This window comes from Streptosporangium sp. NPDC023825 (assembly GCF_040639575.1).
Taxonomy (GTDB): domain Bacteria; phylum Actinomycetota; class Actinomycetes; order Streptosporangiales; family Streptosporangiaceae; genus Streptosporangium.
In genome coordinates this window covers 57,672-168,470 of record NZ_JBFAAE010000014.1, presented here as the reverse complement: position 1 = coordinate 168,470, position 110,799 = coordinate 57,672, and the positions used below count along the sequence as shown (strand labels likewise).

Below are 110,799 nucleotides of genomic sequence, written 5' to 3'. Positions count from 1 at the left end.
CGTCTACCAGGGGTTTCTCTATGCCGTCAGGCAAACAGGGGTCTTGCGATCACGCTGTGTCCAGCAGTCCGCCGTCAGGGGATGAAAAAGGCTCAGTAATAGGGCGGAGTTCGATTTCCTGCCGCTCCTTGAAACAGCGGTAGTTCTCGACCGCCATGCGCAGCAGAGCCATGGGGCCAATCCTAGCCAATCAGGAGTTCGCCGGTGGGGCTTAATGGCCGATGACATGACGTCTCATCGGGGCAGGGCCGATGAGGTAGCTCCACTCCGCTCTGACGGCCATCAGAATCTTTCCTAAGGCAGGGCCCGTGGAGTACGGGCAGCGGTGAGGCCAGGTCGGAACTGACGACGAATCATGCTCTCACTGCGGGACGATCTCACTTCCACGGCCCACCCGAGGTTTCGCGCCACGGCTCGTGAAGTCCAGCGGGCGTGGCGGATCGGTGGTGCGCGGCCGGTCCTTCCGGTGCGGAGTGGGGAGACCGTCACCGATCTGCGATGGTCCGGCTGCTCACCGAACTCCGTATCTGGCCTGTGGCAGAATGTGATGAATGCGGTTTCATGCTGACCTGCACATTCACTCGAAATACGCCCGGGCCTGCAGCAGAGACAGTGATCTGGAACATCTGACATGGTGGGCGCGGCGCAAGGGCATCGCGCTGATGGGCACCGGTGATTTCACACATCCGGTGTGGTTCGAGCAGTTGCGCGAGAAGCTCGTACCGGCGGAGCCCGGGTTGTTCCGGTTACGTGATGAAAGCGCCCCGGACGTCCTCGGTCCGCCGCCCGCCGGGGCGACCTCCGACCAGGTGCGGTTCATGCTGTCCGCCGAGGTTTCCACGATCTACCGGCGCGGCGAGCGCACCCGCAAGATCCACCATTTGGTCTACATGCCGGGCTTCGACGAGGCCGCGGCGTTCAACGCGAGGCTCGAACGGATCGGCAACCTGAGCGCGGACGGGCGGCCCGTCCTCGGCATGGACTCCCGCGCCCTGCTGGAGATCACCCTGAGCAGCGGCGACGGCGCCTACCTGGTGCCCGCCCACGTCTGGACGCCGTGGTTCGGCGTCTTCGGTTCGAAGTCCGGGTTCGACACGATCGAGGAGTGCTACGGCGAGCTCTCCGAACACATCTTCGCGCTGGAGACCGGGCTGTCCAGCGACCCGGCCATGAACTGGCGGGTCTCCGCCCTCGACCGCTACCGGCTGGTCAGCCACTCCGACGCCCACTCGCCGCCCATGCTCGGCCGCGAGACCACGGTGTTCGAGACCGACCTCGACTACTTCGCCGTCCTGCGAGCGCTCCGGACCGGGACCGGGTACGCGGGAACGACCGAGTTCTTCCCCGAGGAGGGCAGGTACCACGTCGACGGGCACCGCAAGTGCGACATCCGGATGGAACCCGAGGAGACGCGCGGGCGCGACGGGATCTGCCCCGTGTGCGGGAAGCCGCTCACGGTGGGCGTGCTGAACCGGGTCCAGGAACTGGCCGACCGGCCCGACGGTTTCCGGCCGGAGGGCGTGGCGGGCTTCCGCAACCTCGTACCGCTGCCGGAGATCGTGGGCGAGATCCTCGACGTGGGGTCGAAGAGCAAGAAGGTCCTCAGGGAGGTCGACAGGCTCACCGCCGTCCTGGGACCCGAGCTGGGCATTCTGGAGGACGTGCCGGTCGGCGACATCGCGGCCCACTCGCCGCCGCTCGCGGAGGCCGTCGGGCGGCTGCGCCGCGGCGAGGTGATCCGGGAACCCGGGTACGACGGCACGTACGGCGTGATCCGGCTCTTCGAGCCGGGGGAGCTGGAGCGGGCGGACGAGGCCACCACCCCGACGCTCTTCTAGGCTTCCGTACCGCTTTCCAGGCTTCCGTACCGCCTCTCGGTGCCCCCGTTCACCGAAGCGCGCTCATCCTGGCGAGAGTGGCGGCGAAGAAGGACCGCGGGGCCTGCGCGGCCACCACGAACGCGTCCGCCGCGCTGTCCACGTCGGTGAGGCAGGGCATCGGGGCGACGCTCAACCCGGCCTCCCCCAGCCTCCGCAGCTGGATCTCGCCGGCGGTCGGCTCCGACATCGGGACGCCGAGCAGTAGGGCGGGGTCGGGGACGCGCAGCCCGAGCAGCCAGAACCCGCCGTCCGCCGCCGGGCCGAACACCGCGTCGTAGGCGCTGAGCAGGGACAGCGCGTAGACCAGCATGTCCGGAGTGACCTGCGGCGTGTCCATGCCGATGAGCACGACCGGCCCGGGCAGGAGCAGGTGGGCGTCGTCGAGGGCCGCGGCGAGCCGCTCGTCCGGCCCGCTCCCGCGCTGCGGCAGCACCGTGAACCCGTGCGGGAGCCAGGGTCCGGGGGCGCCCTCGAGCGCGAGCACGTGCCGGGCGACCGGGACGCGGGCGACCGCGCGCAGCGTGTCCTCGAGGGCGGCGGCGGCCAGCGCCGCGGCCTCGTGCGCGGTGAAGGGCGGGATCAACCCGGTCCCGGCCTTTCCGGCCACCGGCTCCCCGGCGATCACCACGACCTGCCCCCTGGGCAGCCCGCCCTGGGACGGCACGCGCCGCGACGGCTCGTCCCAGGCCCTCTGGTTCCGGGACGCCTCGACACGGAGTGTTTCGCCCCGGGAAGGTTCGGCCCGGGTGTACGGAAACGGGCCGGTGCCGTACCGCCCGTTCCCCGCGCCGCTCACGCGTCCGCTCGATCGGCCATGACCCGGTGCGTCGGAGCCGCCCGCTCGTCCGGGCCGGGCGACACCACGTCGATCTCCATCGTTCGACGCTAAGACCGGCGGACGGGCTCACCCCTGAGGGACGGTGGTGTGCTGCCAAGAAATGACCAGTTCAGGCCCATGGTCAGAGAATGATCGGAAATTCGGGCGGCCGGGCGCCGACGGCTTCCGCCTCACCGGCCGGAGCCGCCGGCACCCGGCCGGTGAGCCGGAGATCCGCGCCGGCGAGGACGCGTCCGTCGCTCGCGGCCCGCGTACGGCACATCCCGGCCGGCCCTGCCCCGCACGGCCCGCGTGAACTCCTACATGGTCTGCGTGAACGTCCGGGAACTGCTCTCACTGCTGAGGTAGCTCTGGTAGCCCGGCCCCCACGTCCAGGTCTCCGTACGGTCGCCCTTCCTGACGGTCACCGCCCCGAAGAGCGAGCACTCGCCCGGCACGGCGGGCCGGGGCGGGATGAGAGCGGCGGACGCGGCCGGCGCGGTGAGCGCCACCGTGAGGGCGGTGAGGGCGGCGGTGGTGATGCAACGGGCAACGGACATGGGTTCTCCCATGACGTGCGGATGTTTCCACGGAGATATCACCTTATTTCCGGAAAGACGAACCATATCGACCATCAAAACTCATACCGAGCCACATTCGGCACTATTATCCTTTTTATCCGCTTATGTCCTCGCCAGCACCCGGGGCGAGAGGCCCCCGGCTCACCCGGCGTCCTTCCTGATCCCCGCGAAGAGCCGCTCGGCGGCGGCCCGGTCCCACATGAGACGGTTCGGATCCTCGGGATGCGGACGGGTGGGAACCGTGGAGAACACGACCGAGCCGGGCGCGAACTTCGCCATGCCCCGCGCGATGGCGTACATCGCCCCCAGGTCGAACCCGGCATCGGTCCTGACCGATTTCTTCACCTCGGTGATGAGGGCGAGAAGCGTCGCGGGGTTGTCCATATGGCTGTTCGCCCTCATGAGCAGCCTGTTCATGAAATGCTGCTGGCGCTTGATCCGCTCCAGGTCGGTCCCGTCGCCGAAGTTGCGGAGCCGCACGTAACCCAGCGCCTGCTCGCCATTGAGCAGGAGACGCCTTCCCGCGGGCAGCCGCAGCTTCGCCTTGTGATCGTCCACCGGCCGCGGCAGCGTGACCTCCACCCCGCCGAGCGCGTCGACCACGCCCTTGAACCCGGAGAAATGGATCTCCACCGCGTGGTCGACATGGATCCCCGTGGCCGACTCGACCGTCTTCCACGCGCAGGACAGCCCGCCCGTGTGGAACGCCGAGTTGATCATGTCGTTTCTGGCCGGAAGCGCCGTCCCGTCCGGGGACTCGCAGGCGGGGATGCGGACGATCGAGTCCCTGGGGATGTTGACGACCCGGGTCTTCCGCCGGTCGGCGGAGATGTGCAGCAGGATCATCGTGTCACTGCGCATCCCCGCGGCTTCACGCCAGCGGGGATTGAGCGCCTCACCGTCGATCCCGACCACCAGGACGTTGAGCGCCTCTCCCTGCTTGTACGGGCGGTCTCCCGACGGACCCGGCACGGACGGGCCCGGTGCGAGCGGGCGCCCGCTCAGGAGCACGACGGGAATGACGACGACGGCGGCGGTGACCGCCGCGACCAGTGCGAGCATCGGCCAGCCCCGCATCGCGCGGGGCAGTCGCCACCGGGAGCGGGCCGGGGCGCGGGACAGGCTCCGGGGGGAGCCGGCCGAGGCGTCGAGCAGGCGCGCACGCTGGTGCGCGAGCGTGGCGGGCGGTTCGTGCTCCAGCTCGCGGCCGAGGTCGCGGAGCATCGTCAGATCGTCCATGGTCACTCCTCCTCGTGCATCGGATTGCTGTCGCCGAACTCCGCGCGCACCTTCCGCCTGGCCCTGTTCAGGCGGGACCGCACGGTGCCGATCGGGATGTCCAGCGCCCGGGCGACCTCCACGTACGACAGGTCGCTCCAGGCGACCAGCAGCAGGACGTCGCGGTCCCCGGACGAGAGCCCGGCCAGCGCGCGGGCGAGCGCCGGGCGGGTCACCTGTGCGGTGACCTCCGCGACCACCCGGTCGGCTGGGGGTTCCACGGTGCCCTCGGCGGGGCTGCGCCGCAGCGCCCGGTAACGGGCGGCCTCGGTGCGGTGGTGCCGGGAGACGAGCCTGGTGGCGATGCCGAACAGCCACGGCCGGGCGTCGGCGTAGGCCAGGTCGTAGTGGCTCCGGCGGGCGAAGGCGACCAGGAACGTCTCGCCGACGAGATCTTCGGCGATCTCCGGGCCCAGCCGCCGGGAGACGTACCGGTAGAGCATTCCGGAGTAGCGGTCGAACAGCGCCGCGAACGCCTCCGGGCGGGTCCGCGACTCGTCGATGAGGTCGCAGTCGCGAGTCTGGGCGGTGAGTGGCGCGGTCATCGCGGGCACCATGGCATGAAGGCCGGCCTTCCCGTCGGAAAAGTGATCAGCGATGTATCGCCACGACCCCCCGACCGGGTTCACGGTCCATGAGAAGGCCCACGAGACGGCCTGCCCGCGAATCGCGCGGCTTCCCCGGACCCGGCCTCGCCGGGCCGACCGGTCTCCGTCCACCGCCCTGTCTCGATCGGCCTGTCTCAACCGGTCCGCGTCAAACGGTCCGCGTCAGCCTGGCCCCGTCTCGGGGTCGCCGATCGAGCGCAGGACGGCGTCGGGGACGACGAGGTCGGCGCGGGAGCGGGTGGTGGCGATGAGGTCGGCGTTGCGCTGGTCGGTTCCCAGCGCCCAGGCAACCGCGGCGTCGGGGTCCTTGCCGAAGCGCTCGTGCCGGGAGACGAGGCGGCGCACGCGCTCGTCCGGGTCGAGGTCGCAGTACCAGACCTCGTGCAGCCAGGGCCGCACGTGTGCCCAGCCGCCCTGGTCGAGCAGCAGGTAGTTCCCCTCGGTGACGACGAGCCGGGCGGCCCGCGGGACCGGGATGCTGCCGGCGATCGGCTGTTCCAGGTCGCGTTCGAAGGCCGGCGCGTAGACCGGATCGTCCTCGTCCTCGCGCAGGCGGCGCAGGAGGGCCGCGTACCCGGCGGCGTCGAAGGTGTCCGGGGCACCCTTGCGGTCGCGGCGCCCGAGGCGGTCGAGCTCGACGTCGGCGAGATGGAAGCCGTCCATCGGCACGTACGCCACCCACTCCCGCTCCGGCAGGCCCTCGGGAGGCGCCGGCCGCAGCAGGCGGACCAGGTGTTCGGCGAGGGTGGTCTTGCCCGCCCCCGGGCCTCCGGTGACGCCGAGCAGCGCGCGGTGCCCCTCCCGTACGAGGGAGCGCGCCCGGACCACCAGGTCGTCGAGGGATGTCATCGGAGCAGACCACCCCGAACCGGGACAGTCGAGGTGGTCGTCACCTGAACGAACGTAGCCGAGCCGCCCGCCGACATCCAGCGCGGTCCGTGCGCATCGGCGGCGTGGTGCAACGTTTCCGGGTTCTTCGGCGTCTAGGCCATGACGATGGAGAAGGGACGGCATGTGGACGACGAGCCCGGTTTCGACGACTTCGTGGCCGAGCGGGGTGAGGCGCTGCTCCGTTACGCGTACGTTCTGACCGGCAACCCCCACGACGCCGCCGACCTCGCGCAGGAGGCGCTGACCCGGCTGCGCGACGCCTGGCCGAGGGTGCGGCGCAAGACCGACGCGCACGGTTACGCCCGGACGACGATGGCGCGGCTGCACGTCAGCATCTGGCGGCGGCGCAGGCGCGAGCATCTCACCGGGGAGCCGCCCGAGCGGACCTGGGAGGCGGTCTTCCCCTCCGACGAGGACCAGGGACTCTGGCAGGAGCTGGCCGCGCTGCCCCGCAGACAGCGCGCCGTGCTGGTGCTCCGCTACTACGAGCAGCTGGCCGACGCCGAGATCGCCGAGGTGCTCCGCATCTCCCAGGGGACCGTGCGCAGCCAGGCCTCCCGCGGCCTGGACAAGCTGCGGTCCTCCCTCTCCTCCTCACCGGCGGCCCACGGGAGCACGCGATGACCGACATCGAAGACAAGCTGAGCCGCGTCCTGGCCGGAGCGGCGGACCAGGTGCCCGAGCGGGCGCGGATCAGGCTGTCCGCGGCGGTCCGGGCACGCCGCCGCCCCCGGCGGGCGCCCGCCGCGCTGCTCGCGGCGGCGGCCGTGGTCGTGGTGGCCGGCGGGGCGGGTACGGCGGTGCGGGCCCTGGGCCCGCCGGCCGTGAAGCAGCCCGCGGTGAGCGCCACGGACGCGCAGGGGCCGACGCCCCAGCCGCCCCCGGCCCCGGAGGAGAAGCCGCCGCCCATCGAGCGGGTATGGCCGGGGGCCCTGCACAAGCTACCCGCCAAGCTGCCCGACGGCCGCGCCTACTACCCGCAGTCGCTTCTCGACGATCGGACGATGCTCGTCATGACGGGGAGGAGCGACGGGGCGAGGCAGTTCCTGTGGACCTACGACCTGGAGGGTGGCGGCCCCCGGCGGATCGCCGAGATCCCGACCAGGAACTCGACGCTCTACGCCGAAGGCGTCACCGCGGGCGGCGGGGACGTCGTCTGGTGGGCGTCGTACAAGGAATCGGGCAGGCAGCGGGTCGCCCGGATCTGGACGGTGCCCGTCGGCGGCGGCACCCCTCGGAAGGTGGCCGACGTCCCGCTGGAGGACATCATGAGGAAGGGCCACATCGGGAAGCTGGAGGTGGTGGGCCGGGACGTGGTCTTCTCCCTTGAGAGCGGCGGGGTGTACCGGGTGCCGCTGCGCGGCGGCGAGCCGCGGGCGGTGCCGGGGGCCGAAGGGCGGTACCTCCTGCGCTGGCCCTGGGTGGGCCTCCACCTCGATCGGGACAATCCGCGCATACAGGGCAATGTGACCAATTTGGTCGTCTTCGCCAAACTGTTCAACGTCGAGACGGGGGCGCGGCGTGACGCGGTGGTCAAGCCCGAAGAGAAATTCGTCAGGTGCGGCATCGACCGGTGTTACGGCCAGAGCCTGCCCACGGGGGCCGGCCCACGCAACTTCGTCCGCGACCGCGACGGTTCCCGGGAGCGGGTGCTGCCTCCCGAGATCCAGCTGGGCGACGATCCCGGCCTGGAGCGGTTCTACAAGAGAGCGCCCGTGACCGGCGGCGTCTTCCTCTACGACCTGGTCACCGGCACGTCCGCCGATCTGGGCGTGCGAGGGAAAAAGATGGGAATCACGCCCCTCCCCGACGGCGGTTTCGACCGGCTGATGGCATACCGGGTCGGGAAGAGGATGTACGTCGTGGACCTGGCCGCCATCAGGTGAGGGAGGGAAGGGCCGGGGCTCGTGCCCGGCCCCGCCTCCCGGGGAGCGTCCGGGGATCAGCTCTCGGAGAGCGTCCGGGGATCAGCCGGAGTCGGCGTTGAAGGACAGCTCGGAGGTCACCCGGTAGCGGTCGCCGCGGTAGATCGAGCGGGTGAACTCGACGATCCGGCCGTTGACGTCGCGGGTGGTGCGCTCGAAGAGCAGGGCCGGGGCGTGCTGGGGGACGTGGAGGAGCTCGGCCTCGGTCTCGTCGGTGACCGTGGGTTCTATCGTCTGCACGGCGCCCCGGACGTCGACGTTGAAACGTTCCCGTAGCAGCCGGTAGAACGAGCCCGACTCCATGTCGGCCGGGACCAGTCCGTCGACCAGGGCGTACGGCAGGTGGATGCGCTCGATCGCCATCGGCTCGTCGTCGACGACGCGCAGCCGCACGACCCGCAGGACGGCGTCGGCGGGAGAGAGCTGGAGCCGGCCGGCGAGCCGGGCGCCCGCGGGGGTGGAGCCGAACTCCAGGATCCGGCTGAGCCAGTTGCCCTCGGCGGGCGGCGCGTAGAACGAGTTGCCGGTGGTCGAGGCCAGCGCCTGGGTGACCCGGTGCGGTCCGGTGAACGTGCCGCGCCCGTGCTCGCGGACGAGCAGCCCCGACATGACCAGATCGTCTATCGCCGCGCGCACCGTGGGCCGGGAGACCCCGAGCTCCTTGCAGAGATCCCGCTCGGAGGGGATCGCCTCGCCCGGCTTCATGTCGGCGATGAAGTCGAGCAGGACGTCGCGCACCCGGTCGCGCTTGAGCCCGGACCTCAGGTTTAGAGTCACCGCCCCAGCTTACCAAGATCTTACCTATTTGTTACCTGTCGTCCCCGAAAAAACAGGCCTTGACGACAGAAGTGGTAAGAGCCACCCTATGCGGAGCAGGCCAATTACTTACCAATATCTGACCTCTGGGAGTACCGATGGGGTACCGCCTCCGCGCCACCGCGGCAGTGTTGACACTCGCCGCAGGCCTCACCGCATGCGGCTCCTCCGAGCCGTCCCCCTCCGCGGACTCGCCCGGCTCGGCCGGCACCGGGCAGGGCTCCACGAACCTGACCGTGTGGGTCATGCGCGACAGCTTCTCCGACGCCCTGCTCGACCGCTTCCGCACCGACTACCAGGCGGCCCATCCCGGCGTCACCCTCGACATCCAGATCCAGGAGTGGGACGGCATCGGCCAGCGGGTCACCAGCGCCCTGGCCAGCAACGACGCCCCGGACGTCATCGAGGTCGGAAACACCCAGGTCGCCGAGTACGCCGCCAGCGGCGGGGTGAAGGACCTCACCGACAAGATCACCGATCTGGGCGGCGCCGACTGGCTGCCCGGCCTGGCGGAACCGGGCAAGATCGACGGACGCCAGTACGGCATCCCGTGGTACGCCGCGAACCGGGTGGTCATCTACAACAAGGACCTGTTCACCAAGGCCTCGATCACCTCCCCGCCCAAGACCAGGGACGAGTGGCTGGAGGTCACGGCCAAGCTCAACAAGGGCGGTGACCAGGGCATCTACCTGCCCGGCCAGAACTGGTACACCCTCGCGGGATTCATCTGGGACGAGGGCGGCGACCTCGCCGTCAACGAGGGCGGCACCTGGAAGGGCGGCCTGGGCACCCCCCAGGCGCAGGCCGGGGTCGAGTTCTACCGGAAGCTCCAGGCGCTGGGCAAGGGCCCCAAGGACTCCGACGAGGCCAAGCCGCCGCAGGCCGACGTCTTCGCCAAGGGCGACGTCGCCCAGCTCATCTCCGCCCCCGGCGGCGCGGTGGCGATCGAGAAGGCCAACCCGGATCTCAAGGGCAAGCTCGGGTTCTTCCCCATCCCCGGCAAGTCCGCCGACAAGCCGGGCGCGGTGTTCACCGGCGGCTCCGACCTGGTCATCCCCGAGGCGTCGAAGAACCCCGAGGCAGCCTACGAGGTGGTCAAGGCGCTCGCGGGTGAGAAGTTCCAGACCGACATGGCCAAGGAGATGAGCTACGTGCCCAACCGCGTCTCCCTCGCCGGCGTGCTGAGCGACAACGAGGCGACGGCCGCGATGGCCGCGGGCGCCGCCAACGGGCACGCCACCCCCAACTCCCCCAACTGGGCGGCGGTCGAGGCCAAGAACCTGATCAAGGAGTATCTGACCAGGGTGCTCACCGGAGGCGACCCCGCCACCGAGGCCGCCACGGTGGACCAGGGCATCGCCGAGATCCTCAACACCAAGTCCTGACACCCGTCCACCGCGCACCGGCCCGCGGGAAACCGCGCCGGACCCCCACCCGTCCGTACCGCCCGCCCGCTCCGAGGAGTGTCATGCCCGCTGCCCCCCAGGCCCCGGCGGGGCGCCCGACACGGCGGCGCGCCCGCGACCGGGACGCCTCCGCACCCGAGCAACCCGAACAGCCCGGACAGCCCGGACAGCCCGGACAGCCCGGACGGAATGGACCGCCCGGACGGCCGGGACCGCCCTCGGCGCGCTCCGGGGCGCGGCCGTCCCGGATCGCCGGCCTCTGGCCGTACCTGCTGATCGCGCCCACCCTGGCGGGCACCGCCTACCTGCTGCTCTACCCGCTGATCCGCAGCGTCGTCATCTCCTTCCAGCACTTCAGGACCGGTGAACTCATCCGGGGCGGCGCGGAGTTCGTCGGCCTGGGCAACTACGCGGAGGTGCTCGGCGGGGCGGAGTTCTGGGCCGTGGTGCGCAGGACCCTGGTCTGGACGGCCGTCAACGTCGTCCTGATCATGGTCATCTCCACCGCGGTGGCCCTGATGATCGCCCGTCTGGGCCGGGGGATGCGCCTGGCCGTGCTGGGCGGCCTGGTGCTCACCTGGGCCACCCCCGTCCTCGCCGCCACCACGATCTTCCAGTGGCTGTTCCAGTCGCGGCTGGGGGTGGTCAACTGGCTGCTGGTCACGCTGGGGTTCGAGTCCTTCAGGGACTACACCTGGTTCGCCGACGGCACGTCCACCTTCGCCATCCTGGTCGCCCTGGTCGTCTGGCAGTCCGTGCCGTTCGCCGCCCTCACCCTCTACGCGGGGCTGACCACCATCCCCTCCGAGCTGTACGAGGCCGCGCGGATCGACGGGGCGAGCGGGCGGCAGGTCTTCACCGCCGTCACCTTCCCCATCCTGCGACCGCTCTTCGGGCTGATCGCCTCGCTGGAGGTGATCTGGGTGTTCAAGTGCTTCGCCCAGATCTGGGCGATCAGCAAGGGAGGCCCGGGAGAGGCCACCACCACGCTGCCCGTCTACGCGTTCCAGGTCGCGCAGTCGCTCCACAAGTACGACCTCGGCTCGGCGATCTCCACCCTCACCGTGCTGATCCTGATCGCCCTGCTGATCACCCACCTCCGGCGGATGCTCAAGCACGAAGGGGAGGAAACGTGACAGTCCTGACACCCGGCCGCCCGGCACCGGACCGCACACCGCCCGGCCGCCTGACGTCCGGCCGCCTGCTGCGCCGCGCGCCGCTGAACCTGGCGGCCCTGGCCGTGCTGGCCGTCTCGGTCTTCCCCGTCTACTGGATGGTGCTGACCGCGTTCAAGCCCACCAGGGACATCCAGTCGCAGACCCCGACCTTCTGGCCCGCCAACCCCACCCTGGATCACTTCGCGACCGCGGTGAGCGCGGACGGTTTCTGGACGTTCTGGCGCAACAGCCTCACCGTCACCGCGAGCGCGGTACTTCTCGCCCTGGTGGTCGCGTTGCTCGCCGCGTTCGCGGTGGCCCGGATGCGCTGGCGCGGGCGCAAGGCGTTCATCCTGATGGTCTTCATCGCCCAGATGGCCCCCTGGGAGGCCCTGCTGGTGTCGATGTTCATCATCGCCCGCGACACCAACATGCTCGACAAACTGTCGATGCTCACCCTGATCTACTTCATGACGACGCTGCCGTTCACCATCGTGACCCTGCGCGGGTTCCTCGCCGCCATCCCCCCCGAGCTGGAGGAGGCGGCGCTGATGGACGGGTGCGACCGGGCGACCGCCTTCCGCCGGGTGGTCCTGCCGTTGCTCGCCCCCGGTCTGATGTCCACCTGCCTGTTCGGCTTCATCACCGCGTGGAACGAGTTCGCCTTCGCCAACGCACTGATCATCAAGAACCAGGACGACCGGACCCTGCCGGTCTGGCTCTCCTCCTTCAGCAACGTCTTCGGCACCGACTGGGGGGCCACCATGGCCGCCTCGATCCTCTTCATGCTGCCGGTGCTGCTGATCTTCCTCGTCCTGCAGCGCAGGGTCACCTCGGGAATGATCGCCGGCTCCGTCAAGGGGTGAGCGGGCCTCCCCGGGCCCCGCTCCCCACCACGCTTCCTCCCCACCACGCTCCCTCACCGCCACGCTCCCTCACCGCCACGCTCCCTCACCGCCACGCCTTCCTGCCGTCATGTCCTCTCACAGCCGTGCCCCTCCCCACAGCCATGGCCCTTCACAGCCACGCCCCCTCGCAGCCATGCCCTCCCTCCCACCGTCCACAGGCGTGCCCTCCCGGGACGCCGCGAAGGGAAGACCAACGTGATCATTCCGAGGCCACGGGAAGTGGCCGTCGACGGAGGCTCCGTCGCGTTCCGGCGGGACCTCCTGCGGCTGATGCCCGACGACCCGTCCCTCGACGAGGAGGGCTACCGCCTCGACGTCTCCCCCTCCGGCGTCGAGCTCACCGCCGGCGGCCCGGCCGGCCGCTTCTACGGCACGCGGACCCTCTCCCAGCTGGGGCCGCTGATCCCGTACGGGACGATCGAGGACCGGCCGAAATTCGCCTGGCGCGGGGTGATGCTGGACGTCGCCCGGCACTTCATGCCCAAGGCGTTCGTCCTGCGCCTCGTCGACCTGCTCGCCGAGCACAAGCTCAACGTGCTGCACCTGCACCTCACCGACGACCAGGGATGGCGCCTGGAGATCGAGCGCTACCCCCTGCTCACCGAGGTCGGCGCGCGACGCGGCGGCTTCTACACCCGGGAGGACATACGGGAGATCGTCGCGTACGCGGCGGAGCGCTTCGTCACCGTGGTGCCCGAGATCGAGATGCCCGGCCACGCCCAGGCCGCCATCGCCGCCTACCCGCACCTGGGCAACGACCCGTCCCTCGAGGTGGAGGTCTGGGACGAGTGGGGGATCAGCGAGCACGTCCTCAACCTCGAGGAGTCCACCGTCCGCTTCTGCCAGGACGTGCTCGACGAGGTCTGCGAACTCTTCCCGAGCCCGTACGTGCACGTCGGAGGGGACGAGTGCCCCACCACCGAGTGGGAGCGCAGTCCCCGGGCGCTGCAGCGGCTGGCGGAGCTGGGACTGGCGGGCCCCCGGGAGGCGTGCGCCTGGTTCATCGGCCGGATGGCCGCGCACCTGGAGAAGCACTCGCGCAAGCTGGTCTGCTGGGACGAGCCCGAGCGCGAGCCCACTCCCGGCACGACCGTCATGGTCTGGCGCGACGAGCAGGCCGAGCGCGGCGGCAACGACATCATCCTGGCGCCGCACACGCGGACCTACTTCGACTACCGCCCCTCGGCCGCGCCCTTCGACGACCAGCCGGCCGATCCGGACCGGCCGACCGTCCAGGAGAGCGTCCTCACCCTGGCCGACACCTACGCGTTCGCACCCGACCCGGCCGCGCGGGGCGTGCAGTGCCAGCTGTGGACCGAGTACATGCCCACGCCCGAGCGGGTCGAGTTCATGGCCCTGCCCAGGATGTGCGCCTTCGCCGAGGTCGCCTGGGGCTCGCCCGGCGACTACCCCGACTTCCTGCGGCGGCTCGGCCCGCACCTCGCCCGGCTCAGCGCCCAGGGCGTCCGCGGCGGCCCGCTCATCCCCTAGATCCGCACATCCCGGCAAGCACCCAGGAAAGGAAAGAAAGTGCGCAGAAAGCTGTTACTCGGCGGACTCGTGTCCGCCATGCTGCTCGCGATGGTGGGCGTCGCGGCCAACCCGGCCAGCGCCCAGCAGTCCCTCAGGCTCCAGTACAAGACGAGCGCCACCGGAGCGACCGCCGACCAGGTCGAGCCGTGGTTCAACCTGGTCAACGGCGGCACCTCGGCCGTGTCGCTGAGCGGCGTGAAGATCCGCTACTACTTCAAGGCGGACGCCGGATCGCCGCAGTACCGTTTCGCGTGCTCGTGGGCGGTGGTCTCCTGCTCCACGGTCACCGGGACCTTCGGCACGCTCTCCCCCGGTACGGCCACCGCCGACCGCTACCTGGAGGTGGGCTTCACCTCGGGGAACCTCGCGGTCGGGGCGCAGACCGGTGACCTGCAGCTGCGTTTCCACCGCGCCGACTGGCAGCGGCTGACCCAGAGCGACGACTACTCCTTCGGCCCGGCCCGCACGACGTACGGCGACTGGGCCAAGGTGACCGTCTACCAGAACGGCGCCCTGGTCTGGGGCACCTCGCCCTCGGGCGGTGGCGGCGACCCGACCCCGACGCCCACCCCGACGATCACGAACCCTCCCGGGGGCAGCGGGGTGGTGTTCGACGACTTCGCGTACGACAACGCCGACGACCCGAACATCTCCGCGCACAACTGGACCGTGCGCACCAACACCGGCGGCCCCGGCGTGCCCGGCGCCGGCTGGCCCAAGCAGAACGTGACCTTCCCGACGGTCTCCGGGACGAACAAGGCGCTGCAGCTCAAGGCCGTCACCGACGGCACCGCCTCGGGCACCCAGCAGTCGGAGGTGCTGCACCAGCGCAAGTTCCTGGAGGGCACCTACGCGGCCCGGGTGAAGTTCTCCGACACCCCGGTCAGCGGTCCCGACGGGGACCACATCGTGCAGACCTTCTTCACCATCACCCCGCTCGCCGCCGACATGGACCCCGACTACAGCGAGCAGGACTTCGAGTATCTGCCCAACGGCGGCTGGGGCGAGCCCGCCAACATCATGTACGCCACGTCGTGGGAGACCTACCGCAACGAGCCCTGGCAGGCGGTGAACGTGCACACCGAGGTCAGGCAGAGCTACGCGGGCTGGCACGACCTGGTCCTCCAGGTCTCCGGCGGCCAGATCAGGTACTACATCGACGGCGCCCTCTTCGCCGAGCACGGCGGCGACTACTACCCGGAGACGGTGCAGTCGGTGAACTTCAACCTCTGGTTCATCAGCGGCGGCCTGGTCGGCAGCTCGACCTCGCGTAACTACATCCAGCAGATCGACTGGTTCTACCACTCCAAGAACGAGGTCGTGGCCCCCACCACCGTTCTGAGCCGCGTCAACGGCTACCGCTCCGCCTCGACCACCTGGGTCGACACCGTCCCCAACCCCTAACCGCCCTCTTGAGTACGAGTACGGCCCGCGGTCTCCCCGGACGCGGGCCGTACGGCTTCCTCGGTGCCCGGCGCCCGGAGAGTGCGGACCTGGGGGGAGAGCAGCGCCGCGAGCGTGGCGACCACGACGAGAGCGGAGCAGCCGAGAAGGGCGGTGCCGGGACCGACGGCGGCGGCGACGGGACCGGCGACGAGGATGCCGAGGGGCGCCAGCGCCAGGGACCCGAACCAGTCGTAGGAGCTGACGCGGGAGAGCACGTCGGGAGGCACCTCACGCTGCATGGTGGTGGTCCACAGCACGCCGAACACGTCGCCGGCCACCCCGGCGGCGAACATCGCGACCGCGATCGTCCACAGCGGTGCCCCGGCTCCGAGGAGCACCATCGGCAGCGCCGTGGGAAAGGTGGCCAGCACCGCGAGGAGCATGGGGCGCCGGGGCCGCAGGCGCGCGGCGAGGCCCGCGCCCGCGACGGTTCCCAGCGCCTGGGCGGTGACGATCAGTGCCCAGGAGCTCGCTCCGTCCAGGTCCCGCTCGGCGATCAGGGGACCGAGCACGCCGACGTTGGCCCCGACGGCGGCGACGACGAAGGCGTACTGGAGCACCACGACCCACAGCCACTGGCGTGAGACGAACTCCCGCCAGCCGTGCCGCAGGTCGGACCAGCCGGATCCCACGGACACCCGGAGGCGTCGGGGCAGGCGCATGGCGCGGATCAGCGCGGCGCTGGCGAGGAAGGAGACGGCGTTGAGCGCCAGGGCCCACCCGGCGCCGACCAGGGCGACGGCGACACCGGACAGCGCCAGCCCCAGCACCATGGCGCCGTTCCTCGCGACCCCGAGCAGGGCGTTGGCCTGCTGCAGCCGCTCCCGGGGCACGACCTCCGGCACCACGCCGTTCATCGCCGGTACGAACAGGGCGGTGGCCACCCCCGCCAAGGTCGCCAGCAGTGCCACCGCCGGGATCGGCGCGTCGCCGGTCAGGAGCATCACCGCCAGCCCGCCGTACGCGGCGGTGCCCAGAACGTCGGCGATCACCATCAGGCCCGGCCGGGAGAACCGGTCGGCCAGCACGCCGCCGACGAGGATGAGCAGCAGCTGCGGCACGGCCTGGCAGGCCAGCACCAGCGACAGCTGCGCGGGCGTGCTCCCGGGGATCGCGATCACGCCGAACGCCAGCGCCACCCGGGCGAAACCGTCCCCCAGCACGGAGATCGTCCGGGCCGAGGCGAGCAGGACGAAGCGTCGCTCCCTCAGCAGGACCCGGGTGGGAGAGGACGTCGCCATGTCACGTCAGCGTAGACGCGAGGGTGCCGCCGGCGACATACCGGAAAGACCTGCCGGTCCGAGGTATGGAGAGGTATGGACCGGCATGGCCGTACGCGGCGCGGGGATAAGGGCGAGGCCGGGACAGCGAGGGGAGACGGCTCGGAGGGCCTGCGAAGCGAGGTCAGGACACCCGCGAGGCGGCGCGAAAGGCAGCCAGGACGAGGTCAGGACATCCGCGAGGCGGCGCGAAGGGCCGACAGGGCGAACTCGGTGGCCTGGCGACCGGCGTCCAGCATCTCCTCCGGTGAGGCGCCGTTGCTCATGCTGACGAAGGCGGCGAGCTTGCCTCCGCCGATCACCGCGCCGACGGCCGCCGACGCCTCGACGAGGCTCAGCTCCTGTGGGCACGCCCGGTGCAGGGCCTCGGCGAGCTCCCGCTGACCCTCGAAGAGGAGCAGCAGGCTACGCGCCCGCAACGAGGGGACGGTCATGACGAGGTAGTTGACCGGGCCTATCTCTCTCTGCAGTTGCCCGTCGACGACGAGCTCGGAGAAGACGGAGGTGACGGCACGGGTCAGCAGGTCGATCGCCCGGTCTCCCTGACCGGGCTCCGCGACCACCCGCAGCACGCGATCGATGCCATCGCGCGTGTTGTAGAAGATCACGTCTTCCTTGCTCGCGAAATAGCTGAAGAAGGTGCGCGTCGAGACGTCGGCGGCCGCGGCGATCTCCGAGACGGTGGTCTGCTCGTAGCCCTTCTCCATGAAGAGCTCCAGCGCGGCGGCGATGAGCGCTTGCCGGGTGCGGAGCTTCTTGCGTTCGCGCAGTCCCAGAACCTCACTCATGCGGGCAGCTTAATGCATCTGAGCATACTTTGCACCTATTGTAATTTTGCACGCGATGTAGTTTTCTGGATGGGACGAAGCGCATCACCGTAGAGGAGCGCGAGATGGCACAGTCCCACCCGGCCCACCCGGAAGCGGTCACCTTCCCCTTCGGACGTCCCAGCCCCTTCGAACCGCCCGAGCGCCTGGCCTCACTGCGCGAGGAGCGGCCCGTCGCCCCGATGGCCTACCCGGACGGCACGACGGGCTGGCTGGTGACCGGCTACTCCGCCGTACGGGCGATCCTGGCCGACCCCCGGTTCAGCTCCCGGCGCGAGCTGCTGAACGTCCCGGTGCCCTTCCCGCTGATGCAGGAGATGCGCCACCCTGCCGACCCCGGCCTGTTCATCCGGATGGACCCGCCCGACCACACCCGCTACCGCAAGCCGCTCACCGCCCAGTTCACGGTGCGGCGGATGAAGCAGCTGGAACCCAGGATCCAGGAGATCACCGAGGAGCGGCTCGCCGCGATGGAGAAGGCCGGGCCTCCCCAGGACCTGGTGCGGGAGTTCGCGCTGCCCATCCCCTCGCTGGTGATCTGCGAGCTGCTCGGCGTCCCGTACGCCGACCGCGACGAGTTCCAGCGGTCCACCGCGGTGCTGCTGAACCTGGAGTCCTCCGTCGAGGACATCCGCGCGACGATCGTCCGCTTCGGCGCGTTCTTCCTGAAGCTCATCGAGGCCAAGCGGGCCGACCCGGCCGACGACCTGCTCAGCGGGTTGATCACGAGCGGCGACCTGACCGACCAGGAGCTGAGCAACATCGGGTTCCTGCTGCTCGCCGCCGGGCACGAGACGACGGCGAACATGCTCGGCCTCGGCACGTTCGCCCTGCTCCAGCACCCCGACCAGCTCGCCGCGCTGCGCGCCGACCCCTCGCTGATCGACAACACGGTCGAGGAGCTGCTGCGCTACCTCGGGATCATCCACGTCGGCCCGCTCCGCGCGGCCCTGGAGGACGTCGAGGTGGAGGGGCAGCTCATCAGGGCCGGAGACCCGGTGACCCTCTCGCTCCTGGCCGCCAACCGCGACCCCGCGCGCTTCTCCGACCCCGACCACCTGGACATCACCAACCCCGCGACCGGGCACCTGACGTTCGGGCACGGGTTGCACCAGTGCCTCGGCCAGCAGCTCGCCCGCGTGGAGATGCGCACCGCGTTCCCGATGCTGTTCGATCGCTTCCCCGACCTGCGCCTCGCCGTGCCGGCGGACAAGGTCCCGATGCGGGACACGATGTCCATCTACGGTGTACGGGAGCTGCCGGTCAGATGGTAGGAGGGGACATGAAGGTCACCACGGACGTGGCGCGGTGCATCGGAGCGGGCATGTGCGTGCTCACCGCGCCGGAGGTCTTCGACCAGAGCGAGGACGAGGGCACCGTCGTGCTCCTCGACGACACGCCCCCGCCCGAGCTGCACGCCGCCGCCCGCCGGGCCGCGCAGTTGTGCCCCTCGGGCGCCATCTCGGTGAGCGATCCGGACGCCTCCCCGGTTTAGGGGTGGAGGGCGAACGCACCTCGCCCTCCACCCGCGACCGAAGCGGCCCTCGGTACGAGGGCCCAGGATGGCTGAACCTCACCCTTCGGTTCGGCTAACCTCCCACCCGCCGAAGATCGCGGTCGTGTCCGAGGCCGGACGGTCGCGACGGGGACGAGACCTGGCTGAGCTGAAGGACGCTCATGCCGAACATCAGCACGCCCAAGGGGACGTGCAGGGTCTTCATGCCCGCGATGCCCAGTGCCACCTGCGCCAGCGTGAGCCCCAGGAACCCGGCCGCGTACAGGACGGGCCTGGGCGAGCCGCCGCCCGGCCGCCACACCAGGATCGCGGTGACCAGGTGCGCCACCGCCACGGTGAACACCCCGTACGCCGCGGCGCTGTGCGACGCCTGTCCGCCGGGTGAGGACAGCAACAGCCCGGCGGTGACCGGCGCGGCGAAGAGGGCCAGGGTCTGCAGGGTGATCGCGACACGCAACAACACGGGTGACTCCTTGACGGCTGCGGGACGGGGTGAGGACGGCGACGATCCGGTGCTGGAGGGCGTCCCGGCAGTCCGGCGACACGACCGCCGGGAACGTGAGGCGGCGCGCCGGCCTCACACGACAGGGCCTTCCTCGTCGTGCTCGAATCGACGGTTCCGGCCGGGCGCGTCGCGAACCCGACGCCGGTGCTGTGGCCCCGCCGTCCAGGGCCGGAGCTTGTCGGGGTTGCGCACCGCCCAGATGTGCTTGATCCGGTCGCCCGCGATGTCGAACGCCATCACCGTCACGATGACGCCGTCCTGCTGGGCCACCAGACCGGGCTGACCGTTGACCGTACGCTCCATGAACGTCAGGTCGGGCGCCCTGCCGGCGATGTCGACGGCGTAGCGCACGACCTGCTCACCGCCTTCGAGCGGGTGGAGCACGGCGCTGACCAGGCCGCCGCCGTCGGCGATCACCGTGACGTCGGGGTCGAGGAGACCGACGAGGGCGTCGATGTCCTTGGCCTCCCACGCCTGCTTGAAGGCCCTGACGATGTCGGCGCGCCGGGCCGCCGGGGTCGCGGGAGCGGGCGAGGCGCGAACGCGACGGCGGGCCGAGGAGGCCAGCTGGCGGCAGGCCGCCGGGGTACGGCCGACGATCTCGGCCACTTCGGCGAAGGGGTAGCGGAAGACGTCGTGCAGGATGAACGCGACGCGCTCGGCCGGGGTCATCGATTCGAGCACGACGAGGAAGGCCATGTTGATCGACTCGTCCAGGGTGACCCGGTCTGCCGGGTCTGCCGTGGCGCCGGCCGGCCGCCCGCCGGTCCACTCCGCGCGGTCGGGCAGCGGCTCGGGAATCCACTCGCCCACGTAGCTCTCACGCCGGGCCCGTGCCGAGCCGAGCAGATCGAGACAGACGCGACCGGCGACCCTCATCAGCCAGCCGCCGGGCGATTCGACGGCCTCCTGCTGCTGCGGGGACATGGCGTACCAGCGGGCGTAGGTCTCCTGAACGACGTCCTCGGCGTCGGCCAGGGAGCCGAGGAGCCGGTAGGAGAGATTGATCAGCTGACGTCGCTCGCTCATGATCGCGCTGAGGTTCGGATCGAGCCTGTCGTCTTCCGGCTCGGATGGGGTGGTCACGGTGTCGCCGGCTCCCTCGGTCACGTCTGCTCTCACCAGAACGACGAGACAGCCCCCCGGAATGTGAGGCCGGCGCGTCGCCTCAGGCTCCCGGCGGTCGTCTCGCCGGACTACTGGGACACCGTCCACCACGCGGGGAGGGCTCAACGACCCCGGCCGGTACGCGAAATCCATCAGGCCGCCAAGCTCGCCGACATGATGTCCGTCACCAAGCTCGACCAGTGGGACGCGCACGTTGCCGCTATCGCCGACGTGGCGGTCTGCCCGATTCTCACGCTCGACGCCGCCAAGTGGGTACGGCCGTCCAGCGCCCTGGACAACCCGCTGCACATCATCGAGATCGCCGACCCTGACCGGTAAGAACGGTTACACCCAGTCGTGTTCGCGGGCGTATCGGGCCGTTTCGTGACGGGCGCGGGTCTGGGCTTGGGCCGGGCGGCTACCCGCCCGCCCGCTTCAGGCGCGCGGGCCCGGAACGCGGCGGAAGGTGAAGGGCTCGCTCTCGCGACCCGGGATCACGAACCAGCACTCGCCGGTGCCGTCGCTGTCCAGCAGCCGGACGAACGTGTCGACGACGGACGAGACGTCCAGGATCGGGAAGCCGAGTTGCTCCAGCACCGCCTTGCCCTCGCCGAGGATCGCGGTGTCGGCGAACGACGGGCACAGGCCCTGCACCCTGATCCCCTGCGGCCGGAGGTCCTCGCCGAGCGAGCGGACGAGGCCGACGACGGCGTGCTTGTTGGCGGCGTAGACGGGGTCGGACGGGATGCCGACGATGCCCGCCATGCTCGCGGTCGCCACGATCGTGCCACCGCCCGCCGCGCGCAGGGCCGGGATCGCGGCGTGCACCCCGAAGACGACGCCGTCGAGGTTGACGCCCATCGCCTGGCGGTAGCGCCGGACGTCGAAGTCCTCTCCCAGCCCGAAGCCCGTGGCGATGCCCGCGTTGAGGAAGGCGAGGTCGAGCCTGCCGTACCGCTCGACCGCGGTCGCCACCGCCGCCTCGTTGTCCTCCAGCCGTGACACGTCGCAGTGGACGTACGTCGCGCCCAGCTCGTCCGCGAGCTTCCCGCCCGCGACGTCGTCGATGTCGGCGAGGACGAGGCGGGCCCCGCCCTCGGCCAGCCGCCGGGCCACGCCCGCGCCGATGCCGTTGCCGCCGCCGGTGACGAGGGCGACCCTGCCCTCCAGGTCGTCGCCGCGAACCACGTTGAACGTCTCCGCCGAGATCTCCGGGCTCCTCACGCCCAGCCCGCTGAGCAGCCCGCCCCCACCGCTCTCCGCGGTGAACCCGCCCGTCTTCTCCGTACTCACAGTGGCAACCCTCCGGTGGCGGCGTTGGTCGAGCCCGTGCTCCGGTACGCCGCGATCGTACGCTCGGCGATGCGCATCTGGTGGATCTCGTCGGCCCCGTCCGCGAAGCGGGCCCAGCGGGCGTGCTGGAGCATCCTGGCCAGCGGGGTGTCGGTCGAGTAGCCGAGCGCGCCGTGCACCTGGATCGCCCGGTCGACGATCCGGTTGAGGCTGTTGGCCACGAAGTGCTTCGACATCGAGACCTCGGTCCGGAAGTCCTCACCCTTGTCGATCTTCGAGGCGGCGTGCAGGACCATCAGCTTGCACTGGTACAGCTCCATGGCCGAGTCGGCGATCAGCCACTGGATGCCCTGTTTCTCGGCCAGCAGCGACCCGTGGCTGTAGCGGTTGAGCGCGCGGTCGACCATCATGTCGAGCGCCGTCTCGGCCTGGGAGATCCAGCGCATGCAGTGCGCCAGCCGTGCCGGACCCAGCCGGTACTGGCCGAGCCGGTGGCCGTTGCCGCGCCCGCCGAGGATCTGGCTGTCGTGCACCCGCAGGTCGGTGATGACGATCTCGCTGTGGCCGGTGGAGCCGTGCATCGTCTCGACCTCGCGGACGTCGTTCCATCCCTCCTGCGGGAGGTCGACGAGGAAGGCCGTGTTGCCGCCGCGCGAGCCTTCGGGCACGTCGAGCTCGGTCTTGGCGATGAGGATGGCGAAGCTCGACCGGCGGGCGTTGGAGATGAACCACTTGTGGCCGTTGATGACCCACTCCTCGCCGTCCTTGACGGCGTGGGTGCGGATGAGCGTGGGGTCGGAGCCGGCCACCTCCGGCTCGGTCATCGCGAAGCACGACATCCTGTGGCCCTTGAGCAGCGGTTTGAGGTACTTCTCCTTCTGCTCGTCGGTCCCCCAGTGCAGCAGCGTGTGCATGTTGCCCTCGTCGGGCGCCGAGCAGTTGAGGACCCACGGCCCGAGCCGGGTCTTGGCCGCCTCGGACTGCACCATGGCCAGCTCGACGTGACCGAGGCCCATGCCGCCCCACTCCCTGGGCATGTGCGGCAGCCACAGCCCCTCGGCCTGAGCCTTCTCACGCAGGTCGAAGATGACGCGGACGTACTCGTCGCGCGCGGTGACCTTCCCTGTGTCGTCGAGGTCGTCGAAACCGCTGACGGCCGGGACGATGGTCTCCCGCACGAAGGCCCGCACGCGGCGGCGGATCTCCTCGTGCTCGGGGGCGAGCGTGAAGTCGATGGCCATGGGGTCCTCCCCTTAGCGGCGGCTGACAGGTCCGGAGGGCCGCCGGGCGGGGACTCCCCGCTGTGTGCCGCGACCTTGATGCGACTGCTTCATGATTTGATACACATGCATTATTACCCTAGCGACCGGTACGTTCACCGGCAAGGCAGGAGCGCGGCATGCCCCCTAACCCGGAAGCGACCGGCAGGCGCCTGGTCGCGGCGGCCGAGCGGCTGTTCGCCGAGCGCGGGATCGACGGCGTGTCACTCCGCGAGATCAACGGCGCCGCCGGGCAGCGCAACTCGACGGCGCTGCAGTACCACTTCGGGGACCGCGCGGGCCTGCTGGGCGCGGTGCTCGCCAAGCACCATCCCGAGATCGAGGCGCGCCGCCACCAGCTGCTCGACGAGTACGAGTCCCGGGGCGACCTGCCGGAGGCCGAGGCCCGCCGCACCCTCGCCGCCGCGCTGGTCCGGCCGATGGCCGCCAAGCTGGCCGACCCCGACGGCGGCCGGTACTACCTGCGGATCATGGAGCAGCTCGTCCGGCGCACGCCCCTTCCCGCCCTGCGGAGCACGCGGTCCGATCCGGGGCAGAGCATCGACCGCTGGCGCGAGCTCGTGGCCCCGCTGCTGTCCGAGGTCGCCCTGCGCCGGCTGCACCAGCGCTTCATGGCGATCCGGGTCACGTACGTGGAGCTGGCCCGCCGCGCCGCCGGGCCCGAGGGCAAGGACGACCGGCTCTTCACCAGCCACCTGATCGACGTCGTGTCGGCCGTGCTGGCCACCGAGGTCTCCGAGGAGACCGCGCGGCTCCTGGGAGAGCGCGACAGGAGGCGCGACGAGCGGGGCGGGGAACGCGACGGCGGGGCCGGGGAGGTCCCGGAGAACCCTGCCCGCGGCACCGCCGGGCCCGGCGGGGAGAACGGGCCCGGTGGGGAAGGGGGCGGACCCTGGCCTCAGGCGCCCGCGTGAGCCGCCTGGAAGGCACCTCCCGCCGAGTAGGTGACCAGCGTGGTCAGCACCTCCTTGACCGACTCGCGCCTGCGCACGTCGCACAGGACGATCGGGGCCACGCCGTCCAGGCCCAGCGCCCGCCGTACCTTGATCGGGTCGTGCCGCCGCGCGCCGTCGAAGCAGTTGACCGCCACGACGAACGGGAGCCCGCGCTGCTCGAAGTAGTCCACGGCGGGGAAGCAGTCCTGCAGGCGGCGGGTGTCGGCGAGCACAACCGCGCCGAGGGCGCCGACGGACAGCTCGTCCCACATGAACCAGAACCTGTCCTGGCCCGGGGTGCCGAACAGGTAGAGCCAGAGCCCGTCGCGGATGGTGATCCGGCCGAAGTCCAGCGCGACGGTCGTGGTGATCTTGGACTCCACGCCCGCGGTGTCGTCCACGTAGATGCCGCGCTCGCTCAGCAGCTCCTCGGTGTGCAGGGGCCTGATCTCGCTGATCGTGCCGACCATGGTCGTCTTGCCGACCCCGAAACCGCCGGCGACGAGGATCTTGATGGCCATGGCCGGGGTGTCGACCGGGGCCATCCCCGGCTCAGAGGCCGCGTATTCCATGCAGCACTTCCCTGTAGATGCGTTCGTCGATCGTCTTCCCCATCGGCCGGGGCCTGTCGATGGTGACCAGGCCCTCCCGGCGCAGTTCGCTGAGGAGTACGCGGGTGATGTTGAGTGGCAGCTTGAGGTGCGCGGCGACGTCCGCCACGGGGGTGGGCCTGCGGCACGCGGACAGCACGTCGAGATGCTCGGGCACCAGCCCGATCGGCTCGACGGGCATCTCGACGGTCGTGACGATGGCCACCAGATCGAAGCTCTCCCCGACCGGTCGCGCCCTGCCGCCGGTCACCCCGAAGAGCCTGATCAAAGGCCCGGGATCCTCTCCCGTCACGTCCTCGCACCATTCCAGGCCGGCGCTGGAGCAGCTCCCCTCGGCTGCGCGGACAGGTGCTCGCCGACGCGCTTGACCAGAAGCGCCATCTCGTAGGTCACCATGCCCAGTTCGGCGTCGCCCGCGGCCAGCACGGCCAGCCTGGCCCCCTGTCCCGCCGCGGTGACGAACAGGAAACCGCCCTCCATCTCGATGATGGTCTGCCGCACGCCGCCGAGGCCGAAGTGCCGCCCCGCGCCCAGCGCGAGGCTGTGACTTCCCGCCGAGATGGCGGACAGATGCTCGGCGTCCTCCCGGGTCAGCTCCCGGGAGCCGCCCATCGCCAGGCCGTCGGCGGACAGCACGATGGCGTGCCGGATACCGGTGACCCGCTGGGTCAGGTCGTCGAGCAACCAGCTCAGTTCAGATCTGGGGTCGGGCATCGGAGTGGCCATCCTTTCGCTTCCACACGTCCAGTTCCTGCTCGGCCTGGCTGCGGCCCTGCTGCCAGCCTCGTTGCATGGACGACATGAGGTTTGAGAGCTCCTCGGGAGTTCGCGCGCTGATGTCGCGCTTCTCGGGGGAACGCGCCTGGCGGAGCTGGGGGGCCAGATTAGCCTGCCGTACCCGCATCGGCAGCCCGTCCAGGTCGTCGTCGGTGTCCGGTACGAACACGGCCCGCCGCACGGGCGTCGGGGGGGCCGGGTCGGGGGGAGTCTCGCGCCGTTCCTGGGCGGGGAACCAGCTCTGCGCGGTCTCGGAGGCATTGGCCGTCACCTCCTCCTGCGCGCCGGAGAGGACCTTGGGCCACTCCTCCGGTGTCGCGCTCAGCGCCCTGACGGGCCCGCCCGCGTGCGCGCCGCCCTGGCGCGGGTGAACGCCCTCGGCGGTCAGCGACGCGCAGGTGGCGAGCAGGTTCTGCGGCAGCAGCACGATCGCGGTGGTGCCGTCGTACGGCGAGGGGCGCAACACGACCTTGATCCCGTGCCGGGCGGCGAGCCTGGCCACGACGAACAGGCCGAGCCGGTCGCTGTCGGCCAGGTCGAACTCCGGCGGATCGGCGAGCTTGGCGTTGAGCTCGTCGAGGTTGGCCCGGCTCAGTCCCAGTCCCCGGTCCTCGACCTCCAGCGCGAAGCCGTTGGCCGCGACCATGCTCCGTACGTGCACCACGGTGTTCGGCGGCGAGAAGATGGTGGCGTTCTCCACCAGCTCGGCGATCAGGTGGATCACGTCGGTGACCGCGGCGCCGACCAGCAACGGCGCCTGCGGCATGGGGAGCACGGTGACGCGGGTGTAGTCCTCGACCTCCAGCACGGCGCTGCGCACCACGTCGAAGATCGGCACCGGGTCGCGCCACCTGCGGGCCGGGGCCGCGTCGGACAGGATGATCAGGTTCTCCGCGTGCCGCCGCATGCGGGTGGTCAGGTGGTCGATCTTGAAGAGACCCTCCAGGGTCTCCGGCTCCTCGACGCGGCGCTCCATCGTGTCGAGGAGCGTGAGCTGGCGGTGGAGCAGCGCCTGGTTGCGCCAGGCGAGGTTCAGGAAGACCTGGCCGACGCCCTTGCGGAGCGTCGCCTGGCCGACCGCGGCCTCCACCGCGGTCCGCCGCACGGCGGAGAAGGCGTGCACGACGCGGTCGACCTCGGCGGTCTTCGCCGGGGCCAGCTCGGGGGCCTCGGTCGCCGGGTCCACGTCCTCACCCCTGCGCAACCGCTCGACCAGCCGGGGCAACCGCTCCTCGGCCAGTTCCACGGCCGAGGCCTGGAGCCGCTTCAGCTCGGAGATCAGGGAGCGGCCGAACCGGTAGGAGGCCATGATCGAAATGATGATCGCGAGCAGTCCCAGTCCCAGGATGAGCGCGACCCGCAGGTAGGCGTCGGTCCTGAGCGTCTCGCCCTTGGCCGCGGCGCGGGCCAGCTCCTGCACGCTCTGCTTGGCGACGGCACCGATGACGGCCTCGGCGTCACGCTTCCACTCGGCGGCGTCCAGCGGAGGCTTGCCGATGAGGTTCCAGGAGAAGATCCTGTCCTCGTTGGCCTTGAATCGCAGGTAGGCCGGACTCTCGGCGAACGTCTCGTACCCCGCCCGCAGGTCGGGCCCCATGTCCCGTTCCGCGTAGGCCAGGTGGTTCCTCCGGCTGGTCATCGCCGAGACGAAGGCCGCGTGCTCGGCGGGCGTCATCTCGCCACGCTTCATCGCGGCGGTGAGCACGGCGTGCTCCCTGCTCGCGTACTCGCCGGCGGTGCTGTAGGCGCCCATGCCGCGGACGACGCGGAAGGACGACACCTCGGCGATCGCGTCGGAGTCGCCGAACTGCCGGTTGGCCACGCTGATGAACTCGTTGTAGCCGTCGGTGACCTGGATGGGTTTGATCGCACCGCTGTCGGCGAAGGTGCGCACCTGGATGAGCCCGTCCATGGCCGCCAGCAGCGCCCGCACGTCCGTCGGGGCGTTGTCGGGCTCGTAGGCCTCGGCGGACGTGATCGCCTGGCGCACCAGGTCCAGCTTGGTGTTCGTGACCCGCCGCTGCTCGGTGAGCGCCCTGCTGTGGGCGGTGGCGCCGGCCGCGTCGGCGGAGAACTGGCGCTCCCGCTGGATCTCGACGATCAGCTGCCGGATCGGCGCCCCGATCACCTGCCAGCGGTCCTGTGTCTGGGCGATGCCGGCGACCTGCGCGATGGTCGAGTAGGCGATGAACACCCACAGGACGATCAGCGAGAGCACGGGAAGGAGGAGGATCCGGAGGATCTTCCAGCGAATCGGAGGGGGGGAACTCATTCGACGTGTCCAATCCGCGGTTCCTGTGCGTGGCCGACAGCCGCGGGCGAGAAGTGCCCCGCGGTCGCACGCCGCGACTGGTGCGTGTGTGATTCGACACACTATGCCCATGGGACATATCGAGCTTCAAGCCACCGGAGCGAATATTGGGTATCAATGTTCGCGGTGAGCTGGGTGACCACTTTCCTGTAAAAAGAGGGGTTTGCGGCAATCGCCCAGCTCACACCGGGTGTCGTTCGCGAGCGGGCGCCCTCGCCCATCGCCACGGATTGACATCGTTCCGTCACCATTCGCCGCCGGCCGGCGGTCGCCCATCCGGCGATGGACGACCGGTCCGGCGGGCCGGGGTCAGCGGCGGGCGTCTTCGAGAACCCGCCGCGCGTCGCTCTCGAAGAAGCCGCGGGCGAACAGGGTGAGCAGGCCGCCGATCACCATGGGCACGATGAGGACGTACATGGCGGAGATGAGCGAGCCGGTGCTGTCGGAGGCGATGCCGACGACCAGCGGCCCGAACGCCGCGCCGGCGGTGATGAGGACCTGGAGGACGGCGAAGCCGAGGCCGCGGGAGGCCGCGCCGATCACGTCGGCGAGCGAGGCGGTCAGGTTGGGGATGGCCATCGACATCAGCACGCTGGATGCCGTGACCACCAGGCAGAAGACGGCCAGGGAGTCCATCGAGAGCCCGGCGGCCAGGACCGCCGACCCCGCCGTGATGCCCCCGCCGCCCGCCAGGAGCCTGCCGCCCTTGCGGGTGCCGTGCCAGCGCCGGCCGAGCCACGAGCCGATCAGGGTTCCCGAGACCACGCCGACGATGGTCATGAGACCGCTCAGCGAACCCGCGGCGGCGGGGCCGATACCGAAGTTGCGCACCAGCAGCGAGGGCAGCCAGTAGAAGACCCCGGCGAGGCCAAGACTGAGCAGCATCAGGCCGACGGAGACCGCGAGCAGGGTGCGGATGGTGAGGACCTCGCGCAACTGGCGGGCGAAAGGCGGTTTGGGAGCGGGCGCCTCGGCGGTGGCGAGGCCGGAACCGGCGTCGAGGACGGGGCCGGGATCGGTGCCGGGACCGGCGGGGGCCGCGCCGGCGACGAGCCGGTCGAGGTTGCCTCTGACGGGCTCGTGGAGCCGCCACACGAGGAGTGCGGTGAGCACGCCCGGCACGACCATGATCAGGAACGCGCTGCGCCAGCCGAACGCCTCCGCGAGCACGCCGCCGAGCAGCGTGCCGATGCCTCCCAGGTAGGCGGTCACCCGGGTCCAGCCGTAGGCCTGGGCACGGGTGGCCGGGGGGTAGTAGTCGGCCAGGAGGCTGCCGGCGGCCGGATTGTCGATGCTCTCCGCGGCGGCGAGGAAGACGCGCATCGCGTAGAACATCGCGAACCCGGTGGCCAGCCCCGAACCAAGCGTGGCCAGGGCCCAGCAGAAGACGACGACGGCGATGATCCGGGTACGGCTGCGCCGGTCGGCGAAGTACCCGGCGGGCAGCGCGACGAGCGCGGCCGCCAGGGCGGAGGCGGTCGGTATGGAACCGGCGACGGTGTCGCTGAAGCCCCACTCGGCCTGGATGAGCGGCAGCACTCCGGACAACAGGTTGAACTCGATGCGGTCGACCAGCCCGACGATGAAGAGCACGACCAGGGGGGCCCAGCCGTAGGGGGCGCGAGACCCTGCGTCGACCTCTCCGTTGCGAGGCGCTCCGAGTTTCAGGCGTGGGGTGGTGGGCGTGTCGACCATGCGCCGGCCTTCCTGTAGCCAAAATCTAGAATCCGCTTCTAGAGCTTTGTTATGGAGGGTGGCACAGATCACAGCGCCGGTAAATGGCCGAAATACGAGATGTGAGATCCGGCGTGTCGCGGAGCCCGGGTTCTCCTGCGGACCGTCACAAGGGACGGACGGGGAGGACGGGTGAGGACCACCCACCGGACCCCGCGAGACGTCCGGAGCGGGGCCCTCGGGCCCGCCCCGGGAGCCCGCACCGGCGGACCGGGAGCCGCCGCTCGCGACCGGGGAGTCCTCACGCACGACCTCGGAGTCGCGCGGCCTCGGACTCGCGTGCGACCTCGGCTTCAGACTCGTGTAAGGCCTCGGAATCGTGCACGGCATCGTTTTCGCACACGGCCTTGGAGTCGCTTGCGGTCTCGGACTCGCGCATGGTTTCGGACTCATGCGCGGCCTCGGACTCGCACACGGTTTCGGACTCATGCGCGGCCTCGGAATCGCGCGCGGCCTCGGAGCGGGCACGGCGGGCGGCCAAATCGATCATGGTGCCCTCGCCGGTGGCGGTGAGCGCCGCCGCGAAGAGGATCAGCTGGTTGAGGATCTTGAGGAAGACGAGCATCCCGACGGCACCGGCGACGACGTGGTAGGCGGGATTGCCCACGGTCATCTCCAGGTAGACCTGGCCCAGGGACTTGAGAACCTCCAGCCCCGCGGTGATGAGCAGGGCGGGCCAGATGACCCGGCGCGACGACAGCCGCAGGCGCGGCGGAGCGCAGAGCAGGGCGATCGCCAGCAGGGTGTTGACGGCCAGCCCGATCACGAACGCGGCGGCCGACAGCAGCCACCGCGACAACGTGTCGTCGACGCCCACCGTGTGCAGGAACAACCAGTTCAGCACCGTCTCCGCGACGAAGGCCACCGCGAGCGAGGCGGACAGCAGCAGTCCAAGACCGGCCATCACCCCCAGGTCGATGACCTGGCGCATCACGAAGCGGCCCGGATACTCCTCGATCCGCCAGATGGCCCTGATCGCCGAGCGCAGGGCGTCCATCCAGAACAGGCCGGTGAGCGGCAGGCCGACGAAGGCGATCGCCCCGGCCGTGGCCCTGGCGCTCTGCAACGCCCGCACGTCCAGGCGGGGGAAGTTCTCCGAGAGGTAGCCCTCGACGGCGCGCACCACCTGCGGGTCGTCGAGGACCTGCCCGATGACGGCGAAGCCGAGCAGCCCCAGAGCGAACACGGCGAAGAAGGAGTAGTAGGTGAGCGCCGCCGAGAGCCGTCCGGCGTCCACCTCGTCGTAGCGCACTCCGGCGCGCACCAGGTGGTCCAGCCAGCCGTGACGATGACGAGCACGCGTCCACGCTTCGGCGATACGCGCGGTGAGACCCGTGACCGTCATACCAGGGTCTTTACCCCCGGCCTTCCCACCTACCACAACCGGGGCACCTCGTCCGCGCCCCACCCCCTGCCGTCACGCGTGACGCGTGACACCCGGCCGCCACACCGCCCCCGGGGCGCTCGGCCGTCACAGGATCACGCGACGTCCGACCGTGACACCGACTCGCGGGACGCCCGTGACACCGACCCGCGGGACGCCCGGCCGTCACGCGTCCCGCGAGGCGCTCAGTCGTCGCCCGCCCTGCGACCGAGGATCGAGTGGATCTCGAAGGAGGGGGCGCTGAAACCCGGAGCCGACATGACCTCCCGGACCTCCCGGAGCTGCCCGAGGGTCATCCCCGCCTCCACCAGGCGGTCCTCCAGGTGGTGGCTGTTGCTGATCAGGAGGCCGAGCCCGGCGGAACCCCGCTCCCACACCTCGGTCCAGCGGGCCTGGTCGACGTCGACCAGGCCCGCCGCCGCCATGTCCCGCGCGGCTGAGCCCCCCCATGTCGGATCGCTGCCGGCCGCGCTCAGCACCCGGGCCATCGCCGTGACGTAGGCCCCGTACACCTCCCCCTCACGCCCGCCGGAGGTGGGCGGCGCCACCCAGCGGGTGATGTCGATCTCGTCGAGCTGCAGCCAGCCACCGGGCCGCAGCGCGGCCCACAGGCGTCGCAGGACCTGGCGGCGCCGCGGCAGGTGGCTGAGCACGAGCCTGGCGTGGATCAGGTCGAACGCGCCCTCCGGCAGCGGGTCGGTGACGATGTCGTGGCGGGCCACGGTCAGCCCCGGCCTGGACGGGATCAGGCCCGGCTTGATGTCGGTCGCCAGCACGCGCCCGCCCGGCGCCACCCGATCGGCCAGCCACAGGGCCACGCTGCCTCCGCCGGCGCCGACCTCCAGGCAGTCCCAGCCGGCGCCGACGCCGGTCAGGGCGAGGCGCTCGAAGGTCAGCGGATCCAGCAGCCGAGCGAGATAGTGGTGCTGGTCGGACGAGTGGTCCCCGTCGTTGTCGAACACGTAGTCGGACGCGGTCGCTGAGTTCTGCCCGGTCATCTGGACCCTTCCATGAGCGGTTACCTCGCCGCATGGTAGGTAGAGCGCCACGGAAAGTGACAGGCCTCCGGCCGGACCTGGCCATCTTCTCTGGAGAACGTATCCTCCCGGCTACAGTATGTCCGGATAAAGAACTTATGTGCGTTAGGTGAACAGTGCTGCATCACGAGATCGAAGGACCCGCCGGCGGGCGGCCGGTCGTGCTGGCCGGCTCGCTGGGCACCACGCTGGAGATGTGGGATCCGCAGATGGAGGCGCTGACCGGGCACTTCAGGGTCGTCCGCTTCGACCACCGGGGCCACGGGCGGTCCCCGGCGACGGGGAGGTGCTCGATCGCCGACCTGGCCGGTGACGTGCTGGACCTCCTCGACCTGCTGGAACTGCCACGGGTCTCCTTCGCGGGGCTCTCGCTCGGCGGCATGGTCGGCATGTGGCTGGCCGCGCACGCGCCCGCGCGGATCGACCGGCTCGCGCTGCTGTGCACGTCGGCGAAGCTGGGCACCCCCGAGTCCTGGGCCGAGCGGGCGAACGCGGTCCGCGAGGCGGGCACCGCGTCGATCGCCGGGACGGCCATGGCCCGGTGGTTCACCCCCGCCTTCACCGGGCGGGAACCGTACGCGGCGATGCTCGGCGGCATCTCCGCCGAGGGGTACGCCGCCTGCTGCGAGGCCGTCGGGTCCATGGACCTCCGCGCCGAGCTGCCCCTGATCTCGGCGCCCACGCTCGTGCTCGCCGGGGCCGACGACCCCGCCACGCCGCCCGAGCACGCGGAACGGATCACCGAGGGGATCGCCGGCTCCCGGCTCGTCGTCCTGCCCGGAGCGGCCCACCTGGCGAACGTCGAGCGCCCGGAAGCGGTCTCCGAGCACCTCGTCGGGCACTTCCTCCAGGAGTGATCCGGAGTGATCCGGCGAAATACGGTGAGGTACCCCGGTGACGCCGGAAACAAGGGGGCACCATGGCGACCGTTGCCGAGCAGTTCATCGAGGTTCTCCGCCAGGCAGGGGTGGAACGGATCTACGGGGTGGTGGGCGACAGCCTGAACCCGGTGGTCGACGCCGTCAGGAAGACCCGCGGCATCGAGTGGATCCACGTGCGCAACGAGGAGGCCGGGGCGTTCGCCGCCGCGGCCGAGGCGCAGGTCACCGGGCGCCTGGCGGTCTGCGCGGGCAGCTGCGGGCCCGGCAACACCCACCTGGTCCAGGGGCTCTACGACGCCCACCGCAGCGGCGCCCCGGTGCTCGCGCTGGCCTCGCACATCCCTTCCTCCCAGATCGGCACGGGCTTCTTCCAGGAGACCCACCCCGAGCGCCTGTTCGTGGAGTGCAGCCACTTCTGCGACATGATCGGTACTCCCGAGCAGATGCCCCGGGTGCTCCATATCGCCGTCCAGCAGGCGATCGGCCTCGGCGGCGTCTCGGTCGTGGTGCTTCCCGGCGACGTGGCGCACCTGCCCGCCGCCCGCCCCACCGGCGAGCACGACGTCCTGACCAGGACCGGAACGGTCGTCCCCCACCCCGACCAGGTGGCCGAGCTGGCGGCGGCGCTGAACCGCGCCGAGAAGGTGATGCTGTTCTGCGGCGCCGGGACGCGCCACGCCCGCGACGAGGTCATGGCGCTGGCCGGACGCGCCCTGGCCCCGGTCGGGCACGCGCTGCGCGGCAAGGAGTGGATCCAGTACGACAACCCCTACGACGTGGGGATGAGCGGACTGCTCGGGTACGGCGCCTGCTACGAGGCGATGCACGAGGCCGACCTGGTGGTGCTGGCCGGGACCGACTTCCCCTACGACGACTTCCTGCCGGGCGCGCGTACGGTCCAGATCGACCACGACGCGGCGCGCCTGGGCCGCAGGACCCCGCTGGAGCTGGCCGTGCACGGCGACGTCGGCGCGACGATCCGCGCGGTACTGCCCCATGTCGCCCAGAAGACGGACCGCCGCCATCTCGACAGGATGCTGGGCAAGCACCTCAAGGCGCTGGAGAACGTCGTGGAGGCGTACACCCACGACATCGAGCACCACCTCCCGATCCACCCCGAGTACGTCGCGAACCTGATCGACGAGCTGGCCGCCGACGACGCGGTGTTCACCGTGGACACCGGGATGTGCACCGTCTGGGCCGCCCGCTACCTCAGCCCCAACGGGCGCCGCCGGGTGATCGGCTCGTTCTGGCACGGGAGCATGGCCAACGCCCTCCCGCACGCCATCGGCGCCCAGTTCACCGACCGTCGCCGGCAGGTCGTCTCGCTCTCCGGGGACGGCGGGCTCGGCATGCTCCTCGGGGAGCTTCTCACCGTCCGGCTGCACGACCTGCCGGTGAAGACGGTGGTGTTCAACAACTCCTCGCTCGGCATGGTGAAGCTGGAGATGATGGTGGACGGGATGCCCGACTTCGGCACCGACCACGCTCCCGTCGACTACGCGGCGATCGCCGCCGCGGCCGGGATCGGATCGTTGCGGGTGGAGAGTCCCTCAGACGTACGGGAGGCCCTGGCCACGGCCTTCGCGACTCCCGGCCCCTTCCTCCTGGACGTCGTCACCGACCCGGACGTGCTGGCCATGCCGCCGAACATCAGCCGGGCGCAGGTGAAGGGGTTCGCCCTGGCCGCGGGCAAGATCGTGCTCAACGGCGGGGTCGGGCGCATGATCGAGATGGCGAAGGCGAACCTGCGGAGCCTCCCGCGCCCCTGAACCGCACGGTCCCGGGCACCCGGGCCGGCCCGTGCCGGATCCGGCCGGAACCGTCGGTGCCGAGGTTCACAATGGGCGCCATGGACAACTGGCGTGAGGTCCGCGAGACGCTGCGCGAGTTCGCGCTGCGCCTGCCGGAGGCCTACGAGGACCACCCCTGGGGCGACACGGTCGTCAAGGTCAACAAGAAGATCTTCCTCTTCCTCGGCGTCGACGAGCCGACCGAGAAGTGGAGTCCGAGCGTCGGGGTGAAGCTGCCCGAGTCGAACGGCCACGCGCTGGCGGTCGAGGGCGCCAGGCCGTCCGGCTACGGGCTGGGCAGAGCGGGGTGGGTGTCGATTCCCCTGACGGGTTCCGGCGCGCTCCCGGAGACCGAGGCTCTCCTCGACTGGGTCGAGGAGAGCTACCGCGCCGTCGCCCCCAAGAGGCTCGTCGCCAGGCTCGACGCGCCCTCGCAGCACGGCGACGAGTCGGCGCGCCCCGGCGGGCAATCACCCTAGCCCTCCTTCCACCCGCCTTTCCCTATTCGGTGGACGGGGTCTCGGCGTGTCACCACATGCCCCTCAATCGCGACTGTAAGCATCATCACTGTCACGCTGAGCGCCTCGGCGTACCGGCAAAAGCCGTATTCCGGTCAGCGGATTGGTCGCGGCCACGGACCACGTCTCGAAGGGAATGGTGTCTCCATGATCACTCCCACCCCTGAAACAAGTGCCGCGACCACGCGCGAACGGCGAAAGGGGCGCCGGCCGGCGATGCTGGCCCTGGCCGGATCCCTCTCCGTGGCCCTCATGGCCCCCGTGTCCCCCGCATCCCCCGCCTTCCCCTCACCCGCCACCGCGTCCGCGCTCAGCGACCCGCCACCCGACTCGGACTCGTCCGTCAGGTCGACCAGCTCCTCCACCAGCACCTCCGGCCCTGACGACACCGACACCGACACCGACTCCGGAGCCGACACCGGCCCCGACAGCGAGACCACCACCGGCACCGGCACCGACTTCGGCACCGATGACGACGACGATGACGACGGCCCCCGCCACACGCTTCTGGAACAGGCGCGCAAGAAATGCAAGCCGAGGTCCTTCTTCAGATTCCACTCCTTCAGGCCGAGGAATTTCTTCGTTCCCCGTACGCGCTTCATCGACGGCCCCGGCGGCACGATGACGGTCTCGGTCACCCGGCAGCACCGCGTGTACGCCGAGATGGAAATCGAGAGGGAAAGAATCGGCGAGATCGACAGGGACGAGCTGATCCGCCAGTTGCGGAACATGGTGAACCCGTTGCTCGCCGAGGAATACATCGTCGAGACCGGTCACGAATACGTGCAGGAGATCACCGACGGCAAGTACGGGAACATGTGGTACCGCGTTTTCGGTTACCGGGTGGGCTTCTCCGCGTGGCGGCAGATCTACAGCTGCCGGGTACGCAAGATCGCCGCCGGAGTGGCCAGCGTCCCCGCGCGGGTGGAGGGCTGGAGATACTGGGAGACCGACCACCCGATGTACAAGGGACGCCGGCTGAGCAGGCGCTGAGGCCCGCTTCTCCCGGCGGAGGCCCGCTTCCCTCGGCCGGCGCCCGCCTTCTCCCGGCCGGGACGCCTTTCCCGCAGCGGGGTGCCCTTCTCCCAGGTGACAGCGACCTCAGGTGACGGCCCCTCAAGTAACGGCGACCTCAGGTGACGGCGAGGCGGTGGTTGTAGCGGTCGTCGCGCCAGTGTTCCTTCTCCAGCACCTCGGCCAGGATCACGGCCGCGTCGTAGACGTCCGTGAAGCGGATGTAGAGGGGCGCGAACCCGAACCTGAGCACGTCGGGGGCCCGGAAGTCGCCGTGGACGCCACGGTCGATCAGGGCGCGCATGACCGGGTAGCCGTCGGGGTGGCCGAAGCTGACCTGGCTGCCCCTGCGCTCCGGGTCGCGGGGCGAGACCAGCTCCAGCCCGTACGGCGCGCAGAGCTCCTCGACGAGCTCGATGAAGATCGATCCCAGCGCCACGCTCTTGGCCCGTACGGCGGCCAGGTCGACGCGCTCCCAGATGTCGAGCGAGGCGTTGAGCGAGGCGAAGGACATCACGTGCGGGGTGCTCACGGTGAAGCGCCGGATGCCGTCGGCGGGGCGGAAGCCGGGCTCGAAGGCGAACGGCGCCGCGTGGCCGTGCCAGCCGGTCAGCATGGGCCGTGCCTCGGCCTGGTGGCGCGGGTGGACGTAGACGAAGGCCGGGGATCCCGGGCCGCCGTTCAGATACTTGTAGGTGCAGCCGACCGCGAAGTCGGCCGTCGAGACGTCCACCTGGTAGGCGCCGGCGCTGTGGCACAGGTCCCAGATCATCAGCGCGCCCGCCGCCTGGACCAGCGCGGTGACCGACGCCGTGTCGTGGCGGGCCCCGGTCCGGTAGTCCACCTCCGACAGCAGCACGCACGCGACCTCGTCGGAGAGGGCGCCGGCGAGGTCGTCGACGCCGGTGACGTCGCGGATCTCGTAGCCGCCCAGCGCCTCGGCCAGCCCTTCGACCACGTAGCGGTCGGTGGGGAAGTTGGCCAGGTCCGAGATGACGACCCGGCGCCCGGGGCGCAGCCCCAGGGCGGCGGACACGGCCTTGACGATGGAGATCGAGGTGCTGTCGCCCACCGCCACCTGGCCGGGGCCCGCGCCGATCAGCGGGGCGATCCGGTCGCCCGTGGTCAGCGGGAGGTCGAACCAGCCGGCGGTGTTCCAGGCGCCGACCAGGCGGCCTCCCCACTCCTGCTCCACGGTCCGCGTCACCGCCGCCGCCGCGGTCTTCGGCGGGGCACCGAGGGAGTTGCCGACCAGGTAGATCGTCCCGTCGGGCAGGACGAACTCGTCCCTGACGTCCTTGAGGGGGTCGGCGGCGTCGAGCGCGACACACTCCGCACGGCTGATGGCCACGAGTCGTCTCCCGGTTAGGTGCCTGGCAATCCCCCCATAATGCCGTCAATGTCAGATTTCATGGCATTCCACCCCGGCTGACGGCCGAGGAAACGGATGGCGTTGCCGCCGAGCAGCTTCGCGCGGGCGGTGCCGGACAGGAACCCCGCCCGGCGGACCAGCGATCCCACCGGCGACTCGCCCAGCGGGTAGGGGAAGTCGGAGCCGAGCATCACCCCGTCCTCCCCCATCGTGTCGACCAGCAGCCGCAGCGCCCGCTCGTCGAACACGACCGAGTCCACGCTGAACCGGTCGAGATAGTGCGACGGAGGGAAGTCCGAGGCCCCCACCAGGTCGTTGCGGCGGTGCCAGGCGTTCTCGAACCGGCCGAGCCAGAAGGCGAACGAGCCGCCGCCGTGCGCGAAGCACAGCCGCAGCGTCTCCGGCACCCGGTCGAGAACGCCGCCCAGGATCAGGGCCAGCACCGACAGGTGCGTCTCGGCCGGCATGCCGACCAGCCACCGCGCCATCCAGCGCTCCAGCCGGGGGCCGCCCGCCATGTCCCAGGGGTGGACGAAGACCGGCGCGCCCACCGAGGCGCAGTGCTGGAGGAACTGGACGACCCCCTCGTCGTCGAGGTCGCGGTCGCCGACGTGGTTGCCGATCTCGACGCCCGCGTGCCCGGCGGCCAGGCACCGGTCCAGCTCGGCGCAGGCCAGGTCGGGGTCCTGGAGCGGCACCTGGCAGAAGGGCACCAGCCGCTCGGAGGCGCAGATCTCCAGCGCCAGGTCGTTGAACACCCTCGCGACCCGTACGGCCTCGGCCGCCGGGCGCTCGTAGGAGAAGAAGACCGGCGTCGGCGAGACGACCTGGACGTCCACCCCGTCGGCGTCCATCCGCTCCAGGCGGACCGAGGGATTCCAGCAGTCGTCGGCGATCCTGCGGAACTCCCGGTCCCCGAGCAGGATCACGGCCTCCCGCTCGGAGTCGACCCTGAGCCGGGGCGCCCCCGGCCAGCCGAGGTCGGGCCAGCCCTTGGGGACGTGGTGCGTGTGGACGTCGATGATCAACGACTATCCCTTGCCGGGGTGGACGGTGCCGCAGTTCCCGCAGGTGCGCGCCTTCTCGTCGTCGTAGAACGCCTGGAAGATCGGCGGCAGGTCGGTCACGATGTCGCGGACCTGGAGCTCGACCTCGTGGACCACGCCACTGCACCGAGGGCAGTACCAGAGGAACCGCTCCAGCACGCCCTCCGGCCTGATCCGCTCCACCACCAGGCCGACCGACCCCTCCTCGGGGCGCTGCGGCGAGTGCGGCGTGTTCGCCGGAAGCAGCCACATCTGGCCCTCACGCACGTGCACGGTCTCCGGCCCCTCGGGGGTCATCACGTTGACGTGCATGTTGCCGCGGATCTGGTAGAAGAGCTCCTCGTACGGGTCGATGTGGAAGTCGGTCCGCGCGTTCGGGCCGCCGACGACCATGACGATGAAGTCGCCGGCGCCCTCGAAGACCATCTTGTTGCCCACCGGCGGCTTGAGCAGGTGGGCGTGCTCGTCGATCCACGTGGTGAGGTCGATGGGCGGGATCACGGGCGCTCCTCCGGTCGGTGGGCCACGGCCTGAATCTCGATGAGCAGGTGCGGGTGGGGCAGTTGGTGGACGGCCACGGTGGTGCGCGCCGGGCCTGTCTCGTCGAAGTACTCCGCGTAGACCGCGTTGTACCCGCCGAAGTCGTTGATGTTCACCAGGTAGGTGGTGATCTGCACGAGATCGCTCAGGTCGGCTCCCGCCGCCTTGAGGATGTCGCCGATGTTCTCTATCACGGCCCTGGTCTGCTCGGCGATGTCGAGCGTGACCGTGCCGAACTCGTCGGCCTCGGCTCCGACGATCGTGTTGTCGGGCCTGCGCGAGCTGGTCCCGGACACGTACAGGAAGTCTCCCGCCCGTTTGACGTGCGGGAACCTGCCTCGCGGCGTGGCCTTCCCCGCGACGACGAGCCCGTCGCTCATGATCCCTCCCTCGGGGCCCCCGGGGGCCCTGTAGTCCTCGGAGTCCCTGGAACCCCCGAAGAAGTCCCCGCGACCCCCGGAGCGGGTTCCGGTGCGGAGGCGGTGAACGAGACCGAGCCCAGGTGCTGGATCTCGGCGCGCACCCGCGCGCCGGGCTCCAGCGGCTCGGCGGGCGTGGCGGCACCGGCGAGGAGGATCCAGCCCGGCTCCAGGACCGTCCCCGTCCGGAGGGCCAGGCGCGCGGCCTCCGCGAGGGCCCGGCGCGGGTCGCCCAGGATCGCGCCGGTCGACCCGGTGCGGACCACGCGCCCGTCGATCTCCAGGACGACGCCCAGGTTCCACCGCGACGGGTCGTACGGCTGCCAGGGGCCGACGGCGTACCCGGCGGCCGAGGTGTTGTCGGCGATCACGTCGGGCAGCGAGAACCTGAAGTCCTCGTAGCGCGAGTCGATGACCTCGATGCCGGTCGCGACGGCCGCGACGGCGCCCGGCGCGAGCGCGTCACCCGGCGACGCGATGCGCCGCCCGACGAGGTAGACGACCTCCGGCTCCACCCTCGGATGGATGTATCTCGACATATCGGCGTACGAGCCGTCGAGGATGGCCGACGACTCCGGCACCCGGCCGAAGATGACGTCGCGCACGCCCATCTGGCGGCGCTTGCCCTCGCTGGTGAAGCCCAGCTTCACCCCGGCGAGCCGGTCCCCCCGCTCCAGGCGGAGCCGGATCAGCTCCTCCTGGACCCGGTAGGCGTCGGCCACGCCGTAGTCCTGCTCGGGCCTCGGCACCGCGCGACCGGTGCGGGCGGCCTCGTCCAGGACGGCGGCGAGCTTGTGCAGATCGGTCATGACCGCTTCCCCTCCCGCGCCGGGTCCGGTCTCGTCCCCACCCCCGCCCCTGCCGGGTCCGGTCGCGCCCCCACCCCCGCCCGTGCCAGGTCCAGCGCGATGTCCACGATCATGTCCTCCTGGCCGCCCACCATCCGCCGGCGGCCCGCCTCGGTCAGGATGGTCCGGGTGTCGACCCCGTACCGCGCCGAGGCCGCCTCGGCGTGCCGCAGGAAGCTGGAGTAGACCCCCGCGTAGCCGAGCGTCAGCGTCTCCCTGTCCACCCGGACCGGCCGGTCCTGCAGCGGCCTGACCAGGTCGTCGGCCGCGTCCATCAGCGCGTGCAGGTCACAGCCGTGCTCCCAGCCCATCAGGTCGGCCACCGCGGCGAACACCTCGATCGGGCAGTTGCCCGCTCCCGCGCCCATCCCGGCGAGGGAGGCGTCCACCCGGTAGGTGCCGTTCTCCACCGCGACGACAGAGTTGGCCACGCCCAGGCCCAGGTTGTGGTGGGCGTGGATGCCGATCTCCGTGCCCTCGCCGAGCACCGAACGGTAGGCCCTGACCCGCTCCCTGACCCCGTCCATGGTCAACCGGCCGCCGGAGTCGGTCACGTAGACGCAGTGGGCGCCGTACGACTCCATGAGCGCGGCCTGCCTGGCCAGTTCCTCGGCCGGAGCCATGTGGGACATCATCAGGAACCCGGCCACGTCCATCCCGAGCTCGCGCGCGGTGGAGATGTGCTGGGCGGAGATGTCGGCCTCGGTGCAGTGGGTGGCGACCCTGACCGAGGTGACGCCGAGGGCGTGGGCGCGCCTGAGGTCGTGGATGGTGCCGATGCCGGGCAGCAGCAGGGTGGTCAGTCTCGCCCGCCGCACGACCCCGGCGACCGCCTCGATCCACTCGTCGTCGGTGTGCGCGCCCGCGCCGTAGTTGAAGCTGCCCCCGGCGAGACCGTCGCCGTGCGCGACCTCGATGGCCGCCACCCCCGCGGCGTCGAGGGCCGCGGCGATCCCGGCGGCCTGGGCGACGGTGTAGCGGTGCCGGACGGCGTGCATGCCGTCCCGCAGTGTCACGTCCTGCACGTACAGCCTCACGTGCCCACCTCCGCGTCCGTACGGGCGGCCCGGCCCGTACGCTCCCGGTCCTCCGCACGGGCCGCGTCCACGGCCCGGGACGGCGGCCCGGCCGGCCGTTCGGCCAGCCGCTCGGCCGTGCGCAGCGCGGCGGCGGTCATGATGTCGAGGTTGCCCGCGTAGGCGGGCAGGTAGTGGGCGGCGCCCTCCACCTCCAGGAAGACGGTCACCTTGACGCCGCCGTCGCGGGTGCCGTCGGGCAGCGGTTCCCCGGCCGGGATCGTCTCGAACTGCACGTCCTGCTTGAGCCGGTAGCCGGGCACGTAGTCGTTGACCCGCGCCACCATCTCCAGCACGGCGCCCGCCACCTCCGCCACGGTCGTCTCGTCGCACTCGTCCACCAGGCAGTAGACCGTGTCACGCATGATCAGCGGCGGCTCGGCCGGGTTGAGGACGATGATCGCCTTGCCCCTCGCCGCCCCGCCGACCCGCTCGATCGCCCGGGAGGTCGTCTCGGTGAACTCGTCGATGTTGGCCCGGGTGCCGGGCCCCGCCGACCGGGAGGAGATCGAGGCGACGATCTCCGCGTACCGGACGGGCACCCGCGAGGCGACCGCCGCGACGATCGGGATGGTGGCCTGCCCGCCGCAGGTGACCATGTTGAGGTTCCGCTCGGCGAGGTGGGCTTCCAGGTTGACCGGGGGCACCACGTAGGGACCGACAGCGGCGGGGGTGAGGTCGATGACGCGCTTGCCGTGCGCCCGGAGCACCCGGTCGTTGTGCCGGTGCGCGCCCGCGGAGGTCGCGTCGAGGACGACGTCCACCTCGGCGAACCCGGGCAGCGCGACCAGCCCTTCGACGCCCTCGTGGGTGGTGGCGACCCCGCGGCGGCGGGCGCGGGCCAGGCCGTCGGAGTCGGGGTCGATGCCCGCCATCGCGACGACCTCCACCTTCTCCGACAGCAGTGCCTTGAACATCAGGTCGGTGCCGATGTTCCCCGAACCGATGATGGCGATTTTCACGAGAGGACCGCCTTCCCGAGTTCCCCCGCGGTGCGAGCCGTCACGGCGGGGGCCGTCAAGAGAACACCGTCCTGACCGAGCCGAGGCCCTCGATGTGGGCCTCGAACGCGTCACCGGGCTCGACGTCGACCATCGGGCCGAGCGCGCCGGTGAGCACGACGTCCCCGGCGCGCAGCGGGAAGTCCGTGCCGCCCAGCGCGTCGGCCAGCCAGACCGCGGCGTTGAGCGGGTGCCCGAGGCAGGCCGCGCCCGCACCGGTGGAGACCTCCTGGCCGCGCCGGTTCATGGTCATCCCGGCCAGGCGCAGGTCCAGGCCGCGCAGGCTCGACGGGGTGTTGCCGAGGACGAACGCGCCGCTGGAGGCGTTGTCGGCGATCGTGTCGACGAGCGTGATGTCCCAGCCCGCGATGCGGCTGTCGACGATCTCGATCGCCGGCAGCGCGAAGTCGACCGCCCGGATGACGTCGGCGACCGTGAACGGGCCGCCCTCCAGGTCGTCCCCGAGGACCAGCGCGACCTCCGCCTCGACCCTGGGCTGCAGGAAGCGGCCGGTCGGCACGGGCAGGCCGTCGAGATAGGCCATGTCGGCGAAGAGCATCCCGAAGTCCGGCCGGTCCACGCCGAGCTGGCGCTGGACCGCGGCGGAGGTCAGCCCGATCTTCCTGCCGACCAGCCTGCGGCCCTCGTCCAGCGCCCGCCTGGTGTTGATCTCCTGTACGGCGTACCCGGTCTCGGCGCTCCGGTTCGGCAGCGTCTCGCGCACCGGGGCGCACGGCTTGCCGCTCCTGGCCGCCTCCAGCAGCCGGTCGGCCGCCTCCGCGTGCACGTCGGTGGCCTCGCTCCACTCAGTCATGTCCAGGCTCCAGCTTGATGGTGATCGTGGTGGGCTCGGAGTAGAAGTCCAGCGAGCGCGTGCCGCCCTCGCGGCCGATGCCGGACAGCTTCACCCCGCCGAAGGGGGTGCGCAGGTCGCGCAGGTACCAGGTGTTGACCCAGACCAGCCCGGCCTCCAGCGACCTGGCCACCCGGTGGGCCCTGCTCAGGTGAGAGGTCCAGACGGTCGCCGCCAGGCCGTACTCGCTGTCGTTGGCCAGCCCGACCGCCTCGGCCTCGGTGTCGAACGGGGCGATGTGGCAGACCGGGCCGAAGATCTCCTCCCGGTTCACCCGCGAGCCGGGCGGCAGGCCGGTCAGCACGGTCGGCTCGACGTAGTAGCCGCCGTCGCGGTCGTCGCCGAAGCGCGGCACCCCGCCCCCGGCGCGGATCTCGGCGCCCTCGTGCCTGGCCAGCTCGTAGTAGGAGAGCACCTTGTCCCGGTGCTCGGCGGAGATCATCGGCATCATCGTGGCGTCCTCGTCGGAGGGGCGGCCGAACCGCAGCTCCCCGGCGCGCGCGGCCAGCCGGGCGGTGAACTCCTCGAAGACGGGCCGCTGCACGTAGAGCCGCTCGGTGCACAGGCAGACCTGGCCTCCGTTGGTGAAGACCGACCGCACGCTCCCCTCGACGGCCGCGTCCAGGTCCGCGTCGGCGAAGACCAGCCCGGCGTTCTTGCCGCCCAGCTCGAACGAGACGGGCTTGACCCGGTCCGCGACCGCCTTCATGATCGTCGATCCGGTACGGCTCTCGCCGGTGAAGGTGACCGCGTCCACGCCGGGGTGCTCCACCAGGAACTGGCCGGTGGAGCCGCCCCCGAAGCCGTTCACGACGTTGAGGACGCCGGTGGGCAGGCCGATCGACGCGGCGATCTCCGCGAGCACCGCGAGCGAGCCGGGCGTGTGCTCGGAGGGTTTGACCACGACGGTGTTGCCCGCGACGAGCGCGGGACCGAGCTTCCAGGTCGCCAGCAGGAACGGCAGGTTCCACGGCACGATCACCGCGACCACGCCGAGGGGCTTGCGGACGGTGTAGCTCAGCACGTCCGTCAGGTGGAACGCGTCCTCCGGGTGCTGGGCGGCGATCTCGGCGAACGACCGGAAGTTCGCGGCACCGCGCGGGATGTCCAGGGTGCGGGTCTGGGTGACCGACTTCCCGGTGTCGGCGATCTCCGCCGCCACCAGGTCCTCGAACCGCTCCTCGATCGCGTCGGCCAGGCGGCGCATCCAGGCGGCGCGCTCCGCCACCGGCAGCGCCGCCCACGCGGGCAGGGCCTCGCGGGCGGCGGCCACCGCCCTGCCGACGATCTCCCGGTCCGCCTCGCGGACCTCGCGCACCGGCAGGCCGGTCACCGGGTCACAGGTGCTGAACGTCGCGCCCTCGGCGACCGGCACCCCGCCGATGAAGTGGTTCACCTGGTCAGACAAGACTGCTCCTCGGTGATGTACTCCTTAAGGTCACTATGTACGGGTATAGAGCCGTGAGTGGCCCATAGGCAAGAATGCGTTCCGTGAAACGGAACCCCGATCGGCTGTCCGTGCTGGAGAAATCCTGGCTCGTGCTCGACGCGTTCCGCCCCACGGGAGGACCGCTGCGCCTGGCCGACGTCGCCGAGCGCTGCCACCTGCCCAAGACCACCGCCTTCCGGCTGCTCACCGAACTGACCTCGATCGGCGCGGTCACCCGCCGCCCGGACGGCTACTATCTCGGCCGCCGCCTCTTCGAACTCGGAAGCATCGTGCCCCTGGAGCGCGACCTGAGACACGCGGCGCTGCCCTTCATGCACGACCTTTACGAGGCGACCCACGAGACGGTCCATCTGGGCGTGCGCGACGGCCTCGACGTCGTCTACGTCGAGAAGATCCGGGGCCAGGAGACCTTCGCGCTGCCCTCACGCGTCGGCGGGCGCCTCCCGCTGACCTGTACGGGGATCGGCAAGGCCCTGCTGGCCTACTCCGGGCCCGACCTGATCGACGAGGTCCTCGGCCGCCCGCTGCGCCGGTTGACCCCGCACTCGATCGTCGACCCCCGCCGTCTGGAGGAGGCCATCGGCCAGATCCAGGCGGCGGGACTGGCCTACGAGCGGGAGGAGGCACAGCTGGGCGGCGCGTGCATCGCGGCCCCGGTGTTCGGCGACGGCGTGGCCGTGGCCGCGCTGTCCGTCTCGGTGCCGCTGGCCCGCTTCCAGCCCACCCGGCTGGCCCCGGCCGTCAAGGCCGCCGCGCTGGGCATCTCCCGCGCCCTGGCCAGAACCATCTGACGGGCAGGCCGTGCGTCCGCCCGCACATCTGTCCGCGTTCGACGGGTATGCGATTCACTGCTCGCTCGTCTCACCGCCCGTCCGTCGCCGTACATCAGCCGGTCGCCGTACGCAGGCGGTCGCCATACGCCAGCAGGAGGAACACGTGGAAGCTCGCACCGAGACGGTCACCGTCGCCGACGGCTCGTTCGACCTGCATCTGTGGTTGCCCCCGGCCGGCCGGGGCCCCGTCGTCCTGCTGGTCCAGGAGATCTACGGGGTGGGGCCGTACATCAGGAAGGTGGCCGAGGACCTGGCCGCGCTCGGGTACGTCGTCGGCGCCCCCGACCTGTTCTGGCGGATCCGGCCCAACTGGGTGTCCGGCCACGACGACGCCGGAACGGCCCTGTCTATCGAGATGGTCTCCACGTTCGACGTTCCCCACGGGGTGGCCGACTCGGCCGTGGCCCTGGCGCACCTGCGGGGGCTGCCCGAGGCGGAGGGCGGGGCCGGGGTGGTCGGGTTCTGCCTGGGCGGCTCGATCGGCTACCTGCTCGCGGCCACGGTCGAGGTGGACGCGGTCCTGTCGTTCTACGGATCCGCCGTACCCGACGCGGCGGGCATGCTGGAGAAGATCACCTGCCCGCTGCTGCTCGTGTTCGGCGGTTCCGACCCCTACATCCCGCGGGAGCGGGTCTCCGTGGTGGAGAAGGCCGCGGCCGGACGGTCGAACGTCGAGGTCTACGTCGCCGAGGAGGCCGGGCACGCCTTCCACAACCACGAGGCCCCGCAGTTCCACGACCCGGAGGCCGCGCGGGCCGCCTGGGACCGGGCCGTGCACTTCCTCGGACGCAACCTCGCCCCGGCACCCCTGCCCTGAGACCGCTCTGAGACCGCTCTGAGACCGCTCTGAGACCACCCTGAGGGCCACTCTGGAGACCCTCTGAGGAGACGGCTCCGGGACTGCCTCGAGGCCGAGCCGAGGCGCCCGCCTCGCCCTCCGGGAGGGCGCGCCTCGGCCGGGTGCCTCTCCCCGCCCCCGGATCTCCCGCGCCCAGAGGTCTTCTCGCCGCTGCCGGGGATGGGAACGACCCTTGCTCGAAGGTCACCTTCTCGTAACCCCGAAGGCCGTCCGGCCGGACCCCGCGCACCGCACCATTGATCATTGCCTCATGCACCAGGCGTGGCAGCAGTGGGGGAACATCGTCCTGGCGGCCTTCCTCGCGGTCCCCGCGGCCGTCGTGGCCGTCGGCCTGCTGACCCTCCACCGCGCCCGCGCCGGCCACCCCTTCCCCGCGCGCACCGCCCTGGCCGACGTGGTCGCGGTGGCCGGGACCGCACCCTGGATCTGGATGATCCTCACCCCCGGGGCGGGGGTCCCGGGCGTCAGCCTCGTCCCGTTCGCGGACCTGTGGACGACCCTCCACGGACCGGGACAGGCGGCGTTCGTGCAGGTCGGAGGGAATCTCCTGGTCTTCGCCGCGCTCGGGGCCATGCTTCCCGTGCGTTCGGCGCGGTTCGCGTCACTCGCCGGGATCGCGGCCGTGGCGGCCGGGGCGTCGCTCGCCGTGGAGGTCCTCCAGTACGCCCTGCGCCTGGGACGGGTGAGCTCCGTCGACGATGTGATCGTCAACGCGACGGGGGCCGCGCTGGCCGCGATCGTCACGCGCCGGTGGTGGGCCGTCCGAATACCGGCTGGGACCGTTCCACGGTAACGGGCCGGAAAAACTCTTTAAGATCGCCACACGGGCACGATCCTCCCAAAAGAAGCACGATACCAACCTCCGTATCTGTGCGATCGTGGACAAGGCGGGGCAAGTTCTCTGGAGACGCCAAACCCGGTTGGTGACAGAGGGTGATCGAACGTGCAGCAGTCCCCGGTACCTCCCGAGCCCCCGATCTATCGGCGCATCGCCGACGGGCTTCGCGAAGCGATCCTGTCCGGTGATCTCCGAGACGGGGATCGGCTTCCGGGCGAGAACGCCCTGATGGCGACGCACGGCATAGCCCGTGCCACCGCCAGACAGGCACTGTCCGTACTAATCAACGAAGGACTGGCCGTCCCCAAACGCGGCTCAGGGGTGTACGTCAGGCAGTTCCGCCCCATCAGGCGGCACGGCTCCCGGCGGCTCTCCCGTGACCAGTGGGGCCGAGGCGAGGCCATCTGGGACTCCGACACCAGGGGGCGCCCCTACACCGTGGACGAGGTGGACATCGACCGGGAGACCGCCGAGGACACCGTGGCCCGGGTGCTGGGCAGCCCCGAGGTGTGGGTCCGCAGGCGGCGCTACTCGGTGGACGAGCGGCCGGTACAGCTGTCGGTCTCCCACTTCCCCGCCACCCTGGTGGAGGGGACCGCGATCACGAGAGAGGACACGGGCCCGGGGGGCGTCTACGCGCGTCTCGGTGAGCTCGGCCACGCCCCGGTGCACTTCACCGAGGAGATCAGGGCCCGAATGCCCCATCCCCATGAGACCGTCCAGCTTGACCTGCCCGCGGGCACCCCGGTCATCGTGATCGCCCGGGTCGCCCGCACCGCCGACGGCGTCGCCGTCGAGGTCAACGAGATGGTCCTCGATGCCGCCTCTTACGTACTTCAGTACGACTTCGACTCATAGATCAAGGCCATCCGTCAACCGATAGGTTGACCTGTCCCCCGCGATCATTGATTTCTCTAGAGAAGTGCCTCACCGTCAGAGGTGGAACGTCGCAAAGACGGGCCTGGGCGCGGGGAAGGTGCACAGATGTCTTTCGACCGGCATCTCGCTGAAATCGCCCGGGAGTTTCCCGACTGGACGATCTGGCGGAGCGACGCGGGCAGGTGGTGGGCCACTCGCCACCACCCGCTGACCTCCGCCCAGCGCGATGTCGGCTGCGCGATGACCATCGACGCGGACGATCCGGAAGGGCTGCGCGAGCAGCTACTCGACCAGCGGGAACGTTCCGGCGCCACGGAGCCGGGAGCGGACACCTGAAGACCGCCCGGTGCCGGGATGAGCGGATCCGATGCGGTCCCGGCGCCGGGCCCCCAATCGCGGAAGCCCCCGACCCGATCGGGGGCGGGGGCTTCCGCTTGATCTCCTGCCCACTCCCGCCACCCTGTGCCACGTGGCGTCTCCACGACCGCGGGAACCCGCTTCACGGTCTCCGGAGGCGGGCTCTCCTACTTCCCGGGGGCCTACTTCCTGGGGGTGGCGTACTTCTCCTCGCCCTTCCCGGCCTTCCCCGCCGGCCCGCGGTCGGCGGCGACGTCGGTGTCGTCGTACACCTCGACATGCATCTCGCCGAAACGGTCGTCGTCCCGGCCGTGCCGCTCGTCCGCGCTCCCCGTGGGGGCCTCGTCGTCCACGATCACCCGTACGGACTCCAGATCGGGCGAGTCGTCGAACCCGTCGTCCCGCACGCCCTCGGGCGCGTCCTCGGATCCGGCGCGCCGGGCGGGCCCGGTCTGTCCCGAGGGCGTCCCGGCGGCGTCGGGCGCGACGGTGTCCGCCGCGTCGGACGCCCCCTGGGAGCCGCCGGCAGCCTCGGCGGAACCGGAACCGGAACCGAGAGCGGGAACGGGAGCGGGAGCGGCGCCGGGACCGGTGGCGAGGGCGGCCGGCGCGGGCTGGACGCGGGCCGGGGGCAGCACGGAGCCCTCGTCGATCAGGGCTCCGGCCGCGGCCTCGCGGTGAAGCAGGTCTCCCAGGACGGAGTTCATCTCGTGCAGGCGACGCATGACCTCGTGGTGGGTGTCGGTGAGATAGACGACCCGGCGACCGGTGGTCTCGTCCAGGGCGGCGGCGCGCTGCTGGGCCGTCGACAGGGTGGAGTGCGCGTCGGTGTTGGCGGCGCGGACGGTCGCCTCCGCCTCGGCGCGGGCGTCGCTCAGCGTGGAGTCCGCCTCGGCGCGGGCCTCCTGGACCGTCCGCTCGGCCTCGTTCCTCGCCGAGGTGACCATCCGGTCGGCCTCGGTGCGGGCACCGCGGAGGGTCTCCTCGGACTCGGTACGGGCCGCGTTGAGCGTCTCCTCGGCGTCGTTGCCGGCCTGGGCGAGCATCTGCTCGGCGGCGGCGGTGGCCTCGGCGACCCGGCGCTCGGCCTCCTGCTGCGCGGCGTTCAGGATGCCCTCGGCCCGGTCCCGCGCGGAGTTGATCAACCGCTCGGCCTCCGCGGCCGCGTCGTCGCGGAGCTTGATCGCCTCCGCCTCGGCGACCTGTTTCTTGGAGGTGGCCTCCTCCTCGCCGAGTTTCAGTATCTGGCTGAGCCTCTGGCCGAGCTCGTCGTAGTCCTGCGGGGCGTCGGAGAGCCTCCTTCGGGCCTCGGCCAGCTCGATCCGGCCCTGCTCGGCCTGGTCGATCGCGCGTGCGAGCCGCTCCTCCAGGTCGCGGATCTGGTGGCGGTGGCGGTCCATGTATTCGTGAACCTGACGACGGCTGTAGCCGCGCAGGGCGACCTCGAACGAGTCCTCGTGCATCAGGTCGGGAAAGCTGTCGTGCTGGTTTGTCATGGCACTGCCCGTGGAGGTTGTGTGGCGGGAAAGGAGACGTCAGGAGACGACTTTCCTGCTTACTGCCCAAGTCCGCAACCGGAACGCCTGACCTGCTTGCGGAAATACCGGGCAGATCGCCCCTCGTACCATCGTCATCATGAACGCCACGCCCTACATCGCCGCCCTCGACGGCGACGCGATCCCGCGGATCCATCCGGACGCCTACATCGCCCCCGGAGCGGTGGTCGTCGGAAGGGTACGGCTGGGCCGTGCCGCGAACGTCTGGTACGGCTCGGTCCTGCGCGGCGACGACGAGGACGTCGAGGTCGGGGAGGAGTGCAACATCCAGGACCTGTGCTGCCTGCACGCCGACCCGGGCGAGCCGGCCGTGCTGGAGCCCCGGGTGAGCCTCGGGCACAAGGCCATGGTGCACGGGGCGCACGTGGAGACCGGCGCACTCGTGGGCATCGGCGCGATCGTGCTCGGCGGCGCGAGGATCGGCGCGGGATCGCTGATCGCGGCGGGCGCCCTGGTGGGGCCGGGAAAGCGGATCCCGGCGGGGGTGCTCGTCGCGGGCGTGCCCGGAAGGATCGTCCGTGAGCTCACCGACGACGACCGCGCCTCGTTCGCCCGTACACCGGCCGGCTACGTCGCCAAGGCGGCCCGCCACCGGGCCGCGACCGTCCTCCCGCCGGCCTGAACGACCCGGACGGCCCGCACGCCCCCGACGCGGCCGCGGGGAGGGCCTTACGATCGTGCCAGGCCCCGACGGGGATCTCGGGGCCTGGCACGACCTTGACCGAAGGGAGGCAGGGGCATCCCGCCCGTGGCGCAGGCCAGGGGCCCTCGCCCCGGAATGCCGATGACCGGCGTGTGGCAGTGGGACGGGTTCGACGCCATCGAGAACGACGTGCGGACCATGGTCGCCGACCACCGGTGGGTGGCGCTGCCCCCGCTCGCTCGCGCCCAGGCCATCGCGCAGCGCACGCTGGCCACCCCGGACGGCGGGCGCTGGCTGTTCGGCGCCCACGCCCGGTGGTACCGGCAGGATGCCGCCGACGGCCGCTGGTACCTGACCGCTCCCCCCGCCGACCGGGACTTCCGCGCCGCGGCGCACGTGGTCCACGTCACCTCGGTGATCTTGCCGCATCTGGTGCCGACCGGCGCCGACCTCGTCGCCGACCGGGGATCGGTCCAGGGGTTCGTCGGCCCCGACGTGCCGTACGAGATCACCGAGCGGGTCCGCGAGCTGCTGGTCGCCCAGCGCGGCAGGCGCAGGGAGGACTTCCCGATCACCGGGCCGTTCGCCGAGCTCTTCGCCCGGGAGGTGGCCAGTCCCGTCGCCGCGATCTGGGGCACGCTCATGTGGTGCGCCTACGCCCCCGCCTTCGACGGCAACGAGGTGCTTCTGTCGATGTTCGGGGAGTTCCTGGCCCGCCCGCTGCCCGGTGACGAGTGGGTCCGCTGGCTGCCGCCCACCTCGCTGGGCGACCTGGTCGCGCTGTACGGCGAGCGGGTCAGGGCCGGGCATCCGGAGGCGGGCCTGCGGCTGGTCGCGCTGATGGCCGACACCGCCACCGTGGTGCGTGAGGACCCGAGGTTCAGGCCGAGGGCCGACGCCCTGCTGTCCATGGTCGAGCCGTTGCTGCGCCGAGCCTGCCAGGATCCCGCCGTGGCCCACCGGGGAGACGAGGCCGTACGGCACGCGTGGCTCTCGCGCTGCCCGCCCCACCTGACGCTGCCCGACACCTCGCCCGGCGAGTACTTCCAGCACGCGGTCTACGACCTGGTCCAGGCGCTGGGTTTCCTCGCCCCGATGGGCGCCGATCCCAGGGCGGTGGCCGCCTCGCTGCTCGCCGCCGATCTGTCGGACGTCGCGCCCAGGGCGGCCGACGGCGTCTACCCGTGGCTGGATCCCGAGCTGCGGCACATCCTCCACGTGGTGCTCACCGACGCCTCGCACCCGCTGCGAGGGTGCTGGCCGCGTTCCGGAGAGCTGCCCGCCGCGCTCCACCCGCCGGACCGCGCCGCGGCGGCGGCCCTGCTCGGCGCCGCCTACGCCACCGGGCTGGCGTGGTGCCGCCTCACGGGAACCGAGATACCGGAGCGGGGATTCACGACGGCCTCGGCGGTCGTGCACCGGCTGACGCACGAGCGCGACGACCCGGTCCCCGGAGTATCTGGGACTTACCCCCGTCACTTCTGACACACACCGGTATGCCTAAACCACAAATATAGTTATTTCATCCTTACTCTCCCTATATCCTTCTAGCCCCCTACGCATCAGACAATTAGCTGAATTGTGATCTCCTAAACGGGAAATGATCCTCCTTGAGGATGTGCCGGGCGGGGCGAGGAATGGTCCCGATGGGCCATGGGCACCGATGTCCGCCCGCCGTAACCTCGAAGTGGGTGTGGGCTGCGGAAGGAAGGACGACGCGGTGGGGCACGACGACCTGGACTCTAGGGTCCACGACCGTGTCGCGTTGGACGAGATCGCGCTCTATGCCGAGGTGCTGTCCGCCGTCGCCATCAGCGAACGGCCCCTCACCTTGGTGGAGCTCGACAACGCGCTCGGATTGAGCGCTTCGGCTGTTTGCTGAAGCCTCGGGAAGAACCGTTTCCAAGACCTGGTCCCGGACCCTCCGACGGGGTCCGGGACGTGGTCGGAAAAGATAGTCATGTGACTAGTCACGAACGGACGAGACGGGCGATCGCGGCCGATGCCTCCTTGACCTTCTCCTGCGCCTCCGGCCCCCCGGCGTTGACGGCGTCGGCGACGCAGTGCCCGATGTGGTCCTCCAGCAGGCCCAGCGCCACCGCCTGGAGCGCCCGCGTGGCGGCCGAGACCTGGGTCAGCACGTCGATGCAGTAGGCATCCTCTTCGACCATCCGCTGCAGGCCCCTGATCTGTCCCTCGATGCGCCGCAACCGGGCCAGATAAGCCTGCTTGTCACCGCTGTACCCATGCATGTCCCAACGGTACCGGTGTCAGGCGCGGCGGGACGCGGCCGCGATCAGTTTCTCCCAGCGGCCGGCCACCGAGGACGCGTCGTGGTCGGCCGCGACCTCCAGGGCGCCCGCGGCCAGCCCCCTGCGCCGTCCCTCGTCGTCGATGAGCGCGAGCAGCGCGGACGCGTACGCCTCGATCTCGTCCTCTCCCTCGGCGACCAGCACCCCATTCCGCCCGTCGGCCACGAACTCGCCCGGCCCCCGGGGGCCGTCGAACGCGATCACCGGCACCCCGCTGGCCATCGCCTCGATCACGGTCATCCCGAGCACCTCCGTCCTGGAGGTCGTCGCCACGATCGACGCCTTGGCGAACTCGCCGGTCAGGTCGGAGGTCGTCCCCATGAAGTAGACGTGGTTGTGCAGGTCGAGGTCGCCGACCAGGGCGCGCAGGCGCTTCTCCTCGGGGCCCCCGCCGTACAGGCGCAGCCGCCAGTCGGGGCGCTTGCCCGCGACGACGGCGAACGCGCGGATCAGCCGGTCGTGGGCCTTCACCGGCACCAGGCGCCCTCCCGCGGCGACGATGCGGTTGTCCATCCGCGAGCGCGGCCACGGCCCGGCCGGCAGCGCGTCCGGGATCACGCCGACCGGGACGTCCCCGCCCAGCAGGTGGTCCCACTCCTGCCGGCTCGTCTCGGTGGCGGCGGCGACCGCGTCCAGGCGCGGGTAGAACTTCCTGATCGGCCCGGGCACCGGCGGCCGGCCCCACTCGCGGGCGATCCGCGTGACGTCGCGCGGCACGTGCCTGGCCACCTGGACGCTCAGCCCCGGCCGGGTGCTGATGAGCACGTCGGCCCGCAGCCCGCGCAGCCGCCGCCAGAGGGCGACCTCGGTGCGCATCTGGCCCCGCGGGAGCAGGTGTCTGACCCCCGGCTGGGCGTCGACCACCCAGGAGAGCCTCACGCCGGACGCCACCGGGAAGAACGGTTTCTCCCGGTGGCGGCGGACGCTGATGATCTCTACCTCGTGACGTTCTGCCAGCTCCCCCGCGAGGTTGACGATCGAGCGGACGTCGCCGCGCATGCCGTACACGGAGGGGGTGAGCAGGCAGATCCTCACCCGCCGACCTCGATCCTGAGCTCGTCGTCCGCCGTGTAGCAGGGCCGGATCGGCACGCCGTCGATCTGCGTGGCGGGATAGTGCAGGCGGCGGCGCTTGCCGTCGACGTCGTCCAGCCGGGAGCCCAGGCGGAGCGGCGTGGCCACGCCGCGCACCTCCAGCGAGGGCTCCCAGGTGCCCGTCTGGTCGGGGGCGGCGGCGAGCACGTCGCACAGCGAGAGCGCGGCGTGGAAGCGCACGCCCTGGACCGTTGCAACGGAGGTCAGCTCCGCGTCGGGCCGGCTGCGGCGCAGGGCGAGCTTCGCCTCGTGCCGGGCCTCGTCGTCGTCGAGACCGGTGAAGGCCAGCAGCCCGGTGACCTCGAAGCGTCCCTCCCTGAACCAGACGGAACGGACCTCCGCCGCCGGCTGGGCGTCGTCGACCTTCAGGGCGAGGAAGCCGTTGCGTGTCCGGTAGGCGCGGTAGGCCAGCGTCCGGCGGCTCAGCGCGTACGCGTCGAGGTGGTCGAGGGAGAACCCGGGATCGACACTGCGCAGCCGCGTGCGCGCCGTGCCCTGTTGCAGGTAGGTGTCCCAGCGGCCGGGACCGAGTTCGAGCGGCGCGAGCGAGACCGCCAGCTCCGCCTCGCGCATCCGTACGTCCGGCGTGCCCAGCGGCACCCGGCTCTCGACCGAGGTGGCCCGGTTACGCAGGACCAGTTCGGTGCCGTCGGCCAAGGGTTCGTCGACGGCCAGCCGAAGTGAGAGAACATCGGCCAGGGTAACCTCGGCATCGCTGACGACGACGGGCATCGTCAAGCCCCCTCCCCGTTGAATGAGCTACGCGACGTTGAGGTTACCGTGATTTTCCCGTTATGTGGAGAAAGGTTTTCGGACCTGACGTCCTTTTCCCGGTGGCTTGACCATATGTCAGAGGGAACATCGGGAAGATGTCCCCTCTGACAGGTCACCGTCCGTATGTCAGGACGTCTCCACTGGCTGGCCCTTGATCGACTTGATCAGCAGCTGGGAGACGTCGACGACCTCCAGCGTCTCCTTGGCCTCGCCCGCGTTCTTCTTCTCGTTGATCGAGTCACCGAGCATGACCAGGCAGAACGGGCAGGCCGTGGAGATGGTGTCCGGCTCGGTGGTCAGCGCCTCGTCCACGCGCTCGGTGTTGATGCGCTTGCCGAGCCGCTCCTCCATCCACATCCGCGCGCCGCCCGCGCCGCAGCAGAAGCCGCGGTCCTTGTGGCGGTGCATCTCCTGGGTCTTCACCCCGGGCACCTTGGCCATGATGTCGCGGGGCTGGGAGTAGACCTTGTTGTGGCGTCCGAGGAAGCACGGGTCGTGGTAAGTGATCTTCTCCTCGATCGGCGTGACCGGGACCAGCTTGCCCTCGTCCACGAGCTTGGCCAGCAGCTGGGTGTGGTGCACCACCTCGTAGGTGCCGCCGAGCTGGGGATACTCGTTGGCGAGGGTGTTGAAGCAGTGCGGGCAGGTCGCGACGATCTTCTTGACCCCGGCCTCGTTCAGGGTCTCGATGTTCTGCTTGGCCAGCATGTCGAAGAGATACTCCATGCCCAGGCGGCGGGCCGGGTCACCGGTGCACGCCTCCATCGGGCCGAGCACCGCGAACTTGACGCCCGCGACGTGCAGCAGCTCCGCGACCGCCTTGGTGGTCTTCTTCGCCCGGTCCTCCAGGGCCCCGGCGCAGCCGACCCAGAAGAGGTACTCGGTGTCGTCGGGCATCTTCTCGTCCACGAGCGTGACCTCGATGGGGTCGACCTCGCGGCCGGCCAGCTCCTCGATCCAGTCGGCCCGCTTCATCTCGGACATCCCCCACGGGTTGCCCTTGTTCTCCAGGTTCTTGACCATGACGCCGGCCTCGGACGGGAAGTTGGACTCCACCATCGCCTGGTAGCGGCGCATGTCGAGGATGTGGTCGATGTGCTCGATGTCGACCGGGCACTGCTCGACGCAGGCGCCGCAGTTGGTGCAGGACCACAGCACGTCGGGGTGAATGACGCCGTCCTCGCCGACCAGCGGCTTCTCCAGCAGGGCCAGCACGTCCTCGTGGAGGCCCGCGCGCTCCTCCTGGGTCGCCATCAGGTACGGCGCGACCTTGAAGGCGTGGTCGCGCTGCTCCAGGATCAGCATCTTCGGCGACAGCGGCTTGTCGGTGTTCCAGGCCGGGCACTGGTCCTGGCAGCGTCCGCACTCGGTGCAGGTGTAGAAGTCGAGGAAGCCCTTCCAGGTGGTGTCCTCGATCTTGCCCCGGCCGAGCCTGTCGCCGTCGAGCTCCTCGTCCTCGAAGTCGACGACCTTGCCGTCGATCCGCATCGGCTGGGCCGGGCCGTTGCCGTCGGGACGCCGGGAGAACGCCACGTTCAGCGGCGCGGTGAAGATGTGCAGGTGCTTGGAGTTCACCACGATCACGAGGAACACCAGCATGACGCCGATGTGCAGGAGCAGGCCGACGTGTTCGAGCATCTCGTTGGCCGAGGCCCCCAGCGGGCGCAGCAGGGCGGCCGCCGCGTCGGAGGCGAACGCCCCCGAGGCGTACGGCAGGTTGCCGGTGTTGGCGGCGGCCCCGCGGAAGAGGAACATCGTCCAGATCACGTTGAAGATCATGAAGAGGACGAGCCAGGCACCGCCGAGGTGCGACCCGGAGAAGCGGGACCTGCGGCCCAGCTTCTTCGGCGAGTTCTTGATCCTGATGATCGCGAAGGCGAGAAGGCCGAGCAGGGCCGCGACCGCGATGAAGTCCTGCAGGAAGCCCAGGACCGCCCACGTCCCGACGAGCGGGATGTGGAAGTCGGGGGTGCCGGTGACGGCCCCCTGGATCAGCGCGCCGTACGCCTCCAGATAGACGGTCACCAGGATGAAGAACGCCCACATGACGAAGAAGTGCGCGACGCCCGACGCCGTCCACTTCAGCAGCTTCCGCTGCCCGAAGACCTCGACCAGCTGGGCCTTGATCTCCTCCCCCAGGTGAGTCCTGGCGTACGCGACGCGCTCGGGCGCGGCGGGCCCGACGGTGGCGAGCTTGTACAGGAACAACACGCGGCGCGCGGCAAGCGCGACCGCGACGGCTGTCATGACCAGCCCGATGATCGCTACCCAGAGCACGGGTCCTCCCACAGACGGCGTTGGCTGCCAGCGTACGACCGCCGATCATCCACGATGACAAGGGGTCTCCACGAATCCTACCGATGAGTAACTTCGCTTCGCACCGGGACCCGCGGCGACCGTGGTCACCCTATGGTCAACACCGTTCCCAGAACAATGCTCTGTACGCCTCCGGATGACATCGGAGTGACCCGGGAGGACCCGCGGGACGTGCCGGGGGCGTGACCGCGCCTCCGGGACACCAAGGGCGGGAGGGGTTATCGGGGCGGGTCGAGATAGCCCTGGATCGTGGGTGTGAGCAGTTTCACCAGGTCCTCGACGTCCACCGAGGCCAGCGGCTCCAGCTTGAGGACGTAGCGCACCAGCACCACGCCGAACATCTGCGCGAACGCCGCCTCCATCCGGACCGGCGGGACGTCCAGGGCCTCCCCGACCCGGCCGAGGAGCGCCTGGCCGAGGAACTCGCGGATCGTGGCGACCATCTGCTCGTTGGTCATCGCGGTGCGGACCAGCGCCAGCACCGGCTGGCGCGCCCCGTCCTCCGCGATGATCGTCAGGATGAGCCTGACCAGCCGCTCGGCGGCCTGCTCGCGGGGCCCCGCCATGACCGCGGAGAGGACGACGTCGGGGGTGATCGGCAGGTCCATCGCCTCGACGAACATCCCCTCCTTGCCGGAGAAGTAGTGATGGACCAGCGCCGGGTCCACCCCCGCCTGCCGGGCGATGCCCCGGATGGTCGCCTTGTCGAACCCCTTCTCCGCGAAGGTCTCGCGCGCCGCCGCGAGGATCTGCCCCCGCGTGTCGGCCGACCCCGGCCTGCGCCCCGGACGCCTCCTGACCTCGGAGGATTCAGAAGGCTCAGGAGATTCCGAGGACTCACCCGTGGAGAGCTCGCTCATGCGGGGGTGGAGGCCGCGAGGTGCAGCCGGGCGAAGGCCAGCGCCTCCGCGAGGTCGTCGATCCGCTCGGAGCGGCTGGCCGCCTTGCGCGTGTTGATCTCCAACACGACCAGCCCGGAGTATCCGTTGCCCGCCATCCGCTCCAGGATCGGCGCGCACGGCTGGCCGCCCCGCCCGGGAACCAGGTGCTCGTCCTTGTTCGGCACCCCCAGGCCGTCGGCCAGGTGCAGGTGGGCGAGCCGGTCGCCGAGCTTGGTGAACATCTCCAGGGCGTCGGACCCGGACACCGCCGTGTGCGACAGGTCCAGCGTGACCTGCGGGAAGTCGTAGTCGACCGGGTTCCAGTCGGGCGCGTAGGGGACGACCTCGTTGCCCCTGGCCTTCAGCGGGAACATGTTCTCCACCGCGAAGACCACGTCGGTCTCCTCACGCATCCTGGCCAGGCCGATCTCGAAGTCGCGCGCGTAGTCGCGCTGCCAGCGGAACGGGGGGTGCACCACGACCGTCCTGGCGCCGACCCGCTCGGCGGCGCGCTGCGCGCGCTGGAGCTTGGCCCACGGGTCCTTGCCCCACACGCGCTGCGTCACCAGCAGGCACGGCGCGTGGATGGCCAGGATCGGCAGCTGGTAGTGATCCGACAACCGCTCCAGGACGTCGACGTCCTGGCTCACGGGGTCGGCGCCCACCATGATCTCCACACCGTCGTACCCCAGGCGCGCGGCCAGCTCGAAGGCGTCGGGAGTACGTTCGGGATACACCGACGCTGTGGACAGCGCGATCTTCGCGCTGGATACACGGACGCTCATACCGCTTCCTCGTCTCCGGCTCGGAGCGCACACTCGCGAACACCGCCGGGCCGACCGGCCCCCTCGCTCAAGTCGCTCACCTTTGCCAGCCTAAGCGGGTCCGGAGAGCAGTGCTGTCCGCCACCACCGGCGCGGCCGAGATCACACCATTACGGTGAAGGCATGCCGAGGTTCTTGAGGGGCGCCATCCCCAGCCCCAACATCTGGAACACCCCCCAAACGTACGAGCTGGAGAACCGGGCGGTGGACCCCGAAGGGCGCGCCGAGGCCGCGATGTCGGCCATCCGGTCGTGGACCGGGGCGACGGTCCTCGACATCGGCTGCGGCACCGGTTACCACCTGCCCGCCCTCGCCGCCACCGCCACCCGCGTGATCGGCGCGGAACCGCACGAGGACCTCGTCCAGCTGGCCAGGCGCCGCTGCCGCACCCTGCGGAACGTCGAGGTCCACGCCGCCACCGCCCAGTCCCTCCCGCTGCCCGACGCCTCCGTGGACGTGGCCATCGCCCGCTGGGCGTACTTCTTCGGCCCCGGGTGCGAACCCGGCCTGGCCGAGCTCTCCCGGGTGATGCGGCGCGGCGGCGCGGCCTTCGTGATCGACATCGACACCACCCGCGGCGCCTTCGGCCGCTGGTTCGGCCAGTCCATCCCCGCGTACTCGGCCAGGTCCGTCGAGAACTTCTGGAGCCGCCAGGGCTGGCAGACGGACAAGCTCGACCTGCGCATGTCCTTCGAGCGCCGCGCCGACCTGGAGGCGGTGCTCCGCATCGAGTTCACCCCCGCGGTCGCCGAACGGGCCATCGCCGAGACCCCCGGCCTGGAGATCGCCTACCCCAACCTGCTGCGCTGGAAGCTGTTCTGACCTTCCCGCGGACCCGGCCGGCCGGGAACAACGGGGCGGGCGCTTGACCTTGACGTTGATGTCAAGGTTTATCGTCGTGTCATGGGGAGGGCCGGATGCGGATCGGTGAGCTGGCGCGGCGGGCGGGTGTCAGCACCCGGGCGCTGCGCTACTACGAGCAGCAGGGGCTGATCACGGCCCGGCGCTCGGCCAACGGCTACCGGGAGTACGGGGAGGCGGATCTCAGACTCGTCTCCGAGATCCGTTCGCTGCTCGCCGTCGGATTCACCCTGGACGACGCCCGCCCGTTCGTGGACTGCCTGCGGGCCGGTCACGAATCCGGGGGGTCGTGCCCGGAGTCCGTGGCCGTCTACCAGCGCAAGCTGGCGGAGATCGACGACGAGATCCGCGCGCTCCTCACCCGGAGGGCGGAGGTGGCGGCCCAGCTGACCACGGCCTGCCCAGGATGCGTACTGAGGAAAGTGGGAAAACCATGATCACATTGACCGCGGAGAACTTCGACGAGCAGGTGCTGCGGAGCGACAAGCCCGTCCTGGTCGACTTCTGGGCCGAGTGGTGCGGGCCGTGCAAGATGATCGCGCCGGTCCTGGCGGAGATCGAGGCCGAGTACGGCGACCGCGTCACGATCGCCAAGCTCAACGCCGACGACTACCCCGAGATCACGGCGAGGTACGGCGTGCTCGGCCTGCCCACGCTCAACCTCTACAAGAGTGGCGAGGTGGTGCAGCAGATCAAGGGCGCCAAGCCCAAGCGCGCGCTCCTGGCCGACCTCGAAGGCCACATCTGATCCAGCGCCGCCGTCCCTCCCTGCGACTTTCACCCGGTACGGCATGCCGTACCGGGTGAAAGTTGTCGGGCCCTGCCGGTAACGTGCGGCCATGGCGAAGAAGGCTGGTGGCTACCGCTGTGCCGAGTGCGGGTGGCAGACGGCCAAATGGGTGGGGCGCTGCGGCGAGTGCCAGGCCTGGGGCACGGTCGAGGAGGAGACAGCGGCCGCGGGGGCGCGCGTGGCCTCCGCCGGCGCGGTCTCGGCGCCCGCGGTGCCGATCGGCCAGGTCAAGGCCGAGGTGGCGCACGCGCGCGGCACCGGGGTGCCCGAGCTCGACCGGGTCCTCGGCGGCGGCCTCGTCCCCGGGGCCGTGGTGCTGCTCGCCGGCGAGCCCGGCATCGGCAAGTCGACCCTCCTGCTGGAGGCGGCGGCCAAGATCGCCCGGCAGCAGACGGTCCTCTACATCACGGGCGAGGAGTCGGCCGCCCAGGTGCGGATCAGGGCCGACCGGATCGGCGCGATCCAGGACCGCCTCTACCTGGCCGCCGAGACCGACCTGGGCGCGCTGGTCTCGCACGTCGAGAAGGTCCAGCCCGACCTGCTCATCGTCGACTCGGTGCAGACGATCGGCTCCACCCAGGCGACCGGTGTGCCGGGCGGGGTGACCCAGGTCAGGGAGGTCGCGGGAAACCTGGTGCGGCTGGCCAAGGAGCGCGGCATGGCCACGGTGCTGGTCGGCCACGTCACCAAGGAGGGCTCGATCGCCGGCCCCCGGACCCTGGAGCACCTGGTCGACGTCGTGCTTCACTTCGAGGGCGACCGGCACTCCCGGCTCCGCCTGGTCCGCGCGATCAAGAACCGCTACGGCCCGGTCGACGAGGTCGGCTGCTTCGATCTTCACGAGAACGGCATCGAGGGCATCGCCGACGCCAGCGGCCTGTTCGTCTCCCACCGCACCGACCCGGTGCCCGGCACGTGCGTCACGGTCACCCTGGAGGGCACCCGGCCGCTGCCGGCCGAGGTCCAGGCACTGGTCGCCAGGACCGAGGCACAGCAGCCGCGCCGCTCCTCCTCGGGGCTCGACACCTACCGGGTGACGATGGTCCTGGCCGTGCTGGAGCGGCGGCTCAACGCCAAGCTGGGCGGGTGCGACGTCTTCACCGCCACCGTCGGGGGGATCAAGCTCAGCGATCCCGCGGTCGACCTGTCGGTGATGCTGGCGGTCGCCAGCGCGGCCGGCGACAAGGCGCTGCCCTCCGGCCTGGTGGTGCTCGGCGAGGTGGGCCTGGCCGGAGAGCTGCGCCCGGTGCGCGACGTGCGGCGCCGCCTGTCGGAGGCCGCCCGGCTGGGTTTCACCCGGGCGCTGGTCCCCGCGGGCTCCCTCGACACGGGCAAGAAGCGCAACGGCGACCACTCCCTGGTCCCCATGGCCGGGCGTGGCGCGCCCTTCGCGCCCGGATTCGACGTCGTCGAGGCGGAGAACGTCTGGGATGCCCTCACCCACGTCACCTGAGCCCGCGCCCCGGTCCCGTGGCCGTCACAGGCGCCGCACGGCGAGTGGCATCCACCGATTCCGGGCCGCGCGGAGCCTTCGCCGGTAAGCTGACCGTTATACGCAGACCACGGGGGTCATGTGGCAGCAACCTACAAAGGGCTCGACGAACGCCGCAGAGCCGTCCTGGCCGCGGTCGCACCGGGCACCGCTCTGCGCGACGGGCTGGAGCGCATTCTCCGCGGGCACACGGGTGGCCTGATCGTGCTGGGATACGACAGCACGGTCGAGGAGATATGCAGCGGCGGCTTCGAGCTGGACGTCGAGTTCTCCGCGACGAGGCTGCGGGAGCTGGCCAAGATGGACGGCGCCATCGTCCTCAACGCCGGCGACCTGCGGATCGTGCGGGCGGCCGTGCACCTGATGCCGGATCCGTCCATCCCCACCGACGAGTCCGGCACCCGGCACCGCACCGCCCAGCGCGTGGCCCTGCAGACGTCGCTGCCGGTCATCTCCCTCAGCAAGTCCATGCGGATCATCGCCCTCTACCTCGACGGCATCCGCTACGTGGTGGAGGAGTCGGCGGTCATCCTGTCCAAGTCCAACCAGGCCCTGGCCACGCTGGAGCGCTACAAGCTCCGCCTGGACGAGGTCTCCGGCACGCTCTCGGCGCTGGAGATCGAAGACCTGGTCACGGTCCGTGACATCGCGGTGGTCGCCCAGCGGCTGGAGATGGTCAGGCGCATCTCCGAGGAGATCGCCGGTTACGTGGTCGAGCTCGGCACCGACGGCCGGCTGCTCTCCCTGCAGCTGGACGAGCTCGTGGCCGGCACGGAGAGCGACCGCGAGCTGATCGTGCGCGACTACCTGCCCGTGGCGGGCCGACGGCCGCGCAAGTTCGCCGAGGCGCTGCACGAGCTCGACCAGCTCTCCTCCGCCGAGCTGCTCGATCTCTCGGTCGTCGCCCAGATCCTCGGCCACTCGGGCAACGACGCCCTGGAGACCCCGGTGAGTCCCCGGGGCTACCGCCTGCTGGCCAAGGTCCCGCGCCTGCCGAACACGGTGGTCGACCGCCTCGTCGACCAGTTCGCCAGCCTGCAGAAGCTCCTGGCGGCCAGCATCGGCGAGCTCCAGGAGGTGGGCGGGGTGGGTGAGGCCAGGGCCCGCCACATCCGCGAGGGCCTGTCCCGGCTGGCGGAGTCGTCCATCCTGGAACGCTACGTCTGAGGTCCCCTCGGTCCGCCGCGGGGACCCTCGGGCGGCTGGCCCCGTTTTCCGCACGTCGAAGTGATTGAAGATCGCGGGTTCCTCTCCTCCGGCATTTCGATCCTCGTTGTCCGTTTCTCTATGCTCCAGGGGAAATTTGAGCGGATTGGAGGTCGAGGAGGCCATGGCCCTGCGGTTCGAGCATCGCGACACCGAGATCGGCGCGAGCGTCGTCGACCGCGTGTGGCGCACCCGTAGCGACGCCGAGGACACGATGACGTCCGCGGCGCGCACCTGCTGGCATCTGATCCTCTCGCGGAGGCGGGGACGCCTGCTCGCCGGCCTGCGCGGGCCGGAGACGAGGGCGACCATCGCGCCGGTTCCGCCGGACACCGAGTTCCTCGGGGTCCGGTTCGCGCTCGGCACGGTTCTCCGGCCGCATCCCGCGGGCTCGATCATCGACGGGAACGTGCCGTTCCCGGTGACGGACTCGGGCAGGGTGGTCATCGGCGGCGATGACTGGGAGGTGCCGACGTACGAGAACGTCGAGCACTTCGTCCGGCGACTGCAGGACGCGGGGCTGCTGGTGCGATCAAGCCTCGGGGAGGAGGAGCGCGGGCATCCCGGGGCCGGCCCGACCATGCGTACCCTTCAGCGTCGCTACCGCGCGGCCACCGGACTGTCGCGGACCGCCGTGACGCAGATCGACCGCGCGAACGCCGCGGCCACGATGCTGCGCGACGGCCACGGCTGGCGCGCGGTCGTGGAGACGCTCGGGTACTTCGACCAGGCCCACCTCGCACGCGCGCTGCGTCGCTACGTCGGGCGCACCGCGCGCGAGCTGCAGGCGGGCGAGCATGCCACGATGTCGTTCCTGTACAAGACCCACTCCGCGCCTGGCAGCTAGCGTCTGCATGCCGGCCGGCCCCGGCCGGTGTCCGACCCGAACCCCGGAGGGGAAACGTGCTGCTCAGCGTCAACATCTTCGTCAGCCTCGACGGCGTCGTGCAAGGACCCGGAGCCCCCGACGAGGACCGCTCCAACGGCTTCGACCGCGGCGGATGGCTCGTCCCGCACGCCTCGGCGCACACCAACGAGGTCGTCGAGAGCTGGTTCCGTGAGGCCGACGCGTTCCTGTTCGGCCGCACCAGCTTCGGTCTGCTCGGCGGGTACTGGCCGAAGGTCACCGAACCCGACAACCTGATCGCCACCAAGCTCAACACGCTGCCGAAATATGTTGTCAGCTCGACGCTGACCGACGAGGAAGCCGACTGGAGCCCTACGACGGTCCTGCGCGGTGACGTGGTCGACGAGGTACGCCGCCTCAAGGGGCTTCCCGGCAAGGAGCTCCAGGTTCACGGGAGCTGGATGCTGGTGCAGACCCTGCACCGGGCAGGGCTCGTCGACGTCTACCGGCTGCTCCAGTACCCGGTCGTCGTCGGGACGGGGAAGCGCCTGTTCCCGGACGGATCGATGCCCGCGACGTTCGCGACCGTCGAAGAGAGCTCGCGGCTGCCCGGCGGCGTCGTCTCGCTGACGCTCGAACCCGTGAGCCTCGGCGCGATCTCCGCGGGCGAGTACGCCGTGGACGAGGGACGTTCGGTGACGGTCCTCGACTGACCGCGAAGGGACGGCGCCAGCCGCCCGGCGGTCGGCGACGATCACCGGCGGGACGCGGGATGCCGGCCTGGTGATCCAGTTGGACATCGATCCACGAGATCTCCGCGGAAGATCACTCACGTGCGGAAAACGGGGCTAGCGGAGGTGGAAGACGGCCTTGCGGCTCCTCAGGCCCGAGGCGTGGACCACCGCGACGTAGGTGCCGGGCAGGGCGGCGGCGCGGTCGGCGGCGCAGTCGTCACCGGAGCGGCGGCGGTCCCACACCAGCTCCTTGACGTACGGGATGCCGCGTTCGAGCTCGCGGACTCTGGTGGCCTCGCCGCTGACGCAGTCGGAGGACGACCACACGCGGTCGTCGCCGGAGGTGATGCGCACCTCCATCGCGCGCGGCCCCACGTCGGCGGTGCACATCACCTTGCCGACGTTGACGAGGGTGAGGACGAACCGGGGGCGGATGCCCGCCGGATAGACCGTCCCCTGGCCCTCCATGCTCAGCACGAGCTGCGGGGAGACGCAGGGCTCGCCGGGCCGCCTGGGCCTGGCGGACGCCTTGGCCACCCCCGGTGAGGGCGTCGGGCTCGCGGACGGCGTGGGGATGACCGTCACGGTCGGCAGGACGGCCGGCAGCGGGTCCAGGGCCTCCTGCCGGGCGGCCGGGTTCCTCTCCCTGACGTCGTCCGGCCCGCTCGTCGACGAGCAGGCCCACGCCACGACGGCGACCACCACGAGCACACCGACGAGCGCGGCCATCCGGCGCCGCCAGTAGATGTCGACTCCGATGTCGCTACGGAACGTGTCGGGATCCATACGCTCAGTATGGTTAGTCCTCGCGAGCCACAGCGGGCGACCCGCCGCTTCCGGCCTGTTTCGGCCGCCGGACACGGGGCGGGGACGGGTGAAGGCAGGTGAAGACGGGCCAAGAGGGCCCGGGGCCCCACTATCGTCGAAAGGTGCCCGAGTCGAACCGCTTACTCGAACCCATCCTCGACTGGTATGCCAGCAACGCCCGTGACCTTCCCTGGCGGACGCCCGGCGCCTCCCCCTGGTCGATCCTGGTCAGCGAGATCATGCTGCAGCAGACTCCGGTGGTCAGGGTGCTGCCCGTCTGGACCGAGTGGATGGAACGCTGGCCCACGCCCGCCTCGCTCGCCCGCGAGTCCCCCGGCGAGGCCGTACGCCACTGGGGCCGCCTCGGCTACCCCCGCCGGGCACTGAACCTGCACGCGTGCGCCCGCGCGATCACCGACCGGCACGGCGGCGAGGTCCCCACCGACCACGACGCGCTGCTGACGCTTCCCGGCGTCGGCGAGTACACCGCCGCCGCGGTCGCCAGCTTCGCCTTCCAGGGCCGTCACGCGGTTCTCGACACCAACGTGCGGCGGGTCCTGGCGCGGGCCGTCAGCGGCCAGGAGTACCCGCCGAAGGCCACCACGCCCGCCGAGCGCCGGCTCGCCACCTCGCTGCTCCCCGACGCCGACCGCGCCCCCGTCTGGGCGGTCGCCGTCATGGAGCTGGGCGCCCTGGTCTGCACCGCCCGCGCCGCCCGCTGCGCCGACTGCCCGATCAGCGACCTGTGCGCCTGGCGCCTGGCGGGCAAACCGGCCTACGACGGTCCGGCGCGCAAGGGCCAGACGTACGCGGGCACGGACCGCCAGTGCCGCGGCCGCCTCCTCGCGGTGCTGCGCCAGGCCCACGGCGCCGTACCGAAGGAGGCTCTCGACGTGGTCTGGGACGACGCCCCGCAGCGCGAGCGCGCCCTCGACGGCCTGGTGGCGGACGGCCTGGCCGAGGTCCTCGACGACGGCGCCTACCGCCTCCCCGGCTGAACGATCCGATGGCGGACGACCTGAGCGAGATCCACGACGACGGCGCCCACCGCCCCCCGGCTGAACGATCCGATGGCGGACGACCTGGCCGAGATCCACGACGACGGCGCCCACCGCCTCCCCGGGCCGAGACGGCGCGGCCCCTCTCCCGGCCGGACCCGGCGAGTCTCCCGGCCGGGCCCTGCGAGCGCGGGAGCTCAGGCGGCGAGGCGCAGGCCGAGGGCGGTGAGGCTGGTGCGAGCCCAGTCGAGCTCCTCGGCGATCATGCTGACCAGGGCGCCGGGGCCCCTGGTCCTCAGCGGCACGGCCAGATCGTGGGTCTCCACCTCGATGTGCGCGGTGCCGTTCACCGCGCCGGAGAGCATCGCGGTGAGGGTGTCCTCCAGCACCGGGCGGGTGCTGGGCAGCTCCTGGCAGGCGGCGGCCATGTGGTTGTGCACGTGGCCGAGCTTCACCACCGGGGCTCCGGTGTCGGCCAGGCCCCGCAGCGCCGCTCCGGGCTCCTCAGAGCCGCCCGCGAGGTAACAGGCGTCCAGGCAGATCCCGAGATGCTCGGAGTCGATGCCGCCCACCCGGTCGAGGGCCTGCTTGGTGGTCTCCAGCACGCACCCCGGCCACGGTTCGAAGCCGACCCTGATCGTCTTGCCGGTGACGCTGTGCAGCCCGCGCAGCTCGCGGGCGAGGCGCTCCAGCCGTCGCGAGGCGATCGAGTGCAGGTCGGCCGGCCAGTCGCGGCGCCAGCCGATGGGGATGGTGGAGATGCTCCCGAATCGGACGTCCTGCGGGAGCAGGAAGGCCAGGATCTTGGCCAGGGCCATCGTGTAGCGGTAGCGCTCGGGCTTGGCCCAGTCGGGACCGGGGACCTCCTGGTTCCTGCCGCCGGTGCCGTTGAGGCTGACGACCTCAAGGCCGCGCTCCTCGAGGGAGCGGCGCAGGCGCACCAGCTCGATCCTGTCGGCGGTGAGATGGTCGGCGACGCTCGGGGAGAGCCAGAGGCCGACCCCCATGCGCTCCACCCCGAGGCGCTTGCGCACCGGCACCGCGTACCGCGTCAGGTGCGCGATGAGGTTCTCCAGATCCTCGGCGGGGTGCACGCCCGCGTTGTAGGCCAGGTGAACGAGCGTCCCGTCCTCGTGCCGTAAACGCATGCGTGCCTCCAAGGCGTGCTTTCCGTGTAAGCGTCCCGATGGCCCCGCGCCGGTCGTCGACGCCTGCCGGGAGCCCGACCCGGTCGTCCGAAGCATCCCGCGCGGGCACCGACCTCCGCGTCACTCCCGGAGCTGATTCCTCGGTACGTCGCTGGGCTGACCTCGATACCGCTCTCACCGCAGTCCGTACAACGTTGAGATCATCTGGGTGGGATCGACCGAACTCGCTCTACAGAGTGTAGTACTACCTGTCGTGGCGAGATACCGTCTTTGGTAACAAATAAGCAGACCCCGCAGTGAGTCTCCTCACTGCGGGGTCTGCTCCCTGCTTGATCAGGCCATGCCCGGCCGGTCCTAGTTCTGGATCGGCTCCGCGATGGCGGCGGCCGAGTCGGGAACCTGGTCGACCGGCGCGTTCTCACCGATGAAGGTGAACTTCGCGTTCTCGCCCTCGCCCTCGATGCCGATCTTCACGATCTGGCCGGGACGGAGCTCGCCGTACAGGATCTTCTCGGACAGGGTGTCCTCCAGCTCGCGCTGGATCGTACGACGGAGCGGGCGGGCGCCCATCACCGGGTCGTAGCCACGGTCGGCCAGCAGCTGCTTGGCCTCCTGCGTGAGCTCCATCCCCATGTCGCGGTCCTTCAGACGCAGGCCCACCTGGGCCAGCATCAGGTCGACGATGCGGATGATCTCCTTCGGCGTGAGCTGGTGGAAGACCACGATGTCGTCGACACGGTTGAGGAACTCCGGCCGGAAGTGCTGCTTGAGCTCCTCCTGGACCTTGGACTTCATCCGGTCGTAGTTGGACTCGGCGTCGTTGTTCTTCGCGAAGCCGACGCCCTGACCCTTGGAGATGTCGCGGGTGCCGAGGTTCGTCGTCATGATGATGACGGTGTTCTTGAAGTCGACCACCCGGCCCTGGGCGTCGGTCAGGCGACCGTCCTCCAGGATCTGCAGCAGCGAGTTGAAGATGTCGGGGTGGGCCTTCTCGATCTCGTCGAACAGGACGACCGAGAACGGCTTGCGCCGCACCTTCTCCGTCAGCTGCCCGCCCTCCTCGTACCCGACGTAGCCGGGAGGCGAGCCGAACAGGCGGGAGACGGTGTGCTTCTCCATGAACTCCGACATGTCCAGCATGATCAGCGCGTCCTCGTCCCCGAACAGGAACTCGGCCAGCGCCTTGGACAGCTCGGTCTTACCGACACCGGACGGGCCGGCGAAGATGAACGAGCCACCCGGACGGCGCGGGTCCTTCAGACCGGCGCGCGTACGGCGGATCGAGCGGGACAGACCCTTGATGGCGTCGTCCTGACCGATGATCCGCTTGTGCAGCTCGTCCTCCATGCGGAGCAGCCGCTGGGACTCCTCCTCGGTGAGCTTGAAGACCGGGATGCCGGTGGCGGTCGCCAGGACCTCGGCGATGAGCTCCTCGGTGACCTCGGCGACGACGTCCATGTCGCCGGCCTTCCACTCCTTCTCGCGGCGTTCGCGCTTGAGCTGGAGCTGCTTCTCCTGGTCGCGCAGCGCGGCGGCCTTCTCGAAGTCCTGCGCGTCTATCGCGGACTCCTTGTCGCGCCGCACGTTGGCGATCTTCTCGTCGTACTCGCGGAGGTCCGGCGGCGCGGTCATGCGGCGGATGCGCATGCGCGAGCCGGCCTCGTCGATGAGGTCGATCGCCTTGTCGGGCAGGAACCGGTCGCTGATGTAGCGGTCGGCCAGCTGGGCCGCGGCCACCAGGGCGCCGTCCGTGATGGAGACGCGGTGGTGTGCCTCGTAACGGTCGCGCAGGCCCTTGAGGATCTCGATCGTGTGGCTGAGGCTGGGCTCGGCCACCTGGATCGGCTGGAAGCGCCGCTCGAGCGCCGCGTCCTTCTCCAGGTGCTTGCGGTACTCGTCGAGGGTGGTGGCTCCGATGGTCTGCAGCTCGCCTCGGGCCAGCATCGGCTTCAGGATGCTGGCGGCGTCGATCGCGCCCTCGGCGGCACCCGCGCCGACGAGCGTGTGGAGCTCGTCGATGAACAGGATGATGTCGCCTCGGGTGCGGATCTCCTTGAGGACCTTCTTCAGCCGCTCCTCGAAGTCACCGCGGTAGCGGGAACCCGCCACCAGGGCGCCCAGGTCGAGGGTGTAGAGCTGCTTGTCCTTGAGCGTCTCCGGCACCTCGCCCTTGACGATCTTCTGGGACAGGCCCTCCACGACGGCGGTCTTGCCGACGCCGGGCTCGCCCACCAGGACCGGGTTGTTCTTGGTCCGGCGGGACAGGACCTGCATGACCCGCTCGATTTCCTTCTCCCGGCCGATGACCGGGTCGAGCTTGCCCTCGCGGGCGGCCTGGGTCAGGTTGCGACCGAACTGGTCCAGCACAAGGGAGGTCGACGGCGCGGCCTCGGTCGGGCCGCCCGCGGCGGCCGGCTCCTTGCCCTGGTAGCCGTGGAGCAACTGGATGACCTGCTGCCGGACCCGGTTGAGGTCGGCTCCCAGCTTCACCAGCACCTGGGCGGCGACGCCCTCGCCCTCACGGATGAGGCCGAGCAGGATGTGCTCGGTGCCGATGTAGTTGTGTCCTAGTTGCAGGGCTTCGCGGAGCGACAGCTCAAGGACCTTCTTGGCACGCGGGGTGAACGGAATGTGCCCCGACGGCGCAGACTGACCCTGGCCGATGATCTCCTCGACCTGCTGACGCACACCTTCAAGACTGATGCCGAGGCTCTCCAGAGCCTTGGCGGCAACGCCTTCACCTTCATGGATCAAGCCAAGAAGAATGTGCTCCGTACCGATGTAGTTGTGGTTGAGCATCCGGGCTTCTTCTTGAGCCAGGACGACAACCCGCCGTGCGCGGTCGGTGAACCTCTCGAACATCTCGTCGCTCCTCACAGAGCGGTCAGGCAGGTCCGGGATATCCGAGCCCTGTCATCCCGCATGGTAGCCCCGACCCGGCGACCGCTCTATGCAGAAGACGTTCCCCGAGAGCAGGGCGTTCACCCTCCATCCAACTACTTACGAGGGGTGGGATGTTCCCGCTACGCCGCAAGCGAACGACGTTTGTCTGTCGGCGAAACGCATCATGCGGTCATGGCCGCCACCGGACCCCACCGTGACCGCCATAACCGCATGATTCACTCGATCTGCTGCACCGATCTAGTGAGCCGCTTCGTACTGCTCGACGATCTTGGAGGCGATTCGACCGCGCTCGCTGACATTGAGGCCGTGAGACTTCGCCCACGCCCGGATGTCGGCGCTCTTCTCTCGCGTAAGCGCCCGCGCTCCGCCTGCACGGCGGCGACGGGGAGCCAGGGCGCCGGACCGGCGGGCGCTCTGCACGAAAGGCGACAGGGAGTCACGGAGCTTCTTCGCGTTAACGTCACTCAGGTCAATCTCATAGCTGGTGCCGTCAATCGCGAAGGCGACAGTCTCATTGGCCTCGCCCCCATCGAGGTCGTCGATGAGAATCTCCTGGATCTGCTTGGCCATCTACACAATCCTTTCGCGGGTATTGTTTCATTCGCAAGCTAAACATATACCCGCGATCGAAGAGCGGCAATTCCAGGAGCCCGGCGATTCTCACAGGCAACCGAGACTCGCAGTCGAGCCTCCTGTGGATCAGCTCTTCTGCGACTCCGGGCCGGGCCGTTTTGCCGGACGCCGGCCGGCGGCTTCACTCCGAAGTAGCTTGACGACTCCGAAGATGAAGGCCCCGCCGACGATCGCCGGGGGTATCAACGCGGACAATACGTCGTACATTCGTCCTCGCTCCGCACCGTGGTGGCTTTCTGGGGACCATGGAAATGTGGCGACGACTCCTGGGCCGCGCAGGCACGCCCGATCGGTCTGGAACCGCCCACAGATGACCATAGCGCCACCGGCCGGCGACACGTGTCAGCAGGGGCGACCATGTCCGTCTCTCTCCAGCCTAATGCTTCTCTCCAGCCGCCTTACCGGTTGCGGTCGTAAAGCCGCGAGGAAAAACCGACAGGGCGATCTGGTGATCATCGCCGTCTCCGTAATACCAATGCCCGCTGGGTTCCCGGCCGCCGCACCATCGACCTCATCGCGACGAAACCCCTGTTGAGAGGGCTGGCCCGCCGGGACGAACGGCACCTTGCCGTGGAGCCGGAGATCGCCGCGAGCGGGTTCGTCACGGGAATGCCCTCCGTCGGCGGAACGCCCGGACGGAGAGTCGCTCGCTTCATCACCCCGGTGTGAGCCGATGTGACGCAAGCGTATGGAACAAGACGGATCTTCAACACTTTCTCGCCAAGAGTACGACCCGCTCTGGCACGGAGTACATAGTCGTAGACCGTATAACCACCAAACACGATGGGCCCCTAGGACAACCCCGCCAACACCACGCGTCCCCGATCCGGATCCGCAAGAAGGCCTTCACCGGCCGTCCCGAACGCGCCGCGGAAGGCGAAGAAGAGAATCCGGCACGGGATCGCCGAGGATGCCGGAGGCACGACGGATCGACCATTCGGTGAGTAGTGCGCGAACCCCCGACGGCGGCGGATCCGGCATTGACGCCTCATAGGAGACCCACGGGCGCCGGTGAGCCCGTTGTGGGCACCGTACGCGAATATTCCGACGCGCGGGGCGAGACTCGGTCATAAGTTCCCCCGCGTTGCCCGGGGCGTGGCAAATGGTTTTGCCCTTCCGTGACCCGGGCCCCGGGACCCATACGGTGCCCCTAACGCCCCTCGTTTTCTTGCCTGTACGCGAAAACGGGGCCGGCGGTTCAACCGCCGGCCCCGTTATTCGGGGAACTACTTGATCTTGACGACGACCGTCTCGGCCACCTTGTCGTGCAGGGTCTGATGCAGCGGCTTGTCCCACAGCTGCCACAGGATGTTCACGAGGTAGAAAATGCTGGCCACGTATGTCAGGACCGGGACTCCGTACAGGGCGTAGGGCCCCCAGAGCACACCGGCACGCTTGAGCGCCACGTTGGAGCTGAGCCCACCGGGCGGCAGGGCCCCGCCGACCGGCACGACCTTGATGCCCATGACCATCTTGCCGACCGTCTGCCCGCCCCGGCTGAGCATGAAGAACTCGTAGGCCACATAGATGGCCCCGGTGAGCAGCGAGCTGAGGATTGCGGCGAGGACGTAGCCGGTCCCCCCCGTGGAGACACCCGTCTCCATGTTGAAGGCGAAGGGCGTCACGACGATGGCGGCGATCACCGCGTTGATGATGAGAAGCGGGATCACCAGGATGATCCCGTCGATGATCCTCGCCAGCAGGCGCTGCCACCACTCGGCGAGCGGGGCGGGAGCCCCGGGAGGACCGCCGTAGGGCTGGCCGTAGCCCTGCTGCCCGTACGCGGGCTGCTGGTGGCCGTAGCCCTGCTGCCCGTAGTCGGACTGCTGGCCGTAACCGGGCTGCTGGCCGTACTGCTGCTGCCCGTAGTCGGGCTGCTGGCCATAGCCCGGCTGGGGCTGCTGCTGCCCGTATCCGGGCTGCTGGCCGTACCCCTGCTGCTGGCCGTACCCCTGCTGCTGGCCGTAGCCCTGCTGCTCGTGGGAGGACTGCTGGCCGTAACCGGGCTGCTGGCCGTATCCGGGCTGCTGCCCGTACGCGCCGGTCCCGCCCTGCTGGCCGTACCCCTGCTGCTGGCCGTAGCCCTGCTGCTCGTGGGAGGACTGCTGGCCGTATCCAGGCTGCTGCCCGTACGCGCCGGTCCCGCCCTGCTGGCCGTACCCCTGCTGCTGGCCGTAGCCCTGCTGCCCGTAGTCGGGCTGCTGGCCGTAACCCTGCTGCTGGCCGTATCCGGGCTGCTGCCCGTACGCGCCGGTCCCGCCCTGCTGGCCGTATCCGGGCTGGCTCTGCCCTGGGCCGGTGTTCGGCTGTGAGGCCTCCGACCTGTACCCCACGACTGTCACGTCAGGGTCGAGTTCGCCAGGGGCTCGACCCGCGTTGTACTGTCCGTAATCCGGCTGCCCCGACGGTGTGCGATCGCGGTCGGGATCATCCTGTGGATACGGCGGCTGTCCGGTGCTCACCGCGTCACCTCACTTAGACTGCGCATGTGGCAAATGTCAGACGCACATGCATGCTGCTGCACAAGGTATCGACATAGGTATCAACAGTCACCTTTCCGATCAGTCAGCTCTAAAGTCACCAGAGTCGGGCTCGCGTGTCAGGTGCAGCAGCATCCGGGTGTTTCCCAAGGTGTTGGGCTTGACGTGTTCCAGCTCGAGGAACTCCGCCACACCCTCGTCATAGGAGGCGAGAAGTTCGGCGTAGACCTCCGGGGCGACGGGCGTGCCCTGGATCTCCCGGAATCCGTGCCGGGCGAAGAACTCGACCTCGAAGGTCAGGCAGAAGACCCGCCGCAGGCCCAGCTCCGCGGCCGTGCGAATGAGCGCGGAGACGATCCGGTGGCCGATTCCCATTCCCCTGCGGGTCGGATCGACGGCGACGGTGCGGATCTCGGCCAGATCCTCCCAGAGGACGTGGAGGGCCCCGCAGCCGATCACCTCCCCCTCCGCGTCGGTGGCGACCCAGAACTCCTGGACGTCCTCGTACAGGGTGACGGTGGCCTTCTCCAGCAGGCGCCGGCCGGCACCGCCGTAGGTGTCGACGAGCCGCCTGACGGCCCGCACGTCCTGGGTGCGGGCGCGGCGGACCGTGATCTCGGCGCCCGCCCCCTGCCCGGGCGAACCCCGCTCCGCCCCCGCGGACCCGGCGCGCCGCTCCCCGTCGCCGGAGGCGCGAACGGCCGGCACGGGAGAATGCTCAGCAAGCTGCTCCATGACCGTTCAGCGTACGTCCTCACCGGTCTTCAATTACGGCTCACCCTTAACTCGCAGCTCGAAGACCGCACATGACCCTTGGCAGTCGCTTTACCACTCTCGGTGTGCGGCACCTCTCATGTGCCGCAGCTCACCTTTGGCACGGTCCCGGACCTGGGAAGACCTCCGCCACACCCGTCACACGAGAAGCAAAGGCAGCGTAATGGCCATGTTGATCATTTTGAGGTGTGATCTTTTCGTGACACCTCGGTTGCGAAACCTCTACTGAATTCGCAGTTCTGGTTGAGCAGGAACCACGGGTGCACTAATCTCCGTGCTCGATGTCAGAGACGTAAAAAGCCTGACCCGCCGAATCTCCCGCGGGGGAACCGGGGACCCACCACGTCCTCCGGGGTGAATCCGAGTGCCACCGGCGCACCCGGTAGGGCTGCCTCCGGCCCGAACCCGTCAGCTAACCCGGTAGGCGGCCGAGGAGAGGAGCCTGTTGGTGAAGCGCACGCGCGACCGCGGAGGAAAGCATTCGGGCCACGAGGCCCGCGCTCGAGGACGCGCGCCGCGAGGGCTGCGCCGTCGCATGGCGGTCGTCGGCCTGGCATTCGCCACCCTGACCCTCGGCACCCCGCTGGTGGCCGCCACCGCGGACCCCGAGCCCAGCCTCCAGCAGCTGGCCAAACAGGCCGAGAAGCTGCACCAGGAGATCGGCGTCCTCGCGGAGCGCTACAACGGCGAGCGGGTCAAGCTCAAGCAGGCCCAGCGGGCCGCCGAGAGCGCCAAGAAGACCCTCGCGTCGAGCGAGTCCGAGCTGGCCTCCCGTCGCACCAAGGCCACCCTCCTGGCGCAGAGCACCTACATGTCGGGCGGCCTGAACTCCGGGCTCGCCTTCACGCAGGCCACCGATCCCGACACCTTCCTCGACCAGGCCACCACCAACTACGCGCTCCAGCAGCAGCAGAGCGAGGAGGTCGCCCAGGTGAGCCGGGCGATCGAGGCCGCCGAGCGGGCCCAGGCCAGCGCCAAGGCCAGGACCGCGGAGGTCAAGAAGCTTCTGGCGGAGATCGACGGCAACCGGACCAAGATCGAGCGGTTGGTCGACCGGGTCGAGAGCGACCTGTTCAGCGAGGTGCGCACCAGGGCCGTCAGCAACAGGGGCGCCCGGGTGAAGACGAACGTGCCCATCGTCGGCAGCGGCAAGGCCGCGGAGGCCACCCGCTGGGCGCTCACCCAGCAGCTGAAGCCGTACGTCTGGGGCGCCGAGGGGCCCAACTCCTTCGACTGCTCCGGCCTGGTCATGTGGGCCTACCAGAAGGTCGGCATCAGCCTGCCGCACTACACCGGCGACCAGTGGACCGCGGGCACCCACGTATCCAGGAAAGAGCTGCGCCCCGGCGACCTGGTCTTCTTCTACAGCGACCTGCACCACGTCGGGATCTACATCGGCGCGGGCCTGATGGTCCACGCCCCCCAGACGGGTGACGTCGTCCACATCACCACGATCGACAACCGGCCCTTCGTCGGAGGCGTCCGCATCGCCGCCTGAACCGGCGTCGGCGACCGGGTCCGCGGGCGTGTCCGGCCCGCACGCGTGTCCGGCCCGACCTGCCGGACACGCGGCGGTGCGTCAGATCAGGCGGCGGCGGGCCGCCCAGGCCACGGCCTCGATCGCCGTGGCGACGCCGATGCGGTCGCAGATGCCCCTGAGCCTGCGCCTGACCGTCCGGCCGCTGATGTCGAGGCGACGCCCTACCCGATCGACCGTGACACCCTTGGCGAGCTCGGCCAGCAGCACGAGGTCGTCGTCGCTGAGACCGATATCGCTCATGCCCAGGGGGCTGTCGCCATGGCGTGAATCCACTTCTGGATATGCCATCAAGAGTCACTCCCCCCACTCTGGAAACCGGGTGCGAGACGCCGGAAATGAATACCGTCCGCCAGGAACGGTAAACGCCTTGTTCAAAGGTCGTCAAGTTCCACTCTTCATAGCGTGCGTCCAGTATTGACATAGCAGGCGCTACGTGAAGTACTCATGATATGTCAGTGCCTTTGCGGCTATGTCATGATCAAGCCCAGGCACGAGCCGGCAGGCGTCCCTGGCTGCGACGACCGAAGTCCTGGCAGAACAAGGTTTCGCCGGAACCGCCGCCCCGCCGGGCACCCCGAAGCCGCCCCCTCGGGGATCCGGCCCGCCCGCATTTCTCGGGAAAAATTGATCTCTTCCCGGCGACCATGTCCTCACCGCCTTGACGGCACACCACGGATAACGCGGAAATATGAGGGTCAAGAGTGGAGCTTTGCGGCATTCGCGAAGTGCCACGTGGCGACGACGGAACGTCCGGGCGATATTGGCCCTACTGGAAAGGGATTTCTGCACCATACGGAAATGCGTCCGATATTGCGCGGGATCATGGGTTCAACGGCCGTCTCCCACCCGCCGGGTGCGCCCGGGCGCCTCGGCCGCCTCCGCGGGGAACCACCCCGACCCGTGAGGGTCGGTGAGGGCGCTTCGCTCGGGGACCCCGGGGCGCTCGCACGGGGAACGGCCCGGAGACGGCCGGGGAACCGCTCCACCGCGACCCGGCCGCGCGGCTCGTGCTCCGGCTCGCGTCCACCGGCGCGGGACGGCCCGGGAAGGCCCGGGACGCGGGTCGGCGGAGGGGGCGGCGCGGCGCCGCCCGGTACGGCCGACCAGGCTCTCGGGCGCTCTCCCGGCCCGGCGCCCCACGGGATCCCGGCCGGATCACGCCCCGAGCCCGAGCGGTGACCGGGGTCGGCAGGGATCGCGTCCGGCCTCGTCCCCGGCGCGCGCACGGCCGGGGACCCGCCGCCTCCGCCCGGGGACCCGCCGTCGCCGCTCGCCGTCGCCGGGCGACGCCGCCCCTCATGGCGGTGGCACCGGGCCGTGGTGCCCGGCCCGGTGCCACCGTACGGGGATAACGTCCTCGCGCGCCGCCCGCCGGATTCAGCCGGTCGGCTTGACCAGCGGGAACAGGATGGTCTCGCGGATGTTCTTGCCGGTGAAGGCCATGACGAGGCGGTCGATGCCGAGCCCCATGCCGCCGGTGGGCGGCATCGCATATTCCAGGGCCGTGAGGAAGTCCTCGTCAAGCTGCATGGCCTCGACGTCGCCGCCCGCGGCGAGCAGGGACTGCTCGGTGAGGCGGCGGCGCTGCTCGACCGGGTCGACCAGCTCCGAGTAGCCGGTGCCCAGCTCGGTGCCGAAACCGATCAGGTCCCACTTCTCGGTGAGGAGCGGGTTGTCCCGGTGGGTGCGGGCCAGCGGGGAGGTCTCCAGCGGATAGTCCATGACGAACGTGGGCTGGACGAGCGTGTGCTCGACGAGGGCCTCGAAGATCTCCTGGACGAGCTTGCCCTGACCCCACTTGGCGTCCCAGTGGATCTCTCGCGCGTCCGCGAGCTTGCGGACGTGCTCCAGGGGCGTCTCGGTGGTGACCTCCTCGCCCAGCGCCTCGGAGACCGACCCGTACAGGGTGATCCGAGGCCACTTCGCCAGACCGAGGTCGATCTCCTGGCCCTGGTGGACGACCACGGAGTGGCCGAGTGCGGCCAGCACGGCCCTCTGGATCATCCGCTGGGTCAGGTCGGCGATGTCGTTGTAGTCGAGATACGTGCCGTACGCCTCCAGCATCGTGAACTCGGGGTTGTGGGTGGAGTCCGCGCCCTCGTTGCGGAAGTTGCGGTTGATCTCGAAGACCTTCTCCAGACCGCCGACCACCAGCCGCTTGAGGTAGAGCTCGATCGCGATGCGGAGGTAGAGCTCCATGTCGTACGCGTTGATGTGGGTCTTGAAGGGCCTCGCCGTGGCTCCGCCGTGGATCGGCTGGAGCATCGGCGTCTCGACCTCCAGGTAGCCCTCCTCGTGCCAGAAGTCGCGCACGGCCCGGACCACGGCGCTGCGGGTGCGGGCCATCTTCCTGGCCTCGTCGTTGACGATGAGGTCGACGTAGCGCTGGCGGACCCGCGCCTCGGGGTCGGTGAGCCCGGCGTGCTTCTCCGGCAGCGGGCGCAGGCACTTCGACGTGATCGCCCAGCGGTCGGCGAGGATGGACAGCTCGCCCCTGCGGGAGGTGATGACCTCGCCCTCGATGCCCACGTGGTCACCGAGGTCGACGTCGCGCTTCCACGCGGCCAGGGACTCCTCGCCCACCCTGTCCAGGGAGACCATGACCTGGAGGTCGCCGGAGCCGTCGCGGAGCGTGGCGAAGCAGAGCTTGCCGCCGGTCCTGGACAGCATCACCCGGCCGGTGACGCCCACTTTGTCGCCCGTCGCGGTGTCAGCGGAGAGATCAGCGTATTTCTGGCGGATCTCGGCGTTGGTCGCGGTGCGCGGGAAGTTCACCGGGTAGGGGTCGACGCTCTCGGAACGGAGGCGGTCGAGCTTCTCCCGGCGCACGCGCATCTGCTCGGGCAGATCCTCGGCGGGATTCGTCACGTCATCGGTCACAGTTCCAAAGGGTACCGATGTGGCGAACCCCGTGAGTTCGCCGGTCGTGCGGCGCGGAAGCCCGTCGCACGGCGCGGGAACCGGTCGTGCGGCGCCGGAACCGGTCGTGCGGCGCGGGGAGAGGCGCCTCCTCCGTGCCGCGGCTCCCGCAGGGGCGTTCTCAGGGGGCGTTGCGATGGTAGATCAGCCGCAGGCCGATCAGCGTGAGCCAGGGTTCGTGCATGTCGATAGAGCGCGCCTCGCTGACCACGAGCGGCGCCGCGCTGCCGGTGGCGACCACGGTGACGTCGTCGGGGTCGACGGCGAGCTCGGCCGCCATCCGCTCGACGATCCCGTCCACCTGGCCGGCGAAGCCGTAGATGATGCCGGCCTGGAGTGCCTCGACGGTGTTCTTCGCGATCACCGAGCGGGGGCGGATCAGCTCCACCTTGTGCAGCTGCGCCCCGGCCGCGGCGAGCGCGTCCACCGAGATCTCGATGCCGGGGGCGGTCACCGCGCCGACGTACTCCCCCTTGGCGGAGACGGCGTCGAAGGAGGTGGCGGTCCCGAAGTCGACGATGACGCACGGCCCGCCGTACAGCTGGATGGCCGCCAGCGCGTTGACGATGCGGTCGCTGCCGACCTCCTTCGGGTTGTCCATCCGTACCGGCACCCCGGTGCGGACGCCGGGCTCGACGATCACCGCGTTCACGTCGCCGTAGTAGCGGCGGCACATCTCGCGCATCTCGTTGAGCACCGAGGGGACGGTGGAGCAGATCACGATGCCGTTGACGTCGGCGCCCTTGAGCAGTGGCGACTGCCCGAGCAGCCCCTGGAGCACGACGGCGATCTCGTCCGCCGTGCGCCGGGCGTCCGTGGCGATCCGCCAGTGCTCGATGACGTCCTCGCCCTCGAAGAGCCCGAGAACGGTGTGAGTGTTGCCGACGTCGATGGCAAGCAGCATCAATTCCCCCGAAGGTCCAAGGCGATGTCCAGCGCCGGCGCCGAGTGCGTGAGCGCGCCCACGGCAAGGTAGTCGACACCTGTTTCGGCCACGTCACGAGCGACCTGGAGGGTCAGTCCCCCGCTGGACTCCAGCCGTGCCCTGCCGGCGACCAGCCGTACGGCCCGCGCCAGCTCCTCGACGGTGAAATTGTCCAACAGGATCTCCTCCGCTCCCTCGGCCAGCACCGGCTCGATCTGGTCGATCCGGTCGACCTCGACCTCGATCGGCAGGCCGGGGTAGGCGTCGCGGACCGCGCGGAACGCCTCGGCGACCCCGCCCGAGGCCACCACGTGATTGTCCTTGATCAGCGCGGCGTCCGAAAGCGACATCCGGTGATTGGTTCCGCCGCCGCACCGGACGGCGTACTTCTCCAGGGCGCGCAGTCCTGGCAGCGTCTTGCGGCTGTCCCTGATCCGGGCCCCGGTCCCCTCGACGGCCAGGACCCAGCGGCCGGTGAGGGTCGCGATGCCGGACAGGTGGGTGAGCAGGTTGAGCGCGGTGCGCTCGGCGGTCAGCAGGTCCCTGGTGGGACCGGTGACGGTCATCAGCACGTCGCCCCTGGCGACGCGCTCGCCGTCCTTGACCTTGCGCTCGGCCACCAGCCGGCCCTGGCCGAGGTGGGAGAACGCGCCCTCGGCCACGGCCAGCCCCGCGACCACGCCGTCCTCGCGGGCCACCACGTCGGCGGTGGCGGTCTGGTCGGCGGGGATGGTGGCGAGGCTGGTGACGTCGCCCGCCTCCTGCAGGTCCTCGGCCGCGGCGGCCTCCAGGATCGCGGTCACCGCCGCCGGGTCCAGGCCCGCCTCGACCAGGTCGTTCTCCACCTGGAGCGGCAGCGCGGTCGCGCGCCGCCCGTGCGGTACGTACGTCATGGCGGTTCCCTCCGCTGTCAGGGTGGTGTCGAGGTGGCCCAGCCACCAGTCGTCGTCGCGCTCGGGAAAGTCCTCACGCCAGTGTGAGCCCCGGGTCTCCCGGCGCTCGCGGGCGGCCGCCACGAGCGCGGAGGCGACCGTCAGCAGGTTGGTGGTCTCCCAGGACTCGGTGCACGGCTCCACCGCCACCGGGGTCCACCTGAGGTTCAGCAGGGCCCTGGCGACCTCGCCCAGGGACTCCTCGCCGCGCAGCACGCTCGCTCCCCGGCTCATGTGCCCCTGGATCCTGGTCCGCGCCCTGGGGTCGATCAGGCCGGTGGGCCGGTCGTCGGGGACCGGCTCACCCGCGACCGGCCGCGTCGCGCTCCCGCCGCGGGCGGTCCGTACCGCGTGGATGTCGGCGGCGATGCGCCCGGCGAAGACCAGGCCTTCGAGCAGGGAGTTGGAGGCCAGCCGGTTGGCGCCGTGCACGCCGGTGCACGCGACCTCGCCGCACGCGTACAGGCCGGGCACGCTGGTACGGCCGCGAAGGTCGGCGCGGACGCCGCCGCTGGCGTAGTGGGCGGCGGGCGCGACGGGGACGAGCTGGGTGACCGGGTCGATGCCGTGCTCCAGGCAGACCGCGTGGATCGTCGGGAAGCGGGTGCGCCACTTCTCCTCGCCGAAGTGACGGGCGTCGAGGTAGACGTGGTCGGCGCCGGTGGCGCGCATCCGCCGCATGATCGCCTTGGCCACGACGTCGCGGGGGGCGAGGTCGGCGAGCTCGTGGACGCCCTCCATGAACCGGGTACCGTCCGCGTCGACCAGCACGGCCCCCTCGCCCCTGACCGCCTCGGAGATCAGCGGCTGCTGGCCGGTGGAGTGCTCGCCGAGCCAGAGGACGGTCGGGTGGAACTGGACGAACTCCAGGTCCCTGACGACGGCGCCCGCGCGCAGCGCGAGCGCCACCCCGTCGCCGGTGGAGACGACGGGGTTGGTGGTGGCGGCGTAGACCTGTCCCATGCCGCCGGTGGCCAGCACCACGGCCCCCGCCGTGACCGCGCCCACCCCGTCGCGCTCGCCCTCGCCCATGACGTGCAGGGTCACTCCCGCGGTACGGCCCTCGGCGTCCTTGAGGAGGTCGAGGACGAGCGCGTGCTCGATCACCTCGATCCCCGACGCCGCGACGGCCTGGACGAGTGCCCGCTGCACCTCGGCCCCGGTGGCGTCGCCGCCCGCGTGCACGATGCGGTCGCGGCGGTGACCGCCCTCCCTGGTGAGCTGCAGCGCCCCCGAGGCGTCGGTGTCGAACCGGGCGCCCACCGCGATCAGGTCGCGCAGCGCGTCGGGCCCCTCGGTCACCATGGTCCGGACGGCCTCCTCGTCGCAGAGTCCGACTCCGGCCACGAGCGTGTCCGACAGGTGTTCCTCGGGGGTGTCCCGCGGGTCGAGCACTGCGGCGATGCCGCCCTGGGCCCAGCGGGTCGAGCCGGACGACAGGACGTCCTTGGTGACGACCAGAACCTTCGCCCCGGGGTCGAGGGCGACGTACCGCAGTGCCAGGGTGAGGCCGGCGACGCCGGAGCCCACCACGACCACGTCCGCCCGTACCGTCCAGCCCGGAGCGGGAGCGGTCAACCTCTGGGGAATGGCCGGGATGCTCATAGCCGCCTCCTCGCGGGGTTCATTAGAGGCTGTTGATTTCGTCAGTGTGACGATAACGCGGCCTCCGCGGCGGCTGTTCCCCGGGGTAGGACATTTCGCCCGAACCTTGAAATCACCGCAGCTCGGGAACGTACGCGGCAGCTCACCGGTTACCGCTCGCCGCCGGCCGCCCATCGGTCACCGGCTCCCACGGGCCGCTCACCGCTCACCGGCGGGAGCCGGTCACCGCTCACCGGCTCCCGCCGGCGAGCGGCCGGGAGTCAGCGGACGTCGAGCGTGACGTTGTCGATCAGCCTGGTGGACCCCACCCTGGCGGCCACCGCGAGGATCGCCTCACCCGCGTGGTCGTCGCCGACCGCCGCGAAGGTCGCGGGGTCGACCAGGACCAGGTAGTCGAGCGCCAGCGACGGCTCGGCCTCCAGGACGGCGAGCGCGGCCCGGCGGATCTCCGCGGGCGCGCGCCGCCCGGCCCCCGCCGTCAGGGCGCGCGACAGGGCCAGGGCCGTCACCCGGTCGTCCGGCGACAGGTAGCGGTTGCGGCTGGACAGCGCCAGGCCGTCCGGCTCGCGGACCGTGGGCCCACCGACGATCGAGACCGGCAGGTTCAGGTCGGCGACCATCCTGCGGATCACCGCGAGCTGCTGCGCGTCCTTCTGCCCGAACACCGCCACGTCCGGCTGGACCAGGTTGAACAGCTTCAGCACCACGGTCAGCACGCCGTCGAGGTGGCCGGGCCTGAACTCCCCCTCGACGACCGAGCCCATCCCGCCCGCGGAGACCCCGACCTGCCTGTCCGGCAGGTACATGTCCCCGGCCGAGGGAGCGAACACCACGCTCACCCCCTCGGCCTCGCAGACCTCGAGGTCGGCGTCGAACGTACGGGGATAGCGGGAGAAGTCCTCGGTGGGCCCGAACTGGAGCGGGTTCACGAAGATGCTCACCGCCACGTGCGCGGCCCTCTCGCGGGCCAGCCGGATGAGCGAGCGGTGCCCCTCGTGCAGCGCGCCCATGGTCGGCACGAGCGCCAGCGTGTTCCCCCCGCCGAAGCCGGAGGAGGCGCCCGCGCCGATCCCCAGTGCCTCACGGGCCTTGAGCAGCCCTGCGCGGTCGTCCGCCACGATCACTGGAACCTCCCGGGGGTGCTCCGGCTCCCGGGCCGGAGAGGAATGACGGTCGTCGGAATCCGCCGGTTCCCTTCGCCGGGCGGATTCGGCTCACCGGATCAGCTAACCGGATCGGGTCGCCGGGGCGGGCACCGGGTCGGCACGGGAGCCCCCGGGGCCGTACTCCGCCTCCCCAGGACGATCTCGTACGTCCCCCGGTCCCCTCAGGCCGTACATCGCCTCCCAGGGCGATCTCCGCACGCCTTCGGGCCCCTCAGGTCCATATGTTGCCGCCCAGGGCGTCCAGGAGGCGCTCGGCGGCCTCGGGCTTGAGCAGCCCGGCCGCCAGTGCCCGGTCGGCGGTGAGCCTGGCGAGCGCCACGTAGGCGTCCGCCGCCTCGGGGGCGGCGAGGATCAGCGCGTCCACGTGCCTGCGGACGGTCCCGGCGTCGCCGCGCACCACCGGGCCGGTGAGCCCGGCGATGCCGAGCCTCAGCACGTTCTCCAGGGCCGCGCCGAGCAGCGGGCCGAGCATCCGGCCCGGCTGCTCCACACCGATCTTCTCCAGCAGCTCCGAGGACTCCGCGATGAGCGTCACCATGTGGTTGGCCGCCTGGGCCAGGGCCGCGTGGTAGAGCGGCCGGTCCTCGTCGGCGATCCAGACCGGCTCGCCCTCCATCTCGATGACGAGGGCCTCGGCCACCGGGCGGAGCGGGTCGGGAGCGGTCACCCCGTACGAGATCCCGGTGAGGCGGCGCAGGTCGTCGTCGCGGCCGGTGAAGGTCATCACGGGATGCAGCGCCAGCGGCAGCGCCCCCGCCTTGATCGCCGGGTTCAGCACGGCCAGGCCGTACGCGCCGCTGGTGTGGGCCACCAGCTTGCCTCGCAGATCGGTGCCGGTCTCGACCAGGCCGGAGACCAGGCCGGGCAGCACGTCGTCGGGGACCGTCAGCAGGACGAGGTCCGCCCCGGCCACCACGTCCTCCGGCCGGGTGGGGGCGAGCCCGAGCCGCTCGACCGCCCGCTCCCTGGAGGCGTCGGAGACCCCGCTCACCGCGACCACCCGGTGCCCCGCCCTGACGAGCGCGGCGCCGAGCGCCGAACCGACCCTGCCCGCTCCAACCACTCCGACGGCCAGCCGTGCCGGGCGATCGACTGCGTCCATGACGTCCCGTCCTTCGACCATGTGGGGCTCCGTGCCCGATTGACCAGCGTAACGGGCCATGCCGTCGCAACTGTGGCAAGACGCGGGTTCGTAGCGGTCGGTAGCGGAGACGAGGCCCTCCCCGAGGGGTCCCGGGCGGGCGAACCGGGAGCGTACCGGGCCCGCAGGAGAGCCCGCAGGCCCGGCCCACGCGGCGATCCAGCCGGCGCCGCGCCGACACGACGTCGACAACGATCGCGCAAACCGGTGACAGAATGTAGTCATGCATTCACTCGAAGCGTCAGCGCGAGTCGATCTCGTTCCCCCGCCCCGGCGGGTAGCGTCTGAGAGCGTGTGGCTCACCTGGCGTGCCGCGATGGAGCATGCGCTCTACGGCGAAAGCGGCTTCTACATCCGGGAGCGCCCCTCCAGCCATTTCCGGACCTCGGTCGGCGCCTCCCCTGTCTTCGCCGAGGCCGTGCTGCGCGAGCTGGCCGCGACCGACGAGGCGCTCGGCGGCCCCGACCTGCTCGACCTGGTCGACATCGGCGCCGGTGAGGGCGAGCTGGCGGCGGGTGTGCTCGCCGCGGCGCCGCCCGCGCTCCGGTCGAGGCTGCGCGTGACCGCGGTCGACCTGGCGCCCCGGCCGCCGTCGCTGCCCGGGGAGATCGTCTGGTCGAGGGCCGCGCCGGACGGGATCCACGGGCTGGTGATCGCCAACGAGTGGCTCGACAACGTGCCGGTCGACATCGCGGAGCAGACGGCAGACGGGCCCCGGCTGGTCATGGTCAACGTCACCGACGGTGAGGAGCGCCTCGGTGGCAGGCCCTCCGAGGCGGATCTCGCCTGGCTGGACCGATGGTGGCCGATGCGGGCCATCGGGGAGCGGGCCGAGATCGGCAGGCCGCGCGACAGGGCCTGGGCGTCGGTGATCGTACGGCTGGCGCGCGGCCGGGCGATCGCGATCGACTACTCCCACGCCCTGGACGACCGGCCGCCGTACGGCACGCTGGCCGGCTACCGGGACGGGGCGATGGTCGCGCCCGTGCCCGACGGCTCGTGCGACATCACCGCCCACGTGGCGCTCGACGCCTGCGCGGCCTCCGGCGAGAGCGCCGGAGCCGTCACGACGGCGCTGACCACGCAGCGCGAGGCGTTGCGCGCTCTCGGGATCACCGGAGGCCGCCCGCCGGTCGAGCAGGCCAGGAACGACCCTCGCGGTTACCTGCAGGCCCTCGCGAGGGCCTCGGAGGAGGCGGAGCTCATCGCCGCGAGCGGTCTCGGCGGGTTCGGCTGGCTGTCGCAGAGCCGTCTCTGACCCGCGGAACCGGCGTCGTTCCGGCGGGGTCCGCGGCCCGGGCGGCGAGCCCGGCGGGGCCGGCGGGGTACGCCGCCCGGCCGCCGTGCCCTCGTCGGCGGACGGCACGGGCCGGGCACACCCGCGACCCGTCCGCTTGGGCCGTTTCGATCACTTCTTCGGCCGCTTCGACCGCTTCGTTCCAGGCCGGTTCAGACCCGCACGTCGAGGGAGGTGAGACCCCGGATGACGTAGCCCGGCCCCCAGGCAGGCTCGGCGGCGAGTTCCATCTTCGGGGCCTTGCGCAGCAGGGCGCCGAAGGACTCGATCAGCTCGACCCTGGCCAGCGGTGCCCCGAGGCAGAAGTGGATCCCGGCGCCGAAGGAGATGTGCGGGTTGTCGGCCCGGCCCACGTCCAGGCGGGCGGGGTCGGCGAAGACCTCGGGATCACGGTTGGCCGAGCCGAACAGCAGCGCCACCTCGGTGCCGCGCGGGATGTCGACCCCGCCCACCGAGATGTCCTCCAGCACCCAGCGCTCGAACATCTGCAGCGGGGTGTCCCAGCGCATCAGCTCCTCGACCGCCGTGGGCAGCAGGGCGTGGTCGGCACGGAGCCGGTCCAGCTCGGCCGGGTTGCGGAACAGCGACCACCAGCCGTTGCCGGTGACGTTGACGGTGGCCTCGTGCCCGGCGTTGAGCAGCAGCACGCAGGTGCCGACCAGCTCCTCCTCGGTGAGCCTGTCACCCTCGTCGGCCACCAGGGCGAGCGCGCTGATCAGGTCGTCGCCGGGGTCGGCCCTGCGGGCGCGGGCCAGCTCGACGAGGTAGGCGGAGAACTCCTCGGCCGCCCGTACGGCCGTGTGCTGGGCCTCGACCGACGGCTGGAGCTCGTACATGCCGCAGATGTCGGCCGACCAGGGCCGCAGCAGGTGCCGGTCGGCCTCGGGGACGCCGAGCATCTCGGCGATCACGGTGACCGGGAGCGGCTCGGCGACCTCGGCGATCAGGTCTCCGCCGCCGCGCTCGACGAAGGCGTCCACCAGTTCCCCGGCCATGCGGGCGACCTTGGGGCGGAGCGCCTCGACCATGCGGGGGGTGAACGCCTTCGACACCAGCCGCCGGAGCCTGGTGTGCACCGGCGGCTCGACATCGAGCATTCCCGCCCTGATCACCCGCCAGAACGGGTCCTGGAACTCGGGGTCGTCCGGCCTGCCGAACTCCTGGTGCGAGGCCACGTGCAGGTAGGAGCGGCCGAGCCTGCGATCCCGCAGCAGCGCGTTGACGTCGGCGTGCCTGGCCACCAGCCACTGGCCGGTCGGCTCGAAGAAGCTGACCGGCCGCTCCCGCCTCAGCTCGTCGTAGACGTCATAGGGGTGGGCGACGAATTCCGGATTCCAGGGATCAAAGCGCACGTAAGCATCGTAATCCCCGGTTCAGGATCCGGCCCGCTCGGTAATCCCCGGTTCAGGATCCGGCCCGCTCGCCCGGCTTCCCTCCTTCGGCCGGCTCGTCCGCCCGGCCCGCCGGAGCCCCCTGAACCACCGGCGTCTCCGGGCCGGCCCCGCCCTCGGCTCCCTCGGTTCCCTCGACTCCCTCGGTCTCGTAGCGGGAACGCAGCTCGACCGGCTTCCGCCTCGCCTTGCCGCGCATCCGGATGTTCAGCAGCTCCACCAGCAGCGAGAACGCCATCGCGAAGTAGATGTAGCCCTTGGAGATGTGCTGCTCGAACCCCTCGGCGATGAGCACGACGCCGACCAGCACCAGGAAGGACAGGGCGAGCATCTTGATGCTCGGGTGCCGGTCCACGAAGCGGCTGATCGGCCCGGAGGCGACCAGCATCACGATGACCGAGACGATGACGGCCGCGATCATGACACCCAGCTCGTCGACCATGCCGACCGCGGTGATCACCGAGTCGAGCGAGAAGACGACGTCGAGGATCATGATCTGGATGATCACCGAGGTGAAGGACGAGGCGACCTTGCCCTCGGAGTGGCCGGAGTCGCCCTCCAAACTGCCGTGCATCTCGTGGACGCTCTTGGCCAGCAGGAACAGGCCGCCGAGTATCAGGATCAGGTCGCGCCCCGATATCCCCTGGCCGAAGACCTCGAACATCGGTTCGGTGAGCCTCACCACCCACGACAGCGCCAGCAGCAGCAGGAGGCGGCTGATCAGGGCGACGGCGAGGCCGAGCTTGCGGGCCTTGTCGCGCTGCTCGGGCGGGAGCTTGCCCACCAGGATCGAGATGAAGATGATGTTGTCGATTCCCAGGACGATCTCCAGGGCGACAAGGGTGAAGAAGCCTATCCATATCTCCGGGCTGGTCACCCAGTCCATTGCTTTCTCCTTCGTCGGCCGACGCCCGCACACCGTCGGCTGGCTGCCCGAACGCTTCTTCGGCTGACTCCCAGGACGACCGGGAGACGCTCCGAGTTCCTTCCCTCTCATCACGCTTCGCTGGCAAATTCGCCGGGCGGTCCCGGCAGCGCTCGCTCCTGCCCCGATATCGGGTTGATCACGTTTCGGACTTGCGGGGCACTGCGGGGTGTCGGTTATAGTTCCCCCGTAGGTCATGAGTGCCAGTGACAAGCCCCGGCTCGCTGGCCGGCAACCCTCGCGTCCGCGGCGGGGTGCCCCGGGTGAGGACCTGGTCCGGCACGAGGTGTGCCGGGCAAGCGCGGGCTCCAGGCACCTGTGTCATGGGTTGGGGTCCGATGACCTCGAAGGAGCCCTGGCATGTCCACCCTGACGATCCTCAGCACCCCCGAGAGCACCCCAGAGAGCGCCGCCGTCGCTCCGGTGACCGTCCCCGAGACCCATGTATCCGGCGTGTCCGGTGACCGCCCGATCCCGGCCGTGCTCGGCTCGGACCTGGAGGTCCCGGTCAGGGGCGGCAGGCTCGTCCGCTACGCCAACCTCGACTACGCCGCGAGCGCCCCCTGTCTGGAGCCGGTGAGCGCCGCCGTCGCCGCCGCGCTCCCGGCCTACTCCAGCGTCCACCGCGGCGCCGGGTACGCGTCCCAGCTGACCACGGCCCGCTACGAGCAGGCCAGGCACACGGTGCGCGCCTTCGTCGGCGCCCGTCCCGACGACTCGGTGATCTTCACCCGCAACACCACGGACGCGACCAACCTGCTGGCCCGCAGCCTGCCCGAGGGCACCACCGCCGTGGTCTTCGACACCGAGCACCACGCCTCGCTGCTGCCCTGGGAGCGGGTCGTGCGGCTGGCGGCCCCCGCCTTCCCCGGCGAGGCCGTCCGCGCCGCCGACGACGCGCTCGCCTCGATCGACGGCCCCAAGCTGCTGGTCGTGACCGCCGCCTCCAACGTCACCGGAGAGCTCTGGCCGATCGCCGCGCTGGCCCACATCGCCCACCGCCACGGGGCCCGCGTCCTCGTCGACGCCGCGCAGCTCGTCCCGCACCGCAGCCTCAACCTGACGGCGCTCGACCTGGACTACGTGGTCTTCTCCGGCCACAAGCTCTACGCGCCGTTCGGCACCGGCGCGCTGATCGGCCGTTCCGACTGGCTGGCCGAGGCCGAGCCGTACCTGCGGGGCGGCGGCGCGGTGAAGGCCGTGAACGACGACGGCACCGAGTGGCACGACGACCCCGAGGCGCGGCACGAGGCGGGAACCCCGAACGTGCTGGGCGCCGTCGCGCTCGCCGCGGCCTGCGACGCCCTGACCGCCACCGGCTGGACCCCGCTGGTCCGCGAGGAGGAGCGCCTCCTCGGGCGCCTGCGCGCGGGCCTCGCCTCCGTCCCCGGCGTGCACGAGCTGTCCCTGTGGGGCCCGGACCACCCGCGCGTCGGCATCGTCTCCTTCGTGGTGGACGGCTTCACCGCCCGCGAGGTCGCCGAGGCCCTGTCCGGCGACCACGGCATCGGCGTCCGCGACGGCAAGTTCTGCGCCCACCCCTTCGTACGACACCTGCTGGGCGCCAAGGACGGCGGCTGCGACGACGTCACCGCCTCCGCCGTCCGCGCCTCCATCGGCATCGGTACCACCTCCGAGCACGTCGACCGGTTGATCGGCGCCCTGCGGGATCTTGCCTCGCGCGGCTGACGTGACAGCATGGCCCTATGACTGAAGGCGCGCCCCGTGAGCTGAACGTGGGGCTGGGAGCCGGGGCCGAGGCCGTGCGGGGGGCGCACGGCAAGGAGCTCGCGACCGAGGACATGATCCTCAACATCGGGCCGCAGCACCCGTCCACGCACGGCGTGCTGCGGCTGCGGCTCACCCTGGACGGGGAACGGATCGGCTCGGCCGAGCCGATCGTGGGCTACATGCACCGGGGCGCGGAGAAGCTCTTCGAGGTGCGCGACTACCGGCAGATCATCGTGCTGGCCAACCGGCACGACTGGCTGTCGGCGTTCGCCAACGAGCTGGGCGTCGTGCTCGCGGTGGAGCGGATGCTCGGCATGGAGGTGCCGGTCAGGGCGGTCTGGACGCGCACGCTGATGGCCGAGCTCAACCGGGTGCTCAGCCACCTGATGTTCCTCGGCTCCTACCCGCTGGAGCTCGGCGCGATCACCCCGGTCTTCTACGCGTTCCGGGAGCGCGAGACCCTCCAGGCCGTGATGGAGGAGATCTCCGGCGGGCGCATGCACTACATGTTCAACCGGGTCGGCGGCCTGAAGGAGGAGATCCCTTCAGGGTGGACGGGCCGGGTCGCCCAGGCCGTGGCCGACGTGCGGCGACGGCTGCCCGACATCGAGAACCTGATCGCCGGGAACGAGATCTTCCTCGCCCGCACGCGCGGGGTGGGCGTCCTCGACCGCGAGACGATCATGCAGTACGGCGTGAGCGGCCCCATCGCCCGCGCCTCCGGCGTCGACGTCGACCTGCGCAGGGACGAGCCGTACCTCGCCTACGGCGAGCTGCCGGTGAAGGTCGTCACCCGGTCGGCGGGAGACTGCCACGCCCGCTTCGAGGTGCTGCTGGAACAGGTGAAGGTCTCCCTCGACCTGGCCGACGCCTGCGTGGAACGGCTCCTCGACCTGCCCCCCGGGCCGGTCAACCAGCGCCTGCCCAAGGTGCTGAAGGTCCCCGAGGGCCACACCTACGCCTGGACGGAGAGCCCGCTCGGCCTGAACGGCTACTACCTGGTCTCGCGCGGGGAGAAGACGCCGTGGCGGATGAAGCTCCGCTCGGCCTCCTTCAACAACGTCCAGGTGCTGCGCGAGATGCTTCCCGGCCACCTGCTCGCGGACATGGTCGCCATCCTGGGCTCGATGTTCTTCGTCGTCGGCGACATCGACAAGTGACGAGTAAGGCACGGTTGGAACCGCATGATCGAACCCGGTGAGGATCAGGAGAGGGCGGCTCCCCCCGCCCCCTCCACGCTCCCCACACCCCCGGCACCCCCCGCCCCCTCCACGCTTCCCGCACCTCCCGCCACTCCCGTTCCGGGAGCCCCCGGACCCGCCGCGACCGGAACCGCCGGACCTCCCGCCACCGCGACCTCGGAGCCCGTGCCGCCAGAGGTCCCTCCGGCCGGGGGCGGGCCACGGCGGGACCGGTACGTCGACTGGCTGCGCGCGTTCAGCCTGATCGTCGTGGTCGTGTGGCACTGGGCCTTCACGATCCTGCAGTGGGGCCCCGACGGCCCCTCACCGACGAGCCCGCTGGGCTTCACCTCGGGGCTGTGGATCCTGACGTGGCTGCTGCAGGTGCTGCCGCTCTTCTTCTACGTGGGCGGACACGTCCACCTGCTGTCGTGGAACCGGGCCTGCGAGCGCGGGGTCGGCATCGGCACCTTCGTGTGGCGGCGCATCCGGAGCCTCGCGATCCCCGCGCTGGCGCTGGCCGGTACCTGGATCGTGTTCGGCGCGCTCGTGGCGTGGGCGTTCGGGATCGAGTGGATGGACCGCGTGGTCCTGCTCGTCATCAGCCCGCTCTGGTTCATCGGCGTCTACCTCGTGCTGATCGCCCTGCTCCCGATCTCGCTCTGGCTGCACCGGCACTACGACGTACTGGCCCTGATCTGGCTGGCGGGGGCGGCGCTCGTCGTCGACGTGCTACGGCTGCGCTACGGGTACGAGGCCGCGGGCTGGCTCAACATGATCATCGTCTGGGGGCTGGCCCACCAGGCGGGTTTCTTCTACGACAGGGTGGTGGAGCTTCCCCGCCGCTTCGACGTCGCCATCCTGTGGACCGGGCTGTTCGCCCTCTTCGGCCTGGTCTACTCGGGCATCTACCCGGGCTCGATGGTGGGCGTTCCCGGCGACAAGCTCTCCAACATGGCGCCGCCCACCTTCGTCATCGTGGCACTCCTGATCTTCCAGATCGGCCTGGTGGAGGTGCTGAGGCCGTCCATGGAACGCCTGCTCGAACGTCCCAGGTGGCAGCGCGTGAACGAGACGGTCAACCGGTTCGCGCTCCCGCTGTTCCTGTTCCACACGACCGGCATGGCGATCTGGGTGGCGCTGACCTGGTGGCTGGTGGGCGGCGGGCCCGGCGTCGGGGTGCGGCCGGACCTGTTCTGGTGGCTGGAGCGCCCCCTGGCCGTCGCCGGGGCGCTGGTCTGCACGCTCCCGGTCATCATGCTCTTCGGACGCAAGTGGACGGCGAGGCGACGACGCTAGCGTGGCCCCGCCGGGGCGGGGCCGGCGTCCCGCCCGGGCGGCGGACGGCCGGGGCGGGACCTACGCCGGGGCCGGCACCGGAGCCTCAGCGGTCGTCGTCCGCGGAGTCCTTGGGCACCTTGCAGCAGTGCTCCAGGTACAGGGCCGAGCAGATCAGCAGCACGCACACCAGCATCGACCCGCCGGTGATGAAGAAGTCGCGGCGGGGGACCTCCTGCTCCAGCAGCTCCACCGTGTAGAGGGTGAACCCGGCGAAGATCCCGCCGAAGATCGCCCCGCCGTACGCGGAGGCCTTGGCCAGGGCGGCCAGGCGGGCCACGGCCAGGGGCTCGACGGGCTTGGTGTCGGGCTTGCGCTCGATCCTGGCCTTCGTCATCCACCCGCTGTAGAACTCGCCGATCGCCAGCAGCAGCACCGTCGGGATCGCCGTCCACGGCACGGTCGGCAGATCCGAGTAGAGGGGCCTGAGGAGCGCCCAGGTGAGGATCGCGAACACGATGAAGATCCCGATGAGGACACCGGGGCGGGTGGGCTTCACACGGGCCTCTGGAGGGTCAGGTCGGGGCGCGGCCGTACGTAGCCCTGGTCGAGACCGGCCAGCAGGTCGGCCACCCGGCGCCCGGAGAGGACGGCGCCGGGATCGGCCCGCACCCAGGGGACCAGCACGAACGCGCGCTCGTGCGCCCTGGGGTGCGGCAGGGTGAGGTCGGGGTCGTCCATGACGACGTCCCCCACGGTGATCAGGTCGACGTCCAGGGTGCGCGCTCCCCAGCGCTCCACCCGGACCCTGCCGAAGGCGTTCTCCACACCTTGAGCACGATCGAGGAGCGCCCGAGGTTCCAGCGCGCTCTCGGCGATCACCACCGCGTTGAGATAGGCGCCCTGTTCCGGACCGCCGACCGGGTCGGTCTCGTAGACCGGCGACACCGCGACGAACGTGAGCTCCGGCCTCTCGAAGAGGGCCTCGAGCGCGCCTCGCAGGGTGCCGAACCGGTCGCCCAGATTGCTGCCGAGCGCCAGGACCACCCTCATGCCCGGCCCCGGGTGATCGTCACGATCACGTCGTCGAACGGCAGCGGGATCGGCGCGGCGGGCTTGTGCACGCTCACCTCCGCCGCCTGGACGAGCTCGCGGGCCAGGCAGACGTCGGCCAGGCGCTGGGCGAGGGTCTCGATCAGGTCGACCGGCTCGCCTCCCACGACCCTCGCCAGGTCCTCGGCGAGCTCGCCGTAGTGGACGGTCCTGGTGAGGTCGTCACCGGCCGCCGCCGGCGCCGTGTCGAGGAACAGGGTGACGTCGACGACGAACTCCTGGCCGAGCTCCCGCTCCGCCGCCAGCACGCCGTGCCGCCCGCGCACCCGCAGCCCTCTGAGGCTGATCCGGTCGCCGGCCGTCCTGCCGGACTCGCCCGCCGGCAGGCCGTACCCCACGGCCCCGGACGCGCGCAGGGCCAGGTTCTCCAGCGGATCCAGCGGCAGGCCGCCGATCGGACCGCCGACCGGCTCGTCGGCCGGATCCCCGATCAGGTCGTCGACGCCGTCGTCGATCCGCAGGGGCCGCCCCTCGGCCACCGGGTGGCCACCCCCGCCGGACCGTTCACCGGTGCGCTCGCTCACGCGGCTTCCTCTTCCTCGTCCTCGTCGTCTCCCTGCAGCACGGGTGAGCCGTGGTGCAGCCAGAGCCGCCACCCCGCCGACGTCCGCACGAAGGTGTTGCTCGCGACCACCTTGCCCGCCGCGAAGCTGGAATCACCTTCGTCGCCCGCGGTGAGGATGTTCTCCTCACAGGTGAGGATGGCGACGTCGCCCAGGACCATGACGCGGACGTCGGTCAGCACGAACTGGATGTAGGGCGTGTTGGCCATGATGAGCGCCCACGAGCGCAGCACCTCCTGCCGGCCGTTCACGATCGGCCAGCCGGGGTGGACGCAGCTCACCTGCTCGCCCTCGATGTCCTCGGCCCAGATCTCGGTCATCCGGTCGAGGTCGGCGTCCTCGATGGCGGTGTAGAACGCCTGGTTGACCGTCTCGACGGCGGTGGTGTCGACGCTCATGATCTCGCTCCCTGAACTGCGGCAGCCACACGGACGGCGTCCGCGTTCGGACGGACGTCGTGCACGCGCACACACCAGGCCCCCGCCTGCGCGGCGAGCGCGGTCACGGCGAGCGTGGCATCGTCACTACGACTGAAAGGGCGCGGCACGCCCTCCGGGTCGGCCAGGAGGCGACCCAGGAAGCGTTTCCGCGAGGCGCCGACGAGCAGCGGGTAACCCAGCTCTCCGAGCCTGTCGATGCCCGCGATCAGCGCCCAGTTGTGCTCGGGGTTCTTGGAGAAGCCCAGCCCCGGGTCGAGCACGATCTGCTCCTCCGCCACCCCCTCGGCCAGCACCGAGGCGATCCGCTTGGCGAGCTCCTCACGCACCTCGGTCACCACGTCGCCGTACACGGCCCTGCGGTCCATGGCGTGACTGTGCCCCCGCCAGTGCATCACCACGTACGGCACGCCGGAGGCGGCCACGACCCTCGGCATCGCCGGGTCGGCCAGCCCTCCGCTGACGTCGTTGACCAGCTTCGCCCCGGCCCGCACGGCCATCTGGGCGACCTCGGCCCGCATGGTGTCGACGCTGACGGTGACGCCCTCGCGGCTCAGCCCCCGGATGACCGGCTCGACCCTGGCCAGTTCCTCCTCCAGCGGCACCCGCGCGGCGCCGGGCCTGGTGGACTCGCCGCCGACGTCGACGATGTCGGCGCCCTGCTCGACCAGCTCCAGGCCGTGACGCACGGCCACCGCCGGGTCGAACCACCTGCCGCCGTCGGAGAAGGAGTCGGGAGTCACGTTGACCACGCCCATGACGAGGCACCGGCCCGCGTCCGGCAGCCCGGGCACACTCCACGTAGTCATGGCGACAAGCCTAGGCGTTGCGCCCTGTACGCCCGTCTCGTGGGTCCGGCTTGCGCCATAACGAATCCGCACACCCGTCACAGGGCGGACGGCCCTCGGCCGGTGTCCCGCCCGGAACGTCTGGCTGGCATGCGTTCTCCTCCACTCGGAGCCGGCGGCTCCGCGAGACCCTCGGGCGTGGCCGTCTCGATCCGAGAATCGGAGAGAACCCGATCGGGGCGCCCTGCCCTGCCGGGTGTGGCGATATTAGCCCGGCCAAGGTCGGCTTGGGGGCGGAAACCCCGCCCAGGCCGCCGATCGGCGGTCCGGGCGGGGTCGGCGTCCGTACGGGCTCTCGAAAGCGCGGGACGGCGATCAGCGGATGATGAGGGCCATCGCCTCGGCGCGGGTCTTGTCACTGTTGCGGAAGTCCCCGCGCACGGCCGAGGTGATCGTCTTGGCCCCTGGCTTGCGGACCCCCCGCATGGTCATGCAGAGGTGCTCGCACTCGATCACGACGATGACCCCCCGCGGCTCCAGCACGTTCATGAGCGCGTCGGCGATCTGGGAGGTCATCCGCTCCTGCACCTGGGGGCGCCTGGCGTACACGTCGACGAGGCGGGCGAGCTTGGACAGGCCGGTGACCTGCCCCTTCGCGTTCGGGATGTAGCCGACGTGGGCGACGCCGTGGAACGGCACGAGGTGGTGCTCGCAGGTCGAGTAGACCTCGATGTCGCGGACAAGCACCATCTCGTCGTGGTCGACGTCGAAGACCGTGGTCAGGACGTCCTCCGGGGTCTGCCCCAGCCCGGCGAACTGCTCCGCGTAGGCGCGGGCGACGCGGGCGGGGGTGTCCCGGAGCCCGTCGCGGTCGGGATCCTCGCCGATGGCGATGAGGATCTCCCGGACCGCGCCTTCCAGCCGGGCCGCGTCGACCTGGAGCGGCTTGGCACCCCCCACGTTCAGTTCACGTCCTTGGGCGAGACGTCGGGGTGACCCGTCCCCGCCGGAAGGGCGCCGTTGCCACCGGCCTCGCCCGTGGGGAGCGCGCCGTTGCCGGACTGCTCCTTGCGGGACAGGATCGGCGGACGGTTGGAGGGCAGCCGCTTGCCGTAGCCGGAGTAGGAGGGCCTCTTCTCCTTGACGACGACCGGAGCGAAGATCTGCAGCACCTGGTCGCGGGAGAGGGTCTCCTTCTCCATCAGCTCCAGCACCAGGTTGTCGAGCACGTCGCGGTATTCGACGAGGATCTCCCAGGCCTGGTCGTGGCCGGACTCGATGAGGCGGCGGACCTCCTCGTCGATCGTGGAGGCGATCTTCTCGGAGTAGTCGCGCTCGTGGCCCATCTCGCGGCCGAGGAAGACCTCGCCGTTGCCGCTGCCGAACTTGCGGGCGCCGAGCTGCTCGCTCATGCCGTACTCGGTGACCATGCGGCGGGCGATGGAGGTGGCCTTCTCGATGTCGTTGGAGGCGCCGGTGGTGGGCTCGTGGAAGACGAGCTCCTCCGCCGTACGGCCGCCGAGGAGCATCGCGAGCTGGTCCAGCATCTCCGAGCGGGTCGCGAGGAACTTGTCCTCCATCGGCAGCGTCATCGTGTAACCGAGGGCGCGTCCGCGGGACAGGATCGTGATCTTGTGGACCGGGTCGGAGTTGGGCAGCGCGTGCGCGACCAGGGCGTGCCCGCCCTCGTGGTACGCGATGATCTTCTTTTCCTGGTCCGACATGACGCGGGACTTGCGCTCGGGGCCGGCCATCACGCGGTCGATGGACTCCTCGAGCAGCTCCATCGTGATCAGCTTCTCGTCGGCCCGCGCGGTGAGCAGCGCGGCCTCGTTGATCACGTTGGCCAGGTCGGCGCCGGTGAAACCGGGCGTCCGGCGGGCGATGATGTCGAGGTCGACGCCCTCGGCGAAGGGCTTGCCGCGGCCGTGCACCTTGAGGATGCCCTTGCGGCCCTCCAGGTCGGGACGGTCGACGGTGACCTGGCGGTCGAAACGGCCGGGACGCAGCAGCGCCGGGTCGAGGATGTCGGGCCGGTTGGTCGCGGCGATCAGGATCACGCCGCCCTTGACGTCGAAGCCGTCCATCTCGACGAGGAGCTGGTTCAGCGTCTGCTCGCGCTCGTCGTGGCCGCCGCCGAGACCGGCGCCGCGGTGGCGGCCCACCGCGTCGATCTCGTCGATGAAGATGATCGCCGGAGCGTTCGCCTTGGCCTGCTCGAACAGGTCGCGGACCCGGGAGGCGCCGACGCCGACGAACATCTCCACGAAGTCGGAGCCGGAGATGGAGTAGAACGGCACCCCGGCCTCACCGGCGACGGCCCTGGCGAGCAGGGTCTTGCCGGTTCCGGGCGGGCCGTAGAGCAGGACGCCCTTGGGGATCTTGGCGCCGATCGCCTGGAACTTCGCCGGGGCCTGCAGGAACTCCTTGATCTCCTGGAGCTCCTCGATGGCCTCGTCGGCACCCGCGACGTCGGCGAAGGTGGTCTTCGGAGTGTCCTTGGTGATGAGTTTCGCCTTCGACTTGCCGAAGTTCATCACCCGGGAGCCGCCGCCCTGCATCTGGTTCATGATGAACAGGAAGAACAGCACGATGAGAACGATCGGCAGGAAGCTCACCAGGAGCCCGAGAAGGAAGTTCTCCTTGGGCACGTCGACGTTGTATCCGCCGGGCAGCTTGTTGGCGGCCTCGGCCGTCTGGAGCCTGTCGGCGAGCTGCACGCCCTGGCCCGTCACCCACGAGGAGTAGTAGCGCTTCTTGTCGGTCAGAGTGACCTCGATGCGCTGGTCCTTGTCGATGATCTTGGCGTTGGAGACCTTGCCCTCGTCGATCCAGCTGATGATCTGGGAGGTGTCGCGTCTCTCGAAGTTGCCCTCACCGCCCCACATGGTGGTGACGAGAAGAAGCAGAACGACGATGCCCAGGATCCACAGCAGTGGCCCACGTGTAAATCGCTTGAGATCCATCCGATGCGGAACCCCGGCGGGCCCGTCCCTTCCTGACCAGAGCCTGGCAACCCCGGGCGAACCCGGGGTTCGCGGTATCCCTAACCGCTCCAACTGACTACCCAGAGACGGCGGGAGGCCACCTCTTCGGTTGTCCGAAGGTACACCGGCATGACGCGCGGGGTCACCGCGCGGACAGACCGGCTTTGCCCTACCAACGTACGTCAGGTAGGTCCGTGTTCCCCGCCGCTATGGGCAATGTCGCGTTTGTGGATGGCTCACTTCGCGCAGGGCGTACTTTTCAGCCCGCTCCGTATACGTGAGGGGCGAGAGTTCCGATGAAGGGAAGGTTGCGGTAGCGCTCGGCGTAGTCGAGGCCGTAACCGATCACGAACTCGTTGGGGATGTCGAAACCGATGTACTTCACGTCGATGGGCACCTTGACCGCGTCCGGCTTGCGCAGCGCGGCGCAGATCTCCACCGAGGCGGGATTGCGCGACTTCAGGTTGTGGACCAGCCACGACAGGGTCAGGCCGGAGTCGATGATGTCCTCGACGACCAGCACGTGACGTCCGGCGATGTCGGTGTCGAGGTCCTTGAGCACGCGCACGACGCCCGACGACCTGGTGCCCGCCCCGTAGGAGGAGACGGCCATCCAGTCCATCTGCACGGGCAGGTGCAGGGCCCTCGCCAGGTCCGCCATCACCATGACCGCGCCCTTGAGCACGCCCACGATCAGCAGGTCCTTGCCCGCGTAGTCCTCGTCGATCCGGCTCGCGAGCTCCTTGATCTTGGCTTGGAGCTCTTCCTCGGGAATGAGGACCTTCGAGAGGTCCCGGCCCATATCGGCTGCGTCCACCTGGGATTTTCCTTACGAAACGGGGCTGGCTGGCTGTCTGGCGAGTATCAGGGTGTCATACCGCCGAACCGCGCCCACCCCCCCGGGCACCTCTACGCGCCGTTGCCCCCGCCACGCCGTGACCAGACGGTCGACCTGCAGGACGTGCGAGGCCGCCAGCGTGCCCGGCGGCGCTCCCGCGTCGATCGCGGCCCTCCGCAGCACCCTCCGCCGCACGGCGGCCGGGAGCTTCTCCAGGTCCCGTACGGCCAACGTCACCGTGCCGATATCGCTAAGAGCGCAATCTCGTACGGCGACGCGGGCGTAGACCTCTCCTGCCCAGGCGTCCAGCGCGTCGGCGTCGTCGCGGCACAGGGACGCGGTCCTGGCGAGCGCCTCGGCGACGCCGGGGCCGAGCTCGTCCTCCAGGGCGGGCAGCAGCCGCTCGCGGACCCGGACCCGGGTGTACCGGGGGTCGAGGTTGTGCGGGTCGTCCCACGGGGCCAGGCCGAGCGCCGCGCAGGCCGCCGCGGTCGTCGCCCGGCCGAGCTCCAGCAGCGGCCGCCGGTAGATTCCGGCCCGCGCGGGCATCCCGGCCAGCGACCGGGTGCCGCTCCCCCTGGCCAGCCCGAGCAGCACGGTCTCCGCCTGGTCGTCCCTGGTGTGCCCGAGCAGCACGGCCGCCGCCCCCAGGCGCTCCGCCGCCTCGGACAGGGCGGCGTACCTGGCCTGCCTGGCCGCCGCCTCCGGCCCCCCCGAGGTGCCGACGGAGACGGGCAGCGCCTCGGCGAGGTCGAGCCCCAGGCCGGGCGCGAGCCGTACGACGTCGCCCGCGCGCTCGCCCGAACCCTCCTGCAGGCCGTGGTCGACGCTGAGCAGGCCGGCGCGGAGCCCGGCGCGGGGCGCCGTGAAGCCCAGCGCGGCGGCCAGGGCCAGGGAGTCGGCGCCGCCGCTGCACGCGGCCAGCACCAGAGCGCCCGGCTCCAAATCGCCCAGTGCGAGCCGTACGGCGCGCCGGATGTCGGCGACGGCGGGATGCGGACCCATGCCCGCCATTGTCCCGGCCTCGGACGGGACGGCGACACGACCACCCCGCTCGCCACCGGAGTGACCGTCGTGACCGGCGGGGTTTTCGGGGTTGCCGGGATCGGGCGCGGCCGGCGGGGCAGGCAGGGTTGACGGGGTCGGCGAGATCGACGGGGCGGGCGCGACCGACGGGGTCGATCGGAGCAGGCACAGCCGACGGGGTTGCCGGGAGCGGGCGCGGCCGACGAGGCCCGCGAGGTCAAGGGGCGGGCGTGGTCGGCGCGGCCGACCGGGCGGCGCGATCGAATCGGGTCGCCCGGCCGGACCGGTCAGCCGACGGTGCCGCTGGCCTCGGGGATGGCCGGGGTGCCGATCACCCTGGCGATCCAGCGCTCCGGCTTGGCGATCTCCGCCTGGGTGGGGAGCGTCTCCGGCGAGGTCCAGATCTTGTTGAAGCCGTCGATGCCCACCTGTCCCACGACCGTGCGGACGAAGGCCGATCCCTCGGCGTACTGCTTCATCTTGAGGTCGAGACCGAGCAGCCTGCGGATCGTGCGGTCGAGCCGGGAGCCGCCCTCGCGGCGGTGGTGGAACTTGGCGCGGATGTCGGCGACCGAGGGGACCACCGAGGGGCCCACCGCGTCCATGACGTAGTCGCCGTGCCCCTCGACCAGGGTCATCACCGCGGTGAGCCGGTCGAGGATCACCTTCTGCTCGGGCGTCTGGATCGCGTCGATCAGGTTGCCCTCGCCGCCCCTGACGACGTCCGTGAACGTGCCGGCGGCCGAGCGGAGCCGCTCCAGCAGCGCGGGAAGGTCGATGTCGGAGGCGAGCAGGAAGTCGGTCGTCTGCGTCCTGACGTACTCGCGCAGCCAGGTGACGCCGGTGAACTGCACCCGGTGGGTCTCCTCGTGCAGGCAGACCCAGAGGCGGAAGTCACGCGGGTTGACGTTGAGTTCCTGCTCGGCGTTGACAATGTTGGGCGCGACCAGGGTGAGACGTCCCGTGGGCGCCTGGCCGGTCGGGTCCGGCGGCAGGAACAGCTCGTACTGCCCCAGGACGCGAGAGGCGAGGAAGGCCAGCACCGCACCCACCTCGACCCCGGTGACGCGCGAGCCCACCGCGCTCACGATCGCCGGTGTCTGGTTCCCCCTGGCGGCCATCCGCTCGGTGAGCGGCTCCAGCACCACCCGGAAGCCGTCGATGTTGGCCTTGATCCAGCCGGGCCTGTCGACGATGGTCGCGGGTTGCGGCGCGGTCTCGGTGTCGATTCGGGTGAACTCGCGGACGTGCCCCTCGGCCTCGCGCGAGAGCCGCCGTAAATCGGCGACGGCCTGCCGGGCCTCCTCTCGGCTGACTTGCGGCCCGGGGCGCACCAGGCGCGTTCCGGTCGCTACGGCAAGATCCCAGTCGATCACCTGCATACCGTCCACCGTACGTGCTCTCCCGTCGACTCGCGCACCCGGAACCCGTGATCAGCTGGCGGCGACCGCGGCGGCGAGCCTGTCGAGGGCCGCCTCGGCCTTGCCCCAGCCCGGCGGGACCCTGTCCGCCATGAAGGCGAAGGTCACCATGCGTCCGCCCCGCGTGGTGGTCATGCCCGCCAGGGTGTTGACCCCGTCGAGGGTGCCCGTCTTGGCGCGGATCAGCCCGTAGGCGGAGTGGAGCTTGTCGAACCGGTGCCCGAGGGTGCCGCTGAAGCCGGCGACCGGCATGCCGCTGATGATCGGGTGCAGGCCGGGATTGGCCGGGGAGGCCGCCGCCGCGACCAGGCGGGCGAGCGCCTCTGGGGCGATGCGGTTCTTCGGCGACAGCCCGCTGCCGTCGAACACCCGCACGCCCTTCGCCGCGCCGAGCCGGGTCAGCACCTTGCCGACGGCCGCGGCGCCGCCGTCGAAGGAGGCCGGCTCCCCCTCCTTGATCGCCACGTGCCTGGCCAGCGCCTCCGACAGGTCGTTGTCGCTGAGCGTGAGGGCCCGCTCGACCAGGGCGTAGACCGGAGCGGAGTCGACCCGGGCGAGCTCATGCGCACCGGCCGGGGCCTTGGACCGCCTGGCGGACTTGGAGACCGTGACCCCGTACTTCGACAGCAGTGACACGAACGCGGCGTGCGCCGCGCGGGAGGGGTCGGAGACCCGCTGGTCACTCCCGCGCGAGACCCTGCCCTCGTCGATCATGAGCGCCGTGACGGGGGCGACGCTGCCCTCGGGGACGTAACCGGGCTTCCAGGTCGCGGCGGTACGCGACCCGGTGTAAAGGGAGTCGTCGTAGGCCACCGTCACCTTGGACACGCCGGCCTCCTTGAGCGCCCTGGCGGTACGCGAGGCGAGGGTGGCGAGCGAGGCGGGCCGGGGATAGACCGGGCTCCCCGCCGTCCTGGGACTCGCCAGGGTGGGGTCGCCGCCGCCGACGAGGATGATCGAGCCGGGCGAGGAGCCCCGCACCACGCGGGTGCTCAGCCTGGCGTCGGGTCCCAGCGAGGCCATCGAGGCGACCGCGGTGACGACCTTGGTGGTGGAGGCGGGGGTGATGCCCGTGGCCGCGCCGCTGCCGAACAGCAGAGCGCCCGTCTCCGCGTCGAGGACCGCGGCGCCGACACTTCTCCCCAGGGCGGGGTCACCCAACGCCTCGGTCAGCCGCTCCGCCAAAGTACCCTTGGCGGGGAGAGGGCCGTTCCCCCCCGCGGCCAGCACCGGACCCGCGGTGATGACCGGGACGGGGGGCGGCTCGGCCGACGCGACGATCGTCTCGGGCTCACCTTCGACCAGCACATCGCTGGTGAGCAGGTGTGCCCCGGCCGCGACGACGAAGATCTGCAGCAGGACGAGAGTGACCAAGGCCACCCACCGCTCACGCCGCATTATCGTCGCCGTCCTCTCATCATCGGTATCCAAAAGGCATAAATCGCCTACGAGACATTAACGCCCAACCGGGGGTGCCCGGGGGCCTGAGTGGAGGAACCGCGGTGGAGTTCGACGTTCTCGTTGAGATTCCCAAGGGGCAACGGAACAAGTACGAGGTGGACCACGAGTCAGGCCGCATCAGGCTCGACCGCATGCTCTTCACCTCCACGCAGTACCCCGCCGACTACGGCTTCATCGAAGACACGCTCGGCGAGGACGGTGATCCACTCGACGCCCTGGTGCTGCTCCAGGAGCCGACCTTCCCCGGCTGTCTGATCAAGTGCCGGGCGGTCGGCATGTTCCGCATGACCGACGAGAAGGGCGGCGACGACAAGGTCCTGTGCGTCCCCGCCACCGATCCCCGGATGGAACACATCCGCGACATCCACCACGTGCCGGAGTTCGACCGCCTGGAGATCCAGCACTTCTTCGAGGTCTACAAGGATCTGGAGCCCGGCAAGTCGGTCGAGGGCGCCAACTGGGTCGGCAGGGTTGAGGCCGAAGAGGAGATCGTCCGCTCCATCAAGCGCGCCAAGGACGAGGTCCAAGGAAAGCACTGATTCGTGACCGGATTATTACCCGGTCTTTGGCCGGTCTCCCCTTGGCCGGTCGTCTTACGGACGGTCGGCCTTTGACCGGTCGTTCGTCGGAAGAATCGGTTTTCGGCCGGTCGTTCGGCGGGCGATCGGCCTTCGACCGGTCGTTCGTCGAGCGGTCGGTCTTCGGCCGGTCGTTCGGCGGGCGGCCGGTCTTCGGGCGGTCGGTCTTCGGCGGGTCGTCACGCGGGACGGGTCGCGCCGACGAGGTCGCTGCGCCACATCGGCGCGACCCTGACCACGTCCCCCGTCTGCGGGGCGTGCACCATCAGCCCCCGGCCGATGTAGATCCCCACATGATGGATGTCGCCGGGATTCTGGGTGATCTGCCCGTAGAAGAGCAGGTCGCCCCGCTGGAGTTCGCTGAGCCGCACGTGCGGGCCCGCGGTCCACTGGGTGCCGGTCCAGTGGTCCAGGAGGACCCCGACCCGCTCCCAGGCCCGCATGGTCAGCCCCGAGCAGTCGTAGGCGGCCGGCCCGTCGGCCGCCCACACGTACGGCTTGTCGAGCTGGGTGAGCGCCCAGTCGGCGGCGATGTCACCCCTGGCGGAACCGGCTGTCACGTTGAGCGCCCAGCGCGACGCGGGCTTTCCCGAGGCCACCGCCATCCGCGCCGTCTCGCGGCGCACGGCGGCCGCCTGATACCGAGCGCGCTCGGCGTTCTCCCTCGCGATCCTGGCCTGCTCCAGGGCCGCCTCACGCTTCCTGGCGAGGAGGTCGGCGGCGCCACGCGCCTCTTCGGCCAGCTTCTCCAGCCGCGCCTGCTCCTCCTTGATCCGCCGGGTCTCGTCGACCTGCCTGGCGACGGACTCCTCTGCCGCGAGCTTCGCCTCCTCGGCCCTCGCCTGCGCCTCCCGTTGCACGGCGTAGGCGTCGTCCGCCTGCGCCTGGAGGATGGCGAAGACCTCCTGGGCCTCGCGTAGCTGCTTGAGCGTCTCCGCCTGCCCTCCGCCCATGTGGGCCAGGATGCTCGCCCTGCGCAGGTAGCCGTCGTCCGTGGGGCCGCCGCTGTCGGTCATCATGGCCATCATGGGCTGGGCGATGTCCAGCCCGCCGTAGTTCTGGGTGGTGATCGCGGCCACCGCCTCCCGGGCCTCCCCGACCTCGGAGCCCGCCGTCCTGGCCCGCTCGGCCGCCTCCTCGGCGAGTTTCTTGACGCGGGCCGTCTTGACCAGTTCCCCGTTGTACGACTCGACGAGCCGCTCCGCCTCGGCGACCAGCTCCTCCAGCCTGGCCTGCGCCTCGGCGACCAGGACCGTGGTCGAGCCGAGCCTGTCACCGCGCTCGCGGGCCAGCGCCCGCGCTTCGGCCACCTCATCGGCCGACGGGCCCGACACACCGCCCGGCGCGGCGTCGCCCGGCCCCGGCCGGCCAGGAACAGCGCCGGCGGGGAGCCCCGGCCCGGCGATCAGGCAACAGGCGAGGCCCGCCACCGCGGCGGCATGACGGCGCCGTCTGACTGAATGCATGCGTCTCCCCCCGGAGTCCCTTTGAATACCGCGTGTCGCGATCTCACCGCGTGTCGCGGTCCCGCCGCACGACGCGGCGCGTCGCCGCATGCCAGGCGGCGGCCTATCTCAACATTCCCGTTCGTCACTCTCCGCACACATACCACTCACGCCCCGTAGTCACCGCCCGCCACAATACCCCCGTCGGCGAGGGCCTCGGCCCCCGTATCTCACACCCGATCTCCTGTACGGCGAACGCGCGGCGGTTTTCTCCCCGGACGTCCGTACGGCCCGCCCGGTGGAGGTCCGGAGCGGGCCGAGAGCAGGGCCGGAGAACGGAGTTGGGAGTCCGGAGGAGACGCGGACCGGGGAACGGGGACGACAGGCGGCAGGAGAACAGGGAGGCAGGGACCGGGGAACAGGGAGGCGTGGACCGGGAACGGGGACGACAGGCGGCGGGAGAACAGGAAGGCGGCAGACCGGTGAAGCCGGTCGGATCGATCAGGCCGGTATGGCAGCCGTCCCGGAGGGGGAGGGAGACTCCGGCCGCGAGGGTGGTGTGGCGGGAGTCGTGCCGGTGGAGGCCGGCGGGGACCCCTCCGAGGACCGCTCCCGGCCTGGACCACCCGACGACCGCCCCTGGCCCGCGCCGTCCGGGGTCCGCCCACGGCTCGTGCCGTCCGGGGCCCGCCCGTGACCCGAGCCGTTCGAGATCCGTTCCGGGCCCTGGCCGCCCGGGCTCCCCCCGCGGCCCGCGCCGTCCGAGGTCCGCCCCGGACCGGCGGGAGCCGGTCGGGAGTCGTCCGGGACCTGCCGCGGACCGGACCTCGAGTGGCCGGGGCTCGTCCGCGGGCGCCGCGAATCGGCGTGCGACGGCCGGGGGTCCGCCCGCGGCGGCTCCGCATCGGCCCGCGGCGGCCGAGGGATCGCGCGCGGAGGCCGGTGCTCCCCTCTCGGGGGCCTCGGATTCGCCTGCGGGGACCCCGGATTCGCCCGCGGGGGCGCCGGGTCCGCCGGCCGGTGGGTGATCCCGCAACGGCGGGAGGAGTGTCCGTGGTGGTGGCGGGACGGGGGGTGCCTGTCCGGCGCGCCGATCCCGGAAGATCCCGGCCGCACGGGTGACAGAGGCGGCACGGGTGACAGGGGCGGGGACGGCGGGGCCGGGTTCTCCGCCGGAGCGGCCGGCCGGTCGGCCGGCCCGTCGGCCGAAGGTCCCTCTCGGGCGGGATCGGCCGCTCCGTCGCCGGACGGGCCGTCACCCGGCCGCCGGGGCGAGACCTCCGTCCGAGGACCGGCCGGGTCCGGCGTCCCCGGCTCGTCGTGCCCGAAGACCGGTCCGGTGGCACTGACCGGCTCCGTCATCCCGAGCGAACCGATCCGCTCGATGGCCGTTCCCTCCCCGACGGGTTCCAGCGGCGCGGACGTGCCGCCCCGCCGGGACTCCCCCGGCACGCGGGCGTCCGGCTCCGCCACCGCCGGGAACGTGCCCGAGGCGACGCCGGAACCCGTGCCTCCCGGGTCGACCACGGACTGGGCGAGGACCAGGGCCAGCGCCGCCACAGCGGCGACCGCGGCCGCCGCGCCGGCCAGCGCGTAGGGCCGGCGGGATCCGCGCCCCCTGCCGGCGGGGAACCCGGCACCGTCGAGAGGACCGGCCAGGCGGGCGACGTCGCGCCGGTAGGGGACCCCCTCGGGGTCGGTGAAGTGGCTCATCACCCACGCGCGCAGCGTGGGCGGGAGCGCGACCAGGGGGAGCAGATCGAAGACCTTGGCGGCGGAGACCTGCCTGACCCGGTGCGGGGCGCAGGTGTCGCAGCGGTTCACGTGGCGGATGACCCGCTCGCGCGCCTCCGGCGTGAGCTCACCGGTGAAGCCGGTGAGCATGCGGGCCCGGCTCGCGCAGTCGTAGGGCCCCTTGCGGACGAGGACCTCCGCGGTGACGACGTCGCGCAGGCGCTCCCTCGCCGACTCGTACAGCGCACCGGCGACCTTGGGAGTGACGCCCAGGACCGCGGCGAGGTCGATGGGCCCGAAACCGTGCCGGCAGCTCAGGTCGAGGACCTCACGGTCACCGGCCGACAGGCTCCGGGTGGCGTTCCACGCCATCACCCGCAGGTCCGCGTCACCTCCGGCGGCGAACACCGGGGCGGGGACCAGCGAGTCGCGCCCCTCGGCGAGATGACGCCGTACGCACTCCCCCCGAGCGAGTGCGTACAGCCACGCCTCCAGCCGACGGGAGTCGGCGAGCGCGTGAATATGGGCCTCGGCGGCGATGAAGGTGCCGAGGAGCGCCGACTCCGCGGCGTCGGAAGTGGCGAGCATTGAGCGGCAGTATCGGTAGACGCTTTCCGCGTATGAGTCGTAGAGATCGGCGAGGGCTCCGGGGCTCCTCGCGCACAACGCCGCGACCAGGACACTGTCAGTCATGTAATCGAAGGTAAACGCCGGGTAACCGGAAATTCCAGCGATTCGCCAACGGTGACTCCGACTGTCTTCGTCACGTCAACGAGCCGAGTAAAAACCCACCACTAATAGCAATCATAAATATTGATGAATAGCCATTTAATCGAACTAATCGTGCCTATTGGTACGCCAAGGAAGGGCCCCCGCCGTGGGCGAAAGGTCATGGCCGGACGGTCATGGCCGGACGGTCGCGGATGAACGATCGCGGGCGGGCGGGCAAGGGCCGGCGGTCACGGGTGAAAGATCACGGACGAACGGGCAAGGCCGACGGTCACGGACGGGCGCTCACTGACGGACGCTCGCGGACGGGCGCTCACGGACGGACGGCGCCCGCGAGGGGCGCCTGCCTGCCCCGGTCCTTGGCGAACGGCGGCATCTTCGGCTTGGCCGTGTTCAGGGGCAGCGAACCGCCGAGGGCGAGTTGCTCGAAGGGACGGCTGCTCGACCCCCAGGTGCGCGCGGTCACCTCGGCGGAGGCGATGTCGCGGGTGTCCTCGACGCTCTTGATCTGCAGGATGAACCGGCGCTTCTGGCCCGCCTGGACGTTGTCCACGAACGTGCTCCCGCCGCCGAGCAGCTTGCCCCGCTTGTCGCGCAGGAGAGCGGTGACGGCCAGGCTGCGGGCCGGTACCACGTACGGGGTGCCGACGTAGCCGGTGACGAGATAGTCGCCGTCGGCCGTGCGGTCGGTCAGCACCTCGCGGACCGGGAAGGGCTGGAAGGCCGAGACGATCCGGCCCGCCTGGTGCCAGCGCGCCGGGCGGTACGCGATGCTCACGGCGGCGGGCTTGTCCTGGGTCACCACCTGGCCGGTGAAGGGGAGCGTCCCCGCCGGGGGCACCGCGTCCAGAGGCTGTTCCAGCCGGACGACCTCCTTGCCCTCGGAGTTCTTGGCCACCACGGTGGCCACGACGTGCTCGCCGAAGTGCCACGGGTTGGTGTTGGCGAGCACTCCGGCCCAGTTCACCACGTACCCGTCATCGCCCTTGATGATGGACGAGGCCTGCTCCCTGACCGCGATCGGCTGGAGCGCGGCGGCCTGCTTCGCCTCCTCCTCGTCGTCGGTGCATCCGGCGCATCCGACGAGGAGGAGGAGGGCGAGGGCGCCGACGATTCGGGTGCTGTGCGTCACCTAGCCGTGATAACCGGTGACGGCCTCCCGCCCACCTGGACACGCCGGGAACGGCCCGAGTCTTTACCTCTGCCGGACAACCCTGGCCTCGTCCCATACCGGTTCGGATGATTCGTAGACCTTCCCATCCGCGCCGAAGACCAGATACCGGTCGAAGTCATCGGCGAACCAGCGGTCGTGGGTGACGGCGACCACGGTCCCGTCGAAGGCGTCCAGCCCTTCCTGGAGAGCCTCGGCACTGGCCAGGTCGAGGTTGTCGGTCGGCTCGTCCAGCAGCAGCAGGGTGGTGCCCGACAGTTCGAGCAGCAGGATCTGCAACCGGGCCTGCTGGCCGCCGGACAGCGTCTCGAAGCGCTGCTCGGCGATGGTCCCGGCCAGCTCGTAGCGGGACAGCACCTTCATCGCCTCGTTCTTGAGCCGGGCGTGCTCGGTCATCACGATCTCGCAGGGCGTCCGGCCGATGAGCTCGGGGCGGGCGTGCGTCTGGGCGAAGTGGCCGGGGACGACCCGGGCGCCGAGCCTGGCCACGCCGGTGTGCCTGACCTCCTCTCCGGCGATCAGGCGCAGGAAGTGTGACTTGCCCGAGCCGTTGGAACCCAGCACCGCCACCCGCTCGCCGTACCAGATCTCCAGGTCGAACGGCTTCATCAGGCCGGTGAGCTCCAGCTTCTCGCAGATCACCGCCCGCTTGGCGGTCCGGCCGCCCTTGAGCCGCATGCTGATGAACTGCTCCTTGGGTGCCGCCTCGGGCGGCCCGGCCTCCTCGAACCTGCGCAGCCGGGTCTGGGCCGAGTGGTAGGCGGCGGCCATGGTGTCCATGTACTTGGCCTTCTGCTTCAGCATGAGGACCAGGCGCTTGATCTTGGCGTGCTCCTCGTCCCAGCGCTTCTTCAGCTCGTCGAGGCGCTCGTTGCGCTCCCTGCGCGCCTGCGCGTACGAGCGGAAGCCCCCGCCGTGGACCCAGATGTTGCCCGACTCGACGGTGATGATCCGGTCGGCCGCGTTGGCCAGGAGCTCCCTGTCGTGGCTGACCAGCAGCACCGTCTTGGCCGTCTCGCGCAGCGCCCGCTCCAGCCAGAGCTTGCCCGGCACGTCCAGGTAGTTGTCCGGCTCGTCGAGCAGCAGCGTCTGGTCGGGCCCCCGCAGCAGCGCCTCCAGCACCAGCCGCTTCTGCTCACCGCCCGACAGCGTGTTGACCTCGCGGTACTTGCAGTCGTCGTACGGCATGCCGAGGGCGGCCATGGTGCAGGTGTCCCAGAGCACCTCGATGTCGTAGCCGCCCGCGTCGGTGTAGTCGGTGATGGCCTGCGCGTAGCGCATCTGCGCCTTCTCGTCCTCGCGCTCCATCATCACCAGCTCGGCGGCGTCGAGCCGCGCGGCCGCCTCCCGCACACGGCCCGGGGCGACGCTGACCAGCAGGTCGTGCACGGACCTGCCGTCGCGGATGCTGCCGATGAACTGCCGCATGATGCCCAGGCCGCCGGAGCTGGCGACGCTCCCGTCGACCGGCTGCAGGTCTCCCGCGATCAGCCGCATGAGGGTCGTCTTACCCGCCCCGTTGGGCCCGACGAGTGCCGCCTTCACCCCCTCGCCGACCCGGAAGGACACGTCGTCCAGCAACGGCCGCCCATCCGGCAGGACGTATGTCAGATGGCCAACCTCAACGTGCCCCACGACGATTCCTCTCCAAAGGTCCTCGCGCAGGGTACCCGTCAACCGGCCCCTCGGACATTTCGATTTCCGCCGTCACGGCATCGTCCGTTCGCGCCGAGCCGGGTGGGGTGGGGCCTCAGGGCCGGGGCGGGAGCCTCAGGGCCGGGGCGAGACCGGGGCGGGACCGGGGCGGGACCGGGGCGGGACCGGAAAATCCGATGGGAAACGGTCGGTGCCCGGTGGTAGAAAACAAGTTCGATCCCATCATCGATCCGCTCGGGGGCGAGCTCGTGGTGACCAGCAGTTCGGAGTTCTCCGTATCCGGCCGCCCGCACGACAGGCGGGGTCCGGTGCGCTGGCTCTGGTCCC

General features: G+C 70.8%; 103 protein-coding genes and 2 riboswitches (1 of these 105 cut by a window edge). Of the genes, 38 read left to right on the top strand and 65 right to left on the bottom strand.

Going from position 1 to position 110,799, the window contains the following annotated elements; genetic code table 11:
* Positions 1–49: 49 nt before the first annotated feature.
* Positions 50–172 (bottom strand): hypothetical protein, encoded by a 123-nt coding sequence (locus AB0G15_RS15815; RefSeq protein ID WP_362839667.1) that lies wholly within the window; start codon positions 170–172, stop codon positions 50–52.
* A gap of 379 nt (positions 173–551) precedes the next feature.
* Between AB0G15_RS15815 and AB0G15_RS15810 the strand changes: the two genes are divergently transcribed.
* Positions 552–1,838 carry an endonuclease Q family protein gene (locus tag AB0G15_RS15810; RefSeq protein WP_362839664.1) on the top strand — a complete coding sequence of 429 codons (1,287 nt, stop codon included), beginning with the start codon at positions 552–554 and terminating at the stop codon, positions 1,836–1,838.
* 49 nt (positions 1,839–1,887) lie between these two features.
* Here AB0G15_RS15810 and AB0G15_RS15805 read toward each other — a convergent pair whose 3' ends face one another.
* From AB0G15_RS15805 to AB0G15_RS15785, 5 genes are all read right to left on the bottom strand, one after another.
* A complete protein-coding gene (locus AB0G15_RS15805; RefSeq protein WP_362839661.1) occupies positions 1,888–2,544 on the bottom strand; it encodes a DUF2064 domain-containing protein in 657 nt (218 codons plus the stop codon).
* A gap of 473 nt (positions 2,545–3,017) precedes the next feature.
* Entirely contained in the window at positions 3,018–3,257 is a 240-nt protein-coding gene (locus tag AB0G15_RS15800) for a hypothetical protein (protein ID WP_362839658.1), read from the bottom strand.
* A 162-nt stretch (positions 3,258–3,419) separates the two neighbouring features.
* On the bottom strand, positions 3,420–4,517 hold the full coding sequence (locus tag AB0G15_RS15795; protein WP_362839654.1) for an LCP family protein: 1,098 nt from the start codon (positions 4,515–4,517) through the stop codon (positions 3,420–3,422).
* A gap of 2 nt (positions 4,518–4,519) precedes the next feature.
* Positions 4,520–5,101, bottom strand: coding sequence for an RNA polymerase sigma factor (locus tag AB0G15_RS15790; protein WP_362695091.1), 582 nt, complete (start codon positions 5,099–5,101; stop codon positions 4,520–4,522).
* 225 nt (positions 5,102–5,326) lie between these two features.
* Positions 5,327–6,013, bottom strand: a complete 687-nt coding sequence (locus tag AB0G15_RS15785; protein WP_362839651.1) for a nucleoside/nucleotide kinase family protein — start codon at positions 6,011–6,013, stop codon at positions 5,327–5,329.
* 141 nt (positions 6,014–6,154) lie between these two features.
* Here AB0G15_RS15785 and AB0G15_RS15780 point away from each other — a divergent pair, with 141 nt between their 5' ends.
* Together AB0G15_RS15780 and AB0G15_RS15775 are read left to right on the top strand one after the other, a co-directional pair.
* The gene (locus tag AB0G15_RS15780) at positions 6,155–6,679 is read left to right on the top strand and encodes a SigE family RNA polymerase sigma factor (protein ID WP_362839648.1); all 525 of its coding nucleotides are present in this window, start codon (positions 6,155–6,157) and stop codon (positions 6,677–6,679) included.
* Positions 6,676–7,941: a hypothetical protein gene (locus AB0G15_RS15775; RefSeq protein ID WP_362839645.1), complete on the top strand. Its 1,266-nt coding sequence runs from the start codon at positions 6,676–6,678 to the stop codon at positions 7,939–7,941. The genes AB0G15_RS15780 and AB0G15_RS15775 overlap by 4 nt, the downstream gene beginning before the upstream one ends.
* Positions 7,942–8,022: 81 nt before the next feature.
* Here AB0G15_RS15775 and AB0G15_RS15770 read toward each other — a convergent pair whose 3' ends face one another.
* On the bottom strand, positions 8,023–8,757 hold the full coding sequence (locus tag AB0G15_RS15770; protein WP_362839641.1) for a GntR family transcriptional regulator: 735 nt from the start codon (positions 8,755–8,757) through the stop codon (positions 8,023–8,025).
* Positions 8,758–8,894: 137 nt separating this feature from the next.
* Here AB0G15_RS15770 and AB0G15_RS15765 point away from each other — a divergent pair, with 137 nt between their 5' ends.
* The 5 genes from AB0G15_RS15765 to AB0G15_RS15745 all read left to right on the top strand — a co-directional run bounded on the left by AB0G15_RS15765 (position 8,895) and on the right by AB0G15_RS15745 (position 15,204).
* Positions 8,895–10,181, top strand: coding sequence for an extracellular solute-binding protein (locus tag AB0G15_RS15765; protein WP_362839638.1), 1,287 nt, complete (start codon positions 8,895–8,897; stop codon positions 10,179–10,181).
* A gap of 83 nt (positions 10,182–10,264) precedes the next feature.
* A complete protein-coding gene (locus AB0G15_RS15760) occupies positions 10,265–11,338 on the top strand; it encodes a sugar ABC transporter permease (protein ID WP_362839635.1) in 1,074 nt (357 codons plus the stop codon).
* Positions 11,335–12,225: a carbohydrate ABC transporter permease gene (locus tag AB0G15_RS15755; RefSeq protein ID WP_362839633.1), complete on the top strand. Its 891-nt coding sequence runs from the start codon at positions 11,335–11,337 to the stop codon at positions 12,223–12,225. The genes AB0G15_RS15760 and AB0G15_RS15755 overlap by 4 nt, the downstream gene beginning before the upstream one ends.
* A 237-nt stretch (positions 12,226–12,462) precedes the next feature.
* A complete protein-coding gene (locus AB0G15_RS15750; protein WP_362839630.1) occupies positions 12,463–13,758 on the top strand; it encodes a beta-N-acetylhexosaminidase in 1,296 nt (431 codons plus the stop codon).
* Positions 13,759–13,797: 39 nt separating this feature from the next.
* Positions 13,798–15,204: a cellulose binding domain-containing protein gene (locus tag AB0G15_RS15745; RefSeq protein ID WP_362839628.1), complete on the top strand. Its 1,407-nt coding sequence runs from the start codon at positions 13,798–13,800 to the stop codon at positions 15,202–15,204.
* Here AB0G15_RS15745 and AB0G15_RS15740 read toward each other — a convergent pair.
* Entirely contained in the window at positions 15,201–16,487 is a 1,287-nt protein-coding gene (locus AB0G15_RS15740; protein WP_362839626.1) for an MFS transporter, read from the bottom strand. The genes AB0G15_RS15745 and AB0G15_RS15740 overlap by 4 nt on opposite strands.
* A 206-nt stretch (positions 16,488–16,693) precedes the next feature.
* The gene (locus tag AB0G15_RS15735) at positions 16,694–17,314 is read right to left on the bottom strand and encodes a helix-turn-helix domain-containing protein (RefSeq protein ID WP_362839622.1); all 621 of its coding nucleotides are present in this window, start codon (positions 17,312–17,314) and stop codon (positions 16,694–16,696) included.
* A gap of 104 nt (positions 17,315–17,418) precedes the next feature.
* Between AB0G15_RS15735 and AB0G15_RS15730 the strand changes: the two genes are divergently transcribed.
* Both AB0G15_RS15730 and AB0G15_RS15725 read left to right on the top strand, forming a co-directional pair.
* Complete coding sequence (locus AB0G15_RS15730) at positions 17,419–18,627, top strand: cytochrome P450 (RefSeq protein WP_362839620.1); 1,209 nt, start codon at positions 17,419–17,421, stop codon at positions 18,625–18,627.
* Between the two features lie 8 nt (positions 18,628–18,635).
* A complete protein-coding gene (locus AB0G15_RS15725) occupies positions 18,636–18,848 on the top strand; it encodes a ferredoxin (RefSeq protein ID WP_362839617.1) in 213 nt (70 codons plus the stop codon).
* Positions 18,849–18,942: 94 nt separating this feature from the next.
* Here AB0G15_RS15725 and AB0G15_RS15720 read toward each other — a convergent pair whose 3' ends face one another.
* Positions 18,943–19,332 (bottom strand): hypothetical protein, encoded by a 390-nt coding sequence (locus tag AB0G15_RS15720; RefSeq protein ID WP_362839614.1) that lies wholly within the window; start codon positions 19,330–19,332, stop codon positions 18,943–18,945.
* Positions 19,333–19,446: 114 nt separating this feature from the next.
* Positions 19,447–20,496 carry an RNA polymerase sigma factor SigJ gene (sigJ, locus tag AB0G15_RS15715; protein ID WP_362839611.1) on the bottom strand — a complete coding sequence of 350 codons (1,050 nt, stop codon included), beginning with the start codon at positions 20,494–20,496 and terminating at the stop codon, positions 19,447–19,449.
* 159 nt (positions 20,497–20,655) lie between these two features.
* Here sigJ and AB0G15_RS15710 point away from each other — a divergent pair, with 159 nt between their 5' ends.
* Positions 20,656–20,820, top strand: coding sequence for a hypothetical protein (locus AB0G15_RS15710; protein ID WP_362839608.1), 165 nt, complete (start codon positions 20,656–20,658; stop codon positions 20,818–20,820).
* 96 nt (positions 20,821–20,916) lie between these two features.
* Here the strand turns inward: AB0G15_RS15710 and AB0G15_RS15705 are convergent, their stop codons facing one another.
* Both AB0G15_RS15705 and AB0G15_RS15700 read right to left on the bottom strand, forming a co-directional pair.
* Positions 20,917–21,774: an SDR family NAD(P)-dependent oxidoreductase gene (locus tag AB0G15_RS15705; RefSeq protein ID WP_362839605.1), complete on the bottom strand. Its 858-nt coding sequence runs from the start codon at positions 21,772–21,774 to the stop codon at positions 20,917–20,919.
* Positions 21,771–23,015: an acyl-CoA dehydrogenase family protein gene (locus AB0G15_RS15700; RefSeq protein WP_362839603.1), complete on the bottom strand. Its 1,245-nt coding sequence runs from the start codon at positions 23,013–23,015 to the stop codon at positions 21,771–21,773. The genes AB0G15_RS15705 and AB0G15_RS15700 overlap by 4 nt, the downstream gene beginning before the upstream one ends.
* 158 nt (positions 23,016–23,173) lie before the next feature.
* Between AB0G15_RS15700 and AB0G15_RS15695 the strand changes: the two genes are divergently transcribed.
* Positions 23,174–23,968: a helix-turn-helix domain-containing protein gene (locus AB0G15_RS15695; RefSeq protein ID WP_362839600.1), complete on the top strand. Its 795-nt coding sequence runs from the start codon at positions 23,174–23,176 to the stop codon at positions 23,966–23,968.
* On the opposite strand, the gene AB0G15_RS15690 is transcribed toward AB0G15_RS15695, so the two are convergent.
* The 7 genes from AB0G15_RS15690 to AB0G15_RS15660 all read right to left on the bottom strand — a co-directional run bounded on the left by AB0G15_RS15690 (position 23,953) and on the right by AB0G15_RS15660 (position 31,804).
* On the bottom strand, positions 23,953–24,561 hold the full coding sequence (locus tag AB0G15_RS15690; protein ID WP_362839597.1) for an ATP/GTP-binding protein: 609 nt from the start codon (positions 24,559–24,561) through the stop codon (positions 23,953–23,955). The genes AB0G15_RS15695 and AB0G15_RS15690 overlap by 16 nt on opposite strands.
* Complete coding sequence (locus AB0G15_RS15685) at positions 24,542–24,868, bottom strand: DUF742 domain-containing protein (RefSeq protein ID WP_362839594.1); 327 nt, start codon at positions 24,866–24,868, stop codon at positions 24,542–24,544. The genes AB0G15_RS15690 and AB0G15_RS15685 overlap by 20 nt, the downstream gene beginning before the upstream one ends.
* A gap of 20 nt (positions 24,869–24,888) precedes the next feature.
* On the bottom strand, positions 24,889–25,314 hold the full coding sequence (locus AB0G15_RS15680; protein WP_362695154.1) for a roadblock/LC7 domain-containing protein: 426 nt from the start codon (positions 25,312–25,314) through the stop codon (positions 24,889–24,891).
* Complete coding sequence (locus AB0G15_RS15675) at positions 25,295–27,649, bottom strand: nitrate- and nitrite sensing domain-containing protein (RefSeq protein WP_362839591.1); 2,355 nt, start codon at positions 27,647–27,649, stop codon at positions 25,295–25,297. Before AB0G15_RS15675 ends, AB0G15_RS15680 begins: the two co-directional genes overlap by 20 nt.
* Before the next feature lie 348 nt (positions 27,650–27,997).
* Complete coding sequence (locus AB0G15_RS15670; protein ID WP_362839588.1) at positions 27,998–29,383, bottom strand: MFS transporter; 1,386 nt, start codon at positions 29,381–29,383, stop codon at positions 27,998–28,000.
* A gap of 280 nt (positions 29,384–29,663) precedes the next feature.
* A complete protein-coding gene (locus tag AB0G15_RS15665) occupies positions 29,664–30,767 on the bottom strand; it encodes a YihY/virulence factor BrkB family protein (protein ID WP_362839585.1) in 1,104 nt (367 codons plus the stop codon).
* Positions 30,768–30,991: 224 nt separating this feature from the next.
* Positions 30,992–31,804, bottom strand: a complete 813-nt coding sequence (locus AB0G15_RS15660) for a class I SAM-dependent methyltransferase (RefSeq protein ID WP_362839583.1) — start codon at positions 31,802–31,804, stop codon at positions 30,992–30,994.
* Positions 31,805–31,959: 155 nt separating this feature from the next.
* Between AB0G15_RS15660 and pcaD the strand changes: the two genes are divergently transcribed.
* The 4 genes from pcaD to AB0G15_RS15640 all read left to right on the top strand — a co-directional run bounded on the left by pcaD (position 31,960) and on the right by AB0G15_RS15640 (position 36,028).
* Positions 31,960–32,700, top strand: a complete 741-nt coding sequence (gene pcaD / locus AB0G15_RS15655) for a 3-oxoadipate enol-lactonase (protein WP_362839580.1) — start codon at positions 31,960–31,962, stop codon at positions 32,698–32,700.
* A gap of 62 nt (positions 32,701–32,762) precedes the next feature.
* Positions 32,763–34,496, top strand: a complete 1,734-nt coding sequence (locus tag AB0G15_RS15650) for a pyruvate dehydrogenase (protein ID WP_362839578.1) — start codon at positions 32,763–32,765, stop codon at positions 34,494–34,496.
* An 80-nt stretch (positions 34,497–34,576) separates the two neighbouring features.
* A complete protein-coding gene (locus AB0G15_RS15645) occupies positions 34,577–34,996 on the top strand; it encodes an MmcQ/YjbR family DNA-binding protein (protein WP_362839575.1) in 420 nt (139 codons plus the stop codon).
* A gap of 186 nt (positions 34,997–35,182) precedes the next feature.
* Positions 35,183–36,028, top strand: a complete 846-nt coding sequence (locus AB0G15_RS15640) for a hypothetical protein (RefSeq protein ID WP_362839572.1) — start codon at positions 35,183–35,185, stop codon at positions 36,026–36,028.
* 139 nt (positions 36,029–36,167) lie between these two features.
* On the opposite strand, the gene kynU is transcribed toward AB0G15_RS15640, so the two are convergent.
* The 9 genes from kynU to AB0G15_RS15595 are packed head-to-tail and all read right to left on the bottom strand — an operon-like array spanning position 36,168 to position 44,612.
* A complete protein-coding gene (gene kynU, locus AB0G15_RS15635) occupies positions 36,168–37,400 on the bottom strand; it encodes a kynureninase (protein ID WP_362839570.1) in 1,233 nt (410 codons plus the stop codon).
* Positions 37,401–37,414: 14 nt separating this feature from the next.
* Positions 37,415–38,449, bottom strand: coding sequence for an amidohydrolase family protein (locus AB0G15_RS15630; protein ID WP_362839567.1), 1,035 nt, complete (start codon positions 38,447–38,449; stop codon positions 37,415–37,417).
* A gap of 3 nt (positions 38,450–38,452) precedes the next feature.
* Positions 38,453–38,968 carry a 3-hydroxyanthranilate 3,4-dioxygenase gene (locus AB0G15_RS15625; RefSeq protein ID WP_362695187.1) on the bottom strand — a complete coding sequence of 172 codons (516 nt, stop codon included), beginning with the start codon at positions 38,966–38,968 and terminating at the stop codon, positions 38,453–38,455.
* The gene (locus AB0G15_RS15620; RefSeq protein WP_362839565.1) at positions 38,965–39,387 is read right to left on the bottom strand and encodes a RidA family protein; all 423 of its coding nucleotides are present in this window, start codon (positions 39,385–39,387) and stop codon (positions 38,965–38,967) included. The genes AB0G15_RS15625 and AB0G15_RS15620 overlap by 4 nt, the downstream gene beginning before the upstream one ends.
* A complete protein-coding gene (locus tag AB0G15_RS15615; RefSeq protein ID WP_362839562.1) occupies positions 39,384–40,235 on the bottom strand; it encodes a fumarylacetoacetate hydrolase family protein in 852 nt (283 codons plus the stop codon). The genes AB0G15_RS15620 and AB0G15_RS15615 overlap by 4 nt, the downstream gene beginning before the upstream one ends.
* Positions 40,232–41,311 (bottom strand): 4-hydroxy-2-oxovalerate aldolase, encoded by a 1,080-nt coding sequence (dmpG, locus tag AB0G15_RS15610; RefSeq protein WP_362839560.1) that lies wholly within the window; start codon positions 41,309–41,311, stop codon positions 40,232–40,234. Before dmpG ends, AB0G15_RS15615 begins: the two co-directional genes overlap by 4 nt.
* Positions 41,308–42,312 carry an acetaldehyde dehydrogenase (acetylating) gene (locus AB0G15_RS15605; RefSeq protein ID WP_362839557.1) on the bottom strand — a complete coding sequence of 335 codons (1,005 nt, stop codon included), beginning with the start codon at positions 42,310–42,312 and terminating at the stop codon, positions 41,308–41,310. The genes dmpG and AB0G15_RS15605 overlap by 4 nt, the downstream gene beginning before the upstream one ends.
* Positions 42,313–42,367: 55 nt before the next feature.
* A complete protein-coding gene (locus tag AB0G15_RS15600) occupies positions 42,368–43,165 on the bottom strand; it encodes a fumarylacetoacetate hydrolase family protein (RefSeq protein ID WP_362839554.1) in 798 nt (265 codons plus the stop codon).
* Positions 43,158–44,612, bottom strand: coding sequence for a 2-hydroxymuconic semialdehyde dehydrogenase (locus AB0G15_RS15595; protein WP_362839552.1), 1,455 nt, complete (start codon positions 44,610–44,612; stop codon positions 43,158–43,160). Before AB0G15_RS15595 ends, AB0G15_RS15600 begins: the two co-directional genes overlap by 8 nt.
* 74 nt (positions 44,613–44,686) lie before the next feature.
* On the opposite strand from AB0G15_RS15595, the gene AB0G15_RS15590 reads away from it, so the two are divergent.
* From AB0G15_RS15590 to AB0G15_RS15570, 5 genes are all read left to right on the top strand, one after another.
* Positions 44,687–45,445: an IclR family transcriptional regulator gene (locus tag AB0G15_RS15590; RefSeq protein WP_362695205.1), complete on the top strand. Its 759-nt coding sequence runs from the start codon at positions 44,687–44,689 to the stop codon at positions 45,443–45,445.
* A 145-nt stretch (positions 45,446–45,590) separates the two neighbouring features.
* Positions 45,591–46,304, top strand: a complete 714-nt coding sequence (locus AB0G15_RS15585; protein ID WP_362839549.1) for a dienelactone hydrolase family protein — start codon at positions 45,591–45,593, stop codon at positions 46,302–46,304.
* 292 nt (positions 46,305–46,596) lie between these two features.
* Positions 46,597–47,139: a VanZ family protein gene (locus AB0G15_RS15580; protein ID WP_362839547.1), complete on the top strand. Its 543-nt coding sequence runs from the start codon at positions 46,597–46,599 to the stop codon at positions 47,137–47,139.
* Positions 47,140–47,289: 150 nt separating this feature from the next.
* Positions 47,290–48,042 carry a GntR family transcriptional regulator gene (locus tag AB0G15_RS15575; protein ID WP_362839544.1) on the top strand — a complete coding sequence of 251 codons (753 nt, stop codon included), beginning with the start codon at positions 47,290–47,292 and terminating at the stop codon, positions 48,040–48,042.
* Between the two features lie 126 nt (positions 48,043–48,168).
* Positions 48,169–48,399 carry a hypothetical protein gene (locus tag AB0G15_RS15570; protein ID WP_362839541.1) on the top strand — a complete coding sequence of 77 codons (231 nt, stop codon included), beginning with the start codon at positions 48,169–48,171 and terminating at the stop codon, positions 48,397–48,399.
* Between the two features lie 203 nt (positions 48,400–48,602).
* Here the strand turns inward: AB0G15_RS15570 and AB0G15_RS15565 are convergent, their stop codons facing one another.
* Positions 48,603–49,916 carry a hypothetical protein gene (locus tag AB0G15_RS15565; protein ID WP_362839538.1) on the bottom strand — a complete coding sequence of 438 codons (1,314 nt, stop codon included), beginning with the start codon at positions 49,914–49,916 and terminating at the stop codon, positions 48,603–48,605.
* Between the two features lie 139 nt (positions 49,917–50,055).
* On the opposite strand from AB0G15_RS15565, the gene AB0G15_RS15560 reads away from it, so the two are divergent.
* Entirely contained in the window at positions 50,056–50,598 is a 543-nt protein-coding gene (locus tag AB0G15_RS15560; protein ID WP_362839535.1) for a gamma carbonic anhydrase family protein, read from the top strand.
* A gap of 162 nt (positions 50,599–50,760) precedes the next feature.
* Positions 50,761–52,104 carry a hypothetical protein gene (locus tag AB0G15_RS15555; RefSeq protein WP_362839532.1) on the top strand — a complete coding sequence of 448 codons (1,344 nt, stop codon included), beginning with the start codon at positions 50,761–50,763 and terminating at the stop codon, positions 52,102–52,104.
* A 485-nt stretch (positions 52,105–52,589) separates the two neighbouring features.
* Here AB0G15_RS15555 and AB0G15_RS15550 read toward each other — a convergent pair whose 3' ends face one another.
* The 6 genes from AB0G15_RS15550 to AB0G15_RS15525 all read right to left on the bottom strand — a co-directional run bounded on the left by AB0G15_RS15550 (position 52,590) and on the right by AB0G15_RS15525 (position 58,781).
* A complete protein-coding gene (locus AB0G15_RS15550) occupies positions 52,590–52,871 on the bottom strand; it encodes a metal-sensitive transcriptional regulator (RefSeq protein ID WP_362839530.1) in 282 nt (93 codons plus the stop codon).
* Positions 52,872–52,889: 18 nt separating this feature from the next.
* Positions 52,890–53,966 (bottom strand): glycosyltransferase, encoded by a 1,077-nt coding sequence (locus tag AB0G15_RS15545; protein ID WP_362839527.1) that lies wholly within the window; start codon positions 53,964–53,966, stop codon positions 52,890–52,892.
* Entirely contained in the window at positions 53,963–54,757 is a 795-nt protein-coding gene (locus AB0G15_RS15540) for a hypothetical protein (RefSeq protein ID WP_362839679.1), read from the bottom strand. Before AB0G15_RS15540 ends, AB0G15_RS15545 begins: the two co-directional genes overlap by 4 nt.
* A gap of 168 nt (positions 54,758–54,925) precedes the next feature.
* On the bottom strand, positions 54,926–57,076 hold the full coding sequence (locus AB0G15_RS15535) for a (Fe-S)-binding protein (protein ID WP_362839525.1): 2,151 nt from the start codon (positions 57,074–57,076) through the stop codon (positions 54,926–54,928).
* A gap of 257 nt (positions 57,077–57,333) precedes the next feature.
* Complete coding sequence (locus AB0G15_RS15530) at positions 57,334–57,975, bottom strand: TetR family transcriptional regulator (RefSeq protein WP_362839522.1); 642 nt, start codon at positions 57,973–57,975, stop codon at positions 57,334–57,336.
* On the bottom strand, positions 57,972–58,781 hold the full coding sequence (locus tag AB0G15_RS15525) for a sugar phosphate isomerase/epimerase (RefSeq protein ID WP_362695241.1): 810 nt from the start codon (positions 58,779–58,781) through the stop codon (positions 57,972–57,974). Before AB0G15_RS15525 ends, AB0G15_RS15530 begins: the two co-directional genes overlap by 4 nt.
* A gap of 162 nt (positions 58,782–58,943) precedes the next feature.
* Here AB0G15_RS15525 and AB0G15_RS15520 point away from each other — a divergent pair, with 162 nt between their 5' ends.
* From AB0G15_RS15520 to AB0G15_RS15490, 7 genes are all read left to right on the top strand, one after another.
* Positions 58,944–59,642 carry a class I SAM-dependent methyltransferase gene (locus AB0G15_RS15520; RefSeq protein ID WP_362839519.1) on the top strand — a complete coding sequence of 233 codons (699 nt, stop codon included), beginning with the start codon at positions 58,944–58,946 and terminating at the stop codon, positions 59,640–59,642.
* A 95-nt stretch (positions 59,643–59,737) separates the two neighbouring features.
* The gene (locus AB0G15_RS15515) at positions 59,738–60,118 is read left to right on the top strand and encodes a MerR family transcriptional regulator (protein ID WP_362695247.1); all 381 of its coding nucleotides are present in this window, start codon (positions 59,738–59,740) and stop codon (positions 60,116–60,118) included.
* On the top strand, positions 60,115–60,429 hold the full coding sequence (gene trxA, locus AB0G15_RS15510; RefSeq protein ID WP_362839517.1) for a thioredoxin: 315 nt from the start codon (positions 60,115–60,117) through the stop codon (positions 60,427–60,429). Before AB0G15_RS15515 ends, trxA begins: the two co-directional genes overlap by 4 nt.
* A 91-nt stretch (positions 60,430–60,520) precedes the next feature.
* A complete protein-coding gene (radA, locus tag AB0G15_RS15505) occupies positions 60,521–61,924 on the top strand; it encodes a DNA repair protein RadA (protein ID WP_362839514.1) in 1,404 nt (467 codons plus the stop codon).
* A gap of 120 nt (positions 61,925–62,044) precedes the next feature.
* Entirely contained in the window at positions 62,045–63,130 is a 1,086-nt protein-coding gene (gene disA, locus AB0G15_RS15500) for a DNA integrity scanning diadenylate cyclase DisA (protein ID WP_362839511.1), read from the top strand.
* Positions 63,131–63,266: 136 nt separating this feature from the next.
* Positions 63,267–64,016, top strand: a complete 750-nt coding sequence (locus AB0G15_RS15495; RefSeq protein WP_362839508.1) for an AraC family transcriptional regulator — start codon at positions 63,267–63,269, stop codon at positions 64,014–64,016.
* A gap of 56 nt (positions 64,017–64,072) precedes the next feature.
* Positions 64,073–64,729 carry a dihydrofolate reductase family protein gene (locus AB0G15_RS15490; protein WP_362839506.1) on the top strand — a complete coding sequence of 219 codons (657 nt, stop codon included), beginning with the start codon at positions 64,073–64,075 and terminating at the stop codon, positions 64,727–64,729.
* Between the two features lie 135 nt (positions 64,730–64,864).
* Here the strand turns inward: AB0G15_RS15490 and AB0G15_RS15485 are convergent, their stop codons facing one another.
* Positions 64,865–65,536 carry a hypothetical protein gene (locus AB0G15_RS15485; protein ID WP_362839503.1) on the bottom strand — a complete coding sequence of 224 codons (672 nt, stop codon included), beginning with the start codon at positions 65,534–65,536 and terminating at the stop codon, positions 64,865–64,867.
* Positions 65,537–65,679: 143 nt separating this feature from the next.
* Here AB0G15_RS15485 and AB0G15_RS15480 point away from each other — a divergent pair, with 143 nt between their 5' ends.
* Complete coding sequence (locus AB0G15_RS15480) at positions 65,680–66,555, top strand: A/G-specific adenine glycosylase (RefSeq protein ID WP_362839500.1); 876 nt, start codon at positions 65,680–65,682, stop codon at positions 66,553–66,555.
* A 197-nt stretch (positions 66,556–66,752) separates the two neighbouring features.
* On the opposite strand, the gene AB0G15_RS15475 is transcribed toward AB0G15_RS15480, so the two are convergent.
* The 5 genes from AB0G15_RS15475 to AB0G15_RS15455 all read right to left on the bottom strand — a co-directional run bounded on the left by AB0G15_RS15475 (position 66,753) and on the right by AB0G15_RS15455 (position 74,455).
* Complete coding sequence (locus AB0G15_RS15475; RefSeq protein WP_362839497.1) at positions 66,753–67,703, bottom strand: TIM barrel protein; 951 nt, start codon at positions 67,701–67,703, stop codon at positions 66,753–66,755.
* Positions 67,704–68,057: 354 nt separating this feature from the next.
* A complete protein-coding gene (locus AB0G15_RS15470) occupies positions 68,058–70,565 on the bottom strand; it encodes an ATP-dependent Clp protease ATP-binding subunit (RefSeq protein ID WP_344744009.1) in 2,508 nt (835 codons plus the stop codon).
* 279 nt (positions 70,566–70,844) lie between these two features.
* Complete coding sequence (locus AB0G15_RS15465; RefSeq protein ID WP_012895497.1) at positions 70,845–71,177, bottom strand: Lsr2 family protein; 333 nt, start codon at positions 71,175–71,177, stop codon at positions 70,845–70,847.
* Positions 71,178–72,466: 1,289 nt separating this feature from the next.
* Positions 72,467–73,573, bottom strand: coding sequence for an RDD family protein (locus tag AB0G15_RS15460; protein ID WP_362839494.1), 1,107 nt, complete (start codon positions 73,571–73,573; stop codon positions 72,467–72,469).
* Between the two features lie 228 nt (positions 73,574–73,801).
* Positions 73,802–74,455, bottom strand: coding sequence for an amino-acid N-acetyltransferase (locus tag AB0G15_RS15455; RefSeq protein ID WP_362839492.1), 654 nt, complete (start codon positions 74,453–74,455; stop codon positions 73,802–73,804).
* A gap of 336 nt (positions 74,456–74,791) precedes the next feature.
* Positions 74,792–74,937: riboswitch (cyclic di-AMP (ydaO/yuaA leader) on the top strand.
* 92 nt (positions 74,938–75,029) lie between these two features.
* Here AB0G15_RS15455 and AB0G15_RS15450 point away from each other — a divergent pair.
* Positions 75,030–75,992 carry an NlpC/P60 family protein gene (locus tag AB0G15_RS15450; protein WP_362839489.1) on the top strand — a complete coding sequence of 321 codons (963 nt, stop codon included), beginning with the start codon at positions 75,030–75,032 and terminating at the stop codon, positions 75,990–75,992.
* A gap of 81 nt (positions 75,993–76,073) precedes the next feature.
* On the opposite strand, the gene AB0G15_RS15445 is transcribed toward AB0G15_RS15450, so the two are convergent.
* From AB0G15_RS15445 to AB0G15_RS15420, 6 genes are all read right to left on the bottom strand, one after another.
* Positions 76,074–76,274 carry a LuxR C-terminal-related transcriptional regulator gene (locus AB0G15_RS15445; protein ID WP_030905642.1) on the bottom strand — a complete coding sequence of 67 codons (201 nt, stop codon included), beginning with the start codon at positions 76,272–76,274 and terminating at the stop codon, positions 76,074–76,076.
* Between the two features lie 1,137 nt (positions 76,275–77,411).
* Positions 77,412–78,914, bottom strand: a complete 1,503-nt coding sequence (gene lysX, locus AB0G15_RS15440) for a bifunctional lysylphosphatidylglycerol synthetase/lysine--tRNA ligase LysX (RefSeq protein ID WP_362839486.1) — start codon at positions 78,912–78,914, stop codon at positions 77,412–77,414.
* A 160-nt stretch (positions 78,915–79,074) separates the two neighbouring features.
* Positions 79,075–79,857 (bottom strand): type III pantothenate kinase, encoded by a 783-nt coding sequence (locus AB0G15_RS15435; RefSeq protein ID WP_350972521.1) that lies wholly within the window; start codon positions 79,855–79,857, stop codon positions 79,075–79,077.
* A complete protein-coding gene (locus tag AB0G15_RS15430) occupies positions 79,857–82,415 on the bottom strand; it encodes an L-aspartate oxidase (protein ID WP_362839483.1) in 2,559 nt (852 codons plus the stop codon). The genes AB0G15_RS15435 and AB0G15_RS15430 overlap by 1 nt, the downstream gene beginning before the upstream one ends.
* A gap of 260 nt (positions 82,416–82,675) precedes the next feature.
* Positions 82,676–83,491 carry a pantoate--beta-alanine ligase gene (gene panC / locus AB0G15_RS15425; RefSeq protein ID WP_362839676.1) on the bottom strand — a complete coding sequence of 272 codons (816 nt, stop codon included), beginning with the start codon at positions 83,489–83,491 and terminating at the stop codon, positions 82,676–82,678.
* A gap of 301 nt (positions 83,492–83,792) precedes the next feature.
* Complete coding sequence (locus tag AB0G15_RS15420; protein ID WP_362839479.1) at positions 83,793–84,683, bottom strand: DUF2520 domain-containing protein; 891 nt, start codon at positions 84,681–84,683, stop codon at positions 83,793–83,795.
* 331 nt (positions 84,684–85,014) lie between these two features.
* Between AB0G15_RS15420 and AB0G15_RS15415 the strand changes: the two genes are divergently transcribed.
* Positions 85,015–85,980, top strand: a complete 966-nt coding sequence (locus AB0G15_RS15415; protein ID WP_362839476.1) for an SAM-dependent methyltransferase — start codon at positions 85,015–85,017, stop codon at positions 85,978–85,980.
* A 191-nt stretch (positions 85,981–86,171) separates the two neighbouring features.
* Here the strand turns inward: AB0G15_RS15415 and AB0G15_RS15410 are convergent, their stop codons facing one another.
* Entirely contained in the window at positions 86,172–87,371 is a 1,200-nt protein-coding gene (locus AB0G15_RS15410; protein WP_362695289.1) for a cytochrome P450, read from the bottom strand.
* Between the two features lie 52 nt (positions 87,372–87,423).
* Positions 87,424–88,296 carry a TerC family protein gene (locus AB0G15_RS15405; protein WP_362839474.1) on the bottom strand — a complete coding sequence of 291 codons (873 nt, stop codon included), beginning with the start codon at positions 88,294–88,296 and terminating at the stop codon, positions 87,424–87,426.
* 231 nt (positions 88,297–88,527) lie between these two features.
* A riboswitch (SAM riboswitch) is annotated at positions 88,528–88,643 on the top strand.
* 52 nt (positions 88,644–88,695) lie between these two features.
* Between AB0G15_RS15405 and AB0G15_RS15400 the strand changes: the two genes are divergently transcribed.
* The 3 genes from AB0G15_RS15400 (at position 88,696) to AB0G15_RS15390 (ending at position 92,546) form a co-directional block, all read left to right on the top strand.
* A complete protein-coding gene (locus AB0G15_RS15400; RefSeq protein WP_362839471.1) occupies positions 88,696–90,024 on the top strand; it encodes an aminotransferase class V-fold PLP-dependent enzyme in 1,329 nt (442 codons plus the stop codon).
* A gap of 17 nt (positions 90,025–90,041) precedes the next feature.
* On the top strand, positions 90,042–91,226 hold the full coding sequence (locus AB0G15_RS15395) for an NADH-quinone oxidoreductase subunit D (RefSeq protein ID WP_362839469.1): 1,185 nt from the start codon (positions 90,042–90,044) through the stop codon (positions 91,224–91,226).
* Positions 91,227–91,433: 207 nt separating this feature from the next.
* Entirely contained in the window at positions 91,434–92,546 is a 1,113-nt protein-coding gene (locus tag AB0G15_RS15390) for an acyltransferase (protein ID WP_362839466.1), read from the top strand.
* 85 nt (positions 92,547–92,631) lie between these two features.
* Here the strand turns inward: AB0G15_RS15390 and AB0G15_RS15385 are convergent, their stop codons facing one another.
* From AB0G15_RS15385 to dacB, 11 genes are all read right to left on the bottom strand, one after another.
* Positions 92,632–93,084 carry a DUF3180 domain-containing protein gene (locus tag AB0G15_RS15385; RefSeq protein WP_362695298.1) on the bottom strand — a complete coding sequence of 151 codons (453 nt, stop codon included), beginning with the start codon at positions 93,082–93,084 and terminating at the stop codon, positions 92,632–92,634.
* Entirely contained in the window at positions 93,081–93,578 is a 498-nt protein-coding gene (gene folK, locus AB0G15_RS15380; RefSeq protein WP_362839463.1) for a 2-amino-4-hydroxy-6-hydroxymethyldihydropteridine diphosphokinase, read from the bottom strand. The genes AB0G15_RS15385 and folK overlap by 4 nt, the downstream gene beginning before the upstream one ends.
* A complete protein-coding gene (gene folB, locus AB0G15_RS15375) occupies positions 93,575–93,964 on the bottom strand; it encodes a dihydroneopterin aldolase (RefSeq protein WP_362839673.1) in 390 nt (129 codons plus the stop codon). Before folB ends, folK begins: the two co-directional genes overlap by 4 nt.
* 194 nt (positions 93,965–94,158) lie before the next feature.
* Entirely contained in the window at positions 94,159–94,599 is a 441-nt protein-coding gene (locus AB0G15_RS15370; RefSeq protein ID WP_350972537.1) for a nuclear transport factor 2 family protein, read from the bottom strand.
* A complete protein-coding gene (gene folP / locus AB0G15_RS15365) occupies positions 94,596–95,447 on the bottom strand; it encodes a dihydropteroate synthase (protein WP_362695301.1) in 852 nt (283 codons plus the stop codon). Before folP ends, AB0G15_RS15370 begins: the two co-directional genes overlap by 4 nt.
* A 354-nt stretch (positions 95,448–95,801) precedes the next feature.
* Complete coding sequence (gene folE, locus AB0G15_RS15360; protein WP_362695303.1) at positions 95,802–96,386, bottom strand: GTP cyclohydrolase I FolE; 585 nt, start codon at positions 96,384–96,386, stop codon at positions 95,802–95,804.
* Between the two features lie 2 nt (positions 96,387–96,388).
* Positions 96,389–98,392 (bottom strand): ATP-dependent zinc metalloprotease FtsH, encoded by a 2,004-nt coding sequence (gene ftsH / locus AB0G15_RS15355; protein ID WP_362839460.1) that lies wholly within the window; start codon positions 98,390–98,392, stop codon positions 96,389–96,391.
* A 280-nt stretch (positions 98,393–98,672) separates the two neighbouring features.
* Positions 98,673–99,230 (bottom strand): hypoxanthine phosphoribosyltransferase, encoded by a 558-nt coding sequence (gene hpt / locus AB0G15_RS15350; RefSeq protein WP_362695307.1) that lies wholly within the window; start codon positions 99,228–99,230, stop codon positions 98,673–98,675.
* Positions 99,231–99,242: 12 nt separating this feature from the next.
* Positions 99,243–100,256: a tRNA lysidine(34) synthetase TilS gene (gene tilS, locus AB0G15_RS15345; protein ID WP_362839457.1), complete on the bottom strand. Its 1,014-nt coding sequence runs from the start codon at positions 100,254–100,256 to the stop codon at positions 99,243–99,245.
* A 308-nt stretch (positions 100,257–100,564) separates the two neighbouring features.
* Positions 100,565–101,659, bottom strand: a complete 1,095-nt coding sequence (locus AB0G15_RS15340; protein ID WP_362839453.1) for a zinc-dependent metalloprotease — start codon at positions 101,657–101,659, stop codon at positions 100,565–100,567.
* A gap of 51 nt (positions 101,660–101,710) precedes the next feature.
* On the bottom strand, positions 101,711–103,078 hold the full coding sequence (dacB, locus tag AB0G15_RS15335) for a D-alanyl-D-alanine carboxypeptidase/D-alanyl-D-alanine-endopeptidase (RefSeq protein WP_362839450.1): 1,368 nt from the start codon (positions 103,076–103,078) through the stop codon (positions 101,711–101,713).
* A gap of 122 nt (positions 103,079–103,200) precedes the next feature.
* On the opposite strand from dacB, the gene AB0G15_RS15330 reads away from it, so the two are divergent.
* Complete coding sequence (locus tag AB0G15_RS15330) at positions 103,201–103,698, top strand: inorganic diphosphatase (protein WP_362839447.1); 498 nt, start codon at positions 103,201–103,203, stop codon at positions 103,696–103,698.
* Between the two features lie 218 nt (positions 103,699–103,916).
* On the opposite strand, the gene AB0G15_RS15325 is transcribed toward AB0G15_RS15330, so the two are convergent.
* From AB0G15_RS15325 to AB0G15_RS15310, 4 genes are all read right to left on the bottom strand, one after another.
* Positions 103,917–105,203 carry an NlpC/P60 family protein gene (locus AB0G15_RS15325; RefSeq protein WP_362839444.1) on the bottom strand — a complete coding sequence of 429 codons (1,287 nt, stop codon included), beginning with the start codon at positions 105,201–105,203 and terminating at the stop codon, positions 103,917–103,919.
* 480 nt (positions 105,204–105,683) lie between these two features.
* A complete protein-coding gene (locus AB0G15_RS15320; RefSeq protein WP_362839441.1) occupies positions 105,684–107,609 on the bottom strand; it encodes a sigma factor in 1,926 nt (641 codons plus the stop codon).
* A gap of 349 nt (positions 107,610–107,958) precedes the next feature.
* Entirely contained in the window at positions 107,959–108,777 is an 819-nt protein-coding gene (locus tag AB0G15_RS15315) for a hypothetical protein (protein WP_362839438.1), read from the bottom strand.
* 63 nt (positions 108,778–108,840) lie between these two features.
* Positions 108,841–110,451, bottom strand: coding sequence for an ATP-binding cassette domain-containing protein (locus AB0G15_RS15310; protein ID WP_362839435.1), 1,611 nt, complete (start codon positions 110,449–110,451; stop codon positions 108,841–108,843).
* Between the two features lie 218 nt (positions 110,452–110,669).
* Here AB0G15_RS15310 and AB0G15_RS15305 point away from each other — a divergent pair, with 218 nt between their 5' ends.
* Positions 110,670–110,799, top strand: partial view of an ABC transporter ATP-binding protein gene (locus tag AB0G15_RS15305; protein WP_362839433.1) — the 5' portion only. It continues 1,781 nt past the right edge of the window; 130 of the gene's 1,911 nt are visible here — the first part of the coding sequence; its start codon is at positions 110,670–110,672; its stop codon lies beyond the right edge, outside the window.

Bases quoted from the DNA above. Each gene is read 5' to 3' on its own strand.
- AB0G15_RS15775 (WP_362839645.1), top strand. From the start codon at position 6,676: ATGACCGACATCGAAGACAAGCTGAGCCGCGTCCTGGCCGGAGCGGCG.
- AB0G15_RS15570 (WP_362839541.1), top strand. From the start codon at position 48,169: ATGTCTTTCGACCGGCATCTCGCTGAAATCGCCCGGGAGTTTCCCGAC.
- AB0G15_RS15795 (WP_362839654.1), bottom strand. From the start codon at position 4,517: ATGGACGATCTGACGATGCTCCGCGACCTCGGCCGCGAGCTGGAGCAC.
- AB0G15_RS15450 (WP_362839489.1), top strand. From the start codon at position 75,030: ATGGCGGTCGTCGGCCTGGCATTCGCCACCCTGACCCTCGGCACCCCG.
- AB0G15_RS15445 (WP_030905642.1), bottom strand. From the start codon at position 76,274: ATGAGCGATATCGGTCTCAGCGACGACGACCTCGTGCTGCTGGCCGAG.
- AB0G15_RS15395 (WP_362839469.1), top strand. From the start codon at position 90,042: ATGACTGAAGGCGCGCCCCGTGAGCTGAACGTGGGGCTGGGAGCCGGG.
- AB0G15_RS15485 (WP_362839503.1), bottom strand. From the start codon at position 65,536: ATGGATCCCGACACGTTCCGTAGCGACATCGGAGTCGACATCTACTGG.
- AB0G15_RS15340 (WP_362839453.1), bottom strand. From the start codon at position 101,659: ATGCAGGTGATCGACTGGGATCTTGCCGTAGCGACCGGAACGCGCCTG.
- AB0G15_RS15620 (WP_362839565.1), bottom strand. From the start codon at position 39,387: ATGAGCGACGGGCTCGTCGTCGCGGGGAAGGCCACGCCGCGAGGCAGG.
- AB0G15_RS15465 (WP_012895497.1), bottom strand. From the start codon at position 71,177: ATGGCCAAGCAGATCCAGGAGATTCTCATCGACGACCTCGATGGGGGC.
- AB0G15_RS15520 (WP_362839519.1), top strand. From the start codon at position 58,944: ATGCCGAGGTTCTTGAGGGGCGCCATCCCCAGCCCCAACATCTGGAAC.
- AB0G15_RS15420 (WP_362839479.1), bottom strand. From the start codon at position 84,683: ATGGACGCAGTCGATCGCCCGGCACGGCTGGCCGTCGGAGTGGTTGGA.
- AB0G15_RS15455 (WP_362839492.1), bottom strand. From the start codon at position 74,455: ATGGAGCAGCTTGCTGAGCATTCTCCCGTGCCGGCCGTTCGCGCCTCC.
- AB0G15_RS15690 (WP_362839597.1), bottom strand. From the start codon at position 24,561: ATGGAATACGCGGCCTCTGAGCCGGGGATGGCCCCGGTCGACACCCCG.
- AB0G15_RS15530 (WP_362839522.1), bottom strand. From the start codon at position 57,975: ATGAGCGAGCTCTCCACGGGTGAGTCCTCGGAATCTCCTGAGCCTTCT.
- AB0G15_RS15470 (WP_344744009.1), bottom strand. From the start codon at position 70,565: ATGTTCGAGAGGTTCACCGACCGCGCACGGCGGGTTGTCGTCCTGGCT.
- AB0G15_RS15430 (WP_362839483.1), bottom strand. From the start codon at position 82,415: ATGAGCATCCCGGCCATTCCCCAGAGGTTGACCGCTCCCGCTCCGGGC.
- AB0G15_RS15700 (WP_362839603.1), bottom strand. From the start codon at position 23,015: ATGGCCATCGACTTCACGCTCGCCCCCGAGCACGAGGAGATCCGCCGC.
- AB0G15_RS15600 (WP_362839554.1), bottom strand. From the start codon at position 43,165: ATGACTGAGTGGAGCGAGGCCACCGACGTGCACGCGGAGGCGGCCGAC.
- AB0G15_RS15670 (WP_362839588.1), bottom strand. From the start codon at position 29,383: ATGGTCGACACGCCCACCACCCCACGCCTGAAACTCGGAGCGCCTCGC.
- AB0G15_RS15475 (WP_362839497.1), bottom strand. From the start codon at position 67,703: ATGCGTTTACGGCACGAGGACGGGACGCTCGTTCACCTGGCCTACAAC.
- radA (WP_362839514.1), top strand. From the start codon at position 60,521: ATGGCGAAGAAGGCTGGTGGCTACCGCTGTGCCGAGTGCGGGTGGCAG.
- AB0G15_RS15435 (WP_350972521.1), bottom strand. From the start codon at position 79,857: ATGCTGCTTGCCATCGACGTCGGCAACACTCACACCGTTCTCGGGCTC.
- AB0G15_RS15710 (WP_362839608.1), top strand. From the start codon at position 20,656: ATGATGTCCGTCACCAAGCTCGACCAGTGGGACGCGCACGTTGCCGCT.
- AB0G15_RS15695 (WP_362839600.1), top strand. From the start codon at position 23,174: ATGCCCCCTAACCCGGAAGCGACCGGCAGGCGCCTGGTCGCGGCGGCC.
- AB0G15_RS15370 (WP_350972537.1), bottom strand. From the start codon at position 94,599: ATGAGCGTCGACACCACCGCCGTCGAGACGGTCAACCAGGCGTTCTAC.
- AB0G15_RS15560 (WP_362839535.1), top strand. From the start codon at position 50,056: ATGAACGCCACGCCCTACATCGCCGCCCTCGACGGCGACGCGATCCCG.
- AB0G15_RS15645 (WP_362839575.1), top strand. From the start codon at position 34,577: ATGGACAACTGGCGTGAGGTCCGCGAGACGCTGCGCGAGTTCGCGCTG.
- AB0G15_RS15640 (WP_362839572.1), top strand. From the start codon at position 35,183: ATGATCACTCCCACCCCTGAAACAAGTGCCGCGACCACGCGCGAACGG.
- AB0G15_RS15590 (WP_362695205.1), top strand. From the start codon at position 44,687: ATGCGTTCCGTGAAACGGAACCCCGATCGGCTGTCCGTGCTGGAGAAA.
- AB0G15_RS15760 (WP_362839635.1), top strand. From the start codon at position 10,265: ATGCCCGCTGCCCCCCAGGCCCCGGCGGGGCGCCCGACACGGCGGCGC.
- AB0G15_RS15735 (WP_362839622.1), bottom strand. From the start codon at position 17,314: ATGAGTGAGGTTCTGGGACTGCGCGAACGCAAGAAGCTCCGCACCCGG.
- AB0G15_RS15790 (WP_362695091.1), bottom strand. From the start codon at position 5,101: ATGACCGCGCCACTCACCGCCCAGACTCGCGACTGCGACCTCATCGAC.
- AB0G15_RS15525 (WP_362695241.1), bottom strand. From the start codon at position 58,781: ATGAGCGTCCGTGTATCCAGCGCGAAGATCGCGCTGTCCACAGCGTCG.
- AB0G15_RS15580 (WP_362839547.1), top strand. From the start codon at position 46,597: ATGCACCAGGCGTGGCAGCAGTGGGGGAACATCGTCCTGGCGGCCTTC.
- AB0G15_RS15515 (WP_362695247.1), top strand. From the start codon at position 59,738: ATGCGGATCGGTGAGCTGGCGCGGCGGGCGGGTGTCAGCACCCGGGCG.
- ftsH (WP_362839460.1), bottom strand. From the start codon at position 98,392: ATGGATCTCAAGCGATTTACACGTGGGCCACTGCTGTGGATCCTGGGC.
- AB0G15_RS15540 (WP_362839679.1), bottom strand. From the start codon at position 54,757: ATGCCCGTCGTCGTCAGCGATGCCGAGGTTACCCTGGCCGATGTTCTC.
- AB0G15_RS15325 (WP_362839444.1), bottom strand. From the start codon at position 105,203: ATGCATTCAGTCAGACGGCGCCGTCATGCCGCCGCGGTGGCGGGCCTC.
- AB0G15_RS15615 (WP_362839562.1), bottom strand. From the start codon at position 40,235: ATGACCGATCTGCACAAGCTCGCCGCCGTCCTGGACGAGGCCGCCCGC.
- AB0G15_RS15400 (WP_362839471.1), top strand. From the start codon at position 88,696: ATGTCCACCCTGACGATCCTCAGCACCCCCGAGAGCACCCCAGAGAGC.
- tilS (WP_362839457.1), bottom strand. From the start codon at position 100,256: ATGGGTCCGCATCCCGCCGTCGCCGACATCCGGCGCGCCGTACGGCTC.
- AB0G15_RS15675 (WP_362839591.1), bottom strand. From the start codon at position 27,649: ATGAGTTCCCCCCCTCCGATTCGCTGGAAGATCCTCCGGATCCTCCTC.
- folP (WP_362695301.1), bottom strand. From the start codon at position 95,447: ATGACTACGTGGAGTGTGCCCGGGCTGCCGGACGCGGGCCGGTGCCTC.
- AB0G15_RS15785 (WP_362839651.1), bottom strand. From the start codon at position 6,013: ATGACATCCCTCGACGACCTGGTGGTCCGGGCGCGCTCCCTCGTACGG.
- AB0G15_RS15800 (WP_362839658.1), bottom strand. From the start codon at position 3,257: ATGTCCGTTGCCCGTTGCATCACCACCGCCGCCCTCACCGCCCTCACG.
- AB0G15_RS15725 (WP_362839617.1), top strand. From the start codon at position 18,636: ATGAAGGTCACCACGGACGTGGCGCGGTGCATCGGAGCGGGCATGTGC.
- AB0G15_RS15565 (WP_362839538.1), bottom strand. From the start codon at position 49,916: ATGACAAACCAGCACGACAGCTTTCCCGACCTGATGCACGAGGACTCG.
- AB0G15_RS15550 (WP_362839530.1), bottom strand. From the start codon at position 52,871: ATGCATGGGTACAGCGGTGACAAGCAGGCTTATCTGGCCCGGTTGCGG.
- AB0G15_RS15650 (WP_362839578.1), top strand. From the start codon at position 32,763: ATGGCGACCGTTGCCGAGCAGTTCATCGAGGTTCTCCGCCAGGCAGGG.
- AB0G15_RS15815 (WP_362839667.1), bottom strand. From the start codon at position 172: ATGGCTCTGCTGCGCATGGCGGTCGAGAACTACCGCTGTTTCAAGGAG.
- AB0G15_RS15780 (WP_362839648.1), top strand. From the start codon at position 6,155: ATGACGATGGAGAAGGGACGGCATGTGGACGACGAGCCCGGTTTCGAC.
- AB0G15_RS15555 (WP_362839532.1), top strand. From the start codon at position 50,761: ATGACCGGCGTGTGGCAGTGGGACGGGTTCGACGCCATCGAGAACGAC.
- AB0G15_RS15730 (WP_362839620.1), top strand. From the start codon at position 17,419: ATGGCACAGTCCCACCCGGCCCACCCGGAAGCGGTCACCTTCCCCTTC.
- AB0G15_RS15680 (WP_362695154.1), bottom strand. From the start codon at position 25,314: ATGCCCGACCCCAGATCTGAACTGAGCTGGTTGCTCGACGACCTGACC.
- folK (WP_362839463.1), bottom strand. From the start codon at position 93,578: ATGAGGGTGGTCCTGGCGCTCGGCAGCAATCTGGGCGACCGGTTCGGC.
- AB0G15_RS15660 (WP_362839583.1), bottom strand. From the start codon at position 31,804: ATGACCGGGCAGAACTCAGCGACCGCGTCCGACTACGTGTTCGACAAC.
- AB0G15_RS15665 (WP_362839585.1), bottom strand. From the start codon at position 30,767: ATGACGGTCACGGGTCTCACCGCGCGTATCGCCGAAGCGTGGACGCGT.
- AB0G15_RS15810 (WP_362839664.1), top strand. From the start codon at position 552: ATGCGGTTTCATGCTGACCTGCACATTCACTCGAAATACGCCCGGGCC.
- AB0G15_RS15320 (WP_362839441.1), bottom strand. From the start codon at position 107,609: ATGACTGACAGTGTCCTGGTCGCGGCGTTGTGCGCGAGGAGCCCCGGA.
- AB0G15_RS15405 (WP_362839474.1), bottom strand. From the start codon at position 88,296: ATGGACTGGGTGACCAGCCCGGAGATATGGATAGGCTTCTTCACCCTT.
- AB0G15_RS15765 (WP_362839638.1), top strand. From the start codon at position 8,895: ATGGGGTACCGCCTCCGCGCCACCGCGGCAGTGTTGACACTCGCCGCA.
- trxA (WP_362839517.1), top strand. From the start codon at position 60,115: ATGATCACATTGACCGCGGAGAACTTCGACGAGCAGGTGCTGCGGAGC.
- AB0G15_RS15740 (WP_362839626.1), bottom strand. From the start codon at position 16,487: ATGGCGACGTCCTCTCCCACCCGGGTCCTGCTGAGGGAGCGACGCTTC.